91 protein-coding genes and 1 pseudogene are annotated in these 115,343 nt (G+C 60.5%); 44 read left to right on the forward strand and 48 right to left on the reverse strand.

Annotation, left to right across the window (positions count from 1 at the left end; all coding sequences use genetic code 11):
• The 5 genes and pseudogenes from HNQ81_RS08920 to HNQ81_RS08940 form a co-directional block, all read left to right on the forward strand.
• Nucleotides 1-693: pseudogene (locus tag HNQ81_RS08920) on the forward strand (hypothetical protein); the annotation flags it as partial.
• 131 nt (nucleotides 694-824) lie between these two features.
• Nucleotides 825-2,153 (forward strand): DUF6880 family protein, encoded by a 1,329-nt coding sequence (locus tag HNQ81_RS08925; protein WP_183350505.1) that lies wholly within the window; start codon nucleotides 825-827, stop codon nucleotides 2,151-2,153.
• Between the two features lie 463 nt (nucleotides 2,154-2,616).
• On the forward strand, nucleotides 2,617-3,036 hold the full coding sequence (locus HNQ81_RS08930) for a (deoxy)nucleoside triphosphate pyrophosphohydrolase (protein ID WP_183350507.1): 420 nt from the start codon (nucleotides 2,617-2,619) through the stop codon (nucleotides 3,034-3,036).
• Nucleotides 3,033-6,161, forward strand: a complete 3,129-nt coding sequence (locus tag HNQ81_RS08935; protein ID WP_183350509.1) for a DEAD/DEAH box helicase — start codon at nucleotides 3,033-3,035, stop codon at nucleotides 6,159-6,161. The genes HNQ81_RS08930 and HNQ81_RS08935 overlap by 4 nt, the downstream gene beginning before the upstream one ends.
• A 167-nt stretch (nucleotides 6,162-6,328) precedes the next feature.
• Nucleotides 6,329-8,962 carry a RecQ family ATP-dependent DNA helicase gene (locus tag HNQ81_RS08940; RefSeq protein ID WP_183350511.1) on the forward strand — a complete coding sequence of 878 codons (2,634 nt, stop codon included), beginning with the start codon at nucleotides 6,329-6,331 and terminating at the stop codon, nucleotides 8,960-8,962.
• Nucleotides 8,963-9,144: 182 nt separating this feature from the next.
• Here HNQ81_RS08940 and HNQ81_RS08945 read toward each other — a convergent pair whose 3' ends face one another.
• Complete coding sequence (locus HNQ81_RS08945; RefSeq protein WP_183350513.1) at nucleotides 9,145-10,566, reverse strand: MFS transporter; 1,422 nt, start codon at nucleotides 10,564-10,566, stop codon at nucleotides 9,145-9,147.
• Nucleotides 10,567-10,629: 63 nt separating this feature from the next.
• On the opposite strand from HNQ81_RS08945, the gene recD2 reads away from it, so the two are divergent.
• The 3 genes from recD2 (at nucleotide 10,630) to purL (ending at nucleotide 17,499) form a co-directional block, all read left to right on the forward strand.
• Nucleotides 10,630-13,146, forward strand: coding sequence for an SF1B family DNA helicase RecD2 (recD2, locus tag HNQ81_RS08950; RefSeq protein WP_183350515.1), 2,517 nt, complete (start codon nucleotides 10,630-10,632; stop codon nucleotides 13,144-13,146).
• 64 nt (nucleotides 13,147-13,210) lie between these two features.
• On the forward strand, nucleotides 13,211-13,609 hold the full coding sequence (locus HNQ81_RS08955; RefSeq protein WP_183350517.1) for a Cof-type HAD-IIB family hydrolase: 399 nt from the start codon (nucleotides 13,211-13,213) through the stop codon (nucleotides 13,607-13,609).
• An 83-nt stretch (nucleotides 13,610-13,692) separates the two neighbouring features.
• On the forward strand, nucleotides 13,693-17,499 hold the full coding sequence (purL, locus tag HNQ81_RS08960; RefSeq protein WP_183350519.1) for a phosphoribosylformylglycinamidine synthase: 3,807 nt from the start codon (nucleotides 13,693-13,695) through the stop codon (nucleotides 17,497-17,499).
• Between the two features lie 362 nt (nucleotides 17,500-17,861).
• Here the strand turns inward: purL and HNQ81_RS08965 are convergent, their stop codons facing one another.
• Both HNQ81_RS08965 and HNQ81_RS08970 read right to left on the reverse strand, forming a co-directional pair.
• On the reverse strand, nucleotides 17,862-18,245 hold the full coding sequence (locus HNQ81_RS08965) for a RidA family protein (protein ID WP_183350521.1): 384 nt from the start codon (nucleotides 18,243-18,245) through the stop codon (nucleotides 17,862-17,864).
• Between the two features lie 127 nt (nucleotides 18,246-18,372).
• A complete protein-coding gene (locus HNQ81_RS08970) occupies nucleotides 18,373-19,173 on the reverse strand; it encodes a sirohydrochlorin cobaltochelatase (RefSeq protein WP_183350523.1) in 801 nt (266 codons plus the stop codon).
• A gap of 370 nt (nucleotides 19,174-19,543) precedes the next feature.
• Between HNQ81_RS08970 and HNQ81_RS08975 the strand changes: the two genes are divergently transcribed.
• A complete protein-coding gene (locus HNQ81_RS08975) occupies nucleotides 19,544-21,055 on the forward strand; it encodes a DUF3373 family protein (RefSeq protein ID WP_183350525.1) in 1,512 nt (503 codons plus the stop codon).
• A 182-nt stretch (nucleotides 21,056-21,237) separates the two neighbouring features.
• A complete protein-coding gene (gene pgeF, locus HNQ81_RS08980; RefSeq protein ID WP_183350527.1) occupies nucleotides 21,238-22,011 on the forward strand; it encodes a peptidoglycan editing factor PgeF in 774 nt (257 codons plus the stop codon).
• Between the two features lie 34 nt (nucleotides 22,012-22,045).
• Here pgeF and HNQ81_RS08985 read toward each other — a convergent pair whose 3' ends face one another.
• Entirely contained in the window at nucleotides 22,046-22,840 is a 795-nt protein-coding gene (locus HNQ81_RS08985) for an endonuclease/exonuclease/phosphatase family protein (RefSeq protein WP_183350529.1), read from the reverse strand.
• A 166-nt stretch (nucleotides 22,841-23,006) separates the two neighbouring features.
• Between HNQ81_RS08985 and hemC the strand changes: the two genes are divergently transcribed.
• Nucleotides 23,007-23,963, forward strand: coding sequence for a hydroxymethylbilane synthase (hemC, locus tag HNQ81_RS08990; RefSeq protein ID WP_183350530.1), 957 nt, complete (start codon nucleotides 23,007-23,009; stop codon nucleotides 23,961-23,963).
• A 70-nt stretch (nucleotides 23,964-24,033) separates the two neighbouring features.
• Here hemC and hypB read toward each other — a convergent pair whose 3' ends face one another.
• The 11 genes from hypB to HNQ81_RS09045 form a co-directional block, all read right to left on the reverse strand.
• Nucleotides 24,034-24,813: a hydrogenase nickel incorporation protein HypB gene (gene hypB, locus HNQ81_RS08995; RefSeq protein ID WP_183350532.1), complete on the reverse strand. Its 780-nt coding sequence runs from the start codon at nucleotides 24,811-24,813 to the stop codon at nucleotides 24,034-24,036.
• Nucleotides 24,814-24,894: 81 nt separating this feature from the next.
• A complete protein-coding gene (locus tag HNQ81_RS09000) occupies nucleotides 24,895-25,404 on the reverse strand; it encodes a HyaD/HybD family hydrogenase maturation endopeptidase (protein ID WP_183350534.1) in 510 nt (169 codons plus the stop codon).
• A gap of 30 nt (nucleotides 25,405-25,434) precedes the next feature.
• Nucleotides 25,435-26,448 carry a hydrogenase expression/formation protein HypE gene (gene hypE, locus HNQ81_RS09005; RefSeq protein ID WP_183350537.1) on the reverse strand — a complete coding sequence of 338 codons (1,014 nt, stop codon included), beginning with the start codon at nucleotides 26,446-26,448 and terminating at the stop codon, nucleotides 25,435-25,437.
• A 94-nt stretch (nucleotides 26,449-26,542) separates the two neighbouring features.
• Complete coding sequence (gene hypD / locus HNQ81_RS09010) at nucleotides 26,543-27,631, reverse strand: hydrogenase formation protein HypD (RefSeq protein ID WP_183350539.1); 1,089 nt, start codon at nucleotides 27,629-27,631, stop codon at nucleotides 26,543-26,545.
• 13 nt (nucleotides 27,632-27,644) lie between these two features.
• Complete coding sequence (locus HNQ81_RS09015; protein WP_240191710.1) at nucleotides 27,645-27,890, reverse strand: HypC/HybG/HupF family hydrogenase formation chaperone; 246 nt, start codon at nucleotides 27,888-27,890, stop codon at nucleotides 27,645-27,647.
• On the reverse strand, nucleotides 27,877-30,246 hold the full coding sequence (gene hypF, locus HNQ81_RS09020; RefSeq protein WP_183350543.1) for a carbamoyltransferase HypF: 2,370 nt from the start codon (nucleotides 30,244-30,246) through the stop codon (nucleotides 27,877-27,879). Before hypF ends, HNQ81_RS09015 begins: the two co-directional genes overlap by 14 nt.
• The gene (gene cybH / locus HNQ81_RS09025; RefSeq protein WP_183350545.1) at nucleotides 30,218-30,862 is read right to left on the reverse strand and encodes a Ni/Fe-hydrogenase, b-type cytochrome subunit; all 645 of its coding nucleotides are present in this window, start codon (nucleotides 30,860-30,862) and stop codon (nucleotides 30,218-30,220) included. Before cybH ends, hypF begins: the two co-directional genes overlap by 29 nt.
• A gap of 58 nt (nucleotides 30,863-30,920) precedes the next feature.
• Nucleotides 30,921-32,621, reverse strand: a complete 1,701-nt coding sequence (locus tag HNQ81_RS09030; RefSeq protein WP_183350547.1) for a nickel-dependent hydrogenase large subunit — start codon at nucleotides 32,619-32,621, stop codon at nucleotides 30,921-30,923.
• Nucleotides 32,622-32,748: 127 nt separating this feature from the next.
• Nucleotides 32,749-33,825: a hydrogenase small subunit gene (locus HNQ81_RS09035; protein WP_183350549.1), complete on the reverse strand. Its 1,077-nt coding sequence runs from the start codon at nucleotides 33,823-33,825 to the stop codon at nucleotides 32,749-32,751.
• Between the two features lie 423 nt (nucleotides 33,826-34,248).
• Nucleotides 34,249-35,619, reverse strand: coding sequence for a tRNA nucleotidyltransferase/poly(A) polymerase-related protein (locus HNQ81_RS09040; protein WP_183350552.1), 1,371 nt, complete (start codon nucleotides 35,617-35,619; stop codon nucleotides 34,249-34,251).
• 15 nt (nucleotides 35,620-35,634) lie between these two features.
• Nucleotides 35,635-36,621 (reverse strand): NAD(P)H-dependent flavin oxidoreductase, encoded by a 987-nt coding sequence (locus tag HNQ81_RS09045; RefSeq protein ID WP_183350554.1) that lies wholly within the window; start codon nucleotides 36,619-36,621, stop codon nucleotides 35,635-35,637.
• 262 nt (nucleotides 36,622-36,883) lie between these two features.
• On the opposite strand from HNQ81_RS09045, the gene hisS reads away from it, so the two are divergent.
• The 3 genes from hisS to HNQ81_RS09060 all read left to right on the forward strand — a co-directional run bounded on the left by hisS (nucleotide 36,884) and on the right by HNQ81_RS09060 (nucleotide 40,636).
• Nucleotides 36,884-38,167: a histidine--tRNA ligase gene (hisS, locus tag HNQ81_RS09050; protein WP_183350556.1), complete on the forward strand. Its 1,284-nt coding sequence runs from the start codon at nucleotides 36,884-36,886 to the stop codon at nucleotides 38,165-38,167.
• Nucleotides 38,168-38,227: 60 nt separating this feature from the next.
• Nucleotides 38,228-40,012: an aspartate--tRNA ligase gene (gene aspS, locus HNQ81_RS09055; protein ID WP_183350558.1), complete on the forward strand. Its 1,785-nt coding sequence runs from the start codon at nucleotides 38,228-38,230 to the stop codon at nucleotides 40,010-40,012.
• Nucleotides 40,013-40,084: 72 nt separating this feature from the next.
• Nucleotides 40,085-40,636: a CDP-alcohol phosphatidyltransferase family protein gene (locus HNQ81_RS09060; protein ID WP_183350559.1), complete on the forward strand. Its 552-nt coding sequence runs from the start codon at nucleotides 40,085-40,087 to the stop codon at nucleotides 40,634-40,636.
• 31 nt (nucleotides 40,637-40,667) lie between these two features.
• Here HNQ81_RS09060 and hslO read toward each other — a convergent pair whose 3' ends face one another.
• Nucleotides 40,668-41,552, reverse strand: a complete 885-nt coding sequence (hslO, locus tag HNQ81_RS09065; RefSeq protein ID WP_183350561.1) for an Hsp33 family molecular chaperone HslO — start codon at nucleotides 41,550-41,552, stop codon at nucleotides 40,668-40,670.
• Nucleotides 41,553-41,814: 262 nt separating this feature from the next.
• On the opposite strand from hslO, the gene HNQ81_RS09070 reads away from it, so the two are divergent.
• On the forward strand, nucleotides 41,815-42,381 hold the full coding sequence (locus HNQ81_RS09070; protein WP_183350563.1) for a chalcone isomerase family protein: 567 nt from the start codon (nucleotides 41,815-41,817) through the stop codon (nucleotides 42,379-42,381).
• A gap of 94 nt (nucleotides 42,382-42,475) precedes the next feature.
• Here HNQ81_RS09070 and nhaB read toward each other — a convergent pair whose 3' ends face one another.
• The 3 genes from nhaB to HNQ81_RS09085 all read right to left on the reverse strand — a co-directional run bounded on the left by nhaB (nucleotide 42,476) and on the right by HNQ81_RS09085 (nucleotide 47,199).
• Nucleotides 42,476-44,098, reverse strand: a complete 1,623-nt coding sequence (gene nhaB / locus HNQ81_RS09075; protein WP_183350565.1) for a sodium/proton antiporter NhaB — start codon at nucleotides 44,096-44,098, stop codon at nucleotides 42,476-42,478.
• A gap of 277 nt (nucleotides 44,099-44,375) precedes the next feature.
• Nucleotides 44,376-46,556, reverse strand: coding sequence for an L-lactate dehydrogenase (quinone) large subunit LdhH (ldhH, locus tag HNQ81_RS09080; protein WP_183350567.1), 2,181 nt, complete (start codon nucleotides 46,554-46,556; stop codon nucleotides 44,376-44,378).
• Between the two features lies 1 nt (nucleotide 46,557).
• A complete protein-coding gene (locus HNQ81_RS09085; protein ID WP_183350569.1) occupies nucleotides 46,558-47,199 on the reverse strand; it encodes a LutC/YkgG family protein in 642 nt (213 codons plus the stop codon).
• A gap of 223 nt (nucleotides 47,200-47,422) precedes the next feature.
• Here HNQ81_RS09085 and htpX point away from each other — a divergent pair, with 223 nt between their 5' ends.
• A complete protein-coding gene (gene htpX / locus HNQ81_RS09090) occupies nucleotides 47,423-48,286 on the forward strand; it encodes a protease HtpX (RefSeq protein ID WP_183350571.1) in 864 nt (287 codons plus the stop codon).
• 70 nt (nucleotides 48,287-48,356) lie between these two features.
• Here htpX and HNQ81_RS09095 read toward each other — a convergent pair whose 3' ends face one another.
• The gene (locus HNQ81_RS09095) at nucleotides 48,357-48,707 is read right to left on the reverse strand and encodes a cupin domain-containing protein (protein WP_183350573.1); all 351 of its coding nucleotides are present in this window, start codon (nucleotides 48,705-48,707) and stop codon (nucleotides 48,357-48,359) included.
• Nucleotides 48,708-48,805: 98 nt separating this feature from the next.
• On the reverse strand, nucleotides 48,806-49,702 hold the full coding sequence (locus HNQ81_RS09100) for a DMT family transporter (protein ID WP_183350575.1): 897 nt from the start codon (nucleotides 49,700-49,702) through the stop codon (nucleotides 48,806-48,808).
• Between the two features lie 360 nt (nucleotides 49,703-50,062).
• On the opposite strand from HNQ81_RS09100, the gene HNQ81_RS09105 reads away from it, so the two are divergent.
• The 7 genes from HNQ81_RS09105 to rnfB all read left to right on the forward strand — a co-directional run bounded on the left by HNQ81_RS09105 (nucleotide 50,063) and on the right by rnfB (nucleotide 57,082).
• Nucleotides 50,063-51,046, forward strand: a complete 984-nt coding sequence (locus HNQ81_RS09105; RefSeq protein WP_183350577.1) for a dihydroorotate dehydrogenase-like protein — start codon at nucleotides 50,063-50,065, stop codon at nucleotides 51,044-51,046.
• 199 nt (nucleotides 51,047-51,245) lie between these two features.
• Entirely contained in the window at nucleotides 51,246-52,565 is a 1,320-nt protein-coding gene (rsxC, locus tag HNQ81_RS09110) for an electron transport complex subunit RsxC (RefSeq protein ID WP_183350579.1), read from the forward strand.
• 122 nt (nucleotides 52,566-52,687) lie between these two features.
• Nucleotides 52,688-53,701 carry an RnfABCDGE type electron transport complex subunit D gene (locus HNQ81_RS09115; protein WP_183350581.1) on the forward strand — a complete coding sequence of 338 codons (1,014 nt, stop codon included), beginning with the start codon at nucleotides 52,688-52,690 and terminating at the stop codon, nucleotides 53,699-53,701.
• The gene (locus HNQ81_RS09120; RefSeq protein WP_183350583.1) at nucleotides 53,698-54,582 is read left to right on the forward strand and encodes an FMN-binding protein; all 885 of its coding nucleotides are present in this window, start codon (nucleotides 53,698-53,700) and stop codon (nucleotides 54,580-54,582) included. The genes HNQ81_RS09115 and HNQ81_RS09120 overlap by 4 nt, the downstream gene beginning before the upstream one ends.
• A gap of 20 nt (nucleotides 54,583-54,602) precedes the next feature.
• Complete coding sequence (gene rsxE, locus HNQ81_RS09125) at nucleotides 54,603-55,220, forward strand: electron transport complex subunit RsxE (protein ID WP_205240223.1); 618 nt, start codon at nucleotides 54,603-54,605, stop codon at nucleotides 55,218-55,220.
• A complete protein-coding gene (locus tag HNQ81_RS09130) occupies nucleotides 55,220-56,158 on the forward strand; it encodes an electron transport complex protein RnfA (protein ID WP_183350585.1) in 939 nt (312 codons plus the stop codon). Before rsxE ends, HNQ81_RS09130 begins: the two co-directional genes overlap by 1 nt.
• 48 nt (nucleotides 56,159-56,206) lie before the next feature.
• A complete protein-coding gene (gene rnfB / locus HNQ81_RS09135) occupies nucleotides 56,207-57,082 on the forward strand; it encodes an RnfABCDGE type electron transport complex subunit B (protein ID WP_183350587.1) in 876 nt (291 codons plus the stop codon).
• Nucleotides 57,083-57,387: 305 nt separating this feature from the next.
• Here rnfB and HNQ81_RS09140 read toward each other — a convergent pair whose 3' ends face one another.
• From HNQ81_RS09140 to HNQ81_RS09170, 7 genes are all read right to left on the reverse strand, one after another.
• On the reverse strand, nucleotides 57,388-57,693 hold the full coding sequence (locus HNQ81_RS09140) for a putative quinol monooxygenase (protein WP_183350589.1): 306 nt from the start codon (nucleotides 57,691-57,693) through the stop codon (nucleotides 57,388-57,390).
• A gap of 160 nt (nucleotides 57,694-57,853) precedes the next feature.
• Nucleotides 57,854-58,768, reverse strand: a complete 915-nt coding sequence (locus HNQ81_RS09145) for a DMT family transporter (RefSeq protein WP_183350591.1) — start codon at nucleotides 58,766-58,768, stop codon at nucleotides 57,854-57,856.
• Between the two features lie 212 nt (nucleotides 58,769-58,980).
• Nucleotides 58,981-59,208, reverse strand: coding sequence for a hypothetical protein (locus tag HNQ81_RS09150; RefSeq protein ID WP_183350593.1), 228 nt, complete (start codon nucleotides 59,206-59,208; stop codon nucleotides 58,981-58,983).
• A 74-nt stretch (nucleotides 59,209-59,282) separates the two neighbouring features.
• Nucleotides 59,283-60,686: an ATP-binding cassette domain-containing protein gene (locus HNQ81_RS09155; RefSeq protein ID WP_183350595.1), complete on the reverse strand. Its 1,404-nt coding sequence runs from the start codon at nucleotides 60,684-60,686 to the stop codon at nucleotides 59,283-59,285.
• Between the two features lie 200 nt (nucleotides 60,687-60,886).
• A complete protein-coding gene (locus HNQ81_RS09160; RefSeq protein ID WP_183350598.1) occupies nucleotides 60,887-61,627 on the reverse strand; it encodes a dienelactone hydrolase family protein in 741 nt (246 codons plus the stop codon).
• A 229-nt stretch (nucleotides 61,628-61,856) separates the two neighbouring features.
• Complete coding sequence (locus tag HNQ81_RS09165) at nucleotides 61,857-64,259, reverse strand: acetate--CoA ligase family protein (RefSeq protein WP_183350600.1); 2,403 nt, start codon at nucleotides 64,257-64,259, stop codon at nucleotides 61,857-61,859.
• Between the two features lie 16 nt (nucleotides 64,260-64,275).
• Entirely contained in the window at nucleotides 64,276-64,758 is a 483-nt protein-coding gene (locus HNQ81_RS09170; RefSeq protein WP_183350601.1) for a dihydrofolate reductase, read from the reverse strand.
• A 179-nt stretch (nucleotides 64,759-64,937) separates the two neighbouring features.
• On the opposite strand from HNQ81_RS09170, the gene HNQ81_RS09175 reads away from it, so the two are divergent.
• Nucleotides 64,938-65,879 carry a DMT family transporter gene (locus HNQ81_RS09175; protein ID WP_183350603.1) on the forward strand — a complete coding sequence of 314 codons (942 nt, stop codon included), beginning with the start codon at nucleotides 64,938-64,940 and terminating at the stop codon, nucleotides 65,877-65,879.
• 25 nt (nucleotides 65,880-65,904) lie between these two features.
• On the opposite strand, the gene thpR is transcribed toward HNQ81_RS09175, so the two are convergent.
• The 5 genes from thpR to HNQ81_RS09200 are packed head-to-tail and all read right to left on the reverse strand — an operon-like array spanning nucleotide 65,905 to nucleotide 69,947.
• Nucleotides 65,905-66,441, reverse strand: a complete 537-nt coding sequence (thpR, locus tag HNQ81_RS09180; protein WP_183350605.1) for an RNA 2',3'-cyclic phosphodiesterase — start codon at nucleotides 66,439-66,441, stop codon at nucleotides 65,905-65,907.
• Nucleotides 66,438-67,208, reverse strand: a complete 771-nt coding sequence (locus HNQ81_RS09185) for a tRNA threonylcarbamoyladenosine dehydratase (RefSeq protein ID WP_183350607.1) — start codon at nucleotides 67,206-67,208, stop codon at nucleotides 66,438-66,440. The genes thpR and HNQ81_RS09185 overlap by 4 nt, the downstream gene beginning before the upstream one ends.
• The gene (locus tag HNQ81_RS09190) at nucleotides 67,171-67,980 is read right to left on the reverse strand and encodes a TatD family hydrolase (protein ID WP_183350609.1); all 810 of its coding nucleotides are present in this window, start codon (nucleotides 67,978-67,980) and stop codon (nucleotides 67,171-67,173) included. Before HNQ81_RS09190 ends, HNQ81_RS09185 begins: the two co-directional genes overlap by 38 nt.
• Nucleotides 67,973-69,016 (reverse strand): ABC transporter permease, encoded by a 1,044-nt coding sequence (locus HNQ81_RS09195; protein WP_183350611.1) that lies wholly within the window; start codon nucleotides 69,014-69,016, stop codon nucleotides 67,973-67,975. The genes HNQ81_RS09190 and HNQ81_RS09195 overlap by 8 nt, the downstream gene beginning before the upstream one ends.
• Nucleotides 69,017-69,059: 43 nt before the next feature.
• Nucleotides 69,060-69,947, reverse strand: coding sequence for an ABC transporter ATP-binding protein (locus HNQ81_RS09200; protein ID WP_183350614.1), 888 nt, complete (start codon nucleotides 69,945-69,947; stop codon nucleotides 69,060-69,062).
• Between the two features lie 217 nt (nucleotides 69,948-70,164).
• On the opposite strand from HNQ81_RS09200, the gene HNQ81_RS09205 reads away from it, so the two are divergent.
• Nucleotides 70,165-70,581 carry a Fur family transcriptional regulator gene (locus HNQ81_RS09205; RefSeq protein WP_183350616.1) on the forward strand — a complete coding sequence of 139 codons (417 nt, stop codon included), beginning with the start codon at nucleotides 70,165-70,167 and terminating at the stop codon, nucleotides 70,579-70,581.
• On the forward strand, nucleotides 70,578-70,829 hold the full coding sequence (locus HNQ81_RS09210; RefSeq protein ID WP_183350618.1) for a DUF8462 domain-containing protein: 252 nt from the start codon (nucleotides 70,578-70,580) through the stop codon (nucleotides 70,827-70,829). Before HNQ81_RS09205 ends, HNQ81_RS09210 begins: the two co-directional genes overlap by 4 nt.
• Before the next feature lie 76 nt (nucleotides 70,830-70,905).
• Here HNQ81_RS09210 and acnA read toward each other — a convergent pair whose 3' ends face one another.
• A complete protein-coding gene (gene acnA, locus HNQ81_RS09215) occupies nucleotides 70,906-73,653 on the reverse strand; it encodes an aconitate hydratase AcnA (protein WP_183350621.1) in 2,748 nt (915 codons plus the stop codon).
• Between the two features lie 239 nt (nucleotides 73,654-73,892).
• Between acnA and HNQ81_RS09220 the strand changes: the two genes are divergently transcribed.
• Nucleotides 73,893-75,593: a phosphoethanolamine transferase gene (locus tag HNQ81_RS09220; RefSeq protein ID WP_183350623.1), complete on the forward strand. Its 1,701-nt coding sequence runs from the start codon at nucleotides 73,893-73,895 to the stop codon at nucleotides 75,591-75,593.
• On the opposite strand, the gene HNQ81_RS09225 is transcribed toward HNQ81_RS09220, so the two are convergent.
• The 5 genes from HNQ81_RS09225 to HNQ81_RS09245 form a co-directional block, all read right to left on the reverse strand.
• Nucleotides 75,575-76,288 (reverse strand): ABC transporter ATP-binding protein, encoded by a 714-nt coding sequence (locus tag HNQ81_RS09225; RefSeq protein WP_183350625.1) that lies wholly within the window; start codon nucleotides 76,286-76,288, stop codon nucleotides 75,575-75,577. The genes HNQ81_RS09220 and HNQ81_RS09225 overlap by 19 nt on opposite strands.
• Nucleotides 76,285-77,079 carry an ABC transporter ATP-binding protein gene (locus tag HNQ81_RS09230; RefSeq protein ID WP_183350627.1) on the reverse strand — a complete coding sequence of 265 codons (795 nt, stop codon included), beginning with the start codon at nucleotides 77,077-77,079 and terminating at the stop codon, nucleotides 76,285-76,287. The genes HNQ81_RS09225 and HNQ81_RS09230 overlap by 4 nt, the downstream gene beginning before the upstream one ends.
• Nucleotides 77,080-77,091: 12 nt before the next feature.
• On the reverse strand, nucleotides 77,092-78,441 hold the full coding sequence (locus HNQ81_RS09235; protein WP_183350629.1) for a branched-chain amino acid ABC transporter permease: 1,350 nt from the start codon (nucleotides 78,439-78,441) through the stop codon (nucleotides 77,092-77,094).
• Between the two features lie 13 nt (nucleotides 78,442-78,454).
• On the reverse strand, nucleotides 78,455-79,630 hold the full coding sequence (locus HNQ81_RS09240) for a branched-chain amino acid ABC transporter permease (RefSeq protein ID WP_183350631.1): 1,176 nt from the start codon (nucleotides 79,628-79,630) through the stop codon (nucleotides 78,455-78,457).
• A 73-nt stretch (nucleotides 79,631-79,703) separates the two neighbouring features.
• Entirely contained in the window at nucleotides 79,704-80,906 is a 1,203-nt protein-coding gene (locus HNQ81_RS09245) for a branched-chain amino acid ABC transporter substrate-binding protein (RefSeq protein WP_221270855.1), read from the reverse strand.
• Nucleotides 80,907-81,366: 460 nt separating this feature from the next.
• Here HNQ81_RS09245 and lon point away from each other — a divergent pair, with 460 nt between their 5' ends.
• Nucleotides 81,367-83,787, forward strand: coding sequence for an endopeptidase La (lon, locus tag HNQ81_RS09250; RefSeq protein WP_183350633.1), 2,421 nt, complete (start codon nucleotides 81,367-81,369; stop codon nucleotides 83,785-83,787).
• A 67-nt stretch (nucleotides 83,788-83,854) separates the two neighbouring features.
• Here the strand turns inward: lon and HNQ81_RS09255 are convergent, their stop codons facing one another.
• The 6 genes from HNQ81_RS09255 to rsmB form a co-directional block, all read right to left on the reverse strand.
• Complete coding sequence (locus tag HNQ81_RS09255; protein ID WP_183350635.1) at nucleotides 83,855-85,159, reverse strand: CBS domain-containing protein; 1,305 nt, start codon at nucleotides 85,157-85,159, stop codon at nucleotides 83,855-83,857.
• Between the two features lie 226 nt (nucleotides 85,160-85,385).
• A complete protein-coding gene (locus HNQ81_RS09260; RefSeq protein WP_183350637.1) occupies nucleotides 85,386-87,650 on the reverse strand; it encodes an aconitate hydratase in 2,265 nt (754 codons plus the stop codon).
• Nucleotides 87,651-87,734: 84 nt separating this feature from the next.
• Nucleotides 87,735-88,067 carry a hypothetical protein gene (locus HNQ81_RS09265; protein WP_183350638.1) on the reverse strand — a complete coding sequence of 111 codons (333 nt, stop codon included), beginning with the start codon at nucleotides 88,065-88,067 and terminating at the stop codon, nucleotides 87,735-87,737.
• A 199-nt stretch (nucleotides 88,068-88,266) separates the two neighbouring features.
• A complete protein-coding gene (locus tag HNQ81_RS09270; protein WP_183350640.1) occupies nucleotides 88,267-89,367 on the reverse strand; it encodes a M24 family metallopeptidase in 1,101 nt (366 codons plus the stop codon).
• A 48-nt stretch (nucleotides 89,368-89,415) separates the two neighbouring features.
• Nucleotides 89,416-90,006, reverse strand: a complete 591-nt coding sequence (locus HNQ81_RS09275; protein WP_183350642.1) for a DUF6657 family protein — start codon at nucleotides 90,004-90,006, stop codon at nucleotides 89,416-89,418.
• 94 nt (nucleotides 90,007-90,100) lie between these two features.
• The gene (rsmB, locus tag HNQ81_RS09280; protein ID WP_183350644.1) at nucleotides 90,101-91,477 is read right to left on the reverse strand and encodes a 16S rRNA (cytosine(967)-C(5))-methyltransferase RsmB; all 1,377 of its coding nucleotides are present in this window, start codon (nucleotides 91,475-91,477) and stop codon (nucleotides 90,101-90,103) included.
• A gap of 388 nt (nucleotides 91,478-91,865) precedes the next feature.
• Between rsmB and HNQ81_RS09285 the strand changes: the two genes are divergently transcribed.
• From HNQ81_RS09285 to HNQ81_RS09360, 16 genes are all read left to right on the forward strand, one after another.
• Nucleotides 91,866-93,890 carry a sigma 54-interacting transcriptional regulator gene (locus HNQ81_RS09285; RefSeq protein ID WP_205240288.1) on the forward strand — a complete coding sequence of 675 codons (2,025 nt, stop codon included), beginning with the start codon at nucleotides 91,866-91,868 and terminating at the stop codon, nucleotides 93,888-93,890.
• A 138-nt stretch (nucleotides 93,891-94,028) separates the two neighbouring features.
• On the forward strand, nucleotides 94,029-94,385 hold the full coding sequence (locus HNQ81_RS09290) for a putative quinol monooxygenase (RefSeq protein ID WP_183350646.1): 357 nt from the start codon (nucleotides 94,029-94,031) through the stop codon (nucleotides 94,383-94,385).
• A 188-nt stretch (nucleotides 94,386-94,573) separates the two neighbouring features.
• Nucleotides 94,574-94,774, forward strand: coding sequence for an outer membrane protein (locus tag HNQ81_RS09295; protein WP_183350648.1), 201 nt, complete (start codon nucleotides 94,574-94,576; stop codon nucleotides 94,772-94,774).
• A gap of 244 nt (nucleotides 94,775-95,018) precedes the next feature.
• Entirely contained in the window at nucleotides 95,019-97,187 is a 2,169-nt protein-coding gene (locus HNQ81_RS09300; protein WP_183350650.1) for a TrbL/VirB6 family protein, read from the forward strand.
• 169 nt (nucleotides 97,188-97,356) lie between these two features.
• Nucleotides 97,357-98,151: a hypothetical protein gene (locus HNQ81_RS09305; protein ID WP_183350652.1), complete on the forward strand. Its 795-nt coding sequence runs from the start codon at nucleotides 97,357-97,359 to the stop codon at nucleotides 98,149-98,151.
• Nucleotides 98,152-98,346: 195 nt separating this feature from the next.
• Entirely contained in the window at nucleotides 98,347-100,728 is a 2,382-nt protein-coding gene (locus HNQ81_RS09310) for an arylsulfatase (protein ID WP_353740486.1), read from the forward strand.
• A 118-nt stretch (nucleotides 100,729-100,846) separates the two neighbouring features.
• On the forward strand, nucleotides 100,847-102,358 hold the full coding sequence (locus tag HNQ81_RS09315; RefSeq protein ID WP_183350657.1) for a DUF1254 domain-containing protein: 1,512 nt from the start codon (nucleotides 100,847-100,849) through the stop codon (nucleotides 102,356-102,358).
• Nucleotides 102,359-102,499: 141 nt separating this feature from the next.
• Nucleotides 102,500-103,315 carry a transporter gene (locus tag HNQ81_RS09320; RefSeq protein ID WP_183350659.1) on the forward strand — a complete coding sequence of 272 codons (816 nt, stop codon included), beginning with the start codon at nucleotides 102,500-102,502 and terminating at the stop codon, nucleotides 103,313-103,315.
• A 74-nt stretch (nucleotides 103,316-103,389) separates the two neighbouring features.
• Nucleotides 103,390-104,694 carry an anaerobic sulfatase maturase gene (locus tag HNQ81_RS09325; RefSeq protein WP_183350661.1) on the forward strand — a complete coding sequence of 435 codons (1,305 nt, stop codon included), beginning with the start codon at nucleotides 103,390-103,392 and terminating at the stop codon, nucleotides 104,692-104,694.
• Between the two features lie 91 nt (nucleotides 104,695-104,785).
• The gene (locus HNQ81_RS09330; protein ID WP_205240287.1) at nucleotides 104,786-105,367 is read left to right on the forward strand and encodes a lipid-binding SYLF domain-containing protein; all 582 of its coding nucleotides are present in this window, start codon (nucleotides 104,786-104,788) and stop codon (nucleotides 105,365-105,367) included.
• A gap of 39 nt (nucleotides 105,368-105,406) precedes the next feature.
• Nucleotides 105,407-106,081 carry a DUF3313 domain-containing protein gene (locus tag HNQ81_RS09335; RefSeq protein ID WP_240191764.1) on the forward strand — a complete coding sequence of 225 codons (675 nt, stop codon included), beginning with the start codon at nucleotides 105,407-105,409 and terminating at the stop codon, nucleotides 106,079-106,081.
• 328 nt (nucleotides 106,082-106,409) lie between these two features.
• Nucleotides 106,410-107,237 carry an Lnb N-terminal periplasmic domain-containing protein gene (locus HNQ81_RS09340; protein ID WP_183350663.1) on the forward strand — a complete coding sequence of 276 codons (828 nt, stop codon included), beginning with the start codon at nucleotides 106,410-106,412 and terminating at the stop codon, nucleotides 107,235-107,237.
• 193 nt (nucleotides 107,238-107,430) lie between these two features.
• Nucleotides 107,431-109,389, forward strand: coding sequence for an esterase/lipase family protein (locus tag HNQ81_RS09345; protein WP_183350665.1), 1,959 nt, complete (start codon nucleotides 107,431-107,433; stop codon nucleotides 109,387-109,389).
• Nucleotides 109,390-109,532: 143 nt separating this feature from the next.
• Nucleotides 109,533-109,979, forward strand: coding sequence for a glycine zipper domain-containing protein (locus HNQ81_RS09350; protein ID WP_353740487.1), 447 nt, complete (start codon nucleotides 109,533-109,535; stop codon nucleotides 109,977-109,979).
• A 47-nt stretch (nucleotides 109,980-110,026) separates the two neighbouring features.
• A complete protein-coding gene (locus HNQ81_RS17575; protein ID WP_183350667.1) occupies nucleotides 110,027-110,227 on the forward strand; it encodes a DUF488 family protein, N3 subclade in 201 nt (66 codons plus the stop codon).
• A gap of 92 nt (nucleotides 110,228-110,319) precedes the next feature.
• Nucleotides 110,320-110,754, forward strand: coding sequence for a PaaI family thioesterase (locus HNQ81_RS09360; protein WP_183350669.1), 435 nt, complete (start codon nucleotides 110,320-110,322; stop codon nucleotides 110,752-110,754).
• 84 nt (nucleotides 110,755-110,838) lie between these two features.
• On the opposite strand, the gene HNQ81_RS09365 is transcribed toward HNQ81_RS09360, so the two are convergent.
• From HNQ81_RS09365 to HNQ81_RS09375, 3 genes are all read right to left on the reverse strand, one after another.
• Nucleotides 110,839-111,333, reverse strand: a complete 495-nt coding sequence (locus tag HNQ81_RS09365; RefSeq protein ID WP_183350671.1) for a universal stress protein — start codon at nucleotides 111,331-111,333, stop codon at nucleotides 110,839-110,841.
• Nucleotides 111,334-111,364: 31 nt separating this feature from the next.
• The gene (locus HNQ81_RS09370; RefSeq protein ID WP_205240285.1) at nucleotides 111,365-113,971 is read right to left on the reverse strand and encodes a TRAP transporter permease; all 2,607 of its coding nucleotides are present in this window, start codon (nucleotides 113,969-113,971) and stop codon (nucleotides 111,365-111,367) included.
• 169 nt (nucleotides 113,972-114,140) lie between these two features.
• Nucleotides 114,141-115,124, reverse strand: coding sequence for a TAXI family TRAP transporter solute-binding subunit (locus HNQ81_RS09375; RefSeq protein WP_183350673.1), 984 nt, complete (start codon nucleotides 115,122-115,124; stop codon nucleotides 114,141-114,143).
• Between the last annotated feature and the right edge of the window lie 219 nt (nucleotides 115,125-115,343).

The raw sequence follows: 115,343 nt of genomic DNA on the forward strand, positions 1-115,343 counted from the left end.
ATGGAATATGGCGCCGACTACCATGACCTGGCCACCTTTTATTGGGACTCCGGCGAGAAGGAAAAAGCCTTGCAGGTGGCTGAGGATGGTTTACGTAGGGCAAAGGGGCGCATGGATGAGTTGCGCGCTTTTGTCGCTGCACGAGCTCAAGAAACAGGTGATCGTGAAAAGTATATGGCGCTTCAATTCGACCAGACCATCGATGGCCTGACCTTCGAAAAATACAAGGCCTTCAAGGCCGTGTGCAGTGCCGAAGAATGGAGTCTTTTCGAGCCGCAACTGCTCCTGCGGTTGGAACATGCCGGGGAAGCTACCCGGCTGAAAATCAGCATGCATCGCAAGGAGTATGACGAGGCCCTGGCTATCCTGACCAGAGGACGTTATCCCATGGCGTCCTGGGGCGGCGACTATGAAATCCAGGTGGCCCAGAAGCTTGAAAAACGCTACCCCGAGGAAATTCTCAAATACTATCTTTCCGGATTGGGTAATCTGGACCGCAATGCAGACCGCAAAGAGTACACCCGTAAGGCCAAGGTCATGGTCAAAGTGCGGCATATGCTGATCGACGTCCTCGGCGATGCAGTTCGTTGGGAAAAGTTTGCACGCCAGGTCAAGAGGGATAATCTCCGGCGACCGGCATTTCAGCAGGAGTTTGCTCAGGTGGTACCGGGCTGGCGGGACTTGATCGGATAGGCTGAGCGAGGAGAACACTGCATGAACTCACGAAGCACCAAGGAACATCAGGATCTCAAAGCCCTGGAAGAGATGATCGAGAAGATCACCGTCGACGCCTGCGGCACACGAGGCAACTTGAGGGCAGCGCCGTGACACCGGGAAAGAGAAAGCAGATCGACCCGTTCGAGCAGGCTATCGAAGCGGCCTTGTCTCCCGGAACCTTCATCTCCTACGGAGCCGCCTCGTCGTTCGTGGATAATGTGCAGGATGTTGTCGATGACATTGTAAAAATCATGAAAAGCGAGCCTGGGCGGGCAGCGCTTCTACTTGAGACGTTCATCTGTGCCTGCCATGAAAAAGCCGATGAGATCGACGATTCCGGCGGTGATTTCGGCATGCTGGTCGAGGACCTGTTCCTTGCCTGGATCGAATCCCGCCAGGCAGCCAACCATGATCCGGATGAGACTGCAAAATTCCTGCTCTCCTGGATGGAGGACGATCCCTATGGGTTTTGCCATGACCTTGATCGCCAGGCCGTCAAGGTGCTCGATAAAAAGGGTTTGGAGGCTTTCGTTGGCCAAGTTCGTGTCAAATTCGAGTCCGATTCGAGCCGGGACGAACAACGCTGTCCCGGATTCACACGCCGCAGATGGGCTGGTGTGCTGAAGACCCTGCTCGCCGGTCAGCGCAATGTCGAAGCCTACAAAGCACTTTGCGCGCAGACTGAGCTCACTGCCAAGGACTGCCTGGCTATAGCGGAAATATATCAAAGCCGGAAACGTCCTGAGGAGGCACTCACCTGGGTCGAGCGAGGTTTGGTGATTGCACGATCGGGCAACCAACGATCGATTGAGGACCACAAACTCCTCGAGATGGAGCGAGCACTGCTGGCCAGAATCGGTCGACCGGGAGATGCGCTCCAATCTGCCTGGTCCGAGTTTGAGGCATACCCATCCATATTCACGTACAAGGAGTTGATGCGCTACGTACCGGCCAACGAGAAAAAGACCTGGCATCAAAAAGCCATGGAGGCATCAGAGAAGGGATATCTTGCCGCTCAGATTGAACTCTGGTTGAAGGAAAAAGAGATGGATCGGCTCGTCTCGCGCCTGCGCAGGGCAACGGCCCGGGAGTTGGAGGCTCTCGGCCATTCCACGGCCGAACCATTGGCAGCCAAGCTGGAGCGGGATCATCCCGATGTCTCGGCCAGAATATATTGTGCGTTGTGCCTGCGGGTCATCAATGCGGGCAAGAGCAGGTACTACGACGCGGCGCTTGCAAACATCGAGCGTGCCAAAACATGTTACGCCAAAGCCGGGCTGAATGACGACTGGCAGACGGTGGTTGTCGATGTGCGCCAAAGGCACTTCCGTAAGAAGGGCTTCATGGCCGGATTCGAGGCGATCGTTTCCGGCGCACCCAGGAATGTTGCGCCGCCCTTCCTGGAACGGGTAAAAACACGCTGGCCGAAAAAATGAGTTCAAGATCGCGGCAAAAGGGATCAATGGGGTTTTTGTGAATACCTCGATAACGAAATCCACTTGATTTACCCCCGTCTCTTTATTTTAGAATAGAGCGACGCAGGCTATATCGAGATCATGAATCGCGGCACGGAACTGCCGGGCAGGTAGGTAGTGTTTATCCGGAATCGAGATATTTTGTTCTGAATCGAGACGCTCGATGAATTTTTCCGCAGGCATATACTTAATATTCCAAGGATAAAATTCTGAGAGCAACGAACAGTCAGGGCAAAAGAGCTGTTTCCGGATGGACACTAGGTAGTGCCCATACTGCTGCCGATGCTCAAAATCCTGAAAAAAGAGGTCAAATCATGAAACCAGGCGGCGTCGGCATCGGACGGACGAATGGTGGAAGGGATCAATCTGCATCTGAACAAAAGAGGCGCTGATTTCAGGCACCGGCTGACAGGTCAAGTAACTTATGACAGCCACAGGTATCAAGCATATCCAGGTAACCTGCGCCATTATCGAGCGTGATGGACTTGTACTCGCGGCGCAGCGGAGTGCGATCATGGCGATGCCGTATAAATGGGAGTTGCCCGGCGGCAAGATCGATCCCGGTGAATCGGCGGAACAATGTCTCCGACGGGAAATATTCGAAGAACTGGGTATTCGGATCGTCATCGATGGAAGACTTCCCGCTGTAACGCACGATTATCCGACGTTCAGGATCACTCTCCATCCCTTCATGGCGTGTATCGAGACAGGCGAGATCGTTCTGCATGAGCATGCGGCGATGATCTGGTTGCCCCCGGAGAAACTGCCCACCCTCGACTGGGCCGAAGCCGACCTGCCGGTGATCCGCACATATCTTGCTCAATGCGGAGTCGCCATGCGATGAAGTCGTTACCGCACGGCATCTATGAGGCTCTGCTCGATGAGTTCCTCCACGACGCCCTCGCCAGGCGTCCCGAGTTGCGGACGGTATTCGGCAAGATCGACCTGGAGGAACAGCCGGGCCTGTATGCCGCGTTTGTGGCCAGGGTGCTCGAGCAGGCGCTGCGCGAGGAAATCGACCCGGAAAAACGCCTGGCTCTCTGCAATCGGATTGTCGGCCATGTTGCCGGTGAACCGGGTCGAGGGCATCTGGAGAAGCATCGCCTCATTGCTCGCCCAAAGCCGATTCTCCTGGAAGTCACTCCACCCGGCTATGGCACTGGCAACATCCCCCGTCCGCATACCCCTCTTGGAGAGAGCAGTCTCTTTACCGGCTCGCCGCAGGAGCCACAACTGGCCCATGAACTGCACGAGGAGATGCGCTCCGCTGACGGAGTCGACATCCTGGTGTCCTTCATCAAATGGTCGGGCCTGCGGTTGCTGCTGCCCGCGTTTGAGGATCTGCGCGACCGTCGTGTCCCGGTGCGGCTGATCACCACGTCCTACATGGGGGCCTCCGATGCCCCCGCTGTGGAGTGGCTGGCGAGGATGCCGAACGTCGAGGTGCGCATCTCCTACGACACCGAACGGACCAGGCTGCACGCCAAGGCCTACCACTTCCGGCGCAGCAGCGGCTTCTCCACCGCCTATATCGGCTCGGCCAACATGTCCCATGCCGCGATGACCAGCGGACTGGAATGGAATCTCAAGGTCACTGCCCAGGATCTCGGCCATATCCTGGAAAAATTTGCCGTTGAGTTCGAGACCTACTGGAACAGTCGCGAGTTTGTCCCGTATGATCCGGAGCAGCCACGGCTCTTTCGTGCCGCCATTGACCGTGCCCGCAATCCCCGGCACAATGGCCCGATGGTCTTCTTCGACCTGCGGCCCCATCCGTTTCAGGAGCGCATCCTCGAAGCGCTGGAGCGGGAACGCGATTGCCATGACCGCTGGCGCAATCTGGTTATCGCCGCCACCGGCACCGGCAAGACGGTGGTGGCAGCTTTCGACTTCAAACGCTTTTTCGAGCGCAAGGGGCGGCAGGCCCGGCTCCTGTTCGTCGCCCATCGTCAGGAAATCCTGCAGCAGGCCCAGGCGACCTTTCGCCATGTCCTGCATGACCAGAATTTCGGCGAATTACAGGTCGGTCAGTTTCAGGCCAATCGCCTGGAGCACCTGTTCTGCTCTGTCGGGATGCTGGCGAGTCGGCGACTGTGGGAGCAGGTTGGCAGAGATTTCTACGATTACGTGGTTGTCGATGAGGTCCATCATGGCACAGCCTCCAGCTACAGGCCGATTTTCGACCACTTTGTCCCCCAGATCCTCCTTGGTCTGACCGCCACCCCGGAGCGGATGGATGGCGGCAATGTGGCGGCCGATTTCGGCAACCGTTTCGCGGCGGAGATCCGGTTGCCCGAGGCCCTGGCAGAAAAGCTCCTCTGTCCCTTTCACTACTTCGGCGTTGCCGATCCGATCGCCATCAGTGGCGAGCAGTTCTGGCGCAACGGCCGGTACGATGCCGCCGCCTTGGAACAGGTCTATGTGCTGGATCATGCCCGGGCCGGACAGCGCGTCGATGCCGTGGTCGAAGCCCTTGTCCGCTATGAGCCCGACCTGAACGCGGTCAAGGGGATCGGTTTCTGCGTCACCATCAGGCATGCACGGTTCATGGCCGAGCAATTCACCTTGCGGGGGATCTCCGCGGGGGCCATTGTCTCCGGCGTCGACGACGATCGCTGCCGGGAACTGCTGGCAGAACTGAAAACCGGGCGAATCACCTTTCTTTTCACCGTCGACAAACTGAGTGAAGGGATCGATGTCCCCGAGATCAACACCGTCCTCTTCCTGCGCCCCACCGAGAGCCTGACCGTCTTTCTGCAGCAGCTCGGCCGCGGCCTGCGTCATGCGCCCGGTAAAGATTGTCTCACCGTGCTCGATCTGGTCGGTCAGGCCCATCGGCGTTACCGGGCGGATACCAGGCTCAAGGCGCTGATGCCCCGGCACCGCTTTTCCATCGACAAGGAAGTGGAACTCGATTTCCCGCATCTCCCCGCCGGCTGCTCCATTCAGCTCGACCGTCTCTCCCGCCAGTACGTTCTGGAGAATATTCGTGGGAACCTCGGCCGCTTGGCGGTGCAGGTTCCCGACCGCCTCCAGACCTTCACCAGCGAGACCGGCCAGGAATTGACCTTCGGCAACTTCATCCGCTATCACGATTACGAGCCTGAAATATTGCTGGTAAAGGAGTCCTGGTCCGGGTGGAAGGCAAGGGCAGGTCTGGGTCCGAACCCCGTCGACCCGGATCTGCTGCGGCTGAAAAAGACCCTGCTGCGGGCGGCGACCATCAATGGCCCGGGGGAAATCGTGTTATTGCGGGCGGTCCTCGGCAAGGTTTCCCAGGGGGCGATCGACGAGGCCCTGGCCCTTGCCGGTGACTCGGTGCTGTCCGTCTACTACCGGATCTGGGGCGATAAGGGGAGTAAACTCGGTATCACAACCCTGGCCGAGGCGTTTCGCCGGTTGGCCGCCAATCCATCGATTATTGCCGATCTCGACGAAATATTGAGCTGGACCCAGGACACGACCGAGGTCAGCGGCCAGATCCCTGAATTGCCCTTTGCCTGTGCGCTTGAACTGCACGCCCGGTACAGCGGCCGGGAGATCCAGGCGGCCTTCGGCAAGGCGACACTTGAGACCGCCGGCCAGACTGGTGTGGGGGTATTCCATTTCCCCGAGGTGAAGGCCTATGCGCTCCTGGTTACCTTTCAGAAAACGGAGAAGGAGTTCTCGCCAAGCACGATGTATGCCGACTACCCCATCAGCCGGGAGCTCATGCACTGGGAGTCGCAGGCGAATACCGCGCAGCATCACACCGACGGGCAGAACCTGATTCACCACCAGCAACGGGGCTATACCATTCTGATCTTTGCCCGGGAGCGAAAAAAACGCAATGGGGTCACGGTGCCGTTTACCTATCTCGGGCCGGGCGATATGGTCAGTTATGAGCGGGAGCGGCCGATCAGGATGGTGTGGCGGCTCAGGCACAAGATGGCGGTCGAGATGTTCGAGGACAATCGGCGGGCTGGGTAGCCGCAATCTGCTTTTTTGAAGAGCAGGTGGTGATGATCCGGTTGCATCCCGGTTTGATCCATCGTCTGATCACCGACTTTTGCAATTCCTTTGCATTCTGCTGAGGATTACAGGTACATTCAGTCCTGGATATTTCATGAAATTCTTCCCATCTGCATGACCGTTTGATGCCATCCTCTCCCCAAGACCTGCTTCGCCAGACCCTTCTCCTCGACATCGAAGTCAATGAGAACAACATCATCTACGCCATCGGCGCCATCTTCGGGGACAAGACGTTCCAGGCGCCGGCCGGCAGGAAGATCGACCGCAGTACCCTGGCCGAACTCGATGCCTTCGCCCGGGAGGCTCGCTTCGTCCTCCGCCACAACATCCTCAATCACGATCTGCCCCGCCTGCGCCGGCTGGCGCCCGATCTCCGGCTCCTCGCCAGGCCGAGTATCGACACGCTGTTCCTCTCGCCCCTCGCCTATCCGGCCAACCCCTACCACCGGCTGATCAAGAACTACCAGATCGTCCGCGACAGCATCAACGACCCGGTTCAGGACGCCCAACTGGCCGGCCGGGTCTTCGCCGAACAGTGGGACGCCCTGGTCGGGCAGTTTGCCGTGAACTCCGATGTTCCTCTCCTGTATCGAGGGTTCCTGGCCGCCGATGCGGAGCTGGCCGGGACGGCCGAGGCGCTGGCCGGCATGGGCATCCCGCTGCTGCAGGGCAACGATCTCCACGACGCCTTCGCCTGGTTTGCCCGCCGGCATGCCTGCCTCGCCGCGGTCGACACCCTGGTCACGCAGTTGGTCGATGGGCTGCTGCCGCTGCCGCCCCTGGCCTATGTCACGGCCTGGCTGTCGGTAGCCGGCGGCAATTCGGTGCTGCCGCCCTGGGTCCGCCACCAGTTCCCGCTGGTGGCGAGCATCCTTCACCAGCTGCGGGAGAACTGCTGCCACCGGCCGGATTGTGACTATTGCCGCAATCATCACGATCCGCGGAGCTATCTCCGCAACTTCTATGGTTTTCCTGACTTCCGGGCGGAACCGGCGACGGCGGACGGCCACAGCCTGCAGGAGGAGATCGTCACCGCCGCGGCCCGCGGCCATTCCCTGTTTGCCACGCTGCCGACGGGCGGCGGCAAGTCGCTGTGCTATCTCCTGCCGGCACTGATGCGCTACCACCGCCGCAACACGCTGACGATCGTCATCTCGCCGCTGCAGGCGCTGATGAAGGACCAGGTCGACAATTTCTCCCGGCTCACCGGCACCAGGATTGCCGCCGCTCTCTCCGGCATGTTGACGATGCCGGAGCGCACCGAAGTGCTGGAAGGCGTGCGCCTGGGCGATATCGGCATCCTCCTTGTTTCCCCGGAACAGCTGCGCAACACCTCCTTCCGGGCCACCATCAGCCAACGGGAGATCGGCGCCTGGGTCTTCGACGAGGCGCACTGCCTGTCGAAGTGGGGCCACGACTTCCGCCCCGACTATCTCTACGCGATCCGCTTCATCCGCGAATTCGCCGAACGGGAACATGTCGGCATTCCGCCGGTCCAGTGCTTCACCGCCACGGCGAAGAAGGACGTCAAGGCGGAGATCATCGATATCATCCTGCGCGAACTGGGGCTGAAGATGCGGCAGTTCGCGGGAGGGCACGAGCGCATCAATCTGCATTACGAGGTCCAGGAGGTCAGCCGCTACGACAAGGATCAGGTCATTCTCGACCTGCTGCGCAGCCGCTACGACGGCCGGGGCAGCGTCGTCATCTATTGCGCCCGGAGGAAGAACACCGAAAAGCTGGCCGAACTGCTGCAGGCCCGTGGGTACACGGCCGAGGCCTTCCATGCCGGTCTCGAACCGGCGCTGAAGAAACGCATCCAGGACGGGTTCATCGCCGGCATCACCCCGATCATCTGCGCCACCAACGCCTTCGGCATGGGGATCGACAAGGAGGATGTGCGGCTCGTCATCCACGTCGACATCCCCGCCTCGCTGGAGAATTATCTGCAGGAGGCGGGCCGGGCCGGTCGGGACCGCCATGCCGCCGAGTGCGTCCTGATCTTCGACGAACAGGATATCGAGGGTCAGTTCCGCCTGAGCTGCAGGTCGATGCTCGACCAGCGGGAGATCGGCCGGTTCCTTCGCGGCATCCGCCAGTTCGCTCGGGGTGAAAACACCGTGGTCCTGACGCTGCTGAAAACCATCTTTCCGCAGGACACGTTCTGGCGCGACAACCTGAACCGGCTGTTGCAGGACTGGCAGGAGGAGACCGGCGACACTCCCCAGCCGGCCGCGGCCGTCGAGGAATACCTCCATGAGGCTCTAGCTGAACAGGACCGGATGAAGACCATCGCCGATGGTCTGTTCCTGGCCACCGCCCATGCCGTCAAGGGGCTGGAATTCGACCACGTCTTCATCCTCGGCGACAGTTGGGACAAGGAGGTCGGGGCGGCCATCGCGGACGAGCGCCGCCTGTTCTACGTGTCGATGTCGCGGGCCCGGGAAACCCTTCATCTGTTTGTGCTGGACACCGCAGGCAATCCCCATGCCCGGCTGCTGGCCGGAGACTTCACAGGGGAGCGCGTTGTCATCCAGGGAAGAAACAACCACCTGGAACTGATGGACAGTGATGGTGTCGCCATCGCCCGGCTGTCAAAGAAGGCCTATGACGAATGGGCTGACAGACTTGATTCCATCCGGGAAGCCCGGATCGTGGCCCTGGTCAGGCGTTATCGGGATGATGTTGAAGACAAAAAGTTTCAGACAGCCTGCCACGGCCGGAGCTGGGAAGTGCCGATAGTTGAGGTGATGTGTTGAGCGTGGTCTGCCTGCCGAGCCGGCAAGGATGTTGCGGAAAAATCAGATTTTCGGGTACTGACGAGGAACCCGTCACCGACCCTTGCCTGTCGGGTGCAATCCGGCAGGAATCGGAGTCCCAGGTGATTGGCGGAGGGGTTGTCCGTCGTACCTTGTCCGGATTGCAGATGCTTGATGCGGCATCAGCGCGCCGGAGGTTGTGGCGATTTATCCGTTGCATGCACCGTGCCCCTGAACCACGAAAAGTAGACCCCGCAGAAACAGAGCGTGGCCGAGATGGTGAAGACGGTGTGGATGCTGCGCAGGAACAGGTCGTAGTTGGCGGGGGTGATCGCCTGGTGGCCGATGATCAGGGCCAGGACGACGGTGGCCACCGCCATGCTGAACATCTGGCCGAGCAGGCGCATCGTCGCCACGGCGCCGGCGGCCAGGCCGTAGTGGCGCTTTTCCACCGCCCCCATGATCGCGCTCATGTTGGGGGAACTGAAGAGGGCGAAGCCGATGCCGAGCAGGACCAGGTTGGCGACGATCAGCATCACGCTGCGCTCGCTGTCGAGGGTCGTCAGCAGCGCCACGCCGATGACGGTCGTGACCATGCCGGCGGTGGCGATCAGACGCGGCTCGACCTTATCCGAAATCCGGCCGGCGAGCGGCGACAGCAGCGCCATCATGATCGGCTGAGCCATCAGCACGGTGCCCGCCGTCTGCGGCGGCATGCCCTTGATGTACTGGAGGTAGAGGCTGAGCAGGAAGGTCACGGCGAAGGTGGTGGAGTAGTTGAGCAGGGCGGCCAGGCTGGAGAAGGCGAAGGTCCGGTTGCCGGCGAAGAGCTGCATGTCGAACACCGGAAAGGGGGCGGCGAGCTGGTGGCGGACAAAGATCACCAGGAGCGCCAGGCCGGAGAGCACCAGGGCGATGCCGACCGTTGCCGGCAGCCGTGAGGCGCCGTAGACCAGGGCAAGAATGGCGACGGCGTACAGCAGGCAGCCGCCGAGGTCGAGCTTCTGCCCCGGCTCGCCCAGCCACTCCCCTTTGAGGAAGAAGAACGTCATCGCCAGCGAGAACAGACCGAGCGGCAGCATGATCAGGAAGATGCTGCGCCAGCCGAGATACTGGGTCAGCATGCCGCCGACGAACGGCCCCACCGACAGGCCGACATAGACGGCGGCGACGTAGATCCCGAGGACCCGGCCGCGGCGGCTGGGCGGGTAAATCGAGGTGAGGATGGCCATGCTGGTGGTGACGAACAGTGCCGCCCCGACCCCCTGCAGGACCCTGGTGACGATCAGCACGGCGGCGGAGTCGACGAAGGCGGCCGCCCCCGAACCGAAGGTGTAGACCGCGAGCCCCGTCGTGAACACCCGCTTGCGGCCATGGATGTCGGCGATCTTGCCGGCCGGGACGAGGACGACGGCCATGGCCAGCAGATAGGCGGTGGCGATCCAGCTGAGCTGAACGGCATCCATCCCCAGATCGGCCTGGATCGCCGGCAGGGCGACGTTGACCGACGAGATCATGAACGGCCCGATGAACGAGGCCAGCGTGGCAACGATCAGGGCCGAGCGTTCGAGTGCGGGGTTGGCTTGTCCTGGCTGTGGCTGCATGGGGCATTCCTGTTTCGATAGTAAGCTGCGGCGGGATTGACGATCACCCCGAAATCTAGCCCAATGTTCCGGGAAGCAAAAGAGATTTTCATCACTATGGCCCATATCACCGAAACCCTTCGCGGCATCGTCAGCCGGGTCACCTACCACAACCCCGACACCGGCTGGTCGGTGCTCCGGGTCCAGGCCTTCGACAACATGCAGGAGCAGGTCACCGTCACCGTCCATCAGACCAAGGTCTTCGCCGGGGCGACGATGGAATTCCACGGCGCCTGGACCGTCCACCCCCAGTTCGGCCGGCAGTTCAGGGCCGACGAGGCGATCGAGAAGAAACCGGCGACGGCGGCGGCCCTCGAAAAATACCTCGGCTCCGGCCTGATCAAGGGGGTCGGGCCGTCGACGGCGAGAAAAATCGTCCGCCATTTCGGCGAGCAGACCCTCGAGGTCTTTGAGAACAAGATCGCGCGGCTGCAGGAGGTGCACGGCATCGCCGCCAGGAAACTGGCGATGATCGAGGCGGCCTGGCAGGAGCACCGGATGGTGCGGGAGGTCATGACCTTTCTCCAGGGGCACGGCATTTCGACGCTGTTTTCGGTGCGGATCTACAAAAAGTACGGCGACCGGGCGATCGAGATGGTCCTGGAGGATCCGTACCGGCTGGCCAACGATTTCTACGGCATCGGCTTCTTCTCGGCCGACAAGGTCGCGCTCAGCATCGGCCTGGCCAGCGACAGCGAGCCGCGCCTGATCGCGGCGGTCAGGCATGTCCTGGCGGCGGCCCGGGAGCAGGGGCACTGCTATCTCACCGCCGGCCAGATCGCGAGCGAGGTCCGGCAGCTGCTGGAGATGGACTGCGACGACCGCCTCCCCTTCGTGCTGGTGCGGATGGAGGCGGAAAACCATCTCCGGGTCAGGACCCTGGCGGCCGGCGATGGATCGCCGCTGTCGTGCTACTATTCGAAATCACTGTATTACGATGAGGCGGCGGTGGCGACACGGCTGCTCGCCCTGGTGGGCGCAAGCGGCGTCGACCGCCAACGGGTCGAGGCCTGGATCGAGCGCTACTGCCGGACTCAGGAAGTGACGCTGAGCGACGAGCAGGCCCTGGCGGTGCGGCGGATCGCCGAGCAACGCTGTGCGGTGCTGACCGGTGGTCCCGGCTGCGGCAAGACCACCACCACCCTGGTCATCGTCCGCCTGCTCGAGGCGATGGGCCTGACGGTGCTGCTGGCGGCCCCCACCGGCCGGGCGGCGCAGCGGATGAGCGAGGTCATCGGCCGCGAGGCCCGGACCATCCACCGCCTGCTCGAGTGGCAGAACGGCAGCTTCCAGCGCCACGAGGACAACCCCCTCGACGCTGATTTCCTCATCATCGACGAGTCCTCGATGCTCGATATCAGCCTCACCGCCTCGCTGCTGCAGGCGGTGCCGGGAAAATGTCAGCTGCTGCTGATCGGCGATGCCGACCAGCTCCCCTCGGTCGGCGCCGGCAACGTCCTCCGGGATGTCATCGCCTCCGGGGCGATCCCGGTCTTCCGGCTGACGAAGGTCTTCCGCCAGGCCGGCGAGTCGCTGATCATCCGCGCCGCCCACCAGATCAACCGCGGCGAGATACCGGCCATCGCCTCGCCGTTCAAGGAGCCGCAGGTGTGGCAGGACGGCAGCGACTGCCTGTTTGTCGATTCCGACGAGGCCACCCGCGAGCAGCTCGAGTTCATCACCCGGGTCAAGCGCACCTTCAACTGGCAGCTCCCGCAGCTGGAGGGCCTGACGACCGGCACCAACCCCTTCGAGTTCCGGACCGCCGAGGCCGTCACCTCCGCGGCCGAGCACGATTTCGTCATCCCGGCGAAGTTCCGCCACGTCGACCTTCATCAGGTGCGGCAGGCGGCCGGGCCGGTGGCCGAGCTGAAGGCGGTGCTGGCCCGGGTCCACCCCTGGTCGACTCTCCATTACGGCCTGACCGCCCTCGACACCGTGGTCCGCCTCTATCTTCAATGGATTCCGAAATACCAGGGGGCCGGCGGCGAGATCCAGATCCTCTGCCCGATGGTCCGCGGCACCCTCGGGACCGCCAACGTCAACGTCGTGATCCAGCAGGCGGTCAACCCGCCGCGCGAGGGGCGGGCGGAGATCCAGGTCGGAGAACGGCTCTTCCGGGTCGGCGACCGGGTCATCCACCGCCGCAACAACTACGACCTGGCGGTGTTCAACGGCGATATCGGCGAGATCGTCGCCATCGACAACGAGGACCTGACCTGCACCGTCCGCTTTGTGCCCGACGGCCGCGAGGTCGGCTACCAGCGTGACGACATCGTCGAGCTCGATCTGGCCTACGCCATCACCATCCATAAATCCCAGGGCAGCGAGTTCAGCGCCGTGATCATCCCGGTGCTGAACCAGCATTTCAAGATGCTGTACCGCAACCTGATCTACACCGGTCTGACCCGGGCCCGCCGCCTCGCCGTCTTCGTCGGCACCCGCAAGGCCCTGGCGATGGCCATCCGCCAGCAGGACCCGCTGCAGCGCCAGACGGCCCTGGAAGAGCTGCTGCGGTCCGGGTCGATTATGGACGGATGAGCGCTCCCATGGTATATCAGGGGAAAAGATTGATTCCGGTCCGGCCGGATGAAGGGGAGCAGGCATGTATATCTGTGTCGATTTTGACGGCACCATCGTCGACCATCGCTATCCCGGGATCGGCGAACCGGTGCCGATGGCGGTCACCTGGCTGCTGCGGCTCCAGAGCTGCGGCGCCAGGCTGATCCTGTTCACGATGCGCTCCGACGATCCACGCTTCGGCACCCTGCTGACCGACGCCGTCCAGTACCTGGAGAGCAACGGCGTCAAGCTGTTCGGGGTCAACTGCAATCCCGACCAGAAGGAGTGGACGGTCAGCCCCAAGGCTTACGGCCATGTCTATGTCGACGATTCGGCCTTCGGTTGTCCGCTGATTATGCCCAAAGGGTTCGCCCGTCCCTGTGTCGACTGGAAGAAGGTCGGTCCTCAGCTCGAACATCTGTGTCTGAGCCGGTCGTGGTGACCGGTCCGCCAGGGCCCGGGGAGTGTTTCTTTGCTGCAACTGCCGTGAGTATGACCCATATCCATACACAAAAGGATGACCAAATGTCCGCGATTGTCACGCAACTCTATAAATCGGTACATGAAAATCTGGAATACTGCTTCAACGTCGAGGCTGCCCGGCCACTGACAAAGGACGAGCTGCTCCGCCTCCGCCAGATCCTGGCCGACGGCTTCGTCGCCGCGACCGTGACGCTGCAGCCGGCCCTGGTCGGCGAGCGGGTGGTCGAGATCGGGCCCCGCCTCAACTTCGCCACCGCCTGGTCGTCGAACATGGTGTCGATCTGCCGCTCGACCGGTCTCGACGTGGTGACCCGGGTCGAGCGCTCCCGGCGGCTGGCGGTCCCGGCCGATGCCGATCTCCAGGCCTATATCGACGCCCATCATGACCGGATGACCGAGTGCCGCTACCTCGAGCCGCTGCAGTCCTTCGAGACCGGGATCGTCCCGGAGGCCGTCTACGAGGTCGACCTGACCTCCCAGGGCCCGGACGGGCTGCTGGGGATCCCGGGGATCTCGATGGACGAGTGGGACCGCAATCTCTATTACGACTATTTCGTCAAAAAACAGGGGCGCAACCCGACCATCGTCGAGATCATGGATCTCAACAACGCCAACTCCGAGCACTCCCGCCACGGTTTTTTCAAGGGGCTGCAAGTCATCGACGGCAAGGATATGGCCGACTCGCTGTTCGATCTGGTCACCGCCACCCTGACCGCCAACCCGAAGGGCTCAGTCGTCGCCTTCAAGGACAACTCCAGCGTTATCGAGGGCTACGAGATCACCACCCTGCTGCCGGAGCAGCCCGGCCAACCGTCTTCCTTCATGGCGACGACGGTCCACTACCACCCGCTGCTGACCGCCGAGACCCACAACTTCCCGACCGGCGTCGCCCCCTTCCCCGGCGCCGAGACCGGCACCGGCGGCCGGATCCGCGACGTCCAGGGGACCGGCCGGGGCGGCTTCGTCGTCGCCGGCACCGCCGGCTACTGTGTCGGCAACCTCCATATCCCCGGCTACCCGCTCGAGTGGGAGGAACGCTACCCCTGTCCGGCCAATCTCGCCCCCGCCCTCGAGATCGAGATCGAGGCCTCGAACGGCGCCTCCGATTACGGCAACAAGTTCGGCGAGCCGCTGATCCAGGGCTTCACTCGCTCCTTCGATCTCCAGCTTGACGACGGTGAGCGCTGGGGCTTTCTCAAACCGATCATGTTCACCGCCGGGGTCGGCCAGATCGATGCCCGGCTGACCGAGAAGAAGACGGCCGAAAAAGGGATGCTGATCGTCCAGGTCGGCGGCCCGGCCTACCGGGTCGGGTTCGGCGGCGGCGCCGCCTCGAGCATGCTGCAGGGCGAGAACGCCTCCGACCTCGACTTCGACGCGGTCCAGCGCGGCGATGCCGAGATGGAGCAGAAGATGAACCGGGTCATCCGCGCCTGCAACGAGATGGGCGACAGGACCCTGGTCGACGTCATCCACGACCAGGGGGCCGGCGGCCCGGCCAACGTCCTCAAGGAACTGGTGGAAAAGTCCGGCGGCCGGGTCGAGATCCGCAACATCCGGGTCGGCGACCCGACGATGTCGGTGCTCGAGATCTATGTCGCCGAGTACCAGGAACGCACCGGCTTTCTGATCCGGCCGGAGAACATCGAGCGTTTCCAGGTGATCTGCTCCCGTGAGAAGGTGGCCTGCGAGGTCCTCGGCGAGGTTACCGGCGACCTGCGTTTCGTCGTCCACGACGCCCAGGACGGCACGACCCCGGTCGATATCGAGCTCGATGTCCTGCTCGGCAACATCCCGCGCAAGACTTTCCAGGATCAGCTCCGCAACCCCGGCCTGCAGCCGCTGGCGCTGCCTGAGGAGCTGACGGTGGGCGATGCCCTCCATCGGGTCCTGCGGCTGCTGGCGGTCGGCTCCAAACGCTTTCTGACCAACAAGGTCGACCGGGCGGTGACCGGCCTGATCGCCCGCCAGCAGTGCTGCGGCCCGCTGCAGCTGACGGTCGCCGATGTCGCGGTCGTCGCCCAGAGCCATCTCGGCCTGACCGGCATCGCCACCGCCATCGGCGAACAGGCGATCAAGATGCTGGTGAATCCGGCCGCCGGGGCGCGGATGGCGGTCGGCGAGGCCCTGACCAACCTGGTGTGGGCCCGGATCGCCGATCCCGATCAGATCAAATGCTCGGCCAACTGGATGTGGGCCCCGAAGCTGGAAGGCGAGGGGGCGGCGCTCCACGATGCCGCCCGGGCGATGCGCGATGCGATGATCGCGGTCGGGATGGCGGTCGATGGCGGCAAGGACAGCCTGTCGATGGCCACCCGGGTTGGCGGCGCCACGGTCAAGTCGCCGCGCGAGCTGGTCATTTCCGCCTATGCCGCCGTGCCCGACATCACCCGGGTCATCACCCCCGACATCAAGTATCCCGGCTCCTTTCTCGCCTTCATCGATCTGAGCGGCGGCCGCCATCGCCTCGGCGGATCGGCGCTGGCCCAGGTCTACCGTCAGCTCGGCGCCGACTGCCCCAACCTCGACGAGCCGGAGCTGCTGCGGGCCGCATTCGCCGCGATCCAGGAGCTGATCGACACCAGATGCATCACTGCCGGCCACGATCGCAGCGACGGCGGCCTGGTCGCCTGCCTGCTGGAGATGGCCTTCAGCGGCAACTGCGGCCTCGAGGTGGCGCTGCAAGGTGAGGCCGGGGACTTCGAGCAGCTGTTCGCCGAGGAGCTGGGGCTGGTGGTCGAGGTCCGGCCCGGGCGGCTGCAGGAGTTCCGGGCGGTGCTGGAGGCGGCCGGGGTGGCGGTGACGATCATCGGCACCTCCACCAGCGCCAGGAGGATCAAGATCGACTGCAACGGCGCGACCGTCCTCGACGAGGCGATGGTGGAGCTGCGCTCGTGGTGGGAGGAGACCAGCTATCGCCTGGAGCGGCTGCAGATCGATCCGGCCTGCGCCGACGAGGAGAACCGGGTGATCTACGGCCGCCTGGGGCCGAGCTACCAGCTGCCGTTCACCCCGGAACCGGCGCCGGCGGCGGTCCTGGCCCGGAGCGACAAGCCGAAGGTGGCGATCCTCCGCGACGAGGGTTCCAACTCCGATCGCGAGATGACCTCGGCCTTCTACCTGGCCGGGTTCGAGCCCTGGGATGTCTGCATGCAGGATCTGCTGGCGGGGACGGTGACCCTCGACGGCTTCCGCGGGCTGGCCGCCGTCGGCGGCTTCTCCTACGCCGACGTGCCGGAGTCGGCCAAGGGCTGGGCGGCGACGATCCGCTTCAACCCCCGGTTGCAGGAGATGTTCCAGACCTTCTATCACCGGCCCGACACCTTCACCCTCGGGATCTGCAACGGCTGCCAGCTCTTCGGCCTGCTCGGCTGGGTGCCGGGCCCGGGACTGGCCGACGAGCGCCAGCCGCGCTTCATCCATAACCGCTCCGGCCGCTTCGAGTCGCGCTGGTCGACCGTGCGGGTGGCGCCGAGCCCGGCGATGATGCTGAAGGGGATGGACGGCACGGTCTTCGGCATCCACGTCGACCATGGCGAAGGGCGGCTGCTGTTCCCGGACGACAGCGTGCGGCAGCAGATCCTGGCCGCCGGTCTGGCGCCGCTCTACTACGTCGACGACACCGGCCGGCCGACCGAGACCTACCCCTTCAACCCCAACGGCTCGCCGGGCGGCATCGCCGGCCTCTGTTCCGCCGACGGCCGCCATCTGGCGCTGATGCCGCATCCGGAGCGGGTCTTCCTGCCCTGGCAGGCCCACTGGCTGCCGGAGGAGCTGCGTTACCTGCAGGTGACACCGTGGATGCAGATGTTCCGCAACGCCTATGACTGGTGTGTGAACGGGGGCTAGACCATCTCCCGCTTCTGACCGGGAGGGCGTCCATCAAGGCTGATCTGCTCAACGGAGCGGGTCAGCCTCTCACAATGCCTTTCGAGCGAAGCGAAACACCTCGTTCTTCCCGAGAAAGCAAAGGCCAAGACGCTGCCCCGCTGTCATTTCGAGCTTTTTCCCTTGCCATTTTAAATCGTTATCGAGAAGTCTCACTTTCCCGATAGGGCAAAGGCCAAGACGCTGCCCCCGCTGTCATTTCGAAGCGAAGCGAGAAATCTTGTCCTTCCTGGCAGGAGATCTCACCCTTGACCAAAGTGACAGAACTTGCAGCTGTTCATCTTGCAAGAGACCTCAACGGCAAGGCTGCTCAGCCTGACCGATCAGCCCGGGAGATGGAGGACAGCCTCGATCTCGATGTTCGAGCCCAGCGGCAGGGCGGCCACCTGGACGGTCGAGCGGGCCGGCGGGTTGGTTGGGAAAAACTCGCCGTAGGCACCGTTGACGGTCTGGAAATCGGCGAGATCGGTCAGGAAGATGGTGGTCTTGACGATCCCCGCCAGTTCGCCGCCGGCGGCCCTGGCGATCGCCTCGAGATTGCGCAGTACCTGACGGGTCCGATCGGCGATCGGGGCCTCGATCAGTTTTCCCGTGGCCGGATCGATCGGCAGCTGGCCGGAGATGAAGACCAGATCGCCGCAGGCGATGGCCTGGGAATAGGGACCGATAGCGGCGGGGGCATGGCTGGTGGTGATGGCGGTTTTCATGGCGGAAGTTCCTCAAATGAAGGGTGGTTGCGGCTCGGGTTAACTTATTGCCCTGGAAATGTGTCGGCGGTTAGAAGTGGTCCCAATCTTTAAACCACTGAGATCTGAACGAGAAGGTGCTCGATCATCACCGCAGCTGACACGTTGCAGTATCGTTGTCGCCGACTTGGTACACAGTTTCTTTTATACGTGCGGCGATGAAGGCCACCGTCGCCGGGTGGCGGCCGAGCCCCCGATCGATGCATTCGACTTCGAGGCCGGCCCGTTCCAGGCGGGTGCGCCACGAGTGGGGACCGCTGCCGATGACATCGCGGTGGAAGTGCATGCCGGCGACGAACAGCAGCGGGAGCAGGCAGACCCTGTTCCACCCCTCGGCGACGATCTCACCGGGGACGGCCGTCGAGTCCGGATTGTTGTCGATCACCCCGACGTAGATCCGGCGGCCGAACCGCTGCCGGAAGATCGTTTCGATGGCGTGGTAGGCAACCCAGATCGGGTGGCTGGTGCCATGGCCGACGAGGAGGATGGCCTGCTCCTGCCGCTTGTCGATCAAGGTTGCCAGGGCCTCGGCCAGGCCATGATAATCCTGCGGGGTGGTGAGCAGCGGCAAGGCGACGTGGCAGGGGAGCGGCGATTGTCGGCACTGGCGCCGGAGCTGATGAAACTCATGGCCGGGCAGCAGTTGCAGGGGCTGGACAATGGCCTTGCCGTACCCTTGCGCCGCCAGATCCGTCAGCACCTCCAGGGGCGAATGCCAGATCGGCCCGGTGGCATTCGCCGCCCTGTCCCTGATCACTCGTGCAGTGCGGGCCCAGAAGACCGGGGTATCCGCAAGATGGCGGCGTATCTCCCGGTCGATCGTGTCGTAGGTGGCGGCGGCCTCGGTTGAGACGGTCCCGAAGGCGGCGAGGACGAGCGGTATCTTCATCGTGGGCAGGACATGGTCAATGGAGTCGCGTACACTCCGGGTGAAATGACGGAAAATGGCTGATCTTTCTGTTCTTTACCGGAAACCGTCGAAAAGGTCCAGCGGCAGCGGAATATCTTTGCAACCGAAGAGCAGGCGAATGGCGTACGAAAGAAGTTTAGAAAAAAATTATTTACTAAAATAGGGGTGGCTATTGACATCGCCAATTAACTACGATAGACAATATGAACAGAGTAAAAATATTTGTACCGTGAAGGGGTGTACGGATATGGCCGACGAGCCAATACCGGGGCACAGGAAAGGGGAGGCAGTGTGTTTCGGCTGTTGTTCATGCTGCGATCAACAACAACATGAAGAAGGAGGGCGGAGGATGTTGAAAAAATTTTCTGTTTTGGCACTGGCGGGACTTCTCGCGGTTCCGGCGATGGCAATGGCCAGTGCCGGCCCGAATGCCGCAGACCTGGAAAAAAAGGTCGAAGAGTTGAGCAAGCAGCTCGACGAGCTGAAGGCCGCATTGGATGCTCAGCGAGAGGTCAGCGATAAGCTGACAGACAGTGTCGAGGATATGGACGAACGCTCAGCCGACTGGGATCTCGCCGCCCGAATCAAGTTCTTCGGCGATTTTCGTACCCGCCTCGACTACTATTCGGCCGATACGGTTTTCGGCAGGGATCTGGATAACGACACGATCTGGACCAATCGTTTCCGGCTCAACATGCGGGTCCACGCCACCGAAAATGTCGAGTTCAAGGGGCGCCTGGCGATGTACAAGACCTGGGGCAACCAGTCCGCCTTCACCGACGACTCCGGGGCGATGTGGCCGGTGTTCGACGGCAATGTCACCCGGACTCCGGCCGAGAACAGCGCCCTCTATGTCGACCGCGCCTATCTCAACTGGAACAATATCGCCGGTCAGCCGATGTGGCTTTCGGTCGGTCGCCGGCCGACTACCGATGGCCAGCCGGCACAGGAACGGATGGGGGTTGACGGTGATGCCACCCCGATGGCCTTCATGGACTGGCCCTTCGATGGTCTGACCCTTGGCTATGCCTGGACCTGGGGACCTGAGGCAATGGGCGACAGCCGGATGCGTTTCTGTTATGGCCGCGGCTTCGAGGCCGGCCTGCAGGACGAGGATAAGATTGTCGGCTCGATCGATGACATGGATTTCGCCGGTATCAGCTGGGATGTCATGAAGAAGGATGAAATGATTGCCTACCTGCAGGTATTCAATGCCTTCAACGTCATCAACTATCCGAATTTCCAGGATCCGATCATCGATTCCATGTTCGGCGAGATGTCAGGCATGGGAGCCAGGAAGAACCTTGGCGACATCCTCCATACCTCTGCCATTTTCCATAACAAAACCGCAAATGTACATTACTTCCTCGCCGGCGGCTGGTCGCAGACCAACCCCGATGCCGACGGTATGTTCAACGACTACGCCGCGATGGCCGCAGGGATGGCCGGCCCCAACACCGACGACGAAAACGGCTACAGCATCTATGCCGGCATGCGGTATGACATGGACAACATCGGCCTGAAACTCGGCGCCGAGTTCAACTACGGTTCGGAGAACTGGCTGGCGATGTCGCCGGGCCACGACGAGATCTACCAGTCGAAGCTGGCGACCCGGGGCCAGGTCTACGAGGTCTACGGTCTTTACGATCTGCCGACCGGCGAGTTCATCTCCAAATACGCCAAGACCTTCATCCGTTTTGGCTACCAGCACTACGAGTATGACTACTCCGGTTCGGGCGACTGGAACATGGCCGCCTATGACCTGAGCGATGCCGGCGACCGGATGAAGATGGGGATGATGGGGCTCGACCCGGTCGAGAATGCCGATCAGATCTACCTGACCTTCGAGGCCTTCTTCTAAACCGCAGCGGTTACAAGGTCGCACCAACAGCCAAGGGAATGCCTTCTTCGGGAGGTGTTCCCTTTTCTTTTTAGCCATCTACACTCTTGTCGCCGCTCCGTTCAGTCTGCTATACTTTCTACCCCGGATCTGCTGAGAAAACGGTTCCAGCGATCCTTTCCCTTCTTTTGGCGGAGCAGTAGATGGACCATCTGGCACCACGGCAGCACTGTCGCAGTTTCAGCCCGCACCATGCCGGCACCTGTCGCTACGCCATGTTCGACCGATATGGCGGGGTCAGTGGCGCGCCGTTTTCCTGTCTCAACGGCAGTTACGGGGTGGGTGACGAGAGAACCGCGGTGGCGGCCAACCGGGCCAGGATCAAGGCAGCCCTGAACTTGCGGCATCTCGTTTCCGCCCGCCAGGTCCACGGTGCTGCCATCCATTGTCTCGACAGCCGGCCGACCGCCGATCTCGAGGTCGATGGCGTCGACGCCCTGGTCACCGACCTGGCGGAGGTCGGGCTCATGGTCCAGCATGCCGATTGCCAGGCAGTGCTGCTGTTCGACCCGCAGCGCCGGGTGATCGGCGCGGTCCACAGCGGCTGGCGCGGCAGTGTCCTTGATATTCTGGGCAAGACCGTCGGGCTGATCGTCTCCCGCTATCGTTCACGGGCCGAGGATCTGCTGGCGGTCGTCAGTCCCTCGCTTGGGCCCTGCTGCAGCGAATTCGTCAATCACCGTCGCGAGTTGCCGCCGCATTTCCAGAGATTCCGGACGGGCGACAACCATTTCGATTTCTGGCGGATATCGCGGGAACAGCTCGTCGCCGCCGGCCTCAAGCCGGGCTCGATCACGGTTGCCGGGATCTGTACCTCCTGCAGCCGCGATTATTTTTCCTACCGCCGGGCCTGTCGGGAGGGAAACGGGGTGACGGGGCGGAACTGTTCAGTGGTGGTTCTGGGCAAGGGGGCATGACGAGCGACCGGCAACAGGTGGTTATGACCCTTCATCAGTGCAGCTGCTTCACCAGCCGTATGCCCTGGTCGTCACCGGCAACGGCAAGCGGGGACGACAGGCAGGAGAAATCGCAGACCAGCGGGGCATGATCGGAAAGCTGGATATCGGGAATGAAAAAACTGTCGATTCTGATACCGTGCGAGTGCAGGACGAAGTCGATCTGACGGTGCGGCGCATGGCTCGGGTGGGAGGGGGCGTTGACGACATTGGCATTTTCGAGTCCGGTCGCGGCCAGGAACAGCTTGAGTTCCTTGTCGCCCCAGAAGGTATTGAAATCGCCGGCGACGATGACTTCCTTGTCGGTATCGTGGATGAGGCTGTACAGTTGACCGAGCTGGTTCTGGCGATGGCGGTATTTCAGGGAGAGATGAACGACGAAGATCACGACCTGCTGAAGTTCGGCCTTGATGATCAGACGTTTGACTCCCTGGGAGAAGTAATGAAAACTGGTGTCGATAATTTCGGTCCGGCTCAGCAGGGCGTTGGACTGTTCGCGGATGATCGGCACCCTGTGGACCAGGGAACTGCCGCTGTACTTGGTTTCAACGACAAAATGGTAACCGAGATCATTGGCGATCTGTGCCGCCTGGCAGGTGTTGCTCGAGCGGTATGATCCGGAATCGACCTCGACCAGGCCGATGATGTCGGGATCGATCAAGCGGATGAAATGGATGATCCGCTGCAGGTTGGCGGCAGTCTTTTTGAAGAACCCGGCATAGGGGAGCGGCAGATGGAACCCCTTCTTGTGGCCGGTCGCGTAGCGGATGTTGTATAGGAGCAAGCGCATGCTTCATGTTACCTGATAGGGGGAGTTCCGGCAATGAAACCGGGGCCGGATCGGTGAACTGATCGGCGCTGTCATGGCCAGCCGCGCAGGCGGTCGGGCCTATGGGATCTCCGCCCATCGGCAGGTAGACGGACCAACGATAACTTTGCAGAGGAAGAATAGAGTAATGATAGTCATTGGATCACGAAAGAGCAAATTGGCGATGTGGCAGACGGAGATGGTGGCCGAGGCCCTCAACGCCGCCGGCATGGAAACCACGATCAAGGCCATGGAGACGATGGGGGACAAGGTTCTCGACACCTCCATCGCCAAGATCGGCAGCAAGGGAGTCTTCACCCAGGAACTGGAAGAGCAGCTGGCCAGCGGTGTCACCGATATTGCCGTTCACAGCGCCAAGGACATGCAGTCGCAACTGCCGGAGGAGTTTGCGCTGATCGCCTTCACCCGTCGGGAACAGGTCAACGATGTCCTGCTCAGTGACAACCAATCGCTCGATATCGACGACCGGTCGAAAAAGATCCGCATCGGCACCTCGTCGGTGCGGCGGCGGGCTCTGCTCCGGTATTACTATCCCCATGTCGAGACGGTGGAGATGCGGGGCAACCTCCAGACCCGCATCCGCAAGATGCGGGAAGGGGCCTGTGACGCCCTGATGCTGGCCTATGCCGGGGTCAAGCGGATGGGGTATGACGAATTGATCATCAAGGTCTTTCCGGTCACCCAGATCTTTCCTCCCGTTGGCCAGGGGTCGATCGCCATCGAGGCCTCGTCACGGCTGCCGGCGGACAAGGTCGAATTCATCCGTGCCTGCCTCAACGATCACGACAGCGAAGTCTGTCTTCTCGCCGAGCGGGCCTTCCTCAAGACGCTGGAAGGGGGGTGCAGCATCCCGGTATTCGCCCTGGCGACCCTCGACCAGCAGGATATCGTCCTCACCGGCGGTCTGGTCAGCCTCGACGGCAGACAGATCGTGATGATGCAGCGGCGGGGCGCAATCGGCGAGGCGGAAAGCATCGGGCTGGAGCTGGGAAAAGAAATTCTGGACAATGACGGCCGTGAACTGCTGGCCAGGATCCGGCGGGAACAGGAGGGAGGGCCGCCGGAGCAGGTCGTGGGGCCGTAGCGGGAGACAGCGCCCCTGCCGTGATCGTCTCGCTGCGTAATTGCGATCGGGCAGGGGGCGGCGGAAAAGGTTATCTGGTCCCGGCTTTCATCTGCGATACGAGGTTCCGCAGGTAGCCGAGCCAGGTGTCGAAACCTTCGCCCCCCTTGGTGGCGCAGAGGTCGATGACCTGCAGCTGCGGATTGAGCTGGAGGGCCTCCCGGGTGGCTTCCGCGACCGGGAAATCGAAATACGGCAGCAGGTCGGTCTTGGTGATCAGGAAGGTATTCGAGCTGGTAAAGGCCTTCGGGTACTTGGCCGGTTTGTCCGGACCCTCCGGCACCGATACCAGTACGACCCGTTCATGCTCGCCGAGATCGAAGGTCGCCGGACAGACCAGATTGCCGACATTTTCGATGAACAGGAGGTCGATCCGGTCGCCCCCCTGCTCCTTCTGCAGCAGGTGAAAGCCGCGATGGATCATGGCCGCGTCAAGGTGGCAGGCGCCACCGGTGGTGAGCTGGACGGCTGGAACCCCCTTGGCGCGGATGCGGTCGGCGTCGCGTTCGGTCTCGATATCCCCCTCGATGACGCCGATGCTGATCTCGCCCTTGAGGGCATCGATGGTATGCTCGAGGAGCGTGGTCTTGCCCGATCCCGGACTGCTGATCAGGTTGAGAACGACGGCGCCGGCGTCATCGAAGTGGTCCCGGTTGATCCTGGCCAGGGCATCATTGGCGGCAAAGAGGCTGGCGTGGACGTCGACGGTCCGGCCTGGCGCCGTGCCGTGCGTATGGACAACCCCCTCGCCGTCATGGCTGTGGCTGGAGGAAAGATTTCCCGCTGAGGGGCATCCGCATGAATCACACATGGTAGATCCTTATCAAAGAGTTGGAACGTGTCAGGCCGGGACCATCGGGCTGCAACCTGACGCCAGGGCGCCCGTTCACCGTCACCGGACCGGCACCTGTTTTCTTTTCACCTCGACACCGAGCTCGGCCAGACGTCGCAGTATCATGTTCGCGACCTCCACCACCCGTCCGGCGACAACGTCGGACAACTCGACGCTTTCCGTCAGCTCCTTCGGGATGACGGTATAGAATTCCACCTCCTGCGGCGCGGCATCCCGCAGTTTGCAGATCTCGAGAATCTCGAGGAGCCCGAGCTGGTGGGGCGACATCCGGGTCTGGAAATTGCCGGCCTTGACATCAGCGAGGGTGTAGAAGTGGAACGACCCCGGTTCGCCGGCGGTATCGACGACGTCGATGATCAGGACCGGGTCGCATTCCTCGAGCAAGGGGGACATGTAGATCCCGGCGGTACCGATATCGTGGATTTCGACCGTCTCCGGGAAGAGATAGTTGTTTTCGAGGTACTGGACGGTATGAATGCCGAAGCCTTCGTCGCGGAGGATCAGGTTGCCGATGCCGAAGATGCCGATTTTTTTCGTCAGAGTTGTCATGGTCGTTTGTGGTTGAGTGGTGATCACCGGCTAGCAGATGCGCGGCAGCGGCTCGCCATGCAACGGGGTCACCATCCGCATGCCGCCGAGAGGGGTGGTGATGACGACCCGGCCGGCCTTGCCGCCCACCATCCGGCCGATAATCGCCGCCTCGGCGCCTTCGTCCGTTTCCCGCATGATCCTGAGGGCGGTTTCGGCCTGGTCGGCACTGACAACGGCCAGCAGTTTGCCTTCGTTGGCGAGGTAGAGCGGTTCCAGGCCCAGCAGTTCGCAGGCGGCCCGCACCTGGGGGCGGACCGGTAGGAACTCTTCCCGCAGCTCGACCCCGAGCCCGCTGTTGGCGGCGATCTCGTTGAGCGTGGTGGCGACGCCGCCGCGGGTGGGATCGCGCAGGGTGCGGACGCCGCCCGGCAGCCCTTCAAGGAGGCGCTGCACCAGGCGGTGCAGGGGCCTGGTGTCGCTCTCGAGCCGGCCCTGCATCGAGATCCCGGCCCGGCGGGTCATGATGGTGATGCCGTGGTCACCCATGGTGCCGGAGAGGAGGATGACGTCACCTTCCCGGGCGTTTTTCGAGGAGATGTCGATGCCGTCGGCAAGGACGCCGATCCCCGAGGTGTTGATGAAAATCTTGTCGCCCTTGCCGCGCGGCACGACCTTGGTATCGCCGGTCACCACCGGGACGCCGCTGTCGCGGCAGCAGGCGGCGATGGAGACGACGATCCGCTCGAGGTCATCGAGCGCCATCCCCTCTTCGAGGATGAGGCCGAGGCTGAGACACAGCGGTTGGGCCCCGCGCATCGCCAGGTCGTTGATGGTGCCATGGACGGCCAGCATGCCGATATCGCCGCCGGGGAAGAAGATCGGGTCGACGACGTAGCTGTCGGTCGTGAAGGCCAGCCGGCCGGCAGGCCGTTCCAGCACCGCACTGTCCTCGAGGCCGCGGAGGGTGGGGTTGTCCAGGTGTTTGACGAAGAGGCTGCTGATCAGTTCCTGGCTGGCAAGACCGCCGCTGCCGTGATCAAGGAGTATGCATTTATCGGCCATCGGGGATTGTTTCCATTGTGGTTGCCTGCCGGAAAGCGGCCCGGCTCAGGGATGATGTTTGCCGACTCTCCGGCCGGGGACAAAACGATGTCATTTACACCTCCAGGCCGTATTTATGGAAGGCGGCGCAGGTCCCTTCGCTCGAGACCATGCAGGGGCCGACCGGCGACGCGGGGGTGCAGCGGTTGCCGAACAACGGGCATTGCCGCGGATTGCTGATGCCCTTGAGGATATCGCCGCATCTGCAGCCTTTCGGTTCGTCGGCAGGCGGCAGGGTGACATGAAGTCGGACCTCGGCATCGAAATCCCGGTACTTCTCCCTGATCTTCAGGCCGCTGCCGGGGATGAGGCCGAGGCCGCGCCATTGGGTGTCGCAGGGCTCGAAGATCTCCGCGACCATTTGTTGCGCCCGGGTGTTGCCCTCCCAGGAGACGGCCCGGGCATAGGCATTCTCGACCCTCGCCTCGCCGGCGCCGATCTGCTGGGCCAGCATGATCAGGCTGGTGAGGAGATCGGTGGTTTCGAAACCGGCTACGACGCAGGCGATATGATATTTTTCTGCAAACGGGATATAGGCCCCGGCGCCGATAATGGCCGAGACATGGCCGGGACAGAGCAGGCCGTTGAGCTGCAGCTCCGGGTCCTCGAGCAGGACCGTCAGTGCCGGCGGCACGGTTTTTTGGGTTGCAAATACGGCGAAATTCGAAATATTCCGGTTTCTGGCGGCGAGGATGGTGGCGGCGATCGTCGGCGTCGTAGTTTCAAAACCGACGCCGAGAAAAACCACGAGGTCCTGGGGGTGTCTTGCGGCCAGGTCCAGGGCGTCGATCGGTGAGTAGACGATATCGACCTTCGCCCCGCGCGAACTGGCGTTGGCCAGGGAGCCGCGGCTGCCTGGGACCCGGAACAGGTCGCCGAAGATCGCCACCCGCACTCCGGGCCGGTCGGCCATGGCGATAAAGGCATCCATGTGCGATGCCGAGGTGACGCAGACCGGGCAGCCCGGCCCGGAGATCAGCTCGAGCCCGTCCGGGAGAATGCTCCTGATGCCGTTGCGGAAGATCGCCATGGTGTGGGAACCGCAGACTTCCATGATCCGCATCGGCCGGGTGACAACCTTCCGCAACTCGGCAACGAGGGCCCTGGCGCTGGCGCCGTCGCGGTATTCATCATAGTATTTCATCCCTGGGGCCTGATCACGACAGCAGCTCTTCCGGCATCTGCGCCGCCAGTTCCTTCAGCAGGCTGAGATTTTTCAGGGCCTCGGCCTCGATCAGCGAGTGAATGGCGAAACCGGCATGGACGATGACATAATCGCCGACGCTCGGCCAGTGATCGACGACATCGAGCCGGACCTCCCTGCTGATGCCGTCGGCATCGACAATGGCGATCTGGCTGGTGGTAAAATCCTCCGGGCTCCCGTGAACCTCAGTCACTCTCATGGGAATCGCGAGACACATGCTGCAAACCTCCTATTATTGTCTGGCCGAGAGAGATGGCGCCGTCGTTGAGCGGCACGGCCTCCCCCGTATATACTTCCAGTTCATGATGTCTGAAAACATGCAGCAGCCCCTCGAGCAACAGGCGGTTCTGCATGCAGCCCCCGGCCAGGACGACGCGGTGGATGCCGGTCTGATCCACAAGGCGTTGGGTGAGTTCGGTGATACTGCGGATGAGCTGGAAGTGAAAATTCAAAGCGATCTTGCCGGGATTTTCGCCCTTATGCAAGGCGTGAACAATCATTTTAACAAATTTCTCTGAACATATCTCCATTTTTTCATGTTCCGTCACCAGCGCCCGGGGCAGTGCTGCCGATTGGGCCGCAAGGAGTTCGTTTTTCCAGGTACTGGAGGCGGATCCTGCCGCCAGGGCCTCGAGTTCCATCGCCGCCTGACCTTCATAACTCATATACTGTCTGATCCCGAGGAGCGAGGCGACGGCGTCGAACAGCCGGCCGCAGGAGGAGGTCAACGGGGTATTGAAGGAACTTCTGATCATCGCCACGATCGCCTGCCGCTGATCGGCCGGGATCTGGGCCAGGGCCGGGGGCAGCAGCGCTGGCGAAAACGCATCTTCGCCGAAAAGACGGTACAGGGCGGCGATTGCCATCCGCCACGGTTCGATCGCGGCCCGGTCGCCGCCCGGCAGCGGCAGGGGCGACAGACGGCCCAGGCGGGTGGAGGATGTCAGATCCGCGCGCAGGAATTCGCCGCCCCAGATCGTACCGTCGGGGCCAAAGCCGGTACCGTCCATGATGATCGCCAGCACCGGGTCGGAAATGCCGTGTTCGGCCATCACCGCGACGGCATGGGCGTGATGATGCTGGATCCGGTACAGGGGCAGGGACAGTTCTTCGGCGTAACGGGTACTGAGATAATCGGGGTGGAGGTCGCAGGCGACGATCTCCGGAGTTATCTCGAAGACCCGCTGCAGATGACGGATCGATTCGGTGTAGAAGGTCAGTGCCTCGAGGTTGAAGAGATCGCCGATATGCTGACTGAGAACGGCGGAGCGATCCCGTCCCAGGCAGAAGGTGCTTTTCAGGCCGCCGCCGCAGCCGAGGGTCGGCGGCAGCGGCCACGGCACGGTGAGAGGGGCGGGGACATAGCCTCGCGCCCGGCGCAGCAGGCGGGAGCGGCCGTTGATGACGCGACAGACCGAATCGTCGACCCGGGTGACGATCTCCCGGTCATGGAGCAGAAAATAGTCGGCGATCGTCGCCAGCCGCTGGAGGGCATCCTCGTTGGCGATACAGATCGGGGCGCCGCTGACGTTGCCGGAGGTCATCACCAGGGCCGGAGGGCAGGGCTTCTCCGCAAACAGCAGGCAATGGAGAGGGGTGTAGGGCAGCATGATGCCGATGACATCGATTCCCGGGGCGAGGCCCGCGGCGAGCCGGCCCTGTCGCCGCGGGCGGAGCAGGACGATCGGGTGTTCGGGTGAGAGCAGGAGTCGGCGCTCCTCATCATTGATCTGAAAATGCGCCTCGGCAGTGTTGATGTCGGACAGCATCACGGCCAGAGGTTTGTCCGGCCGGTCCTTGCGTTGCCGCAAGGTCGCCACCGTCGACGGCGAGGTGGCGTCGACGGCGAGATGAAAACCGCCGAGGCCGCGCAGGGCGACGATTTTTCCCTGCTGCAGCGCGGCCGCCGCGGCCGTGATGGGGTCGTCGCACGCGATCATCTTCCCGTCGCGCCCATGCCAGAACAGGCGCGGGCCGCAGACCGGGCAGGCATTGGGCTGGGCATGAAAGCGGCGGTTTCCCGGATCACGGTACTCTTGCAGACACTCGGGGCACATCGGGAAGACCTTCATCGAGGTCTTCGGACGGTCATACGGGATCGCCTCGACGATGGTGAAGCGGGGGCCGCAGTTGGTGCAGTTGATGAACGGGTAGCGGTAGCGCCGGTCGCCGGGGTCGAGCAGCTCCCGCCGGCAATCATTGCAGATGGCGATATCGGGGGGGATGGCGGTGGTGGCGGCAATGCCGGCGGTGCTCTCGAGGATGGTGAAGCTCCCTTCCGGCAGCGGGACGGTCAGCGGCCGTTGCTCGATCGCGACAATGCGGGCGAGGGGCGGAGGATGGTGTTCGAGGGCATCGACAAACATCTCCAGCCTGTCGCTTCGCGCCATGGCCCTGATGACCACGCCGTCACCGGTGTTGGTGACCGTGCCGGAGATCCCGAAGCGACAGGCGAGATTGTAGATGAAGGGTCGAAACCCTACGCCCTGGACGATGCCGCGGACGAGGATTTCGACCCCGATCCGCCTATGCCTTGGTATGGGTAAACTTATCACCTGTGAAGATCGATGAGATAACCCCTTCCGGACGTTTCACATCGTTCCAGATGCACATGTAGACGTGGATCATGGCGAAAATGATGAACCACCACATCAGCAGGTGATGGATATAGCGGGACGACTGCTGATTGCCGAAAATCGCCACCCCCCAGCCCTCCCAGAAGGCCGCCTCGGGGTAGAGCATGTAGAAGCCGCTGCAGATCTGGACGATGGCGGCGAAGACGGTGACGATGTAGGTCAGCCCGGCCAGGACATTGTGGCCGAGTCGGTCGTGTTGCCCGGCTTCTTTGATGTAGCTGTAATGCAGCAAGGTCTTCCATAAGTTCCTGAGATTGCGCCTGGTGACCGGCAGGATATCCCAGATCCGCTCCTGCTGGTTGCCGAAGATGTACAGAAACAGCCTGATGATGATCGCCGCTGAAAAGACGTAGCCGGCAACAAAGTGAAGGTAGCGCATCCAGGCCATCGGCCAGGACTGGCTGGACTCGAGCATGGTATTGGTCCATGGGCTGTTGACGTAGAACCCGGTCACCACCAGGACGACGATGGAGAGGGCGAACATCCAGTGGAACAGCCGGAGCAGGATGCTCCAGCAAGGGTGTTTTTCATACATTGTTCATACCTCCATACGGCAATTGCCGGGAAGAAAGATTGTGTATCCGAGTTCTCAATCAGAGAGCCTTGACCTTTATCACTTCCTTTCCTTCCGGATCCAACATGTGGATGGCACAGGCAATACATGGATCGAACGAATGGATGGTGCGCAACACTTCAAGCGGCCGTTCCGGATCGGCGATGGGATTGCCCATCAGCGAGGCCTCGTACGGTCCGAGCTGACCTTCGGCATCGCGGGGACCGGCATTCCAGGTCGAGGGTACGACGCACTGATAGTTCTTGATCTTGCCGTCCTGAATGACGATCCAGTGGGACAGGATGCCGCGCGGCGCCTCGTGGTAGCCGACGCCCTTCTGCTCGCCTTTGGGGAACACCGGCGGATTGAAGATCTCGAGATCGCCCTTGCCGATGTTGTCGACCAGCAGATCCCAGTGCTTCAGCGCCAGATCGGCCATCATCCCGGCCCGTACCGCCCGGGCGGCGTGACGGCCGATCGTGGAGTGGAGGATCTCGGGGCCGACGGTGACGCCGGCGACCGTGCTGACGAGGGCCAGCAGGGAATCGACGGATTTGACGGTCATCTCATGGCCCTGGGCGTAGCCGACGAGCATCTGGGCCAGGGGGCCGACCTGCATCGGTTTGCCCTGGAATCGCGGGGCCTTGAGCCAGGTGTAGCGGCCCTCGTCCTGGAAGTCGGTGTATTTCGGGTCGGTATCCTCTTCCCACGGATGCTTGGACCAGTCGCCGTTATACCAGGCCCGGGCGATCGATTCCTGGACGTTCTCCTTGAGGTAGCTGTCATTGAGACCGACGATCGGCTTGACCGTCTTGAGGTCGCCGTCCATGATCGTGCCGCCGGGAAGATCGGACATCGTGGCCTTGGCGTCGAGGAACATGTCCGGTGCGGCCAGGTAATTGGTGACACCGGCGCCGTAGGGCAACCAGTCCTTGTACAGGGCGCCGACGGCGGCGACATCGACCATGTAGACATTTTTAATGAAACCGCTGACCTCTTCGACCAGCCTCTTGATTTGATAGAGGCGGTGCATGTTGAGGGTCGAATCGTTGTCCGGATTGATGGCGGTCGTGACCCCGCCGACGGAGAAGTTCTGGACGTGCGGGTTCTTGCCGCCGATGATCCCGAGGGCCTGGGTCGCCTTGCGCTGGTAATCGAGGGCCTCGAGATAATGGGAAACGGCCATCAGGTTGGCCTCGGGCGGCAGGGCCATGGCGGCGTGACCCCAGTAGGCGTTGGCGAAGGGGCCGAGCTGGCCGCTGGCGACAAGGGCCTTGACCTTGTCCTTGACAGCGGTGAAGCGGTTGACACTGTTGCCGGGCCAGGTCGACAGGCTGTCGGCCAGGGCCGCGGTCTTGACCGGATCGGCATCGAGGGCGGAGACGACATCGACCCAGTCCAGGGCGGACAGGGCGTAAAAATGGACGATATGGTCCTGCAGGCAATGGATGGACTGAACGAGGTTGCGGATAAGCTGGGCATTGAGCGGGATCTCGAGACCGAGGGCGTTCTCCACCGTACGGACTGAGGCCAGGGCGTGGACGGTGGTGCAGACGCCGCATATCCGCTGGACGAAAAGCCACGCATCGCGGGGGTCACGACCTTGCAGAATCGTTTCCAGGCCGCGGAACATCTGGCCGGAAGACCATGCCTTGGTGATTTTTCCTCCATCAACTTCGACGTCTATCCTCAAGTGACCCTCGATCCTGGTAATTGGATCAATGGTAATTCGCTGAGCCATAAGTGAAACCTCCAATGAAATGAGAAAATACCGGGCCGGATGTACGAGGCGGGGAACCGGTCCGGTCCCGGTAAGATTTTTTAAAATGCCGACCTGTTACGTCCCGGCTGTTACCGGGAGGATCCGGTTATTCGTTGCCCTTGCCTTTGATCAGGCGCTTGCCGATCCCGACGGCGGCATGGATGCCGATGGCGGCGGCGGTGACGCCGAGAACCTTCGTGCCGACGCTATCGGCGTCGGCAATGATGCCGGTGCCGGGGATTTTGACCATCGGCAGCCTGTCATAGAAGGGGGTCATGGTATCCCAGAAATTCGGCTCGGTACAGCCGACGCAGCCATGGCCGACGCTGACGGGCCAGACATCGACATCGTTGAAGCGGACGGCCGGACAGTTGGAGAAGGTTTCAGGACCCTTGCAGCCGACCTTGTACAGGCAGTAGCCGGCCTTGTGGAATTCGTCGCCGAACTGCTCGACGAATCGGCCCTCGTCGAAATGCGGCCGCCGTTCGCAATGATCGTGAATCCGGCGGCCGTAGGCGAAGAGCGGACGGTTCAGACTGTCCATGGCCGGCAGACGTTTGAAGGTCAGATAGTGGAGGACGGTGCCGAGGAAGGACATCGGGTTGGGCGGGCAGCCGGGGATGTTGACGACCGGAACCCCGCTGATGAGGTCCATGACGCCGACGGCCCCGGTCGGGTTCGGGCTGGCGGCCTGAACCCCGCCGAAGGTGGCGCAGGTGCCGATGGCGATGATGGCGGCAGCCTTGGGGCCGATCTCAGCCAGGGTATCCATCGCCGTCTTGCCGCCGACCTTGCAGTAGATGCCGCCGTCCTTGGTCGGAATGGCTCCTTCGATGACCAGAATGAATTTGCCGGCATGCTCGGTGACGGTCTTCTGCAATATCTCCTCTGCCTGGTGGCCTGCTGCCGCCATGACGGTCTCATGGTAATCGAGAGAGATGACATCGAGGATCAGGTGCGCCAGGTCGGGATGTGATGCCCGGAGGAGGCTTTCAGTGCATCCCGTGCATTCCTGGAAGTGCAGCCAGACAACCCTGGGGCGTTCTGCGGCGGCGGCTGCTTCGACCAGTTTCGGGATCATCGTTTCCGACAATCCCAAGGCGGCTGCAGCCATCGTGCATCCCTTGAGGAAGCCACGCCGATTCAGCTGCGGATCGAGAGTGTTGTGTACCGTGTCTGCCATATCAACCTCCTATTGCTGTAACAACAATTTTGCGCACCAGGCGCGATTGGTACCGGCACTGAGATGTCGGTCTGAAGGAAATGGGACAAAATCTGCCTGTAGTATGTAAGTTTATCCGGGACCAGCGGGACCGGACATAATCTCCTTGCCCTGGAAGACTACACGGCACAAATCGGCAATGTTTGCATACTAGAGAGAATCTGTAATAAATGTCAAATAAAATAGAGGAGATTGATGATAAATGTCAATTGAAATACAAAATCTGCTTTTGAATAAAAATGATGTGTTCATCAGGAGAAATTGAACAGGAAGGTAGGTCTTGTAACGGCATGGATCTAAAGAAGAATATGGCATGCTCCTGCTGCTGCGGTCAGGCGTGGCCAAATGGTGCGAACCCATTAAGGGTGAAGTTGCACAGATCGCCTATTTTTTGAAACCGAAGATGCCGCCTTTGGCCTTGGAAGAGAAGGCTGGGCGTCCCCGCCGGTACTCTTCCCTCTGGCGGGATGGTCTGGCAGGTTCTTCCTCGATCTCGGCAACGGCACCGGTCTGCCGGTAAGGAGAAGGGATGCCGAACATTGCCTCCATATAGCAGGAGTGCAGAAGTGAGGCATTTGGAAAATAACTTTTATTTTTAAGCCACTTAGGCCATAAATTGTTATCCTGGTATTGAAGGAGAACGGCAAGATTGGAGAGAAGCGAAGACGCTTCCTGACGGAGTGAACGCCGGAGATTGAGCTGCTGCCCGATTTCCTGGTCGATATCGCCGCGGATCTTCTTGGCGAGTTGGAAGAGCGCGGAGCTTGTATGCTGTTGTGAAAAGATGCCGTAGCGGGAATCAGCCCACGGAATGAGGATCAGAGCGAGGAGAAAATAATCCGGCAATTGATGGGCGCGTCGCGGGCCCGCATGCTGGTTGAGACGATCGAGCACTGTCGTCAGTTTGAGCAGCCGTGCCCGGGGATGCATCCCGGCTTCCGCCTGGCGGGAGAAGGCCTTGCGGTACAGGGGAAAGAGGGAGAGAAAAATACCGGAATCGATGGCGGTTTCAATCCAGGCCGACGTATAGCCGCTGTAGAGGTCTTTCAGCAGCTCATCGCGGAGTCGCGACGGAGGACAGTGCCGCAGCATCTGGCAGTTGTCGCATATCGCTTTCCAGGTCCGCTCCTCGATCCGGAAATTATTGCGGGCCGAGTGACGGATTGCCCGGATCATCCGGACGGGATCGCGGTGGATCCGACGTTCCGGATCGCCGATCATGCGGATGATCGCCCGGTCCAGATCCTGGACGCCGTCGACGTAATCGATGATGGTCTGGTCGCGGATGTCGAAAAAAAGGCCGTTGATCGTCAGGTCTCGGCGTTGCGCATCTTCGGCCACCGTCCCGAACGTATTGTTGGGGGCGAGAATCGCCTCCGGCCCTTCCAGGTCATGTTCGTCAAGCGACCGCAGGGTTGAGACCTCGACGATCTTGCCATGCGCAAAATAGACCTGGACCAGCCTGAATCTTCTACCGATGACGGTGCTGTTGGGAAAGAGCTTACGGATCTGGCCCGGGCGGGCATCGGTGCTGATGTCGAAATCCTTGGGCTGCTTGCCGAGATAGAGGTCGCGGACGCCTCCGCCGACGAGATAGCCGGAAAAACCGGAGGCGTTCAGCTTTTTCAGGACGTGGAGGGCGTCGTGATCGATAGCCTGGAGCGTGATCGGATGCTCCTCCGCCGTGAAGACACGCGGGACGAGGTTGACCGGCCCGCCGTTCGGCTGGGTCGGATTGTCAGTGGCTGAAGCCATAGGCGTCGAAGTTGGTCAGACAGCGAGACAGAAGCCCTTCCCTTCCTTGTACACCGCTTCCGCCTGTTCGGTAAACTGGCGGAATATTTCGGCGACACTCAGGATGCTCTTCATCTTGTAGGTGTTTTCGCCGGCAAACACGAGCCCTTCTTCAATGTTGCCGTATTTCGACTTCATCAGACGCTCGTTGATGCAGTAGTGGTGATCGCATCGTTTGAGGCACAGCTCCGGACACTTCTTGGTAGTGAAATCCTGACCGGCATTCATCGCCTTGACAAAAGGGGTGTTGATCGCTCGACCGGGCAGTCCGACGGGAGAACTGGTGAGGACGATATCTTCTTTTCTGGCGTCGAGATAGGCCTGCTTGAAGGCATCGGAGACGTCGCATTCCTTGCTGAGGACGAAGCGGGAGGCGATCTGGACCCCGTCGGCCTTGTATTGATCCATCATCTCCGCCATTTCGTAACCATTGGTGATGCCGCCGGCAGCGATCAGGGGGATCTTGCTGACGACTTCGCGGATGGGCGGAAAGAGCTCGCGCAGCGGCCGGTCGGTGCCGAGATGGCCGCCGGCCTCCTTGGCCTCGACGATGACCGCCGCCGCCCCGAGTTTTTCGGCGAGCTTGGCCAGGGTCGGGGAGGAGACAATCATGACGATCGGGGTATTGTGGGCCTTGCCGATCTTGAAGATGTCGCGGGAGAAACCGGCCCCGGTGATGATCATGTCGATGCCGGCCTCGATCGAACCGATCACCAGGTCATAAAAATTTTTCATCGCGTACATGATATTGACGGCGATGATCCCATCGGTCGCGTTTTTGGCCTTACGGATGTCTTCCTGCAGCTCCTCGGTGGGGATGCCGGAACCGCCGATGACGCCGATCCCGCCGCATTCGGCAACGGGAATGGCCAGCGAGGAGGTGGACACGCGGACGGACATGCCGCCTTGGATGAGAGGAATTCTGGCGGTGAATTTACCGATGGTGAGGGGGGGCAATTTCATGAACGAAAAGACTCCTGGAAAAGTAATAAGAACGGAATGAAACTGATAATGCCCACCTTCCCGGCTTTTGTCAAGAACAGTATAGTGGGATCCAAGCCGTCCAGCGTTTGTGGAATGACGGCAAAACTCCGCGGTGCAGGGCCTGGTTTGCCGGAGGAAAACCCCGGAGAAGCTTGACAAATCGGCCGGAGTACGTTTAACTTCATCTTTTTTTATAAGCTTGCGCCAGTGGTTGCCTGCGTTGTTTTTTGGAGGTGTCGGAGTGAAACTCAAGGCCTTGAATGGCTTTAAAGATATTCTGCCGGGCGAGGTGGAACTGTGGCAGCATGTCGAGACAAGAGCTCGAGGCGTGTTCACCAGGTTCGATTTCTCCGAGATCCGGCTGCCGGTGCTCGAATCGACGGAGCTCTTCGCCCGTTCGATCGGAGAGACGACCGATATTGTCGAAAAGGAGATGTATACCTTTGTCGACAAGAAGGTCACGATGCGGCCCGAGGCCACGGCCTCGTTACTCCGGGCCTATATTGAGCATGGTCTCTACGTTCAGCGGCCGGTGCAGCGCCTGTTCACGATCGGGCCGATGTTCCGTCACGAACGACCGCAGAAAGGGCGTCTGCGCCAGTTTCACCAGATGGATGTCGAGGTTCTGGGTTCGCTCAGTCCCCTGGTCGATGCCGAGTTGATGGCGATGGGGTCGATGCTGTTGCAGGAATTGGGGCTGCAGGTCAGCCTCGAGATCAACTCCCTCGGCTGCCCGCAGTGCCGGCCCGGTTTCCGGACCGAACTGCTGAACTTTCTCGCCGAGCGGATGGAGCATCTCTGTGACGACTGCAAGCGACGGAGTGCCACCAACCCGCTGCGCGTTCTCGACTGCAAGAATCCCGGCTGCCGCCACCAGGTGCTGACCGCGCCGTCGATACTCGACCATCTCTGCTCCGCCTGTGCCGACCACTTCGCCGCGGTCCAGAAGGGGATGGAACGGCTGCAGGTTCCCTACACGCTGAACCGGTTCATGGTACGGGGGCTCGATTACTACACCCGGACGACGTTCGAATTCATCACCACCGATCTCGGGGCCCAGGCGGCGGTCGGCGCCGGTGGCCGTTATGACGGTCTGATCGAACAGCTCGGCGGCCCGAAGGACACCCCCGGCATCGGTTTCGCGATGGGGATGGAGCGTCTGGTCCTGCTGCTGCAGCAGAAGCAGGGGGCGTGGCAGGAAGAAAACACCGCGCCTCAGTTGTTCATTATCGCCCTCGGCGGGGAGGCGATGCAATCCTGCCACCAGCTAGCCCATGCAATGCGCCGCGGCGGCCTGCGTGTGGCGATGGACCTGGAAGGGCGAAGCCTCAAAAGCCAGATGAAGCAGGCCGACAGGAGCGGGGCGACCTGGGTGCTGATTGTCGGCGACGACGAGCTCAACAACGGTCAGGGGGTCCTGCGCAACATGCAGACCCAGGAGCAGCGGCGGGTGGCGCTGGCGGCCGAGGCGCTGGCGGCCGTGGTCACGCCGCCGATTCAGCCCGGCAACGCCGCCGATCGATAGACCGTTCGGGAAAACTAACGGATAGGGCATTCGAAACAACCATCACTGGATGAAAAGCATATGGAATCAATGGGAAACATGATCAGGACGCATTCCTGCAATGATCTTCGCAAGGCCAATGTCGGCGACGAGGTCGTCCTCATGGGCTGGGTCCTGCGGCGGCGTGATCATGGCGGCGTGATCTTCATCGACCTGCGCGACCGCTGGGGCCTGACCCAGATCGTCTTCAACCCGGAAACCGACCCCGAGGCCCATGCCAAGGCCCATCAGTTGCGGAGCGAATGGGTGCTGGCGGTGCGGGGCAAGGTCGAGGCCCGGCCCGACGATATGGCCAATCCCAAGCTGGCCACCGGCGAGATCGAGGTCATGGTCAGCGAGCTGCGGGTCCTGAACAGCAGCGATACCCCGCCGTTTCCGCTCGACGAGGATATCGAGGTCTCCGACAGCCTGCGCCTCCAGTACCGCTATCTCGACCTGCGGCGGCCGGAGATGGCCGCCAATATGGTCATGCGCCACAAGGCGGTGCAGGCGATCCGCACCTATCTCGACGATCATGGCTTTCTCGATATCGAGACGCCGATGCTGACCCGCTCGACCCCGGAAGGGGCGCGCGACTACCTGGTGCCGAGCCGGGTCAACGCCGGCAGGTTCTATGCCCTGCCGCAGTCGCCGCAGCTGTTCAAGCAGCTGCTGATGATCGCCGGCATGGACCGCTACTACCAGATCGTCAAATGTTTCCGTGACGAGGACCTGCGCGCCGACCGCCAGCCCGAGTTCACCCAGATCGATATGGAGCTGTCCTTCGTCGACGAGGAGCAGATCATCACCGTGACCGAGGGGATGATCGCGGTCCTGTTCAAAAAGACCCTCGGCCTCGATCTGACCCCGCCGTTTGCCCGGATGACCTATGACGAGGCGATGAGCCGCTATGGCACCGACCGGCCCGACACCCGCTTCGCGATGGAGATCGTCGACCTGACCGCGATCGCCGCCACCTGCGGCTTCAAGGTCTTCCGCGAGGTCGCCGACGGCGGCGGCACGGTGCGGGCGATCAACGCCAGAGGATGCGGTTCCTTTTCCCGCAAGGACCTCGACGATCTCACCAGTTTTGCCGTCCAACTCGGGGCCAAGGGCCTGGCCTGGGTCAAGATGAAGGCCGCCGGCGAATGGCAGTCGCCTATCGCCAAGTTCTTCACCGACGACGAGCGGGCGGCGATCGCCCGGGAGCTCGACGCGGTCGAGGGTGACCTGTTCTTCTTCGGCGCCGACAAGCCGGCCGCGGTCTGTCAGGTCCTGTCCGAGCTGCGGCTGGAACTGGCGCGCCGCCTCGGCCTGCTGAAAAAGGATGTGTTCAATTTCACATGGGTCACCGATTTTCCGCTGGTCGAATACGACGACAAGGAGAAGCGGTTCCAGGCCCTCCACCACCCATTCACCGCCCCGCGCGAGGCCGACGTCGACCGGCTCGAAACCGATCCGGCCTCGGTTTACAGTCGGGCCTATGACCTGGTGCTGAACGGCACCGAGATCGGCGGCGGCTCGATCCGCATCCATCAGCGGCAGATGCAGGCCCGGGTGCTGAAGGTCCTCGGGATCGGCGAGGAGGAGGCCCGGGACAAATTCGGCTTCCTGCTGCGGGCGCTGGAACTGGGGGCCCCACCCCACGGCGGCCTGGCCTTCGGTCTCGACCGGCTGATGATGATCATCACCGGCAGCGACTCGATCCGCAGCGTCATTGCCTTCCCCAAGACCCAGAAGGCCACTTGCCCGTTGACCGAGGCCCCGGCCCCGGTCAGCCGCAAGCAGCTGACCGAGCTCTATCTCCGTCCTGACTGGAAGGAGTAGGAGCGGCGGCAGGGCGGGGAGATCGCGAATGCAGCGGGTGAGAAGCGGAAATTTTCACCGATCGGTTGCGATATGCTGAACTGGAAGCGCCTCATCCCCAATGCCGTGACCGCCGCCCGCTTCGGTTTCTCCCTGATCTTTCCCTTTGCCGCCGAGGCCTGGTGGCTGCCGCTGATCCTGGTCTCGGCGGTCAGCGATTTCCTCGACGGCTGGCTGGCGAGGCGGTGGCGGACCTCGACCTGGCAGGGCGGCATCTTTGATGCGGTTGCCGACAAGACGTTCACCATCACGGTCTTTGCAACCTTCGCCGTCTCGGCCCGATTTCCGTGGTGGTGGCTGCCGCTGCTGCTCCAGCGGGAGATCGTCGTCGGACTGGTCGCCCTCTATCTCGCCTCCCGCCGCCACTGGTCGACCTTCAGGGAGATGCCGTCCCGGCCGGCCGGCAAGGTGGCCACCGCCGGCCAGTTCCTGCTGGCGATCGCGGTGCCGGTCGCACCTGAGCTTTCCTCCTGTTTTCTTGTTCCCGTTGTACTCCTTGGATCTCTGGCGGCCGGCGACTACTGGCTCGTTTTCCGTCGGGGGCTGCGGCAGCGGAAGGCTGCGGCGGGGAGGATTTCGCCTTGAAAACCATCCAGACCGGGAAGCCGGGGCGGACTCAGTGCAACTGCGATCCCGTCGCCAGCATCCGTTCCAGGTCCTGCCGGCTGAAGCGGTAGCTGTCGCGGCAGAATTCACACTGCACCACCGTCTCTTCATCCGTGACCAGAAGGTGTGACAGCTCTTCGCGGCCGAGCGACAGCACGGCCCGCTCCATCCTGTGCCGGCTGCAGCTGCAGGCGTAGACCAGGGGGGTGCGGGCCGTCAGATGATAGGGGATATCGGCAAACAGCAGGGCGACCAGGGCCTCCGGTGCGATCCCCTGTCGCAGCAGTTCAGGCATGAAGGCTATGCCGTTCATCCGCTTCTCAATCCCGGCGATCGGCTTTTCGTCGGCCGGCGGCAGCGACTGGGCGAGGTAGCCGCCGGCGGCGGCGATGCCGCCGTCCGGCGCGAGAACGACGCCGAGACCGACGGCGGAGGGCACCTGTTCCGACTCGCTCAGGTACAAGGCGATATCTTCGGCAATCTCACTGGTATACAGCTGGACCGTGCCCTCGTATGTGCGGTTCATGCCGATATCCCTGGTCACGGTCAGAAAACCGGTCCGACCGATACCGGCAGCGACATCGACACTCCCCTGCCTCAGCGGGACAGCGGCCTGCGGCGCCGCCACGTATCCCCGGGCCCACCCGCCATGTCCGGCCTCGGTGATAATCCTGCCGAGCGGGCCGTTGCCCTCGATTCGCAGCCTCACGCTCTGTTCGTCCTTGAGCAGGGCGGCCAGCAGCACGTTGCCGGTCAGGGCCCGGCCCAGGGCGACGGCGGCGGTCGGACCGACGTCATGGCGGCGGCAGGCGGCGGCGACAAGCCGGGTGGTGTCGCAGGCGAAAACGAAAAACCGGCCGGAATCGGAGATGGCGCGTTGCAGATAGTCTGGCATGGTCGTTGCGGTTGGCACAAATCGGGGTTGAGGTTGATGATCAGGGAGGATCACACTATAGCACAGGCGGGACCGGACGCAGAGCGGCAAATGACGGGGTCGGAGACGATGGCGGGGGCCGGGTCGGATGGTTGTCACAAAGGTCGGAAGGATTCACCAAAACGTTTGCCATCTTCTTGTCTTCATGGGTATAAAGAGGCAACCGGGAAGCGTGGAGCCGGGAAATCCGTTCCCTAACATCTGCACAGAGGAGGTAAAAGCAATGCGAATTGTCCTGATGACCTGCTGTATCCTGATGCTCGCCCTGCCGGCCAAGGCCCTTGAAATTGCCGGGGTCGCCGTCCCCGAAGCCATCACCGGCGACGATGGCACCACCATGGTGCTGAACGGCGCCGGCGTCCGCTCCAAATTCGTCTTCGATATCTATATTGCCCAACTCTATCTCGAAAAGGCCGCCGCCGAAACCAAAGACGTGATCGCCGCCGATGGCCGCAAGCGGATGGTCATGCATTTTCTCTATGACAAGGTGGAAAAGGCACAACTGGTTGAGGCATGGAACGACGGATTCAACAACAACACCCCGGCCGACGAGTTGCCGGCCCTGCAGCAGCGGATCGACCAGTTCAACGCGATGTTCACCGATGCCAAAAAAGGCGATGTCATCGTCCTCGACTATATTCCGAACCAGGGGACGAAGGTCACTGTTGCCGGAGCGGAGAAGGGGGTGATCCCCGGCAAGGACTTCAACGATGCGATGCTGCTGATCTGGCTCGGTGACAAGCCGGTGACGAAGAATCTGCGGGCGAAACTGCTGGCTGCGGGGAAATAGCCCGCCGAGCGAGGTCCCGGCCTGGGCGGCCGGGCCGTTCTTGACGCATGGCCCGGGAAGATGCGGTTTCCCGGGCCGTTTGCCGTTGCCGGTTCTACAGCAGGAAGTAGGTGGCCAGCAGCCCGGTCAGGCTCATCGTGATGGTGTAGGGCAGGGCCAGGATCACCATCCGGCCGTAGCTCAGGCGGATGACCGGGGCCAGGGCCGAGGTCAGCAGAAAGAGGAAGGCCGCCTGGCCGTTGGGGGTGGCGACACTGGGGATATTGGTGCCGGTGTTGATTGCCACCGCCAGTTTGTCGAACTGGTCCATCACGGTCCTGGCCTGCTCGGCGGCGCCTTGCGGCAGGGTGGCAAGGACTTCGGAGCGGGCGACGCCGGGGTCGGTCAGTTTGTCCATCAGCTGGACGCCGGTCATGCCGATATCGGGGATCCGGCCGAGGACCTCGACCATGTGTATCTTCGTTTCCGAGATATAGACCGTGGCGACGAACACGTTGTCGGAGATCATCGACAGCACGCCGTTGGCGATGTAGTAGGCGGCGAGCTGGGCGCTGCCCTGGAGGCTGAGGACATAGCCGATTACCGGAGCGAACAGATGCTGATCATGGATGACGGCGACAATGGAGAAAAAAACCACCAGCAGCGCGGTGAAGGGCAGGGCCTCCTGGAAGGCGTGACCGAGCTGGTGCTCCTCGACGATGCCGTTCAGTGAGGTCAGCAGGACAATGACCGACAGGCCGATGATGCCGACCGCCGCCAGGTGAAAGGCCAGGGCCAGGATCAGCCAGATCCCGGTCAGGCCCTGGATGATCAGACGAGCCTTGCCTTGCCGGCCGCGCTTTTCCTCGGCTCTTATCTCGGTTTCGAGGAGATGAGAGCGGATATTGCCTGGCATCTCAGCTCCGTAAGTAAAAAGTTTGAACTTTTCGACGACAACGCAGGTAAGAAGACCGATGAACAGAACAGGCATTGAGACCGGTGCGGTCTTCAGAAAGAAGGGGACGAAGTGCCAGCCCATCTCGCTGGCGATGAGCAGGTTCTGGGGTTCACCGACCAGGGTGCAGACCCCGCCGAGAGCGGTGCCGACGGCGCCGTGCATCATCAGGTTCCTGAGGAAGGCCCGGAATTGCTGCAGTTCCTGCCGTTGTATTTCTTTGAACTTGGTATCACAGCAGAGGTCATGGGCGCACAGCAGGTCTGCTCCCGAAGCGAAACGGTGGTAGACGTTATAGAATGCGTAGGCAACGGCGATGATCACCGCGGTGACGGTCAGGGCGTCGAGGAAGGCGGACAGAAAGGCGCCGAGGAAACTGAAGATCAGCGAGATGACTATTTTTGAGCGGACACGGACCAGCAGGCGGGTGAAGGTGAACTGGAGGAAGTCTTTCATGAAGAAAATCCCGGCGACCATGAAGATCAGGAGCAGGATGACTTCGAAGTTGTTGAGGGCCTCCTTGTAGACGGTTTCCGGGCTGGTCATGCCGATGGCGACCGCTTCGAGGGCGAGGAGACCACCGGCCGGTAACGGGTAGCATTTCAAGGCCATGGCGAGGGTGAAGATGAACTCGCCGATCAGGACCCAGCCGGTGATAAAGGGACCGACGGTATGGAAGAGGATGGGATTGATAATGAGGAAGACGACGATGGCAAGCTTGTACCATGCCGGGGCGTTTCCGAGAAAATTACGGACGAAGGCTTGGGGCAATGTGGCAGTCATGAGGTGTCCTTTCGTGGAAATGTACAAAATGGGGTATCAATCGAGAGCACAGTCCTGCTTCTGACAGGTAGAGGCAGATGTACCATAGAGACATGCGGCGCTCAATGATTTCCGGACATCCTGGAACGTTTTGGGCCCAAAAAATGACGAATTGAGAGATGTATAAAAAGGGTCAGAAACGTAACGAAACAAAGTGGTACGTTTTTGATCGCCAGATGATGGTCTCCCCCGGTCCCCCGGCCAGGGCTGCCATACGACCGGGGGGAGAGACACAGGTCTAGATGTTCGTTTTCTTTCTGGCGGCCAGGGCCTCGGCGGTGTGCTGGACGACGATCCGCGAGCCCCGTTTCTTCAGGCCGCCGCGCAGCTGCATGACGCAGCCGGGGCAGTCGGTGAGCAGCAGTTCGGCCCCGGTGGCCTCGACATGGTCGAGCTTCTTGCGCAGCAGTTCGGCCGACAGTTCGGGGAACTTGGCCGAGAAGGTGCCGCCGAAACCGCAGCAGACCTCGGATTCGTCGGCCTCGCGGTAATCGAGACCGGCGTTCCGCAGCAGGGCGCGGGGAGCATCGTGGACCCCGAGGCCGCGGCAGAGATGGCAGGGGGCGTGGAAGGTCGCCGCCTTGCCGTCGCCGGCGAAATCGGCCGCCGTCAGGCCGAGGACATCATGGGCGAAGGAGGAGAAGTCGATCACCCTGGCGGCAAAGGCCCGGGCCTTTTCCACCATTGTCGGATCGTCGGCCACCAATACCGGGTAGTTGTGCTTCAGGTGCGAGGCGCAGGAGGCACAGAGGGTGACGATGTAGTCGACATCCTCCCGCTCGAAGGCCCGGATATTCTGGATCGCCACTTCCCTGGAGGTCCTGGCCTCGCCCATCATCTGCAGGGGCAGGCCGCAGCAGGACTGGGCCATCGGGAAGGACATCGCCACGCGGTGGTCGGCGAACAGCCGGTAGGCCGCTTCCATCTGTTCGGGATAGATGAAATCCTGGACGCAGCCGGAAAACAGCGCCGCCTTCACCGGGGGCGCCGGCCCCTGCCGCTTGACCGTCTTCCGCTGCAGGCCCGGGAAGCGATCGCGGAAGGGCTGGTCGGCCACCGTCGGCAGGGCCTTGAAATCATGGTCCTTGAAGAACATCATCGGCAGATGGCGCATGAAGCCGTCGTCGCCGGCGACCGGCCGCTGGGCCCATTTGGCGGTGCGCAGCAGGGTATGGAACAGCTTGCGGTTCTTCATGACCTGGCCGAGCAGCAGGCCGGGCAGCGGATGGCCCTGACGGTCCTGGATCCGGACGTGGATCTGCTTGATCAGCCGCGGCAGGTCGATGCCGCCGGCGCAGATATCCTTGCAGGCCTCGCAGTTGATGCAGTTCTGCACCAGGTTTTTGGCCTTGTCCGGGCCGTGAAAGAAATAGGTGAGAATCAGGCCGATGGCGCCGATGTAGATGTGACCCATCCTGTGGCCGCCGATCAGGCGGTAGACCGGACAGACATTGGCGCAGGCGCCGCAGCGGACACAGCGGAAGACCTGGGAGAAGAGCGGATCCTTCGCCATTTCCAGCCGGCCGTTGTCGAGGACGACGAAGTGGATTTCCTTTTTGAGGTCGGGAGCGGCGGCACATTCGTTGGCGCCGGTGATCCAGGTGACGTAAGAGGTGATGTGCTGGCCGGTGGCGTTGCGCGGCAGGATCTTGAGGATCCTGAGGGCGTCGGTGAGGCTGGGCACCAGCTTGTCGATGCCCAGCAGGGCGACATGGACCCGCGGCAGGGTGGTGACGAGGCGGGCATTGCCCTCGTTGGTGACTAGGCCGATGGTGCCGGTCTCGACGATGGCGAAGTTGGCGCCGGTGATGCCCATGTCGGCCTCGGCGAACCTGCTGCGCAACTCCCGCCGGGCGACCTTGACCAGTTTTTCGATATCCGGTTCCTGGTGGGCGCCGGTGACATCGGCGAAGAGGTCGCGCACCTGATGGCGGGAGAGGTGGATCGCCGGCATCACCATGTGCGACGGGCCTTCATGGCGGAGTTGGATGATCCATTCGCCGAGATCGGTCTCGGTCACCTGCAGTCCCTGGTCTTCCAGGGCATGGTTGAGCAGGATCTCCTCGGCGGTCATCGACTTCGACTTGACGATCTTCTGCGAACCGGTCGCGGCCGCGATCCCGGCGATGATGGCGTTGGCCTCGGCGGCATCCCTGGCGAAATGGACCTGGACGCCGGCGGCCTCGGCGTTCTGGCGGAACTGGTCGTACAGCTCCATCAGGCGGGGCAGCATCCCGTCCTTGGCGGCGGCGATCTCGGCCACCAGGCTTTTCACATCGATCCCGGCTTCGGCGAAGGCCTTGGTCCGGCCGGCCCGATAGGCGACGGCGAAGGTGTCCAGTGTCTGGCGCAGGAAGGCGTTGTTCAGCGATTCCTGTATTTCCTTGCGGTATTCCTTGAGATTTTTGGCGTCCTGCATATCAGTCCTCCAGCACCAGTATATGCAGTTCAAGCGGGCCGTGCACGCCGAGGGCCAGGACCCGTTCGATATCGGCGGTCCGGCTGGGACCGGTGATGAAGGCGGTGTAATCAGGAGTCCGGCGCATGTACCTGAGCAGCCGGCGCTCGGCGGCGAAGGCGTCGGCAACGATCGTCGAACGGCGCAGCATACAGACGTGGTATTCGCAGAGCATGGTGGCCAGCCGCAGGTCCTCGTCGGGACAGGTGATCACCAGGGTTCCGGTCTCGGCGATCCCCAACTCGGCGATGGTGAAACCGAGGTCGACCCCGCTCAGGTTGTCGCGCATGCCGGAGTGGAGGCAGGTCATGCCCTGGTCGGTGCAGCGGGCGGCGAGGGCGGCGAACTGGTCCGGCGCGAGGCCGGGGGCGGCGATGATCTTGCCCTGCTTGAGGTCGCAGAGGCTGTCGGCCGGCGGCGACAGCGATTCGTCGCAGCCGGAGATCGTGATCCGGCAGGCGCCGTGCCGGCCGCAGAGATCGACGCAGTAGTCGAAGGCCGCATCAAGGGTGGCGACGGACTCGACGATCGCCGACACCGCCCGCGCCTTGTCGCTGAAGCGGGCGGTGAGATCAACGTCCGGTGCCGTAAGCGTTTCGGTCATGGCAGGAATCTCCTCGTTTGATCATGCCGCCTGGCGGATAGTGGTAGTCAATACCGCATCGGCGGCGGAGCGCCGTCCGGCCTGGTTCCCGTTGTTTTATTCCAGTTTCGCTTGTCTTGGCAAAGTCGATGTTTATTATATACACCCATGTGATGAAAAGCGATGCATGCAGTTCCGCCTGCCGCTCGCAGAACTCGAAACGATAACTTCAAGGAGGAATGCAATGATGCGGATTGGCCTGTTCCTGGCGACCAACCTGGCGATTCTGGTGCTGCTCGGTATCATCATGTCGAGCCTCGGCCTTGACTCGCGCAGCACCACCGGGCTGCTGGTCATGGCCGGGCTGTTCGGCATGGGCGGCTCGTTCATCTCATTGGCGATGTCCAAGTGGATCGCCAAAAAATCGACCGGGGCGTATGTCATCGACCAGCCGCGGAGCGCCAGCGAACAGTGGCTGGTCGATACCGTCCGGCGTCAGGCCGAGGCGGCGGAAATCGGCATGCCCGAGGTGGCGGTCTACGATTCACCGGACATCAACGCCTTTGCCACCGGGATGCGAAGGGACGATGCCCTGGTCGCCGTCAGCACCGGCCTGCTGCAGAATATGACGCGAGACGAGGCGGAGGCGGTATTGGCCCACGAGGTGAGCCACGTCGCCGGCGGCGATATGGTGACGATGGCCCTGATCCAGGGGGTGCTGAACACCTTCGTGATCTTCCTTTCCCGCGTCGCCGCCCAGATTATCGACACGTTCCTGAGCCGGGACGAGGAGGGCGGCGGGTTGGGCTTTCTCGGCTATATGGCGGTGACGATCGTGCTCGAGATCGTCTTCGGCCTTTTCGCCAGCATCATCGTCATGTGGTTCTCTCGAAAGCGGGAATTCAGGGCCGACAGCGGCGCCGCCTATCTTGTCGGCCGCGACAAGATGATTGCGGCCCTGCGTCGCCTGCAAGCGCACCATGAACCTTCGCACCTGCCGGACCAGGTGGCGGCCTTCGGCATCCGGCCCAAGGTCGGCGGTCTCACCAGCCTGCTGCGGAGCCATCCGCCGCTCGAGGAGCGGATCGCCGCCCTGCAGCAGGGCTGAAGGGCTACGGCTGCTCCCCGGGGGGATCGCACCCCCGCCGGAGCAACCTGATATAGTGCCGGACCTGCTGTCAGATCTCGGAGACGCCGGCGGGGATCAGGCAGATGAAGACGAAGTCCTCACCGCCGGCGTTGATGAATTGATGTTCTTCACCGCCGGGAATGAAGACCGCCGTGCCGCTGGTGACGGTCTGCCACTCACCATTGCGGTAGACCTGGCCCTTGCCCGAGTGAACAAAGACCTCGTGTTCCCAATCGTGGGCGTGGCGGGGGGTGAACCCGCCTGGGGCGACGGTGAACACCCGCATGCAGAAATGGTCGGCATGGTCGTCCTTGCCGATGACCACCCTTCCCGTAACCCCTCTGACCGTGTCGGAATCGAAGACGTGCGGGGGGGCCTCCTTGTAATCAAGTACCTTCATATCGATCAAGCTCTGTCTGGTATTGGCTGTTCGGGCAGCGAGTGAACCCGTCTTGCAGCACTATAGAGAGAAGATTTGCGATTGACAACGGATTTGGTTCAGTCTTTTCCCCGGCTGCCGGTCAGTCCCAGATAGATGGCGGTGAGGGTGATGATCACCCCGGCCCAGTTCAGCAGATCGGTCGGGCGGCGGAAAAAGAGGACGTCCCAGACAAAGGCCAGTGAAGGCTGGACCAGCAGGATCAGGCCGGTGAAAGAGGCCCGGATCCTCGGCATGGCGTTGGCGATCAGGGCCCAGCCGATGGTCTGGCTGAACAGCCCGAGGTTGATCAGAGAGATCAGGCTCTTGATATCGGGAATGACGAACGGGTCGCCGGCCATGAGCATCTGGCCCCCAAGAAAGACCGAACTGCTGAGGGAGATCAGCATCAGGGCGAAAAAAAAGGAATAGCTCCGGCCATCGGCCTGAATCTTGCGCAGGGTGAGGAGAAAACCGCTGTAGCAGACCGCCGTCGCCAGGCCGAGATAGACGCCGGCCCGGTACTCGGCGGAGAGGGCATTCCAGTTGATGCCGACCACCAGAAAGAGACCGGACAAGGCAAGGGGGATCGCCAGCAGAAAGCGGGGGCGGATATGCTCGCCGAACAGCAGGATTCCGGTCAGCGCCAGGATGAAGACCTGAAAATTGCCGAGGATGGTGGCCAGTCCCGGGCCGATGTAACCGATGCTGGCGTGCCAGCAGAACAGGTCGAGGGCGAAGAACAGACCGCAGAGGACGATCAGCCCCAACCGGTCCGCGGTCAGTTTCATGAAATCGCGGCGCCACAGGCAGGCGATGAGGAGAAAGATGAATCCCAGAAAGACCCGATAGAAGGCGGAGGTCGAGGGCGGGACATCGGCCAGCTTGACCCAGATTCCCGAGAAACTGATGAGAAAGGCCCCGGAGAGGACCTGGAGGATATCAGGGTGGCGATGGAATGAATGATTTGGCGTCATTGCACAAAATGCTCAGGAATCAATTTCAATAAACGGTGAAATACGGGTGGCGTGCAGGCATGACAGCAGGCTCTTGCCTAATCTGCACAACGGTTCTTTTTCGCCGGTATTCTGCTGGTATCCATCGAAATGAAAAGAAACCGGGTTGCGGTACCATGATTTTCCGGGGTACGCTACAGATTTTATGAAAATGGGTGACATTGAAAAACTCTTGCCTTTTGAGGATGATTTTGTTACCCAGATAGTTTTGAACAGTATGCACATTGAACCCGGTTGCTGTCCGGTTATCTGTTCTGCCGGAAGATAGTCTGGGTATTATACAAAAGATGTTGCTGAATTCCTGCCAGCGAGTGAGAACATATGAAAGATCTTTCGGTGAAGTACCTCGGGCTGCAGTTGAAAAACCCCATCATCGTCGGGAGCTGCGGGTTGACGCATTCGGTTGCCAAAATCAAAGAATTGGCGGACAACCATGCCGCCGCCGTGGTGTTGAAGTCACTTTTCGAAGAACAGATCCATGCCGAGTTGAAAAGCAATCTGGAGAGTTATTACACCGACTATCCAGAGGCCTCGGATTATGTCCGCGCCTATACCAGGGGAAATGCGGTTCAAGAGTACATCACCCTCATCTCCGAGGTGAAGAATACCGTTGATATCCCGGTCATCGCCAGCATCAACTGTGTCAGCGGCGATGAATGGGTTTCCTTTGCCAGATCGATCGAACAGGCCGGCGCCGACGCCCTCGAGCTCAACATCTCGTTGCTGCCGAGCAACCCCCGGCTGACCAGCGAGGAGCACGAGAATCTCTATTCCAGCATTGTTGACAAGATCGCTGCCAAGGTCTCGATTCCCATTGCCCTCAAAATCAGCAAATACTCGTCCTCCCTGGCCAACCTCGTCACCAGGCTGAGCTGGAAGGAAAAAATTCATGGCTTCGTCCTGTTCAACCGTTTTTTCAATCCGGATGTCGACATTGATGCCCTGCGAGTCAAGCCGGCGGAGATCTTTACCACCCCGGAGCAAAGTGCCGACACCTTGCGGTGGATCGCCCTGCTTTCAGGAGTGATCGAAAAGGATCTGGTGGCCTCTACCGGTATCCATGACAGTACCGGGCTGATCAAGCAACTTCTGGTCGGGGCCTCGGCAGTGCAGGTCGTGTCAACCCTGTACAAGAACGGACCCGGTCAGATCGGCCTGATGCTTGACGGTTTGAGCAAGTGGATGGAAGAAAAATCCTACAACGGCATCGCCGACTTCAGGGGCAAACTCAGTTACGAGCAGGCCGAAAATCCGGCTGCATTCGAACGCATCCAGTTTATGAAATATTATGGAGGGATTGCCTAATCATTTCAGTGCCCGACGGCAGAATTGACGGCGCTGACAGTTCATGGCAGAGGCGGGAGGGAGGCGTTTCGACTTCCTGCCGCCCCCCAGGAGAAGGTGCTTCCTGTCGAGCACGAGGAAGCGAACCCGGTACGGTCCATGATGTAACACGTGGTATCCCGTACCGCATACATTAGCCAGCTGTTCTCATCCAATATCTATGACATCCTTACTGACATTCCCGAAAGGTGGTGTGCATCCGCCGGAATCAAAGGCCCAGACATCACAACTCAGCATCGAATCCATGCCGGTTCCCGACGAGCTTGAACTGATTCTCGGCCAGCATATCGGCGCCCCCTGTACCCCGACCGTCGCCAAGCGCGGAGAGGTCAATGAGGGTGATATCATCGGTGAGGTCTCCAAGGGGCTGGGGGTGCCGCTGCACTCCCCTGTTGCCGGGAAAGTCAAGGACCTCGGTTCTTCGGCGCACCCGATGCGGGTTTCATCGCCATCGATCACCATCGCGGTCAACCACGAGGCTGAGCCGCGCCGCTACCAGGAGAGAGACTGGCATTCATACGAACCGAAGGAACTGCTGGGCATGGTCAAGGATGCCGGCATCATCGGGATCGGCGGGGCCGGTTTCCCCACCCATGTCAAACTGAGTCCGCCTCCCGACAATCCGATTGACACCCTCCTCCTCAACGGGGCGGAGTGTGAACCGTACATTACTTCCGATCATCGTCAGATGCTCGAATATGCCGCCGATATTGTCGAAGGGGCGAAGATCATCCTGAAGATACTCGGTATAAAACAGTGCGCCATCGGGATCGAGAGCAATAAGCCGGATGCCATTCTGGCCATGACCGAGGCGGCCCGGGCCGGCTCCACCGCCGATTTCTCCCTGTCCGTCAAGGCGTTGACGGTGAAGTACCCTCAAGGGTCGGAGAAACAGCTCATTCAGGCGATCACCGGCCGCAAGGTTCCGGCCATGGCCCTGCCGTCGGCGGTCGGCGTGGTCGTCCACAATGTCTCGACGGCGCGGGCGATCCGCGATGCCGTCGTCCTCGGCAAGCCTCTCTGCGACAAGGTCGTGACGATTGCCGGCAAGGGAATCGCCCGCCCCGCCAATCTGCTCGTCAAGGTGGGGACGAAGATCTCCGATATCGTCAACTATCTTGGCGGTCTCAAACCCGATCTGGCAAAGATCGTGATGGGGGGGCCGATGATGGGCTTTGCCGTCTCGAATCTGGAAATCCCGGTTACCAAAACGACATCGGCGATACTGTTTCTTGCCGCCGATGAGATCGACACGGCTCCCCATTCCCAGTGTATCCGCTGCGGCTGGTGTCTCGATGCCTGTCCGATGGGGCTGGAACCAAAGGAGATCGCGATCTATGTCGAGGCCGGCCGGCCGCAGGATACTGCCCAGTTCGGCGTCTTCGAGTGTTTTGAATGCGGCAGCTGTGCCTATGTCTGCCCGGCGAAACGGCCGATCGTTCAGTTTGTCCGCCTCGCCAAGATGAAAGCAAAGCGTTAGGAGCCAAAGGGTCACGAGGCCGCCGGGCTGATCACCAATCCCGGGACCTCCAGTTTGAACAACGTTTCTGAAGGAGATTCGCCATCGAACCGCAAGCACCAGAAAACCTGTCATCTCCCGCATTGAGAGAATGGAAGGTTTCCATCTCTCCGCATGTGAAGAGCCATGAATCGGTTGAAAAGATCATGTGGACTGTAGTGGCCTGCCTGATACCGCCGCTGCTCCTCTCGGTTTTTGTGTTCGGCATCCAGGTCCTGCTCATCACCGCCGTTTCGGTCGCCAGCTGCGTGGCGGTCGAGGCCGCCAGCCAGAAGATGCTGGGCCGGCGGGTGACCGTCAGGGACGGCAGCGCCGTCATTACCGGTATGCTGCTGGCCTTTGTCATCCCGCCGGGGGTGTCGCCGCTGCTGCCGGTCCTCGGCGCCGTCATGGCGATCTATATCGGCAAGCACGTGCTGGGAGGGATCGGCTACAATATCTTCAATCCCGCCCTGCTGGGCCGGGCCTTCCTGCTGGCGACCTTCCCGGTGGCGATGACCTCGGCGTGGCTGCCGCCGCTGAAGGATATCGCCGTTTTCTCCTATCTCGGAGAAGGGATCAATGCGGTATCGACGGCCACACCGCTGGCCGTGATCAAGGAGCAGGGAATGGCGGCCTTCACCGAGATGTTCGGTTCCGGCGCCAGTCTCTACAGTTCCTTTTTCCTCGGCTGGCGTCCCGGCTGCATCGGTGAGACCTCGGGTTTTCTCATTGTGCTCGGCGGGCTCTACCTGATGTATCGCAAGTATATCACCTGGCATATCCCGGTTTCTGTGATCGGAACAGTCGCGCTGCTGTCCTGGATTTTCGCCGGCGATACCTACTTCACCGGCGATCCGTTGCTGGCGGTCCTGTCGGGCGGCGTGCTGCTCGGCGCCTTTTATATGGCCAACGACTATGTCACCTGTCCCAGCAACAAGATATCGCAGCTCGTCTATGGGGTCGGGATCGGGGCGTTGACGGTGATGATCCGGCTCAAGGGCGGGTATCCGGAGGGAATATGTTATGCCATCCTGCTCATGAATGCGATGAGTCCGGTTCTTGACGGCTGGTTCAAGCCGCGGCGGTTCGCACCGCCCGTAGGAGGTGGGCGATGAAGGATATCCTGACCATTATATTTCGATTGACCGTTACCTGCATCCTTGCCGCGATGGTCATGGGATCCGCCTTCATCATCACCAACAAGGCGAAGAAGCACAATGAACATGTCAACGAGCAGAAAGTGCGGTACGCCCTGCTCGGCTACTCCGCCGCCCAGCCGATTCCGGACAGCATGGCCCTGCATGAGATGTACCGCTATGTCGTGACGGACAAGGAGAGCCAGGCGATCGGCTATCTCCTGCCCGGCAAGGAGGGCTTTATCTTTCTCACCCTTGATATGGAAGGAAAGGTCATCGACAACAAACCCGTCGATATCGCCGAGTCCGCCGTGCTGGAAAAGGACCTCCGGGATAAAGTCGTGCAGGAGATTGCCGGCGCCGGCAGGAGTGTTACCTTTGCCGACCAGACCATTGTCGTCACCAACAACGGCGAGCGGGTGGCGTATCTCCTCGACGGCAAATTCACCGGCTTCAAAACCTTTATCGGGGTGATGCTGGCGGTTGATCCGAAGTTCAGCATCCTTGGTCTCGAGATCCTCGAGCATGAAGAGGACCCAGGTCTGGGGGCTGAAATTGAGCGGGATTACTTCAGAAACCAGTTCAAGGGCAAGACCTTCGACCAGTTGAAGGACCTCGATGTCGTCAAGGAACCGCTTCCCGATGAATATTTCCAGGCCCTGGAAGGCAACATCGCCGCAGCGGATGCGGCGGAAATACTGGCGAAATATGGCGACCGCGATATCTATGCCCTGACCGGCGCCACCATTTCCAGCCGTTATGTCAATACCGGGGTCAAAGGCATCGTCAAGAAATTTGCCTACCGTCTCAACATCCTGGATACTGCCCTGGCAGATCAGAAAATAAAGGCAGCGTTCTAATCTTTTGAGAGGAAATACTCGTGGCGAACGATAAAACAAGCATGCAGTTGATTTCTCGCGGCATTCTGAGCGAGAACCCGATCTTCAAACTGGCTCTGTCGATGTGTCCGGCGGTTGGTATCTCGACCACGGTCATCAACGGACTGATGCTGGGGGTTGCGGTTCTTTTCGTGCAGGTGTTCTCCAGCGTCACCATATCACTATTCAAGAACAAGATTCATCCCCGGATCCGCATCCCGACGTACACCCTGACGATCGCCACCTGGGTCACGGTCATCGACCTCGCCCTGGCTGCCTATCTTCCCGACGCGTATGCCAGGATGGGCATTTTCGTCAAGCTTATCGTGGCTTTCGCCATCATCACCATGCGGCTTGAGATGTTTGCCTGCAAGGAGTCGGTCAACGACTCTTTCTGGGACGGCCTGGGCATGGGGCTTGGCTTCATGGTGGGTATGGTAGTGATCGGTTTTGTTCGTGAGTTGCTGGGTTCAGGGGCAATTTTCGGCTATGATGTCCTTGGGTTCAAGCCGCTTTTGTTCTTCATTCTGCCCAGCGCCGGTTTCTTTGTGGTCGGATTGATGATGGCCTTCTTCAACTGGATTGAGCTTGCCTACAAACGAACGAAAGGGAAGATATAATGATGCACAGAATACTCACATACTGGACAGCCGCACTCCTGTTCATCCTTGCCCCTGTCTGTCTCCATGCCGCTGATTTCGTCAGTGAGCAGCGTTTCGGAGATGAGAATGAGATCATCCTGACGTATCCGGCCGCCATCGACAAGACGGTCGCGCAGAACCCGGCGCGGTACACCGTGTTTGAAGAAGCCGATCCGGATATCAGGTTGGAGATACAGAAGATCGATGTCTCCGATGATGGTCGGAAGGTGTCGTTGCTGTTCAAGGAGTCCTTGAATACCGCCAAGACCCATGTTGTCTCGGTACGCGGCGATGACGGTCGGGAAATCGAGGGGATTCAGGTCAAGAAATCGTATCTCGGCTATCTGCTGTCGATTCTGATCTCGGCTCTGCTGGTCAACAACTTTGTATTCACCAAATATCTCGGTCTCTGCGTCTTCTTCGGGACCTCGAAGAGGAAGACGACGGCCAAGGGTATGGGTGTCGTCTTTACGATCGTCATGGTCGTTTCGGCGCTGATGAGCTGGTTCTTCTACCAGTTCATCCTCATTCCCTACGATCTCAACTTCCTGCAGATCGTCGTCTTCATCGGCCTGGTGTCACTGACGGTGCAGGCGGTCGATACCATTCTTCGCAAGGTCAACCCGATTCTCTTCAATTCGTTCGGGGTGTTTCTGGTACTGGTCATCGCCAACTGCGTCATTATCGCCGTACCGCTGATCATGGCCAGCAACAACTACAACTTTGCCGAAACCTTTATGCTGTCCCTCGGGGCCGGGGGCGGCTTTTTGCTGGCGCTGTATCTGATGAGCTCGGTGCGTGAACGGCTTGATCTCGCCAATATACCGCCGACCTTCAAAGGCCTGCCGATCGCCTTTATCGTCGCCGGGCAGTTTGCCATGGCCTTCCTGGGCTTCTCCGGTCTGCAGCTCTTCTGATCGTTGATCCCCAAACTACTAACGGATTGAACTGAGAGTGACAAAAATATGGATCCGGCGTTGATAAAAATTGCTATTGGTGGTGTCGTTCTTCTTGGGTGCATCGGGCTGTTTTTCGGTATCGGCCTGGCCATTGCCGCCCACAAATTCGCAGTGGAGACCAATCCCCTGATCGAAGAGGTCCTGGAGTCCCTGCCGTTGGCGCAATGCGGCGGTTGCGGGTATCCCGGTTGCGAGGGGTACGCCATCGCCGTCGTTACCGACCCCGATGTCCCCCCCAATCTTTGTTTTCCCGGCAAGGAGCGGGTGGCGGCAGTCGTCGCCGAATTGACCGGTAAAAAACTGACCGCCGTCGAGGATCAGATCGCGGTCGTCCGCTGCTCGCGGGAAGAGGGCAGGGTCAGCCACAAGCACGAATATATCGGCTTTGCCTCATGCACTGCGGCCAATCTCGGTTTCGGCGGCCCTTCCAGTTGCCAGTACGCCTGTATCGGCCTGGGTGAATGTGCCGAGGTCTGCCCATTCGACGCCATCACGATGGTCGAGAATTTTCCGGTCGTCAATCCCGACAAATGCGTCAGCTGTGGCGCCTGTGTCCGTACCTGTCCGAAAAAGATCATCGAGATCCAGACGTTGAAGGCCAGGGTCTATGTACCGTGTTCGACCATGGACATGGGCAACAAGGTCAAGGCCGTGTGCCAGGTCGGGTGCATCGCCTGCAAGCTCTGCGTCAAGGCCTGTCCGGCCGGGGCGGTGGCCTATGAGAACAACCGCATCAAGATCGACCATAAGGCCTGCATCGCCTATGGCCCAAGCTGCAACGAGGCCTGCGTCGCCAAGTGTCCGCGTGACATTTTCCGGACCTATCAGGGGCGGGAAGTCATAGCCCGAAAACCTGAGCTGGGGTTGAAGATGGCTGGATGATCACGATCCGGTCATAATGTACCGCTCGCCAAAACAAAAGGCAGGTTCCTCGTGAACCTGCCTTTTGTTTTTGGGGGAAGGCATGGCAGTTTCGGCGAAAAGAGATGATCAGGTGCGGCCGGTCAAAGACGGGGCCGGGGGCGCTTCACACGATGGCAGGAATCCCTTGCCGTGGTGGAACTGGGCCTTCCGGCCTGATGATTGATCAGGCATCGCGGACGCCGCCCCGTCCCGGGGCGACCAGGTGCCGATTTTTGGGGACGGCATGGAGCCGTTGATGGATGCCGCGGTCGATAGCGCCAAGGTCAGACGGCCTGGAGAATCTTGAGGGTGACACCCTCCACGAGGTCCTTGACCTGCTGGTGGTAGGCGCGCAGGTGGGGCGTGGCCAGATGATCCTTCCACGCCTCGACATCTTGCCATTTTTCGACAATGGTGACCAGATTGTGGTCCAGCGCTTGCCTGGCCACTCCGGTGTCGATGTCGATCGCCGGATAATATTCGATGCAGCCAGCCTCGGCGCGCACCGCCGGAACATTGGCGTTGAAGATGGTGATGAAGTCGTCCTTTCGTTGCGGTTTGACGGTGATCGAGGCGATGACGGTGATCATCGGTGGCTCCTCCTCAATGGGGTTGGTTTTCGGATCTGAAGGACGGTTTGACCTGCTGTGGCGAGCCGAAACAGGCGGCGCCGCTGTCCTCCCTGGAAGCGGTCAGCGCAATGTCGGCCGGGATGATACTTCGCTCCGGGTTGAATTCTCATAATCGCCTTCATCTGTAGCGGATGGGTCTGGCGATGTCAAGGAGTGGAATATTTCTTTTTTTCTGCAGCAGCAGGAAATTGCCGCCAAGAATCAAGAGCATGCCGGTCACGGCGGTTCCGCTCCATCGATACCCTTCCCAGATCGTGGAGATGGCGAGGGCGACGAGCGGAAAAAGCAGGGTGGCATAGGCGGCCCGGTCGGCGCCGATGTTGCCGATCAGCGACAGATAGCAGCCAAAGGCGACTATCGAGCCGAATACGGCGAGATAGAGGAGCGAAAGGGTGTATGCGGGGGTTGTTTCAAAGATAAACGGCTTGCCGCTCAGCCAGGCGGCGGCAAGCATCAGCAGGGCGCCATAGCCCATGCCGAAGGCGTTTGTCTGGAGGATGGGCAGGCCATTTTTCTGGTTACGGGCCGAGAGGATATTGCCGAGGGAGGCAAAATAGGTGGCGAGCAGGCACAGGCCGATGCCGATGACCCCGTGCTGCTGGAGCGAAAACGATGCTATCTCGGGTCTGAAGACCAGGTAAATGCCGATCAGGCCGAAAATTCCTCCGGCGAATACCTTCCGGTCCAGTGGGGCGTGGAGGAAAATGGCGCCATTGACCATGTTCATCAGTTGAATCGTCGAAAAGATGACCGCAGCAAGGCCGCTGGTGATCTGCAGTTCCGCCAGATAGAAGAGCAGGTAGTTGAGAGAGAACAGCAGTGTTCCCTGCAGCAGCATGTAGCCATGCTCAATCGCGGAGAACCGCATCGGAATCCGGCGGAGCATGCACCAGATCAGCAACAGGACGGCTGCCAGACTGAAGCGGTAGCCGACCGAAAGCATCGGGTCGACCGTTCCGAGTTGCAGTTTGATGGCGATCCAGGTTGACCCCCAGATAACCACCGTCGCGCAATAAAAGAAGATGTTGACCATGAAGTATTTCCTGTGTCGGAATCGGTAGTCAGCAAACGGCGCCCCGCCGGCCTGAGCCTGACCGGAGAACGCAGCCTGCCCCACCATGATGGTAAATAACAGATTCAGGTGCCGAAATAAATGACAGGTGCGGATCTGGTCGCATCCCGTCATTCCCGGGATTGCCGGCTGCGGGCCAAGTCCGGTCGTGGTCGTGGACGCAGAGCCCCGTTCTACCGGTCTGTCGTCTGCTCCTTGAGCGTCCGGTTATGGTCAACCTGCTGGTCGGCAACGACCCGGGCCTTGTCGATGGGGGTTTTGATCGCCTCCACTGCCGCTTTCGCGGTCCGTTCATTCTGCTTGTCGATCGCGCTTTGTTCCTTTGTTCCCTCATCCCCGGAACACCCGGCGAGAAGGAGAAAACTGGCGACAACAAGGGGGAGCGAGATGCGAAGAATCATAGATTGCCTCCATGGGTGAAATGACGGGATCAACCGACGCAATGTCAATGTGCTGGCGGATTGTTGGAAACAGGTCAAGGCATCGGCGCTGATGGGCCGGCGGTGCCGAGACGGATGTGCTGGCGGAAAAATGGCCGGTACTCATCCTGGCGGTGACTGACGTACAGGATCGTGCTGATCCGGTTGGCGGCGATCTGCTCCAGAAACTGCAGGAGCCCGGCACGATTGTGGCCATCGAGGCCTTGCGTCGGCTCATCGAGGATCAGCAGCCGTGGCAGTTTGATCAGGGCGCGGGCGATCAGGACCAGACGCTGCTCGGCGAAGCTCAGGCGGCGGAAGGGTTGCGAGGCCCTGCCGGCCAGACCTGTCCACTCCAGCCACTGCATGGCCCGTTGTTCCTGGACGCCGGTCGGCCTCCGGTACAGCCCGATAGAGTCGAAGAGGCCGGACAGCACGACCTGTCTCGTCGTGCCGGGGGCGCGATAGTTGCGGTGGAGGTCGGGTGAAACGATGCCCATGTCCCGCTTCAGTTCCCATATCGACTCGCCGCTGCCGCGCTGGATCCCGAAGATGCGGAGATCGTTGGCATAGCATTTGGGATTATCGCCGGTAATCATGTGCAGCAGGGTCGATTTACCGCTGCCGTTCGGTCCGGTGACGAGGGTATGGCAGCCGGTATCGATGCGGAGGTCGAGGTGTTCGAACAGCAGGTGCTGACCGTACCGGGCAAAACCGTCCTTGAGGTTGACCAGTTCCTCAGCGGGATTGCCGGGGGGTGTCGGTGTCACCCCAAGCGTATCGAGAACGGCCTGGAAAGCGCCTTTGGCCGCCGATTGAACCGTGTCGATCTGGTTTATGACATCTTCCCTTTTGCCCTGCGCCACGATCCTGCCCTGGTGAAGGATGGCCAGATGGCTGCACCAGGCGGGAATGTCCTCCGAGTTGTTGACCGTGACGAGCACCTGGACCTGATGCCGGTGCAGCGCGGCGAGGGCCTTGTCCAACTCGAGGCACCCGGCCTGATCGAGGCCGTCGTAGGGATTCTGGAGAAGGAGGTGCCTGGCGCCCTTCAGGATTTCTCGGAGGAGGATCAGCTTGCGGCTCTGCCCGGAACTGAGCTGGCGGTAGCCCTCGTTGAGCGAATCGGTCATCGCCAGGGCCGCCAGCAGCGGAGAGCGGTCGCTGCCCGGAGGCAGAAAGGCGATCGCCGGGGTCCCTGGGTCGAGATGATCGAGGAAATCGCTGTCGTCGTTACGGAGCTCGTTCTCGTAGATGTCCTGCTGGATTTTAAAGGAGATGATCCCCGGGGCTTCCGGCAGCGACAGGACTTCCGCCGTCGGGGTGACATCACCGGTGAGAATGGCGAAAAACTCTTCTATCCCGGAATCGTTGGCGCCGTAAATGCACCAGGATTGGTCCGGCAGGGTCGAGAAATCGGTGATTTTTAAGGATGGAGAACTGAGATTGCTGATCTGCATGAGAAAAAATTCCGTTTGGGTCCATTGCCATAGTCGCCTACCATGGCGAGGGAGCGGCCGGAATCGCATCAGGACACGTTGTGGAGAAGATAGCACAGCGGAATGATCCCGTCCATCATTGCGCAGGGTCCGAACGCAATGAACCTGTCCGGAGTCGGGTCGAGTGTGGCGCGACCGCCGGACAGGTCCCGGGGCTGACCTTATTTGAAGGTATCAGCGAGGAACTCGGTGAACCGGCGCCACGATTTAAGGTCGGCATCCTCACGGTAGCGATCGCTGCCGAAGACCGTGAAGGCATGCGGTGCGCCGCTGTAGGTTATCATTTCGTGGGGAATACGGTTCTTTTCCAGTTCCTGGGCGAGAACAGCGAAATCCTGCATCGAGACGCTTGCATCGGCGGTGCCGTGGAGGACCAGGATGTGCCCCCTGGTCTTGCCGTAGTTCTGACCTTCGGGGGTGGTCAGGCCGCCGTGAAAGGAGACGAAGCCGAGCAGGTCGGCCCCGGAGCGGGCCATTTCCAGGACGGCGGCGCCGCCGAAGCAGTAGCCGGCGGCAACGACCTTGGCGCCGGTGATGCCGTTTTCCCTGGCGGCGTTGAGTCCGGCATCAAGCAGAACCCGCATTTTCTCCCGGTCTTGATAGAGCTCCCCGGTCAGTCGTTGCCGGTCGGCCATCGCCGTCGGCCGGATACCGGCCCCGAACAGATCGACGGCAAAGGCGTTGTACCCGAGCTGGGCCAGCATTTCGGCCCGTTTGATTTCGTAATCGGTCAGACCGTCCCAGTCATGGATCAGCAGGACCAGCGGCGCCGCGGCGGAGGGGCCGGCAAGGTAGCCTTCATAGGTGGCGCCGTTGACCGAATAGACAACCTTTTTCCCGGTCGCCGCCGAGCTGAGGGTTGCAGTGCAGAGTAGGAGCAGCAGAACGAGTAAGGATCGCATGGTGGACCTCCTTGTCTTGAAATCGAGTAATGAGCGGGGCCGGACGCATTCCCGGCGATCGGGGATCAGGGCTCGAGACCGGTGTCAGGCCCGCCGATGGATGTGGAGACCCAGGCAACGGTCCTCCCTGTCTCTGCAACGATAAGTGTCGCCGATGGGAAAATCAATGCGGGCGGATGGTGGAGAATGCCTCATGGCCGGGGCTGCATGCCGGCGGCCCGGCGGAATATCAGAGGTTGCCGGTGGCGAGGCGCAGCTGTTCGTTCGCCAGGCGGCCATCGATATAAAGTGCCAGGGCGGAGATCGCCCGGTCGCAGGTCGTGAACACCGGGACCCCGTTGTCGGCGAGACTGTCGCGCAGGGGGTTGTACATCCGACCGCCATCGACGACGGTGACGATCGGTTTGTCGCTGCGGCCGACCAGATCGATCATCATCTCCCGGATACTGCCGGGGGCTTCCATGTCGTAAGGCGATTGCCCGCCGCCGGCGAGGGTGCGGGTCGACGGGGAGAGGGGATCGAGGCCGATCACCACCCCGTCGACACCTTCGTCCTCCACCAGGGCCTCGGCGATCCCGACATGGGTCTCGTCGTCGGCGGCCGGGGTGATATCGAGGGGGTTGCGCAGTGTGACCAGTGGCGTCAGCCCCTTGCGCTCGATGATGGCGGCGATTCTCTTCTCTGTGGTTGCCGAGAAGCGGGCCAGCTGCATGTGGTAATCGTCCGAGTCGATCGAATCGGCCATGCCGACGGCCTCGAAGCCGGCGCCGCTGGCCGCCGCCAGCCGGTTGCCGGCGATCTTTTTACCGTGCAGGTTCTCGGCGAGCAGGAACAGATCCTGGAACTCGGTGAAGTTGGCGGCGACCATCGCCCCGGCCTGGCGGACGCAGTTTTCACAGACCACATAGTCGCCGGCGAGGGAGGCCGTGTGGCTGCTGGTGGCGGCCTTGCCCTCCGGGGTCCGGCCGGCCTTGTAAAAGACGATCTCCTTGCCGGCCAGCACCGCCTCGCGGACGGCCCGGCAGAAGTGGAGCCCGTCGAGCTCCTGGAACCCTTCGGCGTAGACGGCGATGACATCGACTTCGTTCGAACCCTTGAAGTAGTACAGCATGTCGCCGAGGCTGAGGTCGGTCTGGTTGCCCATCGAGATCATGTAGGCCGGCCGCAGCTCCGGACACTGGTGGCTGCGGTTGAGCATGAAGGCCCCGCTCTGACTCACCAGGGCGGCGCGGCGGAAGGAGGTGCCCCGCTCCTTCGGCAGTTTCGCCTCGGGGATGAACCAGGTGTCGTAGCGGCCGGGGCGGGAGATGATCCCCATGCTGTTGGCCCCGAGAAAAACGGGGCCGCCGTGATCACGGCCATGGCGGGCGTGAATGGCGGCGACGACCTGTTCGGCCCGCTCCCGGCTGTTCATCGTCTCCCCCATCGCCCCGGGGATCAGCAGGACGCTGTCGGCGGCGTCGAGAGCGATGATCTCCGTTATCAGCGCCGGCACCCCGGTGGCGTTGATGGCGACGACCAGGAGATCGATTTTTTTCTCGAGCCTGGCGAGCGAGGGAATGCAGGGGATCGCGGCGATCGTCTCCTCCTTGTCATGGATGATCACGAGGTTTTGCGGGTTGAAACCGGCGGCGATGATGTTGTCGACGATGATCCGGCCGAAGTTGTGACGGGAGGCCGAAACCCCGATGATGCCGATGGTGGTGGGATGCAGCAGGTTGTCGATTTTGGTGATCGGCCGCTGCGATACGGCCGCCTTGTCCTGTGAGAAGCGGCACATGCCGTCGAGGGGGACCATCAGGAAATCGGTGAAGGCGAAGGGGTTGATCTCCAGCTCCTCGATGACGAACGGGGTGTCCGGGCTTTTGGGGGAGTAGTAATTGGCCATCGCGATGAACGAGGCAAAGCATTCGATCAACTGATCGTCGGTGACGATCCGCCGCTGCCCCCGGGTGAGACCGGCCATCTTGCGGTAGGCAATGGTCCGGGTGAACAGATTGAAAAAGGAGAGGCCATCGTGCATGGCGGTCGAGGCGGTCACCACCGCCTGTCCTTTGCGGAACCGGCTGGCGTAGAGTTCGGTATCGGTTCCCCCCAGACCGGCACTGATGATCATGCCGAACTCGCGGGAACGGCGCAGCCCGACGATCAGTTCGTTGCCGAAGGCATTGGAATCCGGCGGCATGTACTGGACCTGGAGGATCCCGAGAAGATCGCGGCTGATTGCGGCAAGCAGACGCTCGCCGTCGAGCTGGGCGTAGGCCGCGGGGGCCGATTCCGGGTGCTGCCGGATCAGCCTGGCGTAGTTGTCCGGCACCTCATGGAGTATCCGTCTGCTCGCGGAGCGAATGGCATGCGGTGAATTGTCGACGATCCGGACGCCGCCGACGTCGGTCTTGTGGATGATGGTCGGCGAGACGATCTTGAGCACCGACCTTCCGCCCGGCAGGGCGGTCAGATCTTCATCGCTCAGGTGGGCGCCGCGAGGGATAAACCGCGCCCTGGGCGCCGTCTCCGCCCCGGAACTGGATAGCAGCCGGTAGACTTCGTATTCAAAGAGAAAGTTGCGGCCCTCCTGCCCCGCCTCTTGGAACAGGCTGGTGATGACATCGAACTGGATGAGTGGGTTCATCGGGGGCGGCTGATGGTCAGGGATTGACCCGGTGGTAGGTGATGACGGTGAACGGTTGCGATCCGAGGTGTTGTTCACGCGTTGTCTCCTGAAAGATCTGCGGATCGAATTCGGGGAAAAAGGTGTCGCCGTCGACGACCTGATCGATGACCGAGAGGATGATCCCGGTCGCCAGCGACAGGGCCTTCCTGAAGATCTGGGCGCCACCGATGATGAACACCCGCGGTTGGCCGGCGCAGTGGGCAAGGGCGCGCTCGAGCGTCGGCACAACCACTACACCGGGCGGAGCGAAATCGGGGTTCCGGCTGAGGACGATGTTTTCCCGGCCCGGCAGAGCGCCGTTCGACAGGGAGTCGAAGGTCCTTCTGCCCATGATGATCGGGTGGCCCATCGTCGTGGCCTTGAAGAAACCGAGCTCTTCCGGGATATGCCATGGGATTGCGCCGTTCTTGCCGATAGTCCGGTTGGCGGCCATGACGGCGATGAGCAGAATATCCATGACGAGATGCCTGGGAGAGAAGGAAATTATATTGAATAACGATGGTTTCCTATTTATTGCTACCAAATTATACCTGCTTCCGGGTATGAATACAACCAACAGGAACGGGTTCGGGGGGTGACGATCCGACTGGCCGGCCCGGTCCGAACGCGATAGCAGGCTGAAAACCGAAGGAGGGGATGGATGACCGCGATGTCGGGGATGAAGAGATCGTGCGTGGCGTAAATGGGGGGACGGGGCGTTCACTTGCCTTTATCCACCTCCTGATGGTGATCTGTGCCGCCCTGGTCTCGACCTCGTTTACGGTCGGGGCGGCGATCGCCGCCGGCCTCGATCCGGCGGTCCTGACCCTGGTCCGTTTCCTGGTCGCCACCGCCATGCTCGGCCCGTATGTGGCGCTGCGGCACGGGACGCAGTTTTCGTGGTCGCTGTTCGGTCGCGCCGCTCTGATCAGCCTGTGCCTGGTAATCTTTTTCTGGTGCATGTTCCTCGCCCTCCGCTACACCACCGCCCTCAATACCAGCGTCATCTTCACCCTCGTCCCCTCGATTGCCGGGATCTATGCCGTTTTCCTGGTCCGGGAGCGGCTGGCGGCGCGGCAGCTCGCCGCCCTCGCCGTCGGCATGATCGGGGCGGTATGGGTGATCTTCAGGGGTGATCCGGCCCTGCTGCTGGCGATGGCCTGGAACCGCGGCGACGTCATCTTCTTCGGCGGCTGCCTGGCGATGGGGCTGTACACCCCCCTGGTGCGGCGGCTGCACCGGGGCGAAGCGATGGTGGTGCTGACCTTCTGGATCCTCGTCACCGGCAGCCTCTGGCTCCTGCTCCTGACCGCCGGCCGCCTGCCCCAGGTTCCCTGGGCCGAAGTGCCGCTCATGGTCTGGGCCGGAATCGCCTATCTCGCCCTCTTTACGACGGTGATCTCCTTTTTCCTCACCCAGTATGCCATCCCCATTATCGGCCCGACCCGGGTCATGGCCTATTCCTACTGCTATCCGGGAATGGTGGTGATCCTCGACCTGGTCTTCGGCCACGGCCTGCCCGATCTCATGGTCCTGCCGGGGGTCGTCATCGTGATCGCCGCGATGCTGGTCCTGCAGTACGATCGCGCCGGGCGCTGAACCTGCCCGATCGTGCCGCCGCCTCTCAGGGGATGAGGGGATAGCGGTTTTCCACGGTATGGATGGCGCCCTGCGGCGTCAGGCGGCTCGAGTAGAGGATGAACTCCTCCACCGGGATTTCTTCGGTGATGAAGGCGGCGTGGGCGGCGGCAAACTTCCTGTCGCCGGCGGCCGGGGTCTTGATCCGGGCGATGGTGATATGGGGCGAATAGCTGCGCGTTTCGCCAATGATGCCGCAGGGGACCAGACTGGCCTCGATCAGACCTTGGAGCCGGTGGAGCAGGGGCTGGGGCCGGACCCCGGCCCAGATGATCCGGGCCGGTCCCCGCGGCGGGAAACAGCCGATGCCCTGAATTGTGATCGCAAAGGGCGGTGCGGCGATGGCGGCCAGGGCCTGCCGGATCGGCTGGAGCCGCTGGTCATCGACTGCGCCGATGAAGGTCAGGGTAAGGTGGAGCTGGTGAGCCGGGACCGCACGGGCGCCGGGCACCTGCCGACCCAGCTGGTGCAGGCGGTCCTGGATCGCCGTCGGGATATCGACGGCGGTGAACAGTCGTGTCATCGGGGATCCTCCTCCGGGCTGGGATTGTCTTCGGCGAGCTGGAGGATGGCCTGGTTGGCGATGATCAGGCCGAAGATCCCGGTCAGGGTCGGCAGGCTGCCCAGCACCCGCCGGCGGCGGCCGCGCTGGTCGAAGGGCGAGACCTCCGGATAGACCCCGTCCTCCGGTTCCTGGTAGTCGAAATCGATGTCCTCGGTCGAAAAGACACAGTGGATGCCGCGGCCGACCCCGCTCTTCTTCAGCTTCTTGCGCAGGCGCCGGGCCAGGGGACATTTGCGGGTATCGAACAGGTCGGCCTGGCGGATCTGCAGCGGATCGGCACGCAGGGCCGCCCCCATCGACGAGATCACCGGGATGCCGCGGCCGTAGGCCGCTGTCAGCAGCTGGGCCTTGGGATTGAGGGAGTCGATGGCATCGACCAGCAGGTCCGGCGGCGGCGCGAGGATCTCCTCGGCGGTCCGGTCGTCGGCAAAGAGCGGCAGGGCCTCGACCCGGCAGTCGGGATTGATGGCGAGCACCCGCTCCCGCGCCACCTCGGTTTTGAGGCGGCCGATGGTCGAGGTCAGGGCGAGGATCTGGCGGTTGAGATTGGACGGCTGCACGGTATCGAAATCGACCAGGCGGAGCCGGCCGATCCCGGCCCGGGCCAGGGCCTCGACAACGTGGCCGCCGACGGCGCCGAGGCCGACGACGGTGACGAAGCGACACTGCAGCCGGTCGAACCGTTCCTCACCGAGGAAGCAGCGAATCCGCGTAAATCTCTCCATTGTTCCAGATCCGGTGAATGAAATTCTCAAGGTCAATCTGCCGCAACTCGGCCGCCTCCCGGTACAGGGCGAGGATGTTCGCCGGTTCGTTGAGCGGCGGTGTTGCCGCCGTTTTCAAGGCGAACGGCAGCTGGTCGGGGGCATCGGTTTCCAGCAGGATGCGGTGGAGCGGGGTGGCGACAAAGACCCGGCGCAACCGCTCCCGTTTGGGGTCGGTCAGTCCGGCCGAGAAAGAGAGCCAACAACCGAGCCTGACCAACCGCTGCATGATCTCGCTCGAGCCGCTGAACGAGTGGATCATGGTTGGCGGCAGCGCAGCGATTTTCGCCTGGTGTTCCAGTATTTCGCGCAACCGGCCCCAGCAGCCGAGACAGTGGAGCGACAGCGGCCGCTTGAGCCGTGTTGCCAGTTGCAGCTGGCGGGAGAAGATCTCCTCCTGCCGCTCCATCGCCACCGGGCATTTCCGGTCCAGCCCGATTTCGCCGATGCCGCACCGGCTGGTTTCCAGGATCATCGTCAGCCGCTTCTCCCAACCGGCACTCGCCGTCCCGGCATGCCAGGGATGGATGCCGACAAAGGGGATGACCGCCGCCGAAATTGAGGCGAGACCGAGCACCTCCGCCCAGTCCGCCTCCGCGGTGGCGTTGCAGAACATCCGGGCGACCCCGGCCGCCGCCGCCCGGGCGAGGACGTCGTTGCGGATCGCGGCCAGACGGGGATCCTGCAGGTGCAGGTGGCTGTCGAGGCAGTGGCGGCCGACCATGTCATTCATTCCACGAGAACAGGGTGGCGGCAATCACCAGGGCGACGACGGTGCCCAGCAGCAGGATCCCGCACTCGAAGTGGACGTCGGCAAAAGTTCCGCCCTCGTTCATGACCCGACGGGCGGCGGTGAGGAGGTGGGTCAGGGGCAACAGCCGCGACAGGTCGTTGACCCAGGCCGGTGATCCCTCGAGCGAGAACCAGACCTCGGAGAGGAACATCATCGGCCAGGTGATGAAGTTCAGCACCCCGCTGGCGAACTCCTCGCTCGTCCCGCGGGCCGCGAGAATCAGGCCGATGGAGCAGAGATTGAGTCCGCCGAGGGCAAAGATCGCAAAGAGCAGCAGCAGTGAGCCGCGAACCTGGAAATGGAACAGCAGATCGGCGCCGATCCAGACGACGCAGAGGGTGAAGAGGATCAGACAGATGCGGGAGAACATCTGGGCGCTGAGGTATTCGAGGGCGGTCAGGGGGGTGGCTCGCAGCCGCTTCAGCGCCCCGTTCTTGCGGTAACGGACGATGACGTAGCCGACGCCCCACAGCGCCGAGAACATCATGTTCATCGCCAGAATGCCGGGCATCAGCCAGTCGATGTAGCGGATCTGCCCGCCTCTGGTGACGCCTTTTTCCGGAACGGGCCTGCCGATCATGAACGAGGCGAGGTAGATCCGTTCGGCGAGGGACCCGTCGGGGGAGGAGTCGTTGAGCCAGTAGGCGTGGGTCGGCGACGTCGCGTCGATCAGCAGCGAGATCTGGTGGCGGCTGAGGCGGGTCTCGCCGTCCGCTTTGTCGGCGACCGGGACGAGGATGATATGGCGGTCGGAGCGGAAGGCATCCGGCATCGAGGTTACCGAAGATACCGACAGCGCGGCCTCGGGGGGGAAGACCCCGACCTTGAACTGCTTGAATTCCCGGCCATTGAAGATGATGCCGAAACCGACGATGATCAGGAAGGGGAAGGCGAAATTCCAGCCGAAGGAGGCCCGATCGCGGAAGAATTCGGCATTTCTGGCGACAAAGATCGCCCACATGCGGTGAAGGTTCATTGGTGTGTGCGGTACTGCTGGAGGTTCTGGCTCGGAAGCGTCATCATTCACGCAGCCTCTTGCCGGTAAGATGGAGGAAGACGTCCTCGAGGTTGGGCGAGTGGATAAAGATCCCCCGCAGGTCGATGTCCATCTCCATCAGGGCCTGCAGGCCCTGATGAATCTCGTCGAGGTGAATGACAAGGGTCGCCTCGTCCCGCTCTTCGACAGCGAACGGGAGCGAAGGGGGAATCCGGGTGGACGCGGTCTTCGGCAGGATGATCGAGTTCATTCCGCCGTACTGCCGGATCAGTTCGGCGGGCGAGCCGGCGGCGATGATCAGTCCCTGGTCGACGATGGCGATCTTATCGCAGAGATATTCCGCTTCTTCCATCGAGTGGGTGGTGAGGATCAGAGTCCGACCCTCGGCCTTGAACTGGCCGACGATATCCCAGAGATTGCGGCGGGCCTGGGGGTCGAGGCCGGTCGACGGTTCGTCGAGGAAGATCAGCCGGGGCTGGTTGAGCAGGGCCAGGGCCAGCATCAGGCGCTGGGTCTGGCCGCCGGACAGCCTGTCGTTGCGGCGCTGTCGGATGTCGGCGAGGTCGCAGCGGTCGATGATCTCTTCAAGGTCGGCGGGACGGTGGTAGAGCCTGGCGAACGTTTTCAGGGTCTCCTCGACGGAGAGGAAGTTGAGCAGCGAGGTATGCTGGAACTGGATGCCGACCTCCTCCCGGAAACTTGCGGTGCGGCGATGGCCGTCAAAGAGGACCTCACCGCTGGTTGGTTTGATGATGTCTTCGATGATTTCGAGGGTGGTGGTCTTGCCGGCCCCGTTCGGCCCGAGGAGACCGAAACAGATGCCGGGTTCGACGTGGAAGGAGATATCCCGCACGGCCTCGACGGCACCGTAGCGCTTGCGGAGATGGAGGACCTCGAGGATGGGATGCATGCAGACACCGGAGAAGTGGTTTGCGGACGAACCGGGCAGAGTCTGGGATACGGGCCCTGGACAGACGGTATTGACTGTACCATATCTGGGAGCGGACATAAACCGCGAGTGTTGATGGAGGCCGGAGAACGAAGCCCCGCCGGTTGCAGGCAAAACCTCCTTGACATGCAATCGATAATTACATACATTTAGTAATAATTCCTAAAAAGGGGGCGTGATGCAGCTACGTATGACCAACCAGCGGGAGATTATTCTCACTGAGTTGAAAAAAAGCGGCAGCCATCTGAGCGCCGATGAGCTCTATGAGCGGGTCCGTCGCATCATTCCGCGATTGAGCCTGGCAACCGTCTACCGCAATCTTGAAATTCTCTCAAATCTCCATCTGATCGCCAAACTGGAGGTCGGTGGACGGCAGAAACGCTTTGACTATGATGTCAGCGATCATGATCATATCTACTGTATCGTCTGCCATCGGGTTGATAATATCGAGTTGAACAGGGAGCAGGTATCGACTGTTGCCGCAGAGGGGCGGCAGGGGTATACTGTGACCGGATATCGTCTCGAATTTGCTGGGATATGCCCAGAATGTCAGAAAAAAATGAACAAGGAAATGAACAAGGAGACCAACGAATGAACTGTGGATGCGGATGTGCATGCAGCGGCAATGCCAATACACTCTCGGATGAACATAAACAGATCCTGGCCGCGATGGAGAAATGCGGCGGTCCGTGTGGTACCAAAGATATCGCAGCCGCCACCGGCTATGAAACGAAGAGTCTCAGTGCCAAGATCGCCGATCTCAAGAAGCAGGGCTATGTCGATAGTCCTGTCCGCTGCAAATACGGTATCACCGATCAGGGGCGCACTGTCCTGAAATCCTGATCCTGGCGCCGTCATGATGTGTAGAGGCCCCGTACGCTCCGGCGTATGGGGCCTCTCGTGTTTGCGGGGACGACCATCAGGCGCGCATCATCTGTCGGAGGACGTAGGGCAGGATACCGCCGTGTCGGTAATACAGAACATCAATCTCAGTATCGAGACGGCAGATCGTCGGGAAGATGATTTCCCTGCCGTCGGCCTTGCGGGCGGTGACTGTGATGGTCGAGCGGGGCGACAGGTTCGTCAATCCGGAGAAGGAATAGATCTCGGTGCCGTTCAGGCCGAGGCTGTCGGCGCTTTCTCCCTCTTGAAAGACCAGCGGCAGAACCCCCATCCCCACCAGGTTGTTGCGATGGATCCGTTCGTAGGATTCGGCGATGACCATTCTGATCCCGAGCAGCCTGGTGCCCTTGGCCGCCCAGTCGCGGGAGGACCCGGTGCCGTACTCCCTGCCGGCGAGAACAAGCAGGGGGACCCCTTCGGCCTGGTAGCGCATCGCCGCTTCATGGATGAAGACGATGTCATTCTCCGGAAATTTGCGGGTGAAACCGCCTTCCTTCCCTCCGGCCAGCAGGTTTTTGATCCGGATATTGGCGAAGGTCCCCCGGATCATGACCTCGTGGTTGCCGCGCCGGGACCCATAGGAGTTGAAGTGGTCCGGGGAAATCCCCTGCGCGACGAGATGCAGCCCGGCGGGATAGCGTTCGGCGATGGTTCCGGCCGGGGAGATATGATCGGTGGTCACCGTGTCGCCGAGACGGACCAGGACCCTGGCGCCGGCGATGTCGACCGGGGGGGAGGGGTCCGGGGTGAGGCCGTCGAAATAGGGAGGTCTCCTGATATAAGCGGAATCAGGCTGCCACGGATAGGTGGTGCTTTCCTCCGCCGGCAGCTTCTGCCAGAATGCATCGCCATCGAAAATGTGCCGGTATTCGCTGGCATAGGCCTCGCTGGTGACGTGGGAGGCGATCAATGCCTCGATTTCGGCGGTGGAAGGCCAGAGTTGTGACAGGAACACCGGTTGTCCGTTGGGGTCGCAGTCGAGGGGCTCGGTTTCGAGATCGATATCGATCCTGCCGGCGATGGCAAACGCCACGACCAGCAGCGGCGAGGCGAGAAAATTGCTTCTGACCCGTTGGTGGATCCGCGCCTCGAAATTGCGGTTGCCGGAGAGCACCGCCGCCACGTTCATCCCGTGCTGTTCGATCAAGCTCTCGATTGCCGGGTGCAGAGGGCCGCTGTTGCCGATGCAGGTCGTGCAGCCGAAGGCGGCAAGATGGAAGCCGAGGGCCTGGAGATAGGGGGTGAGGCCGGCGGCATCGAGATACCTGACCACGACCTTCGATCCTGGGGCAAAGGAGGTCTTGACATAGGTCGGGACCTTCAGTCCGCGCCGTACCGCATTCCGCGCCAGAAGGCCGGCGCCGATGAGGACAAAGGGATTGGAGGTGTTGGTGCAGGAGGTGATGGCGGCGATGACGACACTGCCGTCACTGATTCGCACCGGGGCGCCGTTGATCTCGCAGGCGAATTCCCGGCGGTGTACCGTAAGGCACTCGCTGCTTTGCGGTTCGCTGCAGCCCGACTCCTGCTGAAAGGTCAGAATCTCCGGCACTTTGACGTCCCGCTCGTAGCTGCAACCGAGGATGCCGGCAAAGGTCGATTTCATCGCCGCAAGGGGGACACGATCCTGCGGTCGAGCCGGTCCGGCGAGGCAGGGGGTGATCGTCGTGAGGTCGAAATCGATGATGTCGGTGTACTCCCGCTGACCATCGGCTCCCAGGTACAACAGACCGTTGGCCCGGGCGTAGGCCTCGGTGATATCGGCCTGGAGACCGCGGTTGGTGAGGCGGAGATAGTCGATGGTCCGACCGTCGATCGGAAAGTAACCGAGGGTGGCGCCGAATTCGGGGGTCATGTTGGCGATCGTGGCCCGGTCGGGGACCGTGAGGTTGGCCAGTCCGGGGCCGAAGAATTCGACGAATTTCTCGACGACATGGTACTGCCGCAGGCGCTGGGTCAGGGTGAGAACGATGTCGGTGGCGGTGACCCCGGCATTCGGGCGGCCGAGCAGTCTGACCCCGATGACTTCGGGGATGGACATCGAATACGGTTGGCCGAGCATGACCGCCTCGGCCTCGATGCCGCCGACCCCCCAGGCCATGACGCCGATGCCGTTGATCATCGGGGTGTGCGAGTCGAGACCGACGGCGGTGTCGGGGTAGAGCAGGCGGTAGTTTTCCCGCTGTTCGGCGATGACCACCCGGCCGAGGTGTTCGAGATTGACCTGGTGGCAGATTCCCGAGTTCGGCGGGACCACGTTGAAGTTGGCGAAATTCTTCTGTGCCCACTTCAGCAGGGCGTAGCGTTCGCCGTTGCGTTCGTATTCCCTGGCGACATTGGTGCCGAGGCTGTCGACGGTGCCGGAGCAATCGATCTGGACACTGTGATCGACGACCAGTTCCACCGGCACCTGGGGGTTGACCCGTCGCGGCTCCCCGCCGAGAGCGCGGACGGCATCGCGCATCGCCGCGAGATCGACCACCGCCGGCACGCCGGTAAAGTCCTGCATCAGCACCCGTGCCGGGTGATAGGCGATCTCGACCGGTTGCCGGTAGGTTTTCCGCCAGTTGGTGATCGCCGCCAGGTCCTGGTCGGAGACGATGACGCCGTCATGGCGGCGCAGCAGGTTTTCGACGAGGATCCGGATGGAGAAGGGCAGTCGGTCGATGCTGCCGAAGCCGAGGCCGGATAATTCCGGCAACGCATGGTAGCGATAGGATGTACCGTTGATGAGAAGGTCTTTGAGAAGGGCTGGGTAGGACATATCCGCTCCGTCAGAAGGTTGGTTGGAAGGTTTGCAGGGACAGGGGAAGAGCTCACGGTATGGAAAAATGGCGGTAAAGTCGTGCCTTGGCCGTTCCGCCTGCTGTCTTCAAGTGTACTGGAATTTTGACAGCACGACAGGGAAAAGAGTGTGGAGTGGAGAAAAAACCTGAAAATGTGGTATGTTGAAACGAAAACAACAATGGCCTCTATCGCCGATATGGAAACGGGAATGGAAAGATGAAGACGGTTCTTCGCAAGAGCGCGGTGCAGATCCTCCTCGGTCTGGTTGTCGCACTGACGCTGTTTCTGCCTGGCCTGCTGTTCAACCTGTTCGCCGAAACGCCGCTGACCTGGTTTGAGTTGAAATATCTGTGGATGTTCTGGGCCTTCGGGATCGTCCTCTGCGCCTGCCCCAGTTTCCGGCTGTCGGCGACGGTCCTGACCGGCCTGGCGGTCCTTGAACTGACCCAGTTCGCCAGCCTCGCCTTTACCCACGAATACATCACGCCCTTTTCCATTGGCCTGATGCTGATCGAATACCTCGATGTCGCCGAATCGACGGTCGCCAACAGCGTCCATTTTCTGCATGTGCCGCTTGTCGTGCTGCTGCCCTATCTCCTCTGTCTCGAGATCCTGCGCCGGACCTGGAGCTTTTCCTTCAAAAGCCGCTGGTTTCTGATCTTCGTGATTGCCTTCCTCGCCTTTCCTCTGGTCCGGATCAAGACCCACACCGACCGTGACGATTTCGTCAATTTTTTCCCGACGGCCAGAAATCCCACCCTCGTCAACACCCTCAACTCCTACTCGCTCTACTTTGGCGTGCTGTTGCCGGAGAGTCTGTTCGGGGGGACGGTCAAGCATCAATTCCCGGAGTATGAGATCCGCGAGACCGATATCCCGCCATCGCCGCTGACGGTCGTCCTGGTGATGGGGGAGAGCCTGACGCCGAACCATATGTCACTGTATGGCTATGGGCGCAAGACGACGCCGTTTCTCGAGGAGATGGCCGGCGATCCCGATTTTGTCCACCGCAAGGGCTACGCCGCCGCCAACGCCACCCGCGCGGCCCTGCCGATGTTCTATACGCTGCAGTACCATCCGCTCGACGAAAACCGGCTCAGGCGCCAGGATTCCAACCTCTTCCTGCTGGCGAAACAACACGGTTTCAGGACCTGGTATCTTTCCGCCCAGAACAGCAATTGTCTCAATGGCGTCAACCTCGATTCGATCGATGTCATGATCACCGCCGACACGGAGCCGGAGCTGTTCGAGCGGGAAAAGGACGAAGGGTTGCTGCAGCTGGTGCGGAAGGTGCCGGCCGGCGGCAAAAATTTCATTGTCGTCCACCAGCGCAATGTCCATCTTCCCTACCAGGCCAATATCGAACACCGGCCGGCGTTCCACCGCTTTCCGACCGAAGATCTTCCCTTCGAGGAATCGACCATCAACGCCTACGACAATGCCGTTCTCTATGCCGACGACCTGTATCGGCAGCTGCTCCGGGAATTGCGGGAGAAGACGGAAGGCCCGCTCTATGTCGTCATGACCTCCGATCACGGTGAGAATCTGGGGGAAAACGGCCACTGGGGCCACGACCGGCTCGACCTGGTGTCGGCGGTGGTGCCGATCATGTTCTATGCCAGGGGCGGCGACGGCCGGTACCTCCGGGAGATGCGGGAGCATCCGCCCGGCACTCATTACCAGTTGGGAAAAATGATTGCCCGGATGCTCGGTTATGACATCCGTAATCCGGCGGAAGAGGACGGGATTGTCTACGTCAACGGCGTCGCCTCATTGGGGCGCAGCGGCTATATGCGGTTTCGGGTGACGGACGACGGCGAGCGGCGGGACCTGCGGGTCATCCAGTCACCGTTTGCCGCCGTGGAGGGAGATAAGTCGGAGAAGGAATCAGGGACCTCTCAATCCATCCCCAGGTAGGCCTTCTGGACCAGCGGGTTTTTCTTCAGATTTTCGGCAGTGTCGCTGACGACGATCTCGCCGGTCTGCAGTACGTAGCCGCGATGGGCGATCGACAGGGCCATGAGGGCATTCTGCTCGACCAGGAGAATGGTCGTTCCCTTGTCGTTCAGGGTCTTGATGATATCGAAGATCAGTTCCACCAGTACCGGCGCCAATCCCATCGACGGCTCGTCGAGCATCAGGATGCCGGGATCGAGCATCAGACCGCGGGCGATCGCCAGCATCTGCTGCTCGCCGCCGGACAGGGTGCCGCCATACTGACTCAGCCGTTCCTTGAGCCGGGGAAAAAGGGAAAAGCCGTACTCCATCCGTTCCTGTATCAGCCGGTGATCGGTAACGGTGAAGGCGCCCATCTCCAGATTTTCCTTGACGGTCAGCTTGGGGAAGATGCCGCGGCCCTCCGGGACATGGCCGAGACCGGCGAGAACGATGGCATGCGGCTCCATCTTCGAGATATCCTTGCCGTACAGGGTGATGGCGCCGGCGCTGGGGTGCATCATCCCGGAGATGGTCCGCAGCGTCGTGCTCTTGCCGGCGCCGTTGGAGCCGATCAGGGAGACGATCTCGCCCTCATTGACCTCGACACTGATCCCCTTCAGGGCGTGGATATGGCCGTAATGACTGTGGACGTTGGCCAGCGAGAGGACGCTCATATCAGTTTTTCCTCGTGTTGGCCGGCGACCGCGCCGCGGCCGAGATAGGCCTCGATGACCCGCGGGTTGGAACGGATCTCGGCCGGAGTCCCCTCGGCGATTTTCTCGCCGTAATCCATGACGCAGATGTGTTCGGAGATGTTCATGACGACTCGCATGTCGTGTTCGATCAGGAGGATGGTGATGCCGCGATCGTCGCGGATGCTGCGGAACAGTCGGGTCACGTCCTCGGTCTCCTGGGGATTCATGCCGGCCGCCGGTTCATCGAGGAGCAGCAGGAGCGGATCGGCAGCCAGGGCCCTGGCGATCTCCAGCCGTCGCTGGGCCCCATAGGGCAGATTCTTCGCCAGTTCATTGCCGACTCCCCGGAGGCCGACGTACTGCATCAGCTTCACCGCCTTGTTTTCGGCCTCGGCCTCTTCCGCCTTGAATTTCCGGAGGTGGAGGAGGGTGGCGAGGGGCGACTGCCGCAGGTGGACGTGCATCCCGACCAGGATGTTTTCGACCACCGACATCTCGCCGAACAGGCGGATGTTCTGAAAGGTCCGGGAGATGCCGCGGGCGGCGATCTGGTCGGGGCGGAGTCCGACCAGAGAACGACCGTTGAAGTTGATTTCGCCCCCGTCCGGGCTGTAGATGCCGGTCAAGGTGTTGAAGAAGGTCGTCTTGCCGGCGCCGTTCGGGCCGATGATGCTGACGATCCGTCCCGGCTCCAGCTGGAAGTTGACCTTGTTGATAGCCGTCAGGCCGCCGAACACCTTCATGACATTGATTGTTTCAAGAAGCGCCATCTGCATTCCGTCCTATTGTTCAGTCACCGCTTCTTCCCCGGCGAGCCTGCGCTTTCTGCGCTTGGCCGGAATCAGCCCGCCCGGGCGGAAGATCATCATCAGGATCAGGATCAGGCCGAACAGCAGGCGCTGGTATTTGGCCGGATCGAGTTGGGTGGAGAGATCGCGCCAGGCGAAATTGATCAGCGGGATGACGGCGTCGCTCTGCCGCAGTTCGCTCAGGTACAGCGAGAAACCCTGCAGGATCTGGAGGTTCAGCAGCGTTACGGTCGCGGCCCCAAGGATCGCCCCCGGGATGCTCCCTGACCCGCCGAGAATGACCATCGTCAGCACCCCGATCGACTGCATGAAGGAGAAGGACTCGGGACTGATGAAGGTGCGGCTGGCGGCGAGCAGGACCCCCATGACCCCGGCGAACGATGCCCCCATGGCGAAGGCCGCCAGCTTCATCCGCACCAGGGGGATGCCCATGGCGATGGCGGCGGTCTCATCCTCGCGCACGGCCGTCCAGGCCCGGCCGATCTTCGAGTCATCGATCCTGCGGGTGACGAAGATGATGACGATGATCATCGCCAGGGCCAGAAAGTAGAACATGACGTTGTACATGTCGGCGATGCTGGCCTGATGGCCGATGAGGCTGCCGAAGACGTTGTTGAAACTGTCGACCAGGGGCTCGGGCATGGTGGGCCGCTGGATCGGGGTGATGCCCTGCGGGCCGTTGGTGAAGTTCAGCGGTTTATCGAGGTTGTTGGCCAGCACGCGGATGACCTCGCCGAACCCGAGGGTGACGATGGCGAGGTAGTCGCCGCGCAGCCGCAGGACCGGGAGACCAAGGAAAACCCCGGTAATCGCCGCGACGATGATCGCCAGAAACATGAAGAGATAGAAGGCGTCGCCCGGCAGCAGGAAGGGCAGATTCGACGGCTGGGTCCCCGGGGCGAAGTGGAGGACGTAAAACTGCTGCGAGCCGAAGAAGGCCCAGAGATAGGCGCCGACGGCATAAAAGGCGACATAGCCGAGATCGAGCAGGCCGGCGAAGCCGACGACGATATTGAGGCCGAGGGCGAGGGCGGCGAAGACGCAGATCTGGAAGATGACCTCGAGATAGAAGATGTTGCGGACCCCGACCACCGGAATGACCACCAGGGCCAAGAGGACGCCGGCGACGATCTTGAACCGGGTGTCGGCCTTGAAGTAGTAGAGGGAGAAGAACGAACTCACCAGGGCGAGAAAGGCGAGGCTCGAACGCGGCGTCGAGTAGACCAGGAACGTGCCGAGGAGGGTGTGGCCGATGATGATGGCACAGGGCCACAGGCCGTGGTTGAATCGGTCGAACAACTGCCTGAAACCGGTAGTGATCATGGCGTGCTCCCTCCTATGCCTTCTGGCCGACGTTTTCGCCCATCAGGCCCTGCGGCCGGAAGATCAGGACGAGGATCAGGATGCTGAAGGCGAAGATGTCCTTGTACTCCGAGCCGGCGGCGCCCATGGTGAAGACTCCCATGTAGGAACCGGCAAAGGTTTCGAGCATGCCGAGGACGATGCCGCCGAGCAGGGCGCCGGTGAGGTTGCCGATGCCGCCCAGGACCGCGGCGGCGAAGGCCTTCAGCCCGGGGAAGAAGCCGACGAAGGGGTCGATCCGGGTGAACTTCAGGGCGTACAGGACACCGGCGGCGCCGCCGAGCAGGCCGCCGACCAGAAAGGTGATCGAAATGATGCGGTTGACATTGATCCCCATCAGGCTGGCGGTGGGCCGGTCCTGGGCGACGGCACGGATGGCCTTGCCGATCCGGGTGGCGTTGACCAGGTAATTGAGTCCCATCAGCATCAGCATCGCCGCGACGATGACGATGATCGACTTGATCGATATGCCGAGGTTGATGGTCGTCTCCCCGAGGGCCAGTTTGCCGAAGTTGAGGCGCTGATCGAAGTTGCCGAAGGAGGGGAAAATGCGATTGAAATCACCGGTCGTCAATCCTTCGACCAGGCGGATGAGGTCCTGCAGCAGAAAGGAGACGCCGATCGCCGAGATCAGCGGCACCAGGCGCGAAGCCCCGCGCAGGGGGCGATAGGCGACGCGTTCGACCGTCACGGCCAGGGCCCCGGCGGCGACCATCCCGGAGATGATGGCAAAGGTCAGCAGGACATAGGACATTCCGAGGGAGGCGCTCCGCAGCAGGCCGCTGTGGTCGAGGGCGATGAGAATCTCGACCCCGACGAAGGCCCCGACGGCGAAGATTTCGCTGTGGGCGAAATTGATGAACTCCAGGACGCCGTAGACCATGGTATAGCCCAGGGCGATCGCCGCGTAGACGAAGCCGATGGTCAAGCCGTCGATCACGACCTGAGGAAGATTGACCAGGGTATAGGTGTACAGGGAGACATTGTACTTGTCCTGGAGGGCAAGTCCGACGGCGGTCTGGTCAAGTCCCAGGGCAAGCGTCAGGACGATGCTCGACAGGACGATCGCGCTGCCCAGAGAAAAGACCACCATCTGCCCTAACGGCCGGATAAGCTCACGGGCGTTGATTGACTGTAAAAAACGGTTCATAGGGACTCCCCGGGGAAGAACTTCCGGCCCTTTCCCAGAGAAAAGGACCGGAAGGAAGCGTGCTCAGGAAGCCTTATTGCTGAGGAGGGGCGATATCGAGGGTTTTGACGATGGAGTTCTTGCTCCACTTCGCCGGGTCGGCGGAATTGACCTTGAGGACGAAGTATTTGGCGACGGTCGGGTCGCCGATCTGGTTGAAGGTAAAGGTGCCGGTGATCCCGGGGAAATTCTTCAATTCACGGACGGCCTGGGCGACCGCGGCACGGGTCGGGACGGCACCGTCGGCGGCCTTGGCCGCATTCTCGATGGCCTTGAGGATGATGGCCATGCTGTCATAGCCCTGGGCGGCGAACGGCTGGGGATCTGAATTGTATTTCGCCTTGAAATCGGCGATGAACTTGGCGGTGCCGGCATAGACCGAGGCCGGGCCGGAGACCGTCGAATAGTAGGAGCCGCCGCCGTCGATCAGCGTCTGTCCGGCGATCTTGGAGGCATCGGAGGAGTCGAAGCCGTCGTCGCTCAGAAACGTGCCGGCATAACCACGTTCACGGGCCTGTTTGAACAGGACGGCAGCCTGGGAATACATGCCGCCGAAGTAGACCAGGTCGGGATTGCCGGCAAGGATCGGTGACAGCAGGGCATCGAAGTTCGCCTTCTCTTCGGTTCCCTCGAATCCCAGGACCTTCATCCCGATTTCGTCCGCCCGTTTCTTGAAGAATTCGGCAATGCCCTGGCCGTAGGCGGTCTTGTCGTGGAGGACGAACACCGTCTTGGCGCCCAGGCCGAGGGCGAAGTCGGCGCCGACGACACCCTGGACGTCGTCACGACCGACGATGCGGTTGATTTCCATGTACCCGCGGGTGGTGACCTTCGGGTTGGTGTTGGCCGGCGAGACGTTGGCGAGACCGGAGGTGTGGTAGACCTCCGAGGAGGGGATCTGGACGCCGGAGTTGTAATGGCCCATGATCGCCAGGATGGCCGGGTCGGAGACGATGCGCTTGGCATTGGCGACGCCGGTGTCAGGATTGGCCTGATCGTCGAAGGGGGCGAGCTCGACCTTGAACCCCATGTCTGCAAGAGGCTTGCCGAGCTGTTCGAGGGCCAGTTCGGCCCCTCTCTTCATATCAACGCCGACCACCGATTGATCGCCGGAGAGCGGAGACTGGGTGGCGACCTTGATGGCCTTGGAGTCGGCGGCCGAGGCCAGGCCGCAGGCGGTGACGGTCATACTGGCAGCTACGAACAGAGAAAAGACTTTAGACATGTGTTTGAACATACTCCCTCCTTCTTTGAATGGATCAACAGATGGTTTCGGTTCACCCATTGGTCCGGGGGTGGGGAAAAGCGGCCCACAACCTTTCCAAACAGGGCGTGTTGCATTACAGGTCTTCTGAAATACCACAGCTGCGTACCGGAAGTGATGCTACCTTATTCAGGTTGAAAAGGTCAAGAACAGTATTTGACAGATCTGTATAAAAAATATTGCGACAATAATGTAATAAAATTGAACCTGATACCCGCTCGCAACCTACGGAATCGTGGCGGGTGGGTGGGTGCCTGTGGTGTCCGGGGGAATATTCCCTTGACAAGGAATTTTGCAAATTGTACTTAAAAATAAGGATGTTGTTCAATAATTAGAGAAAAATCCCCGCGGTTTCAAAACGTTGGGGCCTCTTCTGCACCAGACAGCATGATGGAAATGTGCTGCTGGCGTTTACGAGCCGAAAGGAGAAAAAATGGCAGACCAACCGACCGTACTGACCCCTGAAATGGATGATGTTGAGAATGACGGCAAGTCTCTGATCGTTGCCGAGGACAAGCTTCCCGAACGCCTGCTGATCATCCCGCTGCATGATCGGCCGCTGTTTCCGAAAATGATGGGGCCGATCATAATTGAGGATCCGGCTCTGCAGCAGGCCTTGATGGATGTCGAGGACAAGAACGCGCCGCTCTACCTTGGGCTTCTGCTCACCCAACCCTCCGAAGATTCGCTGCCCCGCATGCCGCAGAACGGCGATGATTTCTTCAAGGTGGGGGTCGTCGTCAGGGTCCTGCAGGTATCGGTAGCCAAGCCGGGGGCGCCGATGCAGCTGCTGGTTCAGGCCCTGGAGCGTTTCGATGTCGTCGAGGTCGAACGGATCAAAGGGGTGTTCCAGGCCGACGTCCAATACTGGCTTGACGGCAAGCCGGAAAATACCGAGGAAATAAAAGCCTACGCCGTGGCAATCATCGACTGCATCAAGGAGCTGGTCAATCTCAACCCCCTGTTCAAGGAAGGTCTGTCGCTGCTGATCGAGCGGATCAACCTCAGTGATCCCAGCGCCCTGGCCGACTTTTCGGCCTCGATGACGACCTCCTCCGGCACCGAGATTCAGCAGATCCTCGAAACCCGCGAAGTCCGGGTGCGGATCGAGGCGTCCCTGGTCCTGCTGAAAAAGGAACTGGAGATCACCAAGCTGAAGGCCCAGATCTCCAAACGCATAGAAGACCAGCTGTCGAAGCAGCAGCGTGAGTTTTTCCTCAAGCAGCAGCTGCAGGAGATCAAGAAGGAGCTCGGCCTGGCAAAGGATGAGGGCGAGAGCGAGATCGATAAATTCCAGCAGCGGCTGAAGAAACTCGTGCTGTCCGATGAGGCCAGGGAGCGGATTCAGGACGAACTGGAGAAACTGCGGCTGCTCGGCCCGGCCTCGGCCGAGTTCAACGTCAGCCGGACCTATCTCGACTGGCTGACGATCCTGCCCTGGGGGGTCTACACCGAAGATAACTATGATATCGACAAGGCCGCGGAAATTCTCAATAACGATCACTACGGCCTGGAGGATGTCAAGGACCGGATTCTCGAACTGATCTCGGTCGGCATCGTCAAGGGGGACATCTCGGGATCGATCATCCTCCTCATCGGTCCCCCAGGCGTCGGCAAGACCTCGGTCGGGCAGTCGATCGCCCGGAGCCTGGGCCGCGAATTCTACCGTTTCTCCCTCGGCGGCATGCGGGACGAGGCGGAAATCAAGGGCCACCGGCGGACCTATATCGGGGCGATGCCGGGCAAGTTCCTTCAGGCGATCAAGACCTGCAAGACCGCCAACCCGCTGATCATGCTCGACGAGATCGACAAGATCGGCGCCAGTTTCCACGGCGATCCGGCCTCGGCCCTGCTGGAGGTCCTCGATCCGGAGCAGAACAAGGATTTTCTCGACCATTACCTCGATGTCCGCTTCGATCTCTCCAAGGTCCTGTTCATCTGTACGGCCAACCAGATGGAAACCATCCCTGGCCCGCTGATCGACCGTATGGAGGTCATCCGTCTGCCCGGCTATATCATGGCGGAAAAGGTCGAGATCGCCAGACGCCACCTGATTCCCAAACAGCTGAAGCTCCATGGACTGACCAAGGACCAGGTCGTCTTCCCGAAACCGGTGCTGACCGCCATCGTCGACAGTTACGCCAGAGAGGCCGGGGTGCGTGGGCTGGAGAACTGCATCAAGAAGATCATGCGCAAGGCGATCAAGGAGATCGTCAAGGATCCGCAGAAGACCATGCGGGTCGGCAAGGACGATCTGACCGAGCTGCTCGGCAAGAAACTCTTCACCGAGGATCACGCCTACAAGAAGCCGCGGATCGGGGTGGTGACGGGACTGGCCTATACCAGCATGGGCGGGGCGACCCTCCACATCGAGTCGATCCCGGTGCCGACCGGCCAGCCCGGTTTCAAGCAGACCGGCCAGCTGGGCCAGGTCATGGTCGAATCGTCGGAGATTGCCTACAGCTATGTCCGCTCACTGCTGCAGGACAACAAGGAGGCGACGGAATTCTTCGCCAAGAATTTCATCCACCTCCATGTTCCGGCCGGAGCCACGCCGAAGGACGGCCCCTCGGCCGGTATCACCATGGCCTGTTCCCTCTACTCGCTCGCCGTCGGCAAGCCGCTGCCGGCCAGCACCGCGATGACCGGCGAACTGACCCTCAGCGGTCTGGTCATGCCGATCGGCGGCGTCAAGGAAAAGATCATCGCCGCGACCCGCGCCAAGATCGCCCAGGTCCTGCTGCCGAAGGAGAACAGGGAGGACTTCGATCTGCTGCCGGCCCATATCCGGGAGGGGATTACCCCCCATTATGTCGCGACTTTCAGGGATGTCCTGAAGTTCTGTTTTCACTGAAAAACGCAGTGGATGACCCGGTTTCGCAGGTTGTGACCGGGTCATTGGCCTCGCACTCGCGCTGGGATCAGTCGGGGAGGAGGTCGTAGTAGTAGGTCAGGATGTCGGTGCGGGTGACGATGCCGATGACCTCGCCGTCCAGGACTACCGGGACGTGGCCGATATTGTTGGTGACCATGATCTGCGCCGCCCTGGTCGGCGGGGCATCGGGGGCGATGGTCGCGATGTCGCGGGCCATGAAGGCCTTGACCGGGCTGTCCCACTGTCTTTCCTGTCTGACCCGCTTGAAATCCCAGAGGACGATGATCCCCTGCAGATCCCCGTTTTCGGCGACGAGCACCCCCCTGATCTTCTGTTCGGCCATGATCGCATGGACTTCGCGCATCGTGGTGTCGGGGGGCACGGTCGTCACCGGAAAGGACATGATGTCCGCGACCTTGACCGCCTCTTTCCGGCCCCTTTCGATCCGGTCGATGATCGCCTGCTTCAGCGCCTCGGGGGCATACTCCTTGAACTTGACCGTCGCCGATCCGGCCCCGGAGTGGCCACCGCCGCCGAAGGACTTCATGATCTGGCCGACGTCGATGCGGTCGACGCCGCTGCGGGCGATGACCGAGCTGCTGGTGTCGGTCTCGTTGGCGAAGATGACGAAGACGGCATCGACGTTGATGATCTTGCGGTACATGTTGACGACGTTGGCCAGCGCCACGACCTTGTCGTTGAGCCTGACGACGTTGATGGCCACTGAACTGTCGTTGAGCCGGCGTTTGTCGGTCTCCTTCATCAGCTCGAAAAGTATCTCCTTCTGTTTCTCCTCGTAGGGGGGGTTGAGGAAAAAACCGGCGACATGGAGATCGGCCCCGTTTTCCAGGAGATAGGCGGCGGCGTGGGCGTCTTCGGCGGTGGTCGAGGTGTAGGTGAGGTGGCCGGTGTCTTCATACAGCCCGATCAGCATGACCGTCGACACCAGCGGCGACAGGGTCATGACCCGTTTTTTCAGTTCCCGCACCATCAGGGTGACGGTGGCGCCGATGGCCTCCTGGCGGGACCAGTGGTAATGGATATCCCCACCGTTCATGTGGTGGTCCCAGAGGTGAACCTCAAGATCCTTGCGGTTCTTCAGTTTGTCCATCCGGTCCAGCCGCTGCCACCTGTCGGTATCGACGACGACCAGAGTGTCGACAAGGTCGTGTTCGACCTCATGCGGCAGGATGAGGTCGAAGGCCGTCTTATGCGTCGACAGGAAGCGGGCGACATTGGGATTGACCATCTTCGGAATCACGCCGATCGCATTGGGGTAGAGCAGAGTCCCGGCGATGACCGATGCGAGGCCATCGAAATCTGTGTTTTTATGAGTAGTTATGATTTGCATGGGGTTATGAAGTGCCTGTCTTCCGGAATGTGGAGGCAATATGATCAATCACGGTCGGTCTCCCGGCCCCTGCCGCCACGTTCTGCATATCATAGAATACACCGTTTTTTTGACAATGGGAAAAGGCCTGCAGCCGGCAGATAAATGGACGTAAAAGATTGATGCGGCTTTAGATTGTTCGGAAGCCCTTGTCCCCGGCGGTGATTCCCCGGGGACAAAGGATATGTCACGCCCGCCGCAGGAAATTGAGCGCCGAACCCGCCTTGAACCAGGCGATCTGCTCGGCGTTGAGGGAGTGGTTGAGGACGCTGTCCGAGATCGAGCCGTCGCGATGGTGGAGGACCAGCCGGACAGTACTGCCGGGCGCCAGTTCGGTGAGGCCGAGGAGATCGATCCGGTCGCCGTCCTGGACCAGATCGTAATCCTCGGGCCGGGTGAAGGTCAGGGGCAGGATGCCCTGCTTTTTCAGGTTGGTCTCATGGATGCGGGCAAAGGACCTGGTAATGACCGCCAGTCCGCCCATGTGGCGCGGACTCATCGCCGCATGCTCCCGTGACGAGCCCTCGCCGTAATTGGTGTCTCCGACCGCGACCCAGCTTTCTCCCGCCGTCTTGTAGGCCCTGGCGATTTCGTTGTAGGGCTGGATCTCGCCGTTTATCCCGTTGACCGCCTTGCCCGCCTCGCCGGTAAAGGCGTTGACTGCGCCGTTGAAGATATTGTTGGAGATATTGTCAAGGTGTCCCCGGAACCGCAGCCAGGGGCCGGCCGGCGAGATATGGTCGGTCGTACATTTGCCCCTGGCCTTCAGCAGCAGACGGAGGTTGCGGAAATCGGCGCCGCTCCAGGGCGGGAAAGGGTCGAGGATTGCCAGGCGCTCCGACTCCGGTCTGATCTTGATCTCGGTGCGTCCCCCGTTCTCGAGGGGGGCGAGGAAGCCGGCGACGTCGCGGACGAATCCGGCTTCGGGCACCTCATGGACGGCCTGCGGCGGGTTGAGCCGGAAAGTGCTGCCGTCGGCGGCCTTGATCTCGGTGGTATAGGGGTCGCGGCTGAAGTCGCCGTGGATGGCGTAGGCCAGGCAGGTCTCGGGACTGGCGATGAAACAGCAGGTCTCGGGGTTGCCGTCGTTGCGTTTGGGGAAGTTACGGTTGTAGGAGGTGATGATCGAGTTCTTCGTCCCCTTCTCCAGGCCCTCTCGGTTCCACTGGCCGATGCAGGGCCCGCAGGCGTTGGCGAGGACCGTCGCCCCGACCGCTTCGAGCCTGGCCAGCTGGCCGTCGCGTTCGATCGTCGCCCGCACCTGTTCCGATCCGGGGGTGATCAGCAGCGGCGTCTTCAGCCGCAGACCGCGGTCGGCGAGTTGTCCGGCCATCGCCGCGATTTTTTCCATATCCTCGTAGGAGGAGTTGGTGCAGGATCCGATCATGGCGTAGGATACCTTTTCCGGATATCCCCCGGCGGCGACGTGGGCGGCCATGCCGCTGACGGTCGTTGCCCTGTCGGGCGAATGGGGGCCGACGACATGCGGTTCGAGCGCGTCGAGATCGATTTCGATGACCTCGGCGAAATAGCGCGTCGGATCGGCAAGCACCTCGGGATCGGCCCGGAGCAGATCGGCATGTTGCCCGGCAAGTTCTGCGGCCTCCCTGCGGCCGCAGGATTGAAGATACAGCTGCATGCGCCGGTCGAACGGGAACAGCGAGGTCGTGGCCCCCAGTTCCGCCCCCATGTTGCAGATCGTGCTCTTGCCGGTGGCGGAGATGCTCTCGACGCCGTCGCCGAAGTATTCGAAGACCCGGTTGGTGCCGCCGGCACAGGTCAACACGGCCAGGAGCCGGAGGATGATATCCTTCGGGGCGGTCCATCCGTGCAACCGACCCTTGAGGTGGACGCCGACGATGTGGGGGTGGAGCACTTCCCAGGGCATGCCGACCATCACATCGACGGCGTCGGCGCCGCCGACCCCGGAGGCGAACGCCCCGAGGCCGCCGGCGTTGGGGGTGTGGGAATCGGTGCCGAGCATCATCAGGCCGGGAAAGGCGTAGCGTTCGAGGATGACCTGATGGATGATGCCGGCCCCCGGCAGCCAGCAGCCGAAGCCATAGCGCTGGGAGGCCGAGGTCAGGAAGTCGTAGACCTCCCGATTCTCATTGCGGGCGAGGGACAGATCGGGGCCCGCTCCCCGGTGGGCCCGGATCAGGTGGTCGCAATGGATGGTCACCGGCACCGCGGCCTCGTCCTTGCCGGCGAGCATGAACTGGAGGATGGCCATCTGGGCCGTTGCATCCTGGAGGGCGACCCGGTCCGGCCTGGTCTTGATATACCGGCCGGCCTCGAGCTCCGTCTCGGCCGGGGCGTCGAGGTGGCCGTAGAGGATCTTTTCGGTATAGGTCAGGGGGCGGGCCAATCTTTGGCGGACGATGGCGAGAGCGGTTGCCATTTTCCGGTACACTGTTTCAATATAGGCGGCGGTTGAATCGACTGAGGTCATCGGAGATCTCCTGATACAATAAAAGCCCTGTCGCTATCGACGACAGGGAATCGTGCTGAACAACAGCTTTGGGAGGGGTCGGGGTCAGGCCCGGATCTGTTCCTCTGCGAGCATCCGATCGATGAAATCGATGATAAACTGGCGTTGTCCGGGAGTGGCGTAGGCGGTACAGGGGCAGTGCAGGTTGCCGGTGCTGCGGACCAGGAATTCGAAGCGGACCTTGTCCCTTTCCACTTCGATGCCGATATGGAAAGGGCTGCACTGCCGGTGCTCGAGCTGGAGCGGTGACAGCAGGTCGGCAGGCAGCGGCAGCCAGTAGAGACCGATCACCGGCCCCTGGCGAAGGTTTCGCTTGAGGTAGGAATCTATATTGTCTCTTTCCATCGGCGACAATTCATCAATGACTATCTGGCGCATCGTGTATTCCGGAATTCGTGGTGGGGGTTGAGGATAAGGATAACCGGGGCAGGTCGGTGGCTGGGAACGGCGGCAGCGGCCTGCCCGTTTCCAGTCGGCAAAGGTATCCGCCCGGGGCAAAAAAAGCTATAAAAAGTCGGCGATTGTTGTTGATAATGGGCGCATTTCGCTGAAGCCGAGGCCAGGAACCCGGGCCGGATTACAGGTCGAGCCAGGTCGTGTCGGCATTGAGGTTTTCGCAACCCTCGTCACGGACGACCACCATGTTTTCGAGCCTGATGCCGCCCCAGCCGGGAAGATAGATGCCGGGCTCGACGGTAACCACCATGCCGGCCCGAAGCTGCTTGTGGTTCAGCGATGACAGGCGGGGGTCCTCGTGGACCGCCAGTCCGACCCCGTGGCCGAGGGCGTGGCCGAAGGCGTCGCCGTAGCCGGCCCCGGCGATGATGGCGCGGGCCGCCCGGTCGACCGCGCTGGCCCTGACTCCGGCCCGGATCGCCTCCATCCCGGCCAGTTGCGCCCGCCGCACCAGACGGTGCAGCTCCAGATAACGGTCATCGGCCCGGCCGGGGACGAAGGTCCTGGTCATGTCGGAGCAGTAGCCGTTCAGGACCAGGCCCATGTCGATCGTCAGCGGGCGGTTCTTTTCGACCGGCAGGACCCCGGGGACGGCGTGGGGCAGGGCGCTGCGGTCGGCCGAGGCGACGATCGACGGGAAGCTCGGCTGCTCCGCTCCATGGTGCCGCATCGCCGTTTCGATCGCCAGGGCGATGTCGATCTCGCTCCGGCCGGGTTGGATGGCGGGGAAGATTTCACTGAACACCTGTTCGTTCAGCCTGACCGAGCGGCGGATGCAGTCGATTTCTTCCTCGTCCTTGATCAACCGCATGTTCTCGACCAGCCCCCTGAGGGGGACCATGGTGATCCCGGCCTTGGCCAGTCCTTCCGCCAGCATCGTCGCCGTCGAGTGCAGGGTGTAGTGGCTTTCGAAGGCCAGTTTTCTGACCCCGAGATCCGGCAGCAGGCGGAGCAGAAGCCTCGGCAGACCGCGGGGGTAGAGCACCACCGTCGCCCAGGGCACGTCCTGCTCGGCCTGGAGGCGGTAGCGGAAATCAGTCAGCAGATACACCCCGCCCTTGGCCGGGATGAGCAGGACGCCGGAGGTCTCGGCGATCCCGTGATCACTCCCGGTATAGCCGCACAGATAGCGCCGGTTTTCGGGCTGGGTGATGAGGATGGCGTCGATCTGCTGGCGCCGGAGGCCCGCCTGCAGTCTCTTTATCCGCTTCGCATAGTCCATGAGGGGGAGATCCAGTGGATTGTTTTCAGCAGGCGGGGTGAGGTCGGGTCAGTGCAGGGTGGCGAAGGTCTGCCGGATCAGTTCCTTGCGCTGGTCGAGGGCCTGGGTGTACTGATTGTTGAGATCCCCTTGTATCCGCGCCAGTTCTTCCCGATATTGCGGATGCAGCGCCGGATTGAGCGAGGCGGTCGCAGGGGCCTCGCCTCCCCTGCGGGCCATCTGCTGGCCGAGTTGCGTTCTGATGGCGTCATCGAGCTGCTTGATGGTCTGTTCCCGGTGCTGTCCGTACTGCTCGAGCAGCTGCTGCAGTTCGGCGCAGATCGCTGCGAGCTGGGCGCCGCCCAGACTGATGACGCCCTTGAGGGCGAGGAGGCTGGTGGCCTTCAGTTGCTCGTCGCGGGGCAGGGTGATGTTGCGCAGCAGCGTATCCACCATGCCCTGGCGGATGGCGGCTGCTTCAGCCTGGCCATTTTCCGCCGGCGCCGCAGCGAGATCGGTGACCTTGCCGTTGAGGAAATCGGCGGCCAGCCGCATCCCCTTTTTCTGGAATTCCTCATTGTCGGATTGTGTGGTGGAGGAGGCGGTCATCCGTGCGGCCCGCTCCAGGACCATTTCGAGGGTGCTCTTGATTTCTGCCATTGAAGACCTGTCTGTCAAAAGATTGAGTGATGTGCTGTCGATCCGGTAAAATGTACAACAGCATGGTGGCTATGGCAAAGGAAAAGCATGACGGTCAGCGGCGGACCATTCGGGCGGCGAAGAAGCCGTCGATGGTGGCGTCGGGCCGGGGGGCGAAGCAGCGATCGGCGATAAACCGGCCGGCGGCGGACGGCAGCAGCGGTTCGGGATCGGTGAGCCGGAACTGGTCGTGGCGGAGGAGAAAGAGGCGGATGACCTCTTCGTTCTCTTCCGGTTCGAGGGAGCAGGTGGCATACACCAGGATTCCGCCCGCGGCCGTCATGGCGGCAGCCTGGTCGAGGAGTTCCAGCTGGGTCGCCTGGTAACGGAGAAGGTCCGCCTCCGTCCGGTTCCAGCGGATGTCCGGGTGCCGGCCGGTGACGCCGGTGCCGGAGCAGGGGGCGTCGACCAGGATGCCGTCAAAGGGACCATCACCGGCGGCAACGAGGTCCTGGAGGGTACACTGCCGGGTCGTGCAGCCGGTACCGGGGTACAGGCGCTGCAGGTTTTCGCCCAGTTTCCGGTAGCGGTACGGGTCCGGTTCGATGGCGGTGATCCGGAGCGCAAGATCATGTTCCAGTTCAATGAGATGACAGGTCTTGCCGCCGAGGCCGGCACAGGCATCGAGATAGCGTCCCCCGGGACGGAAAGGGCCGAGCAGCAGCGGGGCGAGCTGGGTCGCCTCGTCCTGGACCAGGAAGTGGCCGGCGGCATATCCCGGGAGGAGGGGGATGGCGCCCTGGCAGTCGGGCAGGGCGAGGGCCTGCGGGGCGAAAAGGCCGTCGCGGCAGGCAATGCCGGCCGAAGTGAGGCTCATCCTGTACTGCTCCCGCGTCGTTGCGGTTCCGTTGATCTTCAGTACCAGGGTAGGTTCTTCGTTGTTGCTGGCGCAGATGCGGCGCATCTCGTCCTCCCCGAACCGTTGCCGCCAGCGGTTCGTGAGCCAGGCGGGATGGTTGAGCCAGGGCCGGCCCGATTGAGGATCGGTGTCGATCCCGGGCAGGGTCGGCCGCTGCCGGATGCTTTCCCGCAGGATGCCGTTGACGAATCCCTGGAGCCGTTGAGGCAGGCCTGCCGCCTTCACCGCCTGGACCGTTTCGTTGACCGCCGCCGATTGCGGGATGCGGTCGAGGCGGAGGAGTTGGAACAGCCCGACTTCCAGGCTGTGGAGGATGAAAGGGTCGAACTTGTGGCGGGGGTGGCGGCAGAGGCGGTCCATCAGGGATTCCAGATATTGGCGGTGGCGCAGGACCCCGTAAACGATGGTCATTGCCAGGCCGCGGTCAGCCGCCGGCACTCGGCACTCGACGCCGATCCCCTCCAGCAGCGGCTTGACCGGAGAACGGCTGCGCTCCATCCGGCAGAGGGTTTCAATGGCGGCATAACGGGCGGTTTTCGGGGGTTTCCGGTTTTTTTGCGGTATCCTGGGCACGGGTGCTGGCGGTCGGGTGAGGGTTGAGGCGCGAAGTTGTGATGAACGGCGAAGAGAACGCAGATTGGAGAGCAACGGCGATGCGTTTCTACAGTTACCTGGGAAGAGGAGGAAAAGCAAACGGAAAGTATTTCTCCAAAATGGATACCCCGTTTTTCAATGAGATCACTGGTTGCTCGGCATGAAACGATTGTGATATTATGAAATTGGATGGTTTATAACGGCAGCAGATGTCACTTTTACTCGGATTGTGTCACTGCAAACGATTGAAAAAATGCAGTTTCCGAGAAAAGCCGCTTGGTGGATAATCCATGTACCGGCCATATCACTCACCGGCTTTGCCGATGCGTATTGACTCATTCTTTGTGCGACGCGGACAGGAAGTTCCATGGAAGTATTAATGAACCAGTCCCAGGGCAGGTTGGACGAAAATTCCGCAGGTGAGGAAGGGTACAATCTGATCCGTCAGTTGGAACTCCTCATTCCCGCAGTTTCTGCACGCATCCTGAAAACTTCCACCGACACTCTCGACGAGGTCATTTACTCCTCCCTCCAAGAAATCATCCAGCTGCTGAAACTGAGTCGCGGCGGGCTGCTCGAAGTCTCGGAAGGAATCTGCAAAGTAAAAATCTCACACGCCTGGTTTGATGTAGATGTGGAGGTCGTACCCAATACGATCGATCTCTCGCAACTGTTTCCATGGAGTTACCGTCAACTTGTCAGGGACTGTACAACGGTGGCTATAACCAGCCTGGACTCCTTGCCCGCGGAAGCAGCAACAGATAAGCAATCCTTTGCCCAAATGGGCGTACAATCATCATTGACCATCCCCCTGCTCATCGGTCACCGCGTTCATCATCTCATCGTGGTGCATGCAGTGAAGCAACAATGGACTTGGCCTGAACCTTTGATTACCTCTTTGCGGCTCCTCGGGGAGATATTCGTCAGTGCCCTGGATCGACGCGATGTGTTCCGATCATTGGAAATTTATCAGGCTCGTCTCGAGATAGCGGCTGTTTCGGCCGAGGTCGGACTCTGGGAGTTGGATCCGGTCACCGGAAACATATGGGCAACCAACAGTGCCAAAGTACTGTTTGAGTTTGGCCAGGATGAACAGATAACCCTCTCCAATTTGCTCGACAAGATTCATCCCGACGATCGCAGCCTGGTTGTCGAGACAGTCGACAAAGCCATTGATGCTGATACGGAATCATACGTGGAATACCGGTTACCAAGAGCCGATGGGGAAATTCGCTGGCTGCTGTCTCGAGGTCGCGTTCATCAGAAGGGGGCAACTGCGTCCAAGTATCTGGTAGGCGTGACTGCGGATATCACTTCACGGAAGCAGATGGAGCACAAGCTTCATGAACAGTTTCGAGAAATTAACAGACTGCGTGAATTGCTCGAACATGAAAACACTCTATTGCGATCAGAGGTCGGACTCAACGAAGATAAATATAGTTTTCTCAGTGTCAGTTCTGCCATGCAGGGCGTTAAATTGCATATTGAGCAGGTTGCCAACACCGGCAGTACAGTGCTCATCCAAGGGGAAACAGGCACCGGCAAGGAGTTGGTCGCCCAGGCTATCCATCGACTCAGCGATCGAAGCAAACGGTTGATGGTCACGGTGAACTGTGCGGCGTTGCCGTCGGCACTCATCGAGAGTGAACTTTTCGGTCGGGAAAAGGGCGCCTTTACCGGTGCACTCAGCCGGCAGAAGGGGCGGTTCGAATTAGCCCACGAATCGACCTTGTTTCTCGATGAGATCGCCGAAATGCCGCTGGAGACGCAGGCCAAGTTGCTGCGAGCGCTGCAGAATGGGGTTTTTGAACGACTCGGCAGCCCCGTCAGCATCAAGGTCGATGTGCGTATCATCGCCGCCACCAATCGCAATCTTTACGAGGAGGTCGAGGAGGGCCGGTTTCGTCGTGATCTTTATTATCGCCTGAACATCTTTCCCATTCAGGTGCCGCCGCTACGGGATCGTGTCGAGGATATTCCGCCGTTGGTGTGGAAATTCGTAAGTGAGTTTGGTCAGAATATGGGGCGGAAGATCAGTCGAATTGCCAGTCAGGACATGGCCAGGCTCATGGCCTACTCCTGGCCGGGAAACGTTCGTGAACTCCGCAACGTCGTTGAGCGGGCCATGATCACCAGTCAAGGAAAATCGCTTGATTTGACGCATTTTGATTTGGCTCCACCTCGCCCCTTGCATCCTTCGATAATGACTCTTGAGGAGGTTGAATGCCGGCACATTCAGGACGCCATCGGGTTCACTTCTGGAAAAATTAAAGGAAAAGGCGGGGCGGCTGAAATTCTGGGGCTTCATCCGTCCACCTTGTATTCACGCATGCGTAAACTGAACATACAATGCAACGCTATAAAGCTCCGGGGTGATATCTCGTCTCTCTAGGGGATGATATTTCAACCATTTGCTTCATCCACCCGCCTCTGCATTCGCTCGCTCGATATAAAAAATCCTTAAATCAAGTACATAGGTAAATATTTGCAGTATGCTCCAAAATGGAGCTTCTTTTGCAATATTTCACTTATGCTTCTTTCCCTCATCACCATATACCCCTTTCCGGGAGATGAATCGAAGATCATCGACGTCCTCGATTCGATGCAGGGGGTCGTTACCACCAAGGCTGATTGCCAGGGTTGTTTCCTCACGGTCGAGGCGATAACGGGCAGGTCGATCTGCTATATGGAGCGATGGCGCACACGCGAAGCTCTTGACAGGCATCTGCGTTCGCCCCTCTACCGCCAGATACTGGAGGTGATCGAGCTGTCGCGGGGCCAACCCACGTTCGAGTTTCTTGAAGTGAAAGAGCTGGGTGGTCTGAGTCTGGTCGAGCAGGCCAGGGTCCTGAATCCGGTCACCGAAAACAGCACCAAGGAGACTTGACAGTGAAGAGGGATACGGTTTCGGGCTGCTCTCGGCAGGAGTTTCGGATGGCTCAGGTTTGAAGCCGAAATTGCCACGCAGGAAAACGATATCAACAACTTCGAGGACAGGGGAGTCGGAGGAAGAACATTCAAGAATGTAGACACGACGATCGATTCCCTGATGCTCAACGGATATGTCGATATACCGTGAGCGTCTACGACTACGAGGTTGACGAGACTGTGTTCGCATACAGACTGGCGGCCGGTGCATCCTATCAGTTCAACGACAACTGGGGAACTGAACTGGCATACGAGTACCTGGCAACCGATAATATCTCCTATAACCTGATCGAAGTGGAAGACATTTCCAGCAGCAATCTCGTGCTCTCTCTGAAATTCATGTTTTAAAAGGATCGCCGGGGGGGTTCCGGCCTGCCACCGGAGTCTATCGTCAGACACACCAGATTACAGAGAGTGCTATCCGATTGCCGGTATAGAAAGTGGCAATGAGTCAGTAGACGTGTATCAAGGGTTGATATTTCGTCCTTGGCAATCTGCATCTCCGGCTGAGGACTGTGTGACAAGAATGAGAGATTCGGAAATCGGCAGCTGCTTCTTTTGAAAAACCATCTCACCGGAAAAAGGACATATCATGCGACACTGGACCTTCCGCACAATCATGGCCGTGATGTTCTGGATGATGGCATCCCCGGCGACAATGAGCATCGCCTCCGAGCCGGCCGATCCCGGCTGGCCGCGACTGCTGCAGGCCGATGGCAGGGAACTGTTGATCTACCAGCCCCAGGTCGATTCCTGGACGGATTACAGGGCCCTGCATTTCCGCTGCGCCATATCGGTCAAGACCGGTAAGGGTGCCAAAGAGCGTTTCGGAGTGGCGGAGATCGAGGCGGAAACCGTTGTCGACCAGGCCAACCGGGTGGTGGCGCTGCTGCCGAAAACCCGTGAGCTGCGCTTTCCTAACACCTCCGATTCCGAGGCACAATCGCTGCGCCGGACGGTAGATGAGCTGCACCCGCCTGGTCAGCCCTTGACGCTGTCGCTCGATCGGGTTCTCGTCTACATTGACCCCGCCAAGCACCAGCAGCAGCAGGTTGTCCAGCTGAATCTCGACCCGCCCCGGATATTTTTCAGCAGCCGGCCGGCCATCCTGCTGATGTTCCAGGGCGATCCCCAGTTGCAGCCGGTGGTGAAGGATAAACCCGATCTGATGTTTGCATTGAATGCCAACTGGCCGGTCTTTTATGACGCCACCAAGCAGCAGTATTATCTCCTCAACGGAGACAACTGGCTGCTGGCAACCGATGCCCTCCGCGGGCCGTGGTTGCCGACGGGGAATCTCCCCCGCGGTTTATCTTCATTGCCGCCGGACGAGAACTGGTCCGAAGTACGGAAACACGTCCCCGGTAAACGGATATCAACGCCTCCGGCGATCTATATCAGCGCCGAACCGGCGGAATTGATCCTGACCAAGGGGGACCCCACGTACAGCCCTGTCGCCGGCACCGGATTGATGCGGGTGACGAACACCGAATCGACGCTGTTCCTCCATACCGGCGACCGGCACCATTATCTGCTGGTTGCCGGCCGCTGGTTCAGAGCGAACTCCCTGGAAGGACGATGGTCGGGGGCAAGCACTGACCTGCCCGCCGATTTCGCTCGGATTCCCGATGACAATCCGGCTGCCTACGTCAAATCCTCGGTACCCGGCACAACCGAGGCCAAGGATGCCGTACTGCTCGCCTCGATTCCGACCAAGACCGTCATCTCCGCTAACGCCCCGCCGGCAGTGCAGGTGACATACGTCGGCCAGCCGCAGTTTCAGGTCATCGAAACGACACCGGTCAAATATGCCGTCAACTCAACCAACGCGGTTTTCCTGGTCAACGGCAGCTACTATTGCTGTTATGCCGGTGTCTGGTACTCCAGCAGCAGCGCAAACGGTCCCTGGGCCTACTGCACGAATGTTCCAGCGGCTATCTACACCATTCCTCCGTCCCACCCAACCCACAACGTGACCTATGTTGTTGTTCAGAGCAGTACGCCGACGACCGTGGTCTACACCCAGACTGCCGGGTACAGCGGCGAGTATGTCGCGGCCACCGGGGTGCTGATGTTCGGCGCCGGCATGGTGGCCGGCGCGATGATCGCCGACAGCCATCACCAGCACTATTATCCGGTGCCCTACTCGTACGGCTGGGGCGCTCGCTACGATTATCACCACGGTGGCTACTACCGGGCCGGGAGTGTCGCCTATGGACCATACGCCGGAGGCGGTTCACACGTGGCCTACAACCCACGAACCGGGACCTACTCCCGAGGAGCGTATGCCTATGGTCCGGGCGGCAGCGCTGCGACCCGCCAGGCCTACAACCCGTATACCGGAACCAGGGCTGCAGCCACCCGGGTCGACACCGCCTATGGATCGGCAGGGAGAGCTGCCGCCTACAACCCCCAAACGGGCAACGCTGCCCGTGGTGGCTATCGCAGCAATGACCGGGGTAGTGCCGCGGCGGTGCAGACCAACAGGGGCACGGGAGCCGTTGGCGTCCAGTCGAGCAGCGGGGGCGGAGCGGCGGCATGGGATACCCGAAAGGGCCAGGGCGCCGCCGTCAAAGACAAGGAGGGCAATGTCTATGCCGGCAGGGATGGGAACGTCTATAAACGTGACAACTCCGGCAACTGGAGTTCCAACACCGGCAGCGGCTGGCAGTCGACGAGCAGGCCACAGGCCACCCGCGAGCTCAATGCCCAGGCCGGCACCAGGAGCCGCGGCAATCAGATGCACAGAAGATCGAGATGAGGAATAACCGCCATCGTATCGTGTTGACAATACAGTCGTAAGGGTGACAGCCGGAGCAGAAGTCACGCTGGACGAGGAAAATCTCTAATCGATAAAAACGATGTTCAATGACGCAATAGTATCGAAACGTAAAAAGGCAGAAAAAACATCTAAGCGGAGGAAACACGATATGATTTCACGCCACAATACCAACAAGGTTCTTCTGCTGCTTCCCGCCGCGGCCATGGCCCTGTTTGGCCAGGCAGCAACAGCCACTGCCGGCGACCAAACCGGTTGGCAATTCGAAACGACCCTGTATGGCTGGTATGCCGGCATGGACGGCACAATCATCAGTCCTGGCCCGGCTGGGGCTGAGGGTGACCTGGAGGTCGACGCCTCGGATATTCTCGACAACCTGCAGATGGCCTTCATGGGCACCCTTGAGGCCCGTCACGACAAGTGGGCGATCATCACCGATCTGGTCTATCTCAACATGAGCGATGATGCCACTACCAGCCTGAAGATCGGCCCGGAACCGGGGCGGCCGGTCAACGCCACCGCCGATCTCGATTTCTCCTCCTGGATAGTGAACGCCGGCATCGGCTATGACCTTGCCGAGGGTGATTGGGGCCGGCTCGGCCTGATCGGCGGAGCACGCTACCTCTCCGTCGATATCGAAGGTGACTTCAACCTGGGTGGGCCTTACGGCCTGAACCGGTCGGAATCCAAGGACTTCTGGAACGGTTTCATCGGTCTGCGGGGAGCAATCTTCCTGAGTGAGAACTGGTATCTTCCCTACTATGCCGATATCGGTACCGGTGACTCGGATCTCACCTGGCAGTTGTTCGCCGGTATCGGCTACCGCTTTGGCTGGGGCGATGTCAAGGCTGGGTACCGCTACCTGGGCTTCGAGCAGGACGGGGACGGGATCGTCGAAGATATGGCTGTCAGCGGACCCGCAATGGGTGTGGTGTTCCGATTCTAGGAGGCTATCGGATTTGCTGAGCCAGCCGCACAACAATACGACGATTCGGAGATGTACGTGAACGACAGGAGAAACATCTAACCGTGAGAAGCGATCCAAATTTATTCGATATTTTCAGAAGAGGAGAAGAACATGAAGAGGCAGGACAAGAAATTTACTCACCTCAAAGCATGTGCTACCGCAGGCGCCTTGCTCATGGGAAGTCTGGGAACGACCAGTGCCCATGCGGCTCCGGACCGTACTGTTCTGCCGATCCCTGAACCGTCCAACCCCAACAGCACCGTGCTTGACGTCCGCAAGGCCACGCCGCCGGATCGGTTTGAGGTCAAGGCACCGGCCGGCGCTCCCAACGTGATCATCGTGCTGATAGATGACCTGGGTTTTGCGGGAACCAGCACGTACGGCGGGCCGATCGCGACCCCGACCTTTGACCGTCTGGCCAGCCAGGGATTGATCTACAACAACTTCCACACCACCGCTGTTTCCTCACCGACGCGCACTGCGATTAAGAGCGGCCGCAACCACCATGTCAACAACATGGGCGGGATCATCGAAACAGGTACGGCATTTCCCGGCAATACCGGCCAGATTCCCAACGAGGTCGCTCCGGTCGCCGAAATGCTGCGCCTCAACGGCTACAGCACGGCCGCGTTCGGCAAGTGGCACGAGACCGCGGCCTGGGAGGCCAGTGTCTCAGGGCCGTTCGATCGCTGGCCAACGCGCCAGGGCTTCGACAAGTTCTATGGCTTCCTGGGTGGCGAGACCAATCAGTGGGCGCCGTTCATCTACGACGGCACCCACCAGGTCGAGTTGCCCGAGGACCCGAAGTATCATTTCCTCACCGATATGACCGACCAGTCGGTGGCCTGGGTCAAATACCAGAAGGCCCTGACACCAGACAGGCCGTTCTTCATTTACTATGCCCCCGGTGCGGTGCATGCGCCGCACCACGTCCCGCAGGAATGGATCGACCGGTGGAAGGGCAAATTTGACCAGGGCTGGGACAAGATGCGCGCGGAGATCCTGGCGCGACAGATCAAGCTCGGCATTGTCCCCGAGGGCACAAAACTTGCGCCCAAACCAGAGGCGATCCCGGACTGGGATACGTTGTCAGCCGATCAGAAACGCCTGTTCGCCCGCCAGTTCGAAGTGTTCGCCGCCTTCCTGGAAATGACCGACCACGAGGTCGGCCGGCTTCTCCAGGCGGTGAAGGACACCGGCCAGGGCGATAACACAATGGTCTTCTATGTTGCCGGTGACAATGGCACCAGCGCCGAGGGCGGCGCCAACGGCATGTTCAACGAAATGACCTATTTCAACGGTGTACCGGAGAAGGTCGAGGACATGCTCAAGTCCGTCGACAAATGGGGCGGGCCAGAGACTTACCCGCACATGGCCGCGGGCTGGGCCGTGGCCTTGGACACCCCTTACCAATGGACCAAGCAGGTGGCCTCGGACCCCGGCGGGACCAAGGTCGGCATGGCCGTTTATTGGCCCAAAGGGATCAAGAGCAAGGGTGAGCGTCGCACACAGTTTCACCACGTCATCGATGTCGCTCCGACCATTCTGGAGGCAGCCGGCTTGCCGGAGCCGAAGATGGTCAACGGCGTGCAGCAGCGGCCGATGGATGGCGTGAGCATGGCCTACAGCTTCAACGATGCCAAGGCAAAGGATAAGCATAGTACCCAGTACTTCGAGATGTTCGGCAACCGTGCCATGTACCACGAGGGCTGGTTCGCCCGGACCATCCACAAGGCGCCATGGGAGATGAAACCCCGCCGTCCGCTGACTGAAGACATCTGGGAGCTGTATGACACGCGCAATGACTTCAGCCTGGTGAACGACCTGGCGGCGAAGAACCCGGAGAAGCTCGCGGAGTTGCAGGCCCTGTTCATGAAGGAGGCTGAGAAGAACAAGGCGCTTCCTCTTGATGATCGCGTTTTTGAGCGCGTCAACGCAGAACTGGTGAACCGCCCCGATCTGATGGCCGGGCGAACCTCGATCACGCTGGCCGAAGGCATGACGGGCATGACCGAGAACGTCTTCCTCAACATCAAGAACAAGTCCAAAATCATCACTGCTGAGGTTGAGGTCCCGGAAGGGAAAACGGCCAACGGTATCATCATTGCACAGGGCGGCCGATTCGGCGGATGGGCCCTCTACGTCAAGGATGGCACTCTTGCCTACGCTTACAACTTTCTTGGCCTGCAGAGCTTCACCATTGCGGCGACGGAGAAGTTGAAGCCCGGCAGGTCGACACTCCGTTTCGACTTTGCCTATGACGGCGGCGGTCTGGGCAAGGGCGGCACGGGTTCGCTGTTCGTGAACGACACGAAGGTCGCGGAGGGCCGCGTCGATCGTACCCAACCCATGATTTTCTCGGCGGATGAAACCGCCGATGTCGGCATCGATCTTGCCACACCGGTGGTTGAGTCGATCGGGTCGGAAGCTAAATCGAAATTCACCGGCAGAATCCCCAAGGTCACCGTTGAAGTGAAGGAAATGAAGAATGCGGAAAAAGCGCTGGAGAACAAGCTCCGTACTGAGACCACGCAGAAGAAGGTGATGGCTGATTAGATCGATAATCGGTTGGGGGAGAGCCTGCTCTCCCCATTCGGGCGCGGCAAGTTGCACCGCAGATGAACCGGGTAATTCCGGTCGCTATGAAACTTTACCAAGGAAGGGGAACACACACATGAAAAGAGCATGGGAGCGGAACGCGGTACTCGCGACGGTGATGATTGGCATTATGGCGGTACCTGGTTGGGCAGCATCGCCCAAGATGAAGATGACCACGGACATTCCGCCGGGCATTGCCATACCGGAAAGTGTGGAAACGCGCCTGGGAGAGCTGAAGTTCTTCGACGGGTTCCCCGACAAACCCACCGTTGAGAAGATCTACAACAACCTCGACTTCCAGCGGGCTGTGCAGGCATACCTCCTGGCGTTGGCACCGGTGAACATGACCGGACTGCGTGAGGGGCTTCTGAAAGTCGGGCCTGCGAACGTTACGATCCCTACGTTTGAAGACAACATGAATGCCCGTTCGATCTTTCTCACGGCGAACGCTACCACGCCCTACACGTGGGTATGGATCAACCTGCACGATGGCCCGCTGGTGGCCGAAGTGCCCCCGATGACCCTGGGCATGATTGATGACTTCTGGTTCAGATACGTCACCGACATCGGTATCGTTGGACCCGACAAGGGCAAGGGAGGCAAATACCTGCTGCTTCCTCCAGGCTATAAGGGCGAGGTGCCGGAGGGATACCTGGTCGTGCGAGTCCCCACGTTTGAGTCCATTCTGGTCTGGCGTAACATGCCGGTGAAAGGGGACATCAAGCCCGCAATTGAGAATCTCAAGAAGTTCACGCGGATTTATCCCTTGTCGCAGGCCGCCAATCCACCGGCCAATGTGTTCGTGAATGTATCGAACCGGGATTTCAGTACGGTGGCGGCGGCGGATTACAAGTTCTGGGAGCTTCTCAACTATGTGGTCCAGAACGAACCGGTTGAGTCGCTCGACCCGGTCACCTTGGGCTTTTTTGCCTCCATCGGCATCGAGAAGGGCAAGCCGTTCGCCCCGGATGCCCGCATGAAGAAGATCCTGACCGAGGCGGCAGCGGTGGGCGATGCCACTGCGCGCACGATCACCTATCAGAGCCGGATTCCGGCGGCCTTCTATTATCCGAACAGCACCTGGCGTCAGTGGCTGGGTGGGTACAGATTCCAGTCGCAACCCGGCGTGAGCTATCTGGATGCAGCCGCCTTCTTCTATTTCTATGCGACCGGCGTAACGCCTGCCATGGAAGAGAAGATGGTCGGCAAAGGCTCCCAGTATGCGGCGGGGATCGTGGACTCCCAGGGCGCTCCGCTGAACGGCGGCAATACCTACCGCCTGCACGTGCTGCCCAACGCCCCGGCGAAGGATTTCTGGTCGGCGATCGTCTATGACAATCAGACGCGCTCCATGCTCCAGACTGACCAGGACTATCCCCAAGTGAGCAGCTTGGACAAGGGGCTGGTGGTCAACGCGGATGGCTCGGTTGACGTTTACTTTGGTCCGAACGCGCCGGACGGCAAGGAGAACAACTGGATTCAGACGGTCCCGGGCAAGGGCTGGAACATGCTCTTCCGCCTTTACGGCCCGCTCGAGCCATGGTTTGACAAGACTTGGAAGCTCAGTGAGATCGAACTCATTCAATAAGCAGAGGAACGGCCGGTTAATCCGGCCATAGAACCAATGGTTACGCAATGAAAGGAATATAGATGATTCAAATCTGAAAAATAAGGAGATGAACATGAAAAAATGGAAAAACAACATGGATAAAAAAAAATAGAAATGAAAATGGCAAGCAAGGTTGTGTTGGTTGTGATCGTCTGTGTTTTGGCCATAAAGAGTGGTGTTTCGGCCGATGAGGCGTCGAGTGATCAGGCGGCTGAACTGGCCAAAAAGCTGGCGAATCCGATCGCCAGCCTGATCAGTGTGCCGGCACAGTACAACTACGATGAGTACGGCGGTTTGAACGATGGCGCTTCGGTCAGCCGGCTGAACATTCAGCCGGTTGTCCCGATCTCGCTGTCCAGTGAATGGAACATGATTACCCGAACCATTGTGCCCTTCATCGACCAGCAGGATTTCCCGGCTGAGGCAATGAACAAGACGGGACTTGGCGATATCGTCGCCAGCCAGTTCTTCTCGCCAAAAGCGCCGACCGCCGGGGGCTGGATCTGGGGCGTTGGCCCGGTCGAGTTGTTGCCTTCCGCGTCTGATGACATGCTTGGAGGTGAAAAGTGGGGGCTGGGTCCGACGGGGGTGGCGCTGAAACAGACAGGCGCGTGGACTGTCGGCATGCTGGCCAACCATATCTGGTCCGTGGCCGGTGACGACGACCGGGGCGACATCAATGCGACCTTCCTGCAGCCGTTTGTCAGCTACATCACGAAAACGAAGACGACCTTTGCGGTCCAAACGGAATCCACCTACGACTGGGAAACCGAGGCGTGGTCAGTTCCGCTCATCGCCCAGGTCTCGCAAATGTTCAAAATTGGCCCGCAAATCCTCCAGTTCTCCGTGGGCGCGAAGTACTGGGCCGAATCGCCGGATAACGGCCCCGAAGGTTGGGGGTTGAGGACGCAGTTGACGTTCTTGTTTCCCAACTAGCAGGAAGAGCCATTTTGTTGCAGCCAACAGGTTGCCTGAGCATTTCTTCAGGGGAAAAAAACTGCGGTAAGAGCATGCGCACGCAATCGACCGATACAGGTACAACTCGGGAAGTTCCCCTCCACGGGATCCACGTCGTGGCCAAACCCATTGGTCCGGTCTGCAACCTGAATTGCGATTATTGCTTTTATCTTGAGAAACTGGCGCTGTTCAATTCTGACAGGCAGTACCGCATGTCCGATGCGGTTCTGTCCGCATTCATCGCGAACTACATCAGCTCGCAACCCAGCCCTGTTGTTGATTTTGTCTGGCAGGGCGGGGAACCTACCCTGCTGGGCATTGATTTTTTCCGGCGGGTTGTCGAATTGCAGCGGTCATGTGCCGAAGGGAAAACCATCAACAACGCCCTGCAGACCAACGGCACGCTGCTGACCGACGACTGGTGCGCATTTTTGCGCGAACAGAACTTCATGGTCGGTCTCAGCCTCGACGGTCCGCAGGAGATCCATGACCGCTATCGCCGCGACCCCAGGGGAAAGGGCAGCTTTGATGCGGTTATGCGTGGCTTGAAACTGCTGCAAAAGCATGGTGTGGAGTACAACGTCATGGCCAGCGTCGCCCGCGAGACCGCGGCAAAGCCGCTGGAGATCTATAGATTTTTCAAAGATGCCGGGGTCGAATATATCCAGTTTGTCCCGGTGGTCGAGCGCCTGGCCGATGAGCAGTCAGCGCGGATCGGGCTCCGGCTGGCTGCGCCCGCCGCCCTGGACACGCTTGAAACGCATACCCAGGTCAGCGACTGGACGGTCTTGCCGGAAGCATACGGCGACTTCCTCATCGAGGTCTTCGAGAACTGGGTGCAGCATGATGTGGGCACAATCTTTGTCATGAATTTTGAATGGGCCCTCAATGCCTGGATTGGTGCTCCTGCAACGGTTTGCGTCCACGCCAAACAGTGCGGCCGTTCGCTGGTGATCGAGCATGACGGCAGCCTGTATGCCTGCGATCATTGCGTCTACCCTCAGTTCCGGCTCGGTAACATCCTGACCGATACCCTGCCGTTCATGGTGGAGAAATCGCTGCACACCCAGTTCGGCATCAGCAAGGAGTCGGCCCTGCCACGATGGTGTCGGGAATGTGAGGTCCTGGCTGCCTGCCAGGGAGGATGCCCCAAACATCGTTTCGCCAGAACCTATGACGATGAACCAGGACTGCAGTTTCTGTGTGCGGGCTACAAGAAACTTTTTCTCCATATCCGCAAATATTTACGCGTTATGGCGCAGTTGCTGGAAAACGACCTTCCCGTTTCGCTGGTGATGGAGGCGGTGAAGGGGCCACTGGTTCTATCCATCAATCCGAACACAACCGAACGACGGTAACGGCGGGGCTCCTGGCAGCGCAGACTGGCTTCAACGAAGACAGCGCCGAACAAGGGGCCTCATAATCTCAGCCAAAAAAGGAAGGAAACACATGAAACAAACAACGGAAGGAACCTTGAAAACAAGACTGTCGGGATTCATAGCGCTGTTGCTTACGGTTGTCTTTCTGGCGGCGCCCCGGATGTCGCAGGCGGCAACGGCCGGTGAAATCGACCGTGACGTGGACGGGGCCCTGCAGACCCTGTACCGGACCACCCCGGCGGCAAAAAATCTGGCAAGAGTGGCCAAAGGTATCCTGGTCTTTCCTTCCATCATCAAGGCGGGGCTCGTCGTTGGTGGGCAATACGGCGAGGGCGCGCTTCGTATCGGCGGCAAGACCTTCGGCTATTACAGGACGGTGGCGGCTTCCTACGGTCTGCAGGCGGGGGCGCAATCTTTCGGGTATGCCCTGTTCTTTATCGACAATGCGGGATTGAACCATCTCAAACAAAGCAGGGGATGGGAGATAGGCGTCGGCCCCAGCATTGTCATCGTGGATGAAGGGGTTGCCCGTTCACTGACGACCACCACGGCCCAATCCGGGATCTACGCTTTTATTTTCCAACAGAAGGGACTGATGGCCGGCATCGGCATCCAGGGCAGCAAGATTACTCGGATCACTCCGGAAAATTAAGAAACCAACCGGCAAAAAAAACTTTTGGAAAGGTGCACAATGAACAACATGCAATCAGTCTCGAAACTTTTGGTGATCCTGTTGACAGGGTTCGTACTCTGCGGCTGTGCCGCGATGGCCAAGGTTGAACACTCCGGTTTTCTACAAGATTTACCGCAATTCCAGCCAGGGCCGTCCGACGGAATGGACCAGATCTATATTACGCCCGGGGCGGATCTGAGGAAATATAACAGAGTGATGCTCGACGAAGTCCAATTTTTCCTGAAGCAAGATGCCGCCACCCAGGGGCTCCATGCCAGCGAACTGAATGAACTCGCCGATACCTTTCATCGCGCGATCTTCGAGGCCCTGGGTACCGCTTATCCCCTGGTCACCGAGCCGGGAACCGATGTCCTGCGGATTCGCGTGGCGATCACCGATATCGTGACGAGCAATCCGGCAGTGAGCGGGATAACCACGGTGCTGCCGGTAGGCCTGGCCGTCAGCGTCGGCAAAAAGGCGGTGGGTGGTTCCTATTCGGGGGTGGGGGGTGCAAGTATGGAGGTCGAGATCCGCGATTCGATGGCTAACGAACGCCTTGCTGCCGCCATCGATACCTTCAATGGTTCGAAGATGAGCGGCTTCAGCAAGCTCGGCGCCACCAAGGATGCTTTTGAGTTCTGGGCCAAAAGACTCCGGGTGACCTTGGATAAAGCGCATGGTGCAGGCAATTAGGCATCGCCGCTCAGCGGATGTTCGTTCGTCTCATTCCGGTCTGGCCTTGGAATGAAGGTAAACTCAAGATATGACAACTGGAACTCGGCTTCGGCTATTGCCGGGAATACGCACTTTTCTAATCGTACTGTTTTGCTGCCCGCGCAAGCACATGCATAAGCTCCGTTCGTTCATAGCCCTGATATGTGCTCTGCCCCTGGTGGGTTGGGGAGCCTTGTCCCTGTATTACTCCGCCTCTCTCCCCGGCACCCTGTCGACCGTGGCAGCGGCGGGTTTTGTCCTGATATCCCTTCTGTTTTTTTTGATAGCCCGTACCTGGAAAAGGGCAATGATCCTCTTTGCCGTACTTTTCGCCCTGGTGCTCGTGTTCTTTTTGCTGAAGAAACCCTCCAACAACCGGAACTGGCAACCCGATGTGGCCCTGCTGCCCTACGCCACTTTCGCAGGCGACAAGGTCACTCTGCACAACATTCGCAATTGTGACTACCGCACCGAAACCGATTTCACGGTTCAGCATTACGATAAAACCTTTGATCTCGATTCGCTGACCAGCATCGATCTCTATCTGGTGGATTGGGGGTTGGGGAGTGTGGTCCACACTATGCTCAGTTTCGGTTTCAATGACCGGGAGTACGTGGCCGTTTCCATCGAGGCCCGCAAGCAGTTGGGAGAGGGATATTCCACCACAAGGGGATTTTTCCGGCAGTACGAACTGACCTACGTGGTGGCGGACGAACGGGACGTGGTGCGGTTGCGGACCAATTATCGACAGGGAGAAACGGCGTATCTGTACCGGGTCCGAGGCGACAAGAAAGTATTTCAGGATGTCTTCCTCGACTACCTGGGTTCGATCAATCGGTTGAAAGATACGCCCGAATGGTACAACGCCCTGTTAACCAACTGTACCAGCCAGTTACGTGGCCATACCCGGCCCTATTTTCGTAAGGTCGCATGGGACTGGCGGCTGCTGGCCAACGGTTATGCGGATGAGCTTGCCTACGAAAAAGGGACGCTCGATACTTCGCTCCCTTTTGCCGAACTGAAACAACACAGCATCATCAATTCCAAGGCCAAAGAGGCCGATCAGGATTCCAACTTCTCTCGGCGTATTCGTGACGGACTGCCGGGGATAGATCCCACAGCCCTGAAACCTTGACCAACATCAACGTAGACCTGGATCCTGTCACCACATTGTTTGGAGATTCCTTTGTGGGAAAGAAAGCTCATCAATCACCCTGACGAGACGTAATGGAGAAAAAATTTCCTGGAGTTTTGCCGGCAAAAACAAACTTGCGATACATTGCCCCCTCGTCATTTCAGACATCGACAGGGCTTCACAGGAGTTGGGTATGAGAAATTTTTTTTCAATGCAGGCCGACTGTCGTACATGGTTGTTCAGCACCAGACGGTGGTCTGAGAAGAAGGGCTGTACCCGGTTGTACCGGCAGGGAGCCCTTCTCCTGCTTCTCATCGTCTCCCTCGGTGTTACCGGTTGCGCCACTTCGGTGGGTGTACAACGAAACCACCCCCGTGATACCCAGGCGCAGATCAATATAAGCGCCGTCAACGCCGACGATTACAGCCGGTTTTCCCGTGATGTCCTGATCCGTTTCAACCTGCTCCAGGCCTTTAACGACGATCCCCAGCAGGTTCTCACTTTTCTCCATCACGAGGCGGGAAAAGATTACCGTAGCGAACTGCTCTTTGCCCTGGCTGAACTCCATTATTATAGCGGGATGCGCTGCCGGCGGGACGGGATCAGCCGGTCGCACAGGCACTTCTTTGCCTCGGCAATCTATGCCTATTTTTATCTGTTGGGCAAAGAATGGCTGGACTCTCCCAACCCCTTTGAACGACGATTCCGGATCGCCTGCGATCTGTATAACGGCGCCCTGGCTGAAGCCCTGGCCGATGCCGACGGCAATCTCCAGATTGTCCCCACCCAGGTGGAACTGCCGGTCGGTCGTTTCAGCTTTTCCGTCGATGCCAGGAATTTCCATCATGAGATTGAACTGTATGAAAAATTCATTTCGACCGACCGGTTCGGCATCAGGGGTCTGAGCAGGAGAAACCGGGAGGCAGGGATGGGGGCGCCTTTTATTGCGGTTGAGAAGAAACCGGAAGGCGCTCCGATGTTTCGAACCAGTCCGGGAACTCTTTTTCTGCGCTTTGATTGCCGGTTGCAGGAGATCACGGCAGGGACCTGTGTTGGCTCCCTGGAAGTGTACTCCGCCTATGATCAGACGGAAATCGAGGTCGGCGATAAGAAAATCCCTCTGGAAAGCGATGTTACGGCGCAAATGGCATATACGATCGATCAACCGTATGTCCAGAGGGCGGGCATAAATGAATTTCTCCACGGAACGAGCTATGTCAAAGCCGGCCTCCTCTTAATGCAGCCGTATCAACCGAGCAAGATCCCGATAGTCTTTGTTCACGGTACGTTCAGCAGTCCCATTGCCTGGGCGGAAATGGTCAACACGCTCCGCGCCGATCCCGTTATCAACCAGAAATACCAGCTATGGAATTTTTTCTACGACAGCGGCAAGCGGATCGGCATCTCTGCGCAAGAGCTGAGAGAAGCTCTCAGCACACAGGTGCAGAAGGTGGACCCGGAGGGGACGAATGCCGCTTTGCACCAAATGGTCATCATCGGTCACAGCCAGGGAGGGTTGCTGACCAAACTGACCGCCACCGATGTCGGCGATGCCTTTGTGCGGATGGCGACGGGAAAAGCGCTGGCGGAACTCCAGGTGACGGAAGAGGATCGGGATCGCATTGAAAAAGAAGCCGTATTTACTGCCTTGCCCTTTGTGCAACGCGTCATCTTTATTTCGACCCCCCACCGGGGCAGTTTTCTCTCCAAGAACTGGGTTCGGACCCTTGTTTTGAAAATGGTGTCCTTCCCCAGAGGGGTGATCCAGTCAACGGCCAACCTGATGAAATCCGTTGTCAACCTGGGAATCTCCCAGGCCCAGGCGCAACAGTTCATTGCCACGACGAGTCTGGATGTCATGTCGCCCGACAACCCGACGATCAAGACCTTGGCAGAGATTCCCCTCGGCCCGGGAGTCAAGGGCCATTCCATCATCGCCATCGACGGCGATGAAAAACCCCCTGAAGGCGATGACGGCGTGGTCAAATATACCAGCGCCCATGTGGAGTATGTTGAATCCGAGTTCCTGGTCCGGCACAACCATTCCTGCCAGGGGCATCCCCTGGTCATCGAGGAAGTGCGCCGCATTCTTCTGGCGCATCTGCAGGAGAGTCAGAGTTCACCTGCCGGTACAGGTGCATTGATACCATGATGGATGGAGGGGATCGCTCAGGGAGTTTTGTGAAAATTTCAGATGTTCTAAAAACATGAATTCGAATGGGGAGAAATGTGATGAAGCAAAAAATTTACTGGATTTTCAGTGTTACGACGGCTATGGCAATCTGCATCCTCGTGATGGGGTTCGACATTGCCTTGGCGCAACAATCTATTTCATCTTCTCTTGGAGTGATTCCATACCCTTCAAAAGGCCAATCCCCAAACCAGCAGAACCAGGATGAGGGGGAATGTTACGCCTGGGCAAAACAGCAGACCGGCATTGATCCTGTCGCCGTTGCAGGTGCGCCCCCGCCCCCGTCAGGACCGGCAGTCGGTGGAGGTGAGCGTGTCAGAGGGGCGGCCAGGGGCGCAGTTGGCGGAGCGGCGATTGGTGCCATTGCCGGAGATACCGGTGCAGGGGCCGGTATAGGTGCTGTGGCCGGTACAATGGCCGGCGGTCGTCAGGCGCGGCAGAATAGACAATCTCAAGCAAAGCAGGCACAGGATGCTAAAGCAGGGATGGTCCGGCAATTCAACAGGGCTTTCGGCGCCTGCATGGAAGGGAAAGGCTATGTGGTTAAATAGACGATGAAAATGAAAAAGTCTTGTGAGGGTCATGGGCTTTTTTTTAGGTGGTACTCTTTGTTGAAACTGCAGCAGGACCGGAGGTCAAGAAACGGTACTTTGCCGAACTCGATGGTGACAGAGAAGCAGTGAATGAGGTATTGCGTTACATGGAAAACGACAAGGTTACCCTGCTCACTGCGGCGAAGGCGGTGGAATACAACCATGCTGTAGCTTTATTGGAATATATCCGGATGGTCTGGCCGTAAAGTACGCGCCGGTATCAATGGGTGTGAGCCGAAGTACACCGCGCGGCAGCGTAACGTCAGCCCGTGACCAATTGAAATCCTGAGGAGTTTCCATGGAGAACAGTATCGCCAGGCGCATCAGAGACAGCTTTGCCCGTCAAAGCGTGATGACGACTATCGGGGCAACCCTGACGGCAGTCGAAAACGGTGCGGTAACCGTCGAGCTGCCGTTTCGTTCCGATCTCACCCAGCAGCATGGCTTCCTGCATGCCGGGGTCGTGACCATGATTGTCGATTCAGCCTGCGGCTACGCGGCCCTGACCATGATGCCCGCCTCTGCCGCAGTGTTGACTGCCGAATATAAAGTCAATTTCCTGTCGCCGGCCGAGGGCGAAAAACTGATTGCCCGCGGCCGGGTGCTCAAGCCGGGCCGCACCTTGACGGTCTGCTTCGGCGAAGTGCATGCGGTCAGGGATGGGCAGGAGAAACTGGTGGCGACGATGATGGCCACCATGGTCGCACGACAAGATACGGGCTTGACGGACTAGTCAACCACCCGGTGGCAAAAACGGCCCGACCTCGGCAGGCACACTTCCTGGACGGATTCGCGGCCTGCCAACGCTATCCGGCAGCTATTCATGCATGTGCTTCAATACCCTCTTGCGCAGGTGGGTGGCAATCTCCGGGTCGCGATAGCTGATGACCGTGGCCGGGCAGCGGTGAAAAACCCGTTCGGCCACCGAACCGGTGAACAGGGTGCTGATGTCCCGGTTCTTCACCCCCATCACGACCGCATCGATGTTTTCCTTCACCACCAGCTGCAGTAATTTCTCGGCCGGATTGCCGACCTCGAAATGGAAGGTCACCTCGTCACCGTTCAGCCCGACCTTTTCCAGCAGGCGGGCCATCTCCTCCCGTCGTTCCTGGATCAGGGTCTGGAGATAGTGCTCGGTGTCGACCTTGTAGCCGAAGGCGGTGATCTTCTGCACCGCCTCGAGATCGCGCTCGTTGATGACGTTGATGAGCTGCAGCTCGGCGCCGCAGGCCCCGGCTATTTCGGCGGCGAACCGCAGCATTCCTTCAGTAAATTTCGAGAAGGCGATAGGTACTAGAATTTTTTTTATCATATCCTTACCTTGATCAGCCGATCACATCGTTTCAGTTGAATGCTTGCGTAGGCTGGTTGACCTGTGGCCCGGCACTCCGCCTGGCCCGCCGTTTCTGTGACCACAACACCAGGACGAGCAGAACCAGTGCCGGGATGAACATCCACTGCTTGGGCGGCCGATCGGCAAGCACCTGGAGATCGAGAATTTCCTGGTCCCAGTCGATGCGAGCTTTTTCCGCCGGGCTGTTGAAGACGACGTTGTCGATGAAGACCCGGCCGTCCTCGTTGCGGGTGTTGAAGCCCATCGCCAGCAGCCGTTCTTGAGCCGGGGCCTTTTTCCCGGCCGCCAGCGACACCACCATGGTGAATTCGTCGCCGTTCATCTTCTCGCCCTTCAGGGTCAGGCGCAGCTGTTTCCCCGATGGCAGGTCGCTGACGAACTGTTCCAGCTCCGTCGCCGACCGGGTCTCCAGTTCCGGAAAGATCCGGTCCCAGAAGAAGCCGGGGCGGAACATGATGAAGGCGACCAGCAGCAGCAGCGCCGTTTCCCACAGCTTGTTGCGGGTCAGCATGTAGTTCTGGGTCGCCGAGGCGAAGGCCAGCATGGCGATGAGGGCACCGGCCACGACGACGATGAAATGGAGGGTGGAGCCGATGCCGATCATCAGCAGTTCGGTGTTGAAGATGAAGACGAAGGGCAGGATGGCGGTGCGGATATCGTACATGAAACCCTGGATACCGGTGCGGATCGGATCGCCGCCGGAAATGCCGGCGGCGGCGAAGGCGGCCAGGCCGACCGGCGGGGTGTCGTCGGCGAGGACGCCGAAATAGAAGACGAACAGGTGGACGGCGACCAGGGGGATGAGCAACCCGTTCTGGGCCCCGAGGCTGATGATGACCGGCGCCATCAGGGTCGAGACGACGATATAGTTGGCGGTGGTCGGCAGGCCCATTCCGAGGATGATGCTGAACAGGGCGGTGAAGATCAGGGTCAGGGCCATGTTGCCCAGCGAGATGAACTCGACGAACTCCGTCATGACCAGGGCGATGCCGGTCAGGGTGACGGTGCCGACGACGATGCCGGCGGCGGCGGTGGCGACGCCGATCCCGATCATGTTACGGCCGCCGGCGACCAGTCCGGCGATGAGGTCGTCGATGCCGCGGCGGAAGCTGAACTCTTCTCCATGGATCCTGCGGAAAAAACCCTTGATCGGCCGCTGGGAGACAACGATCACCAGCAGCAGCACGGTCGCCCAGAACACCGACAGCGAGGGTGAGAGCTGCTCGACCGTCAGGCACCACATCAACACCACGACCGGCAGCAGGAAATAGAGGCCGGCCTGAACGGTCTGGCCGAGGTCGGGCAGTTCATCCATGTCGGTGGTGAATTCGAGTTCGGGCACGCGACAGGCGACGTAGAGAAGGATGAGATACACCGCGAGGGCGAGGACGGCGACGATATAGATCGCCGCTTCCCCGGCTAAGGTCTTGATCCATCCCAGGCCGTAGTAGGTGGCGGCGCCGATCAGTATCACCCCGAGCAGGACCGACACCATGCCGAGCAACGACTGGGCCAGGGTCTTTTTGTGCCTTTTCGGCAGTCCCCGCAGGCCCATCTTGCAGGCCTCGAGATGAATGATATAGACCAGGGCGATGTAGGCGATGATCGCCGGCAGGAAGGCGTGCTTTATGACCTCGAGATAGGAGATGCCGACGTATTCGACCATCAGGAAGGCGGCGGCGCCCATGACCGGCGGGGTGATCTGGCCGTTGACCGAGGAGGCGCATTCGATGCCGCCGGCCTTTTCCGGGGTGAACCCGACCTTCTTCATCAGCGGGATGGTGAAGGTTCCGGTGGTGACGACGTTGGCGATCGACGAGCCGGAGATCATCCCGGTCATCGCCGAGGAAACGACGGCGGCCTTGGCCGGGCCGCCACGCATGTGACCGAGACCGGCGAAGGCGACCTTGATGAAGTAATTGCCGGCGCCGGCCTTCTCCAGCAGCGAGCCGAAAAGGACGAACATGAAGACCATCCCGGTCGAGACCCCGAGGGCGACACCGAAGACGCCTTCGGTCGACAGCCAGTAGTGGGACATGCCCTTGACCAGGCTCGCCCCCTTGTGGGCGATGATATCGGGCATGTAGGGGCCGGCGAAGGCGTAGATGATGAACAGGGTGCCGATGACCATCAGCGGCGGGCCGAGGGCGCGGCGGGTGGCCTCGAGAAGCAGGATCAGACCGACGGCGGATACCACCAGATCAAAGGTGATCGGAGCTCCCGGCCGGGTCGAGAGCCCGGTGTAGTTGAGGTAGATGTAGGCGGCTGCAAAGGCGGCGACAAGGGCCAGAATCCAGTCCTGGATCGGGATGAACTTCCTCGGTGATGACTTGAAGGTCGGGAAGGCGGTGTAGGCCAGAAACATGGCGAACGCCAGGTGGATGGACCGGGCCTGGGTATCGTTGATGACAAAGAAATCGAGGAGAAACGGCAGCGGGGATGAATACCAGAGCTGGAACAGGCTCCACAGCAGGGGAACGAAAAACAGCACTCCTTTGGAAATTCGGCCGTGCGGGGCGCGGCCGCCGCTGTCGATCTCGGCCACCATCTGTTCGAGTTTTTCTGCAGTCAGGAGATTTTTTGTCTCGGTCGCCATAGTCATTCCCTGTCTGTGGATGAATTTGTGTTGTATCTGCGTCACACCCCTCTGCGTCGATTCAAAAAAGGCATGCAAGCGGTGAAGCGGGCGATGGAAGCGTTCCGGGCCGCCAGGGCGGGGTGAGTGTCGGTATACGCCGATGCCCCCCCGCCCGGTTCGGTCGGGCCTACATCAAGCCTGCTTCCTTGAAATACTTCACCGCGCCATCATGCAGCGGCGCGGACAGGGCGTCCTTGACCATGTGCTTCTTGTCGAGAATGGCAAAGGCCGGATGGAGCTGTTTGAACTCGTCGAAGTTCTCGAAAACGGCTTTGACCACCTGATAGACCGTCTCGGCCGGGACCTGGGCGGATGAGACGATCGTCGCGCTGACGCCGAAGGTCTTGGTGTCGGCGGCGTTGCCACGGTACATGCCGGCGGGGATGACGGCCTCGCTGAAGTAAGGATTGGCGGCGAGCAGTTCGGCGATGGCCGGGCCGGTGACGTTGACCAGCACCGCCTCGCAGGCGGTATGGGCTTCCTGGATCGAACCGTTGGGATGACCGACGGTGTAGGCGAAGGCATCGATCTTGTTGTCGCAGAGGGCGCCGGCCATCTCGGCGGCCTTCAGTTCAGAGGCCAGCTTGAAGTCTCCAATCTTCCAGCCCAGTTTGCCCATGACTGCCTCCATGGTGCTGCGCTGACCGGAGCCGGGATCGCCGATATTGACCCGTTTGCCTTTCAGGTCTTCGAAATTCTTGATCCCGGCTTCGGCACGGGCGACGACGGTGAACGGTTCCGGATGCAGGGCGAAGACGGCGCGAAGGTCTTTGTTCGGCCCGCTTTCGGCGAATTTATTGACACCTTTGACCGCATCGTACTGGACATCGGACTGGACGACGCCGAAGTCGAGCTCGCCGGCAACGACGGCGTTGACGTTGTACACCGATCCGCCGGTACTCTCGACGGTGGCACGCAGGCCGTGATCTTTCTTTCCTTTGTTGACGAGACGGGCAATGGCGCCGCCGGCCGGGTAGTACACCCCGGTAACGCCGCCGGTGCCGATGGTGATGAACTTCTGATCGGCAGCGCCGGCCGGGGTGACAGCGGCCCCGAAATGCATGACGAAACCGAAGGCGACTGCGGCTAACAGCGAGGTAGTTCTTTTCATCGTTTTCCTCCTTGGAATTGAGTGGTCTTCCCATATACCGGAGCCCCGGTGAGGGACAGGTTCACCGTACACTGCCGTGCATCATGCCGGAAGCAGGCCTGGAACATCAATGCAATCAGCATCGTACGTCATCAGTCAGATACCAGCAAACACTAATACTTCCCCATTCGTCAAGATTTTTCCTCCGTCCGTTTATAGGGGTGTATTATTAAAATAATT

The sequence above is a fragment of the Desulfoprunum benzoelyticum genome (assembly GCF_014201505.1).
Taxonomy (GTDB): Bacteria; Desulfobacterota; Desulfobulbia; order Desulfobulbales; family Desulfocapsaceae; genus Desulfoprunum; species Desulfoprunum benzoelyticum.

Coding starts and splice junctions, on each gene's coding strand:
- HNQ81_RS09085 (WP_183350569.1), bottom strand. CDS start 47,199: ATGACCGAAACGCTTACGGCACCGGACGTTGATCTCACCGCCCGCTTC.
- aspS (WP_183350558.1), top strand. CDS start 38,228: ATGGAATCAATGGGAAACATGATCAGGACGCATTCCTGCAATGATCTT.
- HNQ81_RS09190 (WP_183350609.1), bottom strand. CDS start 67,980: ATGAATGACATGGTCGGCCGCCACTGCCTCGACAGCCACCTGCACCTG.
- ldhH (WP_183350567.1), bottom strand. CDS start 46,556: ATGCAGGACGCCAAAAATCTCAAGGAATACCGCAAGGAAATACAGGAA.
- HNQ81_RS09285 (WP_205240288.1), top strand. CDS start 91,866: ATGGAAGTATTAATGAACCAGTCCCAGGGCAGGTTGGACGAAAATTCC.
- HNQ81_RS09245 (WP_221270855.1), bottom strand. CDS start 80,906: ATGTTCAAACACATGTCTAAAGTCTTTTCTCTGTTCGTAGCTGCCAGT.
- HNQ81_RS09230 (WP_183350627.1), bottom strand. CDS start 77,079: ATGGCGCTTCTTGAAACAATCAATGTCATGAAGGTGTTCGGCGGCCTG.
- HNQ81_RS09210 (WP_183350618.1), top strand. CDS start 70,578: ATGAACTGTGGATGCGGATGTGCATGCAGCGGCAATGCCAATACACTC.
- HNQ81_RS09195 (WP_183350611.1), bottom strand. CDS start 69,016: ATGAACCTTCACCGCATGTGGGCGATCTTTGTCGCCAGAAATGCCGAA.
- HNQ81_RS09130 (WP_183350585.1), top strand. CDS start 55,220: ATGATGCACAGAATACTCACATACTGGACAGCCGCACTCCTGTTCATC.
- HNQ81_RS09260 (WP_183350637.1), bottom strand. CDS start 87,650: ATGACCTCAGTCGATTCAACCGCCGCCTATATTGAAACAGTGTACCGG.
- HNQ81_RS09060 (WP_183350559.1), top strand. CDS start 40,085: ATGCTGAACTGGAAGCGCCTCATCCCCAATGCCGTGACCGCCGCCCGC.
- HNQ81_RS08965 (WP_183350521.1), bottom strand. CDS start 18,245: ATGAAAACCGCCATCACCACCAGCCATGCCCCCGCCGCTATCGGTCCC.
- hslO (WP_183350561.1), bottom strand. CDS start 41,552: ATGCCAGACTATCTGCAACGCGCCATCTCCGATTCCGGCCGGTTTTTC.
- cybH (WP_183350545.1), bottom strand. CDS start 30,862: ATGTATGAAAAACACCCTTGCTGGAGCATCCTGCTCCGGCTGTTCCAC.
- pgeF (WP_183350527.1), top strand. CDS start 21,238: ATGGACCATCTGGCACCACGGCAGCACTGTCGCAGTTTCAGCCCGCAC.
- HNQ81_RS09175 (WP_183350603.1), top strand. CDS start 64,938: ATGGATGACCGCGATGTCGGGGATGAAGAGATCGTGCGTGGCGTAAAT.
- HNQ81_RS09095 (WP_183350573.1), bottom strand. CDS start 48,707: ATGAAGGTACTTGATTACAAGGAGGCCCCCCCGCACGTCTTCGATTCC.
- HNQ81_RS09370 (WP_205240285.1), bottom strand. CDS start 113,971: ATGGCGACCGAGACAAAAAATCTCCTGACTGCAGAAAAACTCGAACAG.
- lon (WP_183350633.1), top strand. CDS start 81,367: ATGGCAGACCAACCGACCGTACTGACCCCTGAAATGGATGATGTTGAG.
- HNQ81_RS09300 (WP_183350650.1), top strand. CDS start 95,019: ATGCGACACTGGACCTTCCGCACAATCATGGCCGTGATGTTCTGGATG.
- recD2 (WP_183350515.1), top strand. CDS start 10,630: ATGTTCCGGGAAGCAAAAGAGATTTTCATCACTATGGCCCATATCACC.
- HNQ81_RS09305 (WP_183350652.1), top strand. CDS start 97,357: ATGATTTCACGCCACAATACCAACAAGGTTCTTCTGCTGCTTCCCGCC.
- purL (WP_183350519.1), top strand. CDS start 13,693: ATGTCCGCGATTGTCACGCAACTCTATAAATCGGTACATGAAAATCTG.
- HNQ81_RS09165 (WP_183350600.1), bottom strand. CDS start 64,259: ATGAACCCACTCATCCAGTTCGATGTCATCACCAGCCTGTTCCAAGAG.
- HNQ81_RS09100 (WP_183350575.1), bottom strand. CDS start 49,702: ATGACGCCAAATCATTCATTCCATCGCCACCCTGATATCCTCCAGGTC.
- HNQ81_RS09310 (WP_353740486.1), top strand. CDS start 98,347: ATGGGAAGTCTGGGAACGACCAGTGCCCATGCGGCTCCGGACCGTACT.
- hypB (WP_183350532.1), bottom strand. CDS start 24,813: ATGTGTGATTCATGCGGATGCCCCTCAGCGGGAAATCTTTCCTCCAGC.
- hypD (WP_183350539.1), bottom strand. CDS start 27,631: ATGAAATACTATGATGAATACCGCGACGGCGCCAGCGCCAGGGCCCTC.
- hypE (WP_183350537.1), bottom strand. CDS start 26,448: ATGGCCGATAAATGCATACTCCTTGATCACGGCAGCGGCGGTCTTGCC.
- HNQ81_RS09045 (WP_183350554.1), bottom strand. CDS start 36,621: ATGAAATTGCCCCCCCTCACCATCGGTAAATTCACCGCCAGAATTCCT.
- acnA (WP_183350621.1), bottom strand. CDS start 73,653: ATGTCCTACCCAGCCCTTCTCAAAGACCTTCTCATCAACGGTACATCC.
- HNQ81_RS09350 (WP_353740487.1), top strand. CDS start 109,533: ATGGGGTTCGACATTGCCTTGGCGCAACAATCTATTTCATCTTCTCTT.
- HNQ81_RS09070 (WP_183350563.1), top strand. CDS start 41,815: ATGCGAATTGTCCTGATGACCTGCTGTATCCTGATGCTCGCCCTGCCG.
- HNQ81_RS09235 (WP_183350629.1), bottom strand. CDS start 78,441: ATGATCACTACCGGTTTCAGGCAGTTGTTCGACCGATTCAACCACGGC.
- rsxC (WP_183350579.1), top strand. CDS start 51,246: ATGACATCCTTACTGACATTCCCGAAAGGTGGTGTGCATCCGCCGGAA.
- HNQ81_RS08945 (WP_183350513.1), bottom strand. CDS start 10,566: ATGCAGCCACAGCCAGGACAAGCCAACCCCGCACTCGAACGCTCGGCC.
- htpX (WP_183350571.1), top strand. CDS start 47,423: ATGATGCGGATTGGCCTGTTCCTGGCGACCAACCTGGCGATTCTGGTG.
- HNQ81_RS08975 (WP_183350525.1), top strand. CDS start 19,544: ATGTTGAAAAAATTTTCTGTTTTGGCACTGGCGGGACTTCTCGCGGTT.
- HNQ81_RS09015 (WP_240191710.1), bottom strand. CDS start 27,890: ATGAGAGTGACTGAGGTTCACGGGAGCCCGGAGGATTTTACCACCAGC.
- thpR (WP_183350605.1), bottom strand. CDS start 66,441: ATGACACGACTGTTCACCGCCGTCGATATCCCGACGGCGATCCAGGAC.
- HNQ81_RS09290 (WP_183350646.1), top strand. CDS start 94,029: ATGCTTCTTTCCCTCATCACCATATACCCCTTTCCGGGAGATGAATCG.
- HNQ81_RS09035 (WP_183350549.1), bottom strand. CDS start 33,825: ATGGCAGACACGGTACACAACACTCTCGATCCGCAGCTGAATCGGCGT.
- HNQ81_RS09360 (WP_183350669.1), top strand. CDS start 110,320: ATGGAGAACAGTATCGCCAGGCGCATCAGAGACAGCTTTGCCCGTCAA.
- HNQ81_RS09335 (WP_240191764.1), top strand. CDS start 105,407: ATGAACAACATGCAATCAGTCTCGAAACTTTTGGTGATCCTGTTGACA.
- HNQ81_RS09330 (WP_205240287.1), top strand. CDS start 104,786: ATGAAACAAACAACGGAAGGAACCTTGAAAACAAGACTGTCGGGATTC.
- HNQ81_RS08985 (WP_183350529.1), bottom strand. CDS start 22,840: ATGCGCTTGCTCCTATACAACATCCGCTACGCGACCGGCCACAAGAAG.
- HNQ81_RS09345 (WP_183350665.1), top strand. CDS start 107,431: ATGAGAAATTTTTTTTCAATGCAGGCCGACTGTCGTACATGGTTGTTC.
- HNQ81_RS09270 (WP_183350640.1), bottom strand. CDS start 89,367: ATGGACTATGCGAAGCGGATAAAGAGACTGCAGGCGGGCCTCCGGCGC.
- HNQ81_RS08955 (WP_183350517.1), top strand. CDS start 13,211: ATGTATATCTGTGTCGATTTTGACGGCACCATCGTCGACCATCGCTAT.
- HNQ81_RS09040 (WP_183350552.1), bottom strand. CDS start 35,619: ATGGCTTCAGCCACTGACAATCCGACCCAGCCGAACGGCGGGCCGGTC.
- HNQ81_RS09155 (WP_183350595.1), bottom strand. CDS start 60,686: ATGCAGATCAGCAATCTCAGTTCTCCATCCTTAAAAATCACCGATTTC.
- HNQ81_RS09205 (WP_183350616.1), top strand. CDS start 70,165: ATGCAGCTACGTATGACCAACCAGCGGGAGATTATTCTCACTGAGTTG.
- HNQ81_RS09325 (WP_183350661.1), top strand. CDS start 103,390: ATGCGCACGCAATCGACCGATACAGGTACAACTCGGGAAGTTCCCCTC.
- HNQ81_RS08940 (WP_183350511.1), top strand. CDS start 6,329: ATGCCATCCTCTCCCCAAGACCTGCTTCGCCAGACCCTTCTCCTCGAC.
- HNQ81_RS09140 (WP_183350589.1), bottom strand. CDS start 57,693: ATGATCACCGTCATCGCCTCGATCACCGTCAAACCGCAACGAAAGGAC.
- HNQ81_RS09160 (WP_183350598.1), bottom strand. CDS start 61,627: ATGCGATCCTTACTCGTTCTGCTGCTCCTACTCTGCACTGCAACCCTC.
- HNQ81_RS09120 (WP_183350583.1), top strand. CDS start 53,698: ATGAAGGATATCCTGACCATTATATTTCGATTGACCGTTACCTGCATC.
- HNQ81_RS09240 (WP_183350631.1), bottom strand. CDS start 79,630: ATGAACCGTTTTTTACAGTCAATCAACGCCCGTGAGCTTATCCGGCCG.
- HNQ81_RS09375 (WP_183350673.1), bottom strand. CDS start 115,124: ATGAAAAGAACTACCTCGCTGTTAGCCGCAGTCGCCTTCGGTTTCGTC.
- HNQ81_RS08935 (WP_183350509.1), top strand. CDS start 3,033: ATGAAGTCGTTACCGCACGGCATCTATGAGGCTCTGCTCGATGAGTTC.
- hemC (WP_183350530.1), top strand. CDS start 23,007: ATGATAGTCATTGGATCACGAAAGAGCAAATTGGCGATGTGGCAGACG.
- HNQ81_RS09200 (WP_183350614.1), bottom strand. CDS start 69,947: ATGCATCCCATCCTCGAGGTCCTCCATCTCCGCAAGCGCTACGGTGCC.
- HNQ81_RS09170 (WP_183350601.1), bottom strand. CDS start 64,758: ATGGATATTCTGCTCATCGCCGTCATGGCCGCCAACCGGACTATCGGC.
- HNQ81_RS09220 (WP_183350623.1), top strand. CDS start 73,893: ATGAAGACGGTTCTTCGCAAGAGCGCGGTGCAGATCCTCCTCGGTCTG.
- HNQ81_RS09225 (WP_183350625.1), bottom strand. CDS start 76,288: ATGAGCGTCCTCTCGCTGGCCAACGTCCACAGTCATTACGGCCATATC.
- HNQ81_RS09340 (WP_183350663.1), top strand. CDS start 106,410: ATGATCCTCTTTGCCGTACTTTTCGCCCTGGTGCTCGTGTTCTTTTTG.
- HNQ81_RS09275 (WP_183350642.1), bottom strand. CDS start 90,006: ATGGCAGAAATCAAGAGCACCCTCGAAATGGTCCTGGAGCGGGCCGCA.
- HNQ81_RS09265 (WP_183350638.1), bottom strand. CDS start 88,067: ATGCGCCAGATAGTCATTGATGAATTGTCGCCGATGGAAAGAGACAAT.
- HNQ81_RS09150 (WP_183350593.1), bottom strand. CDS start 59,208: ATGATTCTTCGCATCTCGCTCCCCCTTGTTGTCGCCAGTTTTCTCCTT.
- HNQ81_RS09145 (WP_183350591.1), bottom strand. CDS start 58,768: ATGGTCAACATCTTCTTTTATTGCGCGACGGTGGTTATCTGGGGGTCA.
- HNQ81_RS08930 (WP_183350507.1), top strand. CDS start 2,617: ATGACAGCCACAGGTATCAAGCATATCCAGGTAACCTGCGCCATTATC.
- HNQ81_RS09030 (WP_183350547.1), bottom strand. CDS start 32,621: ATGGCTCAGCGAATTACCATTGATCCAATTACCAGGATCGAGGGTCAC.
- HNQ81_RS09105 (WP_183350577.1), top strand. CDS start 50,063: ATGAAAGATCTTTCGGTGAAGTACCTCGGGCTGCAGTTGAAAAACCCC.
- HNQ81_RS08970 (WP_183350523.1), bottom strand. CDS start 19,173: ATGAAGATACCGCTCGTCCTCGCCGCCTTCGGGACCGTCTCAACCGAG.
- HNQ81_RS09255 (WP_183350635.1), bottom strand. CDS start 85,159: ATGCAAATCATAACTACTCATAAAAACACAGATTTCGATGGCCTCGCA.
- HNQ81_RS09185 (WP_183350607.1), bottom strand. CDS start 67,208: ATGGAGAGATTTACGCGGATTCGCTGCTTCCTCGGTGAGGAACGGTTC.
- HNQ81_RS09365 (WP_183350671.1), bottom strand. CDS start 111,333: ATGATAAAAAAAATTCTAGTACCTATCGCCTTCTCGAAATTTACTGAA.
- nhaB (WP_183350565.1), bottom strand. CDS start 44,098: ATGACTGCCACATTGCCCCAAGCCTTCGTCCGTAATTTTCTCGGAAAC.
- rnfB (WP_183350587.1), top strand. CDS start 56,207: ATGGATCCGGCGTTGATAAAAATTGCTATTGGTGGTGTCGTTCTTCTT.
- HNQ81_RS09000 (WP_183350534.1), bottom strand. CDS start 25,404: ATGACAACTCTGACGAAAAAAATCGGCATCTTCGGCATCGGCAACCTG.
- HNQ81_RS09315 (WP_183350657.1), top strand. CDS start 100,847: ATGAAAAGAGCATGGGAGCGGAACGCGGTACTCGCGACGGTGATGATT.
- HNQ81_RS09320 (WP_183350659.1), top strand. CDS start 102,500: ATGGCAAGCAAGGTTGTGTTGGTTGTGATCGTCTGTGTTTTGGCCATA.